General features: G+C 62.2%; 87 protein-coding genes and 1 tRNA gene (1 of these 88 running past the window's edge). 58 read left to right on the top strand and 30 right to left on the bottom strand.

Annotated elements, in window-relative coordinates:
• The 3 genes in view from VGR99_RS34385 to VGR99_RS34375 are tightly spaced (each overlapping or abutting the next) and all read left to right on the top strand, a layout consistent with a single transcriptional unit that may run on beyond the window.
• Positions 1-153, top strand: the 3' portion of a protein-coding gene (locus VGR99_RS34385) for an ABC transporter ATP-binding protein (protein ID WP_326904393.1). Its footprint begins 840 nt before the window's first position; 153 of the gene's 993 nt are visible here — the last part of the coding sequence; the start codon falls outside the window, past its left edge; it ends in the stop codon at positions 151-153.
• A complete protein-coding gene (locus tag VGR99_RS34380; RefSeq protein WP_326904392.1) occupies positions 153-1,082 on the top strand; it encodes an ABC transporter permease in 930 nt (309 codons plus the stop codon). Before VGR99_RS34385 ends, VGR99_RS34380 begins: the two co-directional genes overlap by 1 nt.
• Entirely contained in the window at positions 1,079-1,939 is an 861-nt protein-coding gene (locus VGR99_RS34375) for an ABC transporter permease (protein WP_326904391.1), read from the top strand. Before VGR99_RS34380 ends, VGR99_RS34375 begins: the two co-directional genes overlap by 4 nt.
• A gap of 35 nt (positions 1,940-1,974) precedes the next feature.
• Here VGR99_RS34375 and VGR99_RS34370 read toward each other — a convergent pair whose 3' ends face one another.
• Both VGR99_RS34370 and VGR99_RS34365 read right to left on the bottom strand, forming a co-directional pair.
• Positions 1,975-3,351: a SagB family peptide dehydrogenase gene (locus VGR99_RS34370; RefSeq protein WP_326904583.1), complete on the bottom strand. Its 1,377-nt coding sequence runs from the start codon at positions 3,349-3,351 to the stop codon at positions 1,975-1,977.
• A 94-nt stretch (positions 3,352-3,445) separates the two neighbouring features.
• The gene (locus VGR99_RS34365) at positions 3,446-5,155 is read right to left on the bottom strand and encodes a TOMM precursor leader peptide-binding protein (protein WP_326904390.1); all 1,710 of its coding nucleotides are present in this window, start codon (positions 5,153-5,155) and stop codon (positions 3,446-3,448) included.
• Positions 5,156-5,320: 165 nt separating this feature from the next.
• On the opposite strand from VGR99_RS34365, the gene VGR99_RS34360 reads away from it, so the two are divergent.
• The 4 genes from VGR99_RS34360 (at position 5,321) to VGR99_RS34345 (ending at position 9,972) form a co-directional block, all read left to right on the top strand.
• Complete coding sequence (locus VGR99_RS34360) at positions 5,321-5,695, top strand: hypothetical protein (protein WP_326904389.1); 375 nt, start codon at positions 5,321-5,323, stop codon at positions 5,693-5,695.
• 811 nt (positions 5,696-6,506) lie between these two features.
• Positions 6,507-7,376, top strand: coding sequence for a VOC family protein (locus VGR99_RS34355; RefSeq protein WP_326904388.1), 870 nt, complete (start codon positions 6,507-6,509; stop codon positions 7,374-7,376).
• Between the two features lie 201 nt (positions 7,377-7,577).
• On the top strand, positions 7,578-9,428 hold the full coding sequence (ilvD, locus tag VGR99_RS34350; RefSeq protein ID WP_326904387.1) for a dihydroxy-acid dehydratase: 1,851 nt from the start codon (positions 7,578-7,580) through the stop codon (positions 9,426-9,428).
• A gap of 220 nt (positions 9,429-9,648) precedes the next feature.
• Positions 9,649-9,972 (top strand): hypothetical protein, encoded by a 324-nt coding sequence (locus tag VGR99_RS34345; RefSeq protein WP_326904386.1) that lies wholly within the window; start codon positions 9,649-9,651, stop codon positions 9,970-9,972.
• A 258-nt stretch (positions 9,973-10,230) separates the two neighbouring features.
• On the opposite strand, the gene VGR99_RS34340 is transcribed toward VGR99_RS34345, so the two are convergent.
• Positions 10,231-10,821, bottom strand: coding sequence for a hypothetical protein (locus VGR99_RS34340; protein ID WP_326904385.1), 591 nt, complete (start codon positions 10,819-10,821; stop codon positions 10,231-10,233).
• 125 nt (positions 10,822-10,946) lie between these two features.
• On the opposite strand from VGR99_RS34340, the gene VGR99_RS34335 reads away from it, so the two are divergent.
• The 6 genes from VGR99_RS34335 to VGR99_RS34310 all read left to right on the top strand — a co-directional run bounded on the left by VGR99_RS34335 (position 10,947) and on the right by VGR99_RS34310 (position 16,810).
• A tRNA-Ser gene (locus tag VGR99_RS34335) sits at positions 10,947-11,036 on the top strand.
• Positions 11,037-11,197: 161 nt separating this feature from the next.
• Positions 11,198-12,427, top strand: a complete 1,230-nt coding sequence (locus tag VGR99_RS34330) for a tyrosine-type recombinase/integrase (protein WP_326904384.1) — start codon at positions 11,198-11,200, stop codon at positions 12,425-12,427.
• A gap of 184 nt (positions 12,428-12,611) precedes the next feature.
• Positions 12,612-13,994, top strand: a complete 1,383-nt coding sequence (locus VGR99_RS34325) for a patatin-like phospholipase family protein (protein WP_326904383.1) — start codon at positions 12,612-12,614, stop codon at positions 13,992-13,994.
• The gene (locus tag VGR99_RS34320) at positions 13,991-14,833 is read left to right on the top strand and encodes a M14 family metallocarboxypeptidase (protein ID WP_326904382.1); all 843 of its coding nucleotides are present in this window, start codon (positions 13,991-13,993) and stop codon (positions 14,831-14,833) included. Before VGR99_RS34325 ends, VGR99_RS34320 begins: the two co-directional genes overlap by 4 nt.
• Positions 14,830-15,627, top strand: coding sequence for a class I SAM-dependent methyltransferase (locus tag VGR99_RS34315; protein ID WP_326904381.1), 798 nt, complete (start codon positions 14,830-14,832; stop codon positions 15,625-15,627). Before VGR99_RS34320 ends, VGR99_RS34315 begins: the two co-directional genes overlap by 4 nt.
• Before the next feature lie 358 nt (positions 15,628-15,985).
• Positions 15,986-16,810, top strand: coding sequence for an IS5 family transposase (locus VGR99_RS34310; RefSeq protein ID WP_326904380.1), 825 nt, complete (start codon positions 15,986-15,988; stop codon positions 16,808-16,810).
• Positions 16,811-17,020: 210 nt separating this feature from the next.
• Here VGR99_RS34310 and VGR99_RS34305 read toward each other — a convergent pair whose 3' ends face one another.
• The gene (locus VGR99_RS34305; protein ID WP_326904379.1) at positions 17,021-17,242 is read right to left on the bottom strand and encodes a DNA-binding protein; all 222 of its coding nucleotides are present in this window, start codon (positions 17,240-17,242) and stop codon (positions 17,021-17,023) included.
• Positions 17,243-17,570: 328 nt separating this feature from the next.
• Between VGR99_RS34305 and VGR99_RS34300 the strand changes: the two genes are divergently transcribed.
• Complete coding sequence (locus VGR99_RS34300; RefSeq protein ID WP_326904378.1) at positions 17,571-18,122, top strand: hypothetical protein; 552 nt, start codon at positions 17,571-17,573, stop codon at positions 18,120-18,122.
• Between the two features lie 1,994 nt (positions 18,123-20,116).
• On the opposite strand, the gene VGR99_RS34295 is transcribed toward VGR99_RS34300, so the two are convergent.
• Complete coding sequence (locus VGR99_RS34295; RefSeq protein ID WP_326904377.1) at positions 20,117-20,494, bottom strand: hypothetical protein; 378 nt, start codon at positions 20,492-20,494, stop codon at positions 20,117-20,119.
• A 184-nt stretch (positions 20,495-20,678) separates the two neighbouring features.
• Positions 20,679-21,728 (bottom strand): hypothetical protein, encoded by a 1,050-nt coding sequence (locus tag VGR99_RS34290; protein ID WP_326904376.1) that lies wholly within the window; start codon positions 21,726-21,728, stop codon positions 20,679-20,681.
• 130 nt (positions 21,729-21,858) lie between these two features.
• Between VGR99_RS34290 and VGR99_RS34285 the strand changes: the two genes are divergently transcribed.
• The 5 genes from VGR99_RS34285 (at position 21,859) to VGR99_RS34265 (ending at position 34,722) form a co-directional block, all read left to right on the top strand.
• Positions 21,859-22,095, top strand: a complete 237-nt coding sequence (locus tag VGR99_RS34285) for a helix-turn-helix transcriptional regulator (protein ID WP_326904375.1) — start codon at positions 21,859-21,861, stop codon at positions 22,093-22,095.
• Between the two features lie 896 nt (positions 22,096-22,991).
• Complete coding sequence (locus VGR99_RS34280; RefSeq protein ID WP_326904374.1) at positions 22,992-24,221, top strand: DNA cytosine methyltransferase; 1,230 nt, start codon at positions 22,992-22,994, stop codon at positions 24,219-24,221.
• Between the two features lies 1 nt (position 24,222).
• A complete protein-coding gene (locus VGR99_RS34275; RefSeq protein WP_326904373.1) occupies positions 24,223-26,781 on the top strand; it encodes a hypothetical protein in 2,559 nt (852 codons plus the stop codon).
• The gene (locus tag VGR99_RS34270) at positions 26,778-28,868 is read left to right on the top strand and encodes a hypothetical protein (protein ID WP_326904372.1); all 2,091 of its coding nucleotides are present in this window, start codon (positions 26,778-26,780) and stop codon (positions 28,866-28,868) included. The genes VGR99_RS34275 and VGR99_RS34270 overlap by 4 nt, the downstream gene beginning before the upstream one ends.
• Positions 28,861-34,722, top strand: coding sequence for a DEAD/DEAH box helicase (locus VGR99_RS34265; RefSeq protein WP_326904371.1), 5,862 nt, complete (start codon positions 28,861-28,863; stop codon positions 34,720-34,722). Before VGR99_RS34270 ends, VGR99_RS34265 begins: the two co-directional genes overlap by 8 nt.
• Here VGR99_RS34265 and VGR99_RS34260 read toward each other — a convergent pair.
• The gene (locus VGR99_RS34260; protein ID WP_326904370.1) at positions 34,700-35,221 is read right to left on the bottom strand and encodes a very short patch repair endonuclease; all 522 of its coding nucleotides are present in this window, start codon (positions 35,219-35,221) and stop codon (positions 34,700-34,702) included. The genes VGR99_RS34265 and VGR99_RS34260 overlap by 23 nt on opposite strands.
• Before the next feature lie 1,007 nt (positions 35,222-36,228).
• On the opposite strand from VGR99_RS34260, the gene VGR99_RS34255 reads away from it, so the two are divergent.
• Both VGR99_RS34255 and VGR99_RS34250 read left to right on the top strand, forming a co-directional pair.
• On the top strand, positions 36,229-39,777 hold the full coding sequence (locus VGR99_RS34255) for an adenylate/guanylate cyclase domain-containing protein (protein ID WP_326904369.1): 3,549 nt from the start codon (positions 36,229-36,231) through the stop codon (positions 39,775-39,777).
• A gap of 26 nt (positions 39,778-39,803) precedes the next feature.
• The gene (locus tag VGR99_RS34250; RefSeq protein WP_326904368.1) at positions 39,804-40,061 is read left to right on the top strand and encodes a DUF4242 domain-containing protein; all 258 of its coding nucleotides are present in this window, start codon (positions 39,804-39,806) and stop codon (positions 40,059-40,061) included.
• 447 nt (positions 40,062-40,508) lie between these two features.
• Here the strand turns inward: VGR99_RS34250 and VGR99_RS34245 are convergent, their stop codons facing one another.
• Entirely contained in the window at positions 40,509-41,150 is a 642-nt protein-coding gene (locus VGR99_RS34245; protein ID WP_326904367.1) for a PepSY domain-containing protein, read from the bottom strand.
• Positions 41,151-41,657: 507 nt separating this feature from the next.
• On the opposite strand from VGR99_RS34245, the gene VGR99_RS34240 reads away from it, so the two are divergent.
• Both VGR99_RS34240 and VGR99_RS34235 read left to right on the top strand, forming a co-directional pair.
• On the top strand, positions 41,658-42,095 hold the full coding sequence (locus VGR99_RS34240; RefSeq protein WP_326904366.1) for a hypothetical protein: 438 nt from the start codon (positions 41,658-41,660) through the stop codon (positions 42,093-42,095).
• 83 nt (positions 42,096-42,178) lie between these two features.
• Positions 42,179-45,064, top strand: a complete 2,886-nt coding sequence (locus VGR99_RS34235; protein ID WP_326904365.1) for an ATP-binding protein — start codon at positions 42,179-42,181, stop codon at positions 45,062-45,064.
• Here VGR99_RS34235 and VGR99_RS34230 read toward each other — a convergent pair.
• From VGR99_RS34230 to VGR99_RS34200, 7 genes are all read right to left on the bottom strand, one after another.
• Positions 45,046-46,218 carry an OpgC domain-containing protein gene (locus tag VGR99_RS34230; protein ID WP_326904364.1) on the bottom strand — a complete coding sequence of 391 codons (1,173 nt, stop codon included), beginning with the start codon at positions 46,216-46,218 and terminating at the stop codon, positions 45,046-45,048. The genes VGR99_RS34235 and VGR99_RS34230 overlap by 19 nt on opposite strands.
• The gene (locus VGR99_RS34225) at positions 46,215-46,826 is read right to left on the bottom strand and encodes an HdeD family acid-resistance protein (RefSeq protein WP_326904363.1); all 612 of its coding nucleotides are present in this window, start codon (positions 46,824-46,826) and stop codon (positions 46,215-46,217) included. Before VGR99_RS34225 ends, VGR99_RS34230 begins: the two co-directional genes overlap by 4 nt.
• Before the next feature lie 19 nt (positions 46,827-46,845).
• A complete protein-coding gene (locus VGR99_RS34220; protein WP_326904362.1) occupies positions 46,846-48,441 on the bottom strand; it encodes a carbohydrate porin in 1,596 nt (531 codons plus the stop codon).
• Between the two features lie 129 nt (positions 48,442-48,570).
• Positions 48,571-50,154 carry a CoA transferase gene (locus VGR99_RS34215; protein ID WP_326904361.1) on the bottom strand — a complete coding sequence of 528 codons (1,584 nt, stop codon included), beginning with the start codon at positions 50,152-50,154 and terminating at the stop codon, positions 48,571-48,573.
• A gap of 206 nt (positions 50,155-50,360) precedes the next feature.
• Positions 50,361-51,209 carry a hypothetical protein gene (locus tag VGR99_RS34210; protein ID WP_326904360.1) on the bottom strand — a complete coding sequence of 283 codons (849 nt, stop codon included), beginning with the start codon at positions 51,207-51,209 and terminating at the stop codon, positions 50,361-50,363.
• A gap of 42 nt (positions 51,210-51,251) precedes the next feature.
• The gene (locus VGR99_RS34205; protein ID WP_326904359.1) at positions 51,252-51,671 is read right to left on the bottom strand and encodes a hypothetical protein; all 420 of its coding nucleotides are present in this window, start codon (positions 51,669-51,671) and stop codon (positions 51,252-51,254) included.
• A gap of 136 nt (positions 51,672-51,807) precedes the next feature.
• On the bottom strand, positions 51,808-53,106 hold the full coding sequence (locus tag VGR99_RS34200; RefSeq protein WP_326904358.1) for a patatin-like phospholipase family protein: 1,299 nt from the start codon (positions 53,104-53,106) through the stop codon (positions 51,808-51,810).
• Between the two features lie 1,205 nt (positions 53,107-54,311).
• On the opposite strand from VGR99_RS34200, the gene VGR99_RS34195 reads away from it, so the two are divergent.
• The 3 genes from VGR99_RS34195 (at position 54,312) to VGR99_RS34185 (ending at position 56,814) form a co-directional block, all read left to right on the top strand.
• A complete protein-coding gene (locus VGR99_RS34195) occupies positions 54,312-55,547 on the top strand; it encodes a hypothetical protein (protein WP_326904357.1) in 1,236 nt (411 codons plus the stop codon).
• Between the two features lie 61 nt (positions 55,548-55,608).
• Positions 55,609-56,100: a tyrosine-type recombinase/integrase gene (locus VGR99_RS34190; RefSeq protein ID WP_326904356.1), complete on the top strand. Its 492-nt coding sequence runs from the start codon at positions 55,609-55,611 to the stop codon at positions 56,098-56,100.
• A 246-nt stretch (positions 56,101-56,346) separates the two neighbouring features.
• On the top strand, positions 56,347-56,814 hold the full coding sequence (locus VGR99_RS34185) for a hypothetical protein (protein WP_326904355.1): 468 nt from the start codon (positions 56,347-56,349) through the stop codon (positions 56,812-56,814).
• A 118-nt stretch (positions 56,815-56,932) separates the two neighbouring features.
• Here VGR99_RS34185 and VGR99_RS34180 read toward each other — a convergent pair whose 3' ends face one another.
• Together VGR99_RS34180 and VGR99_RS34175 are read right to left on the bottom strand one after the other, a co-directional pair.
• On the bottom strand, positions 56,933-57,565 hold the full coding sequence (locus VGR99_RS34180; RefSeq protein ID WP_326904354.1) for a hypothetical protein: 633 nt from the start codon (positions 57,563-57,565) through the stop codon (positions 56,933-56,935).
• A complete protein-coding gene (locus VGR99_RS34175; RefSeq protein WP_326904353.1) occupies positions 57,555-57,863 on the bottom strand; it encodes a hypothetical protein in 309 nt (102 codons plus the stop codon). The genes VGR99_RS34180 and VGR99_RS34175 overlap by 11 nt, the downstream gene beginning before the upstream one ends.
• Before the next feature lie 780 nt (positions 57,864-58,643).
• Here VGR99_RS34175 and VGR99_RS34170 point away from each other — a divergent pair.
• The 8 genes from VGR99_RS34170 to VGR99_RS34135 all read left to right on the top strand — a co-directional run bounded on the left by VGR99_RS34170 (position 58,644) and on the right by VGR99_RS34135 (position 68,372).
• Entirely contained in the window at positions 58,644-60,752 is a 2,109-nt protein-coding gene (locus VGR99_RS34170; RefSeq protein ID WP_326904352.1) for a tyrosinase family protein, read from the top strand.
• An 18-nt stretch (positions 60,753-60,770) separates the two neighbouring features.
• On the top strand, positions 60,771-63,047 hold the full coding sequence (locus tag VGR99_RS34165) for a LodA/GoxA family CTQ-dependent oxidase (RefSeq protein WP_326904351.1): 2,277 nt from the start codon (positions 60,771-60,773) through the stop codon (positions 63,045-63,047).
• Positions 63,044-63,460 (top strand): hypothetical protein, encoded by a 417-nt coding sequence (locus tag VGR99_RS34160; RefSeq protein WP_326904350.1) that lies wholly within the window; start codon positions 63,044-63,046, stop codon positions 63,458-63,460. Before VGR99_RS34165 ends, VGR99_RS34160 begins: the two co-directional genes overlap by 4 nt.
• 152 nt (positions 63,461-63,612) lie before the next feature.
• A complete protein-coding gene (locus tag VGR99_RS34155) occupies positions 63,613-64,590 on the top strand; it encodes an NAD(P)/FAD-dependent oxidoreductase (protein WP_326904349.1) in 978 nt (325 codons plus the stop codon).
• Positions 64,591-64,599: 9 nt separating this feature from the next.
• On the top strand, positions 64,600-66,801 hold the full coding sequence (locus VGR99_RS34150) for a multicopper oxidase family protein (protein WP_326904348.1): 2,202 nt from the start codon (positions 64,600-64,602) through the stop codon (positions 66,799-66,801).
• Between the two features lie 31 nt (positions 66,802-66,832).
• Positions 66,833-67,504: a DJ-1/PfpI family protein gene (locus tag VGR99_RS34145; protein WP_326904347.1), complete on the top strand. Its 672-nt coding sequence runs from the start codon at positions 66,833-66,835 to the stop codon at positions 67,502-67,504.
• A 69-nt stretch (positions 67,505-67,573) separates the two neighbouring features.
• Complete coding sequence (locus VGR99_RS34140; protein ID WP_326904346.1) at positions 67,574-67,765, top strand: hypothetical protein; 192 nt, start codon at positions 67,574-67,576, stop codon at positions 67,763-67,765.
• A 286-nt stretch (positions 67,766-68,051) separates the two neighbouring features.
• Positions 68,052-68,372 (top strand): DUF1476 domain-containing protein, encoded by a 321-nt coding sequence (locus tag VGR99_RS34135; protein ID WP_326904345.1) that lies wholly within the window; start codon positions 68,052-68,054, stop codon positions 68,370-68,372.
• Between the two features lie 19 nt (positions 68,373-68,391).
• Here the strand turns inward: VGR99_RS34135 and VGR99_RS34130 are convergent, their stop codons facing one another.
• The gene (locus VGR99_RS34130) at positions 68,392-68,970 is read right to left on the bottom strand and encodes a TIGR00645 family protein (RefSeq protein ID WP_326904344.1); all 579 of its coding nucleotides are present in this window, start codon (positions 68,968-68,970) and stop codon (positions 68,392-68,394) included.
• Positions 68,971-69,181: 211 nt separating this feature from the next.
• On the opposite strand from VGR99_RS34130, the gene VGR99_RS34125 reads away from it, so the two are divergent.
• Positions 69,182-69,418 (top strand): hypothetical protein, encoded by a 237-nt coding sequence (locus VGR99_RS34125; protein ID WP_326904582.1) that lies wholly within the window; start codon positions 69,182-69,184, stop codon positions 69,416-69,418.
• A 960-nt stretch (positions 69,419-70,378) separates the two neighbouring features.
• The gene (locus VGR99_RS34120; RefSeq protein WP_326904343.1) at positions 70,379-71,314 is read left to right on the top strand and encodes a septal ring lytic transglycosylase RlpA family protein; all 936 of its coding nucleotides are present in this window, start codon (positions 70,379-70,381) and stop codon (positions 71,312-71,314) included.
• Between the two features lie 60 nt (positions 71,315-71,374).
• On the opposite strand, the gene VGR99_RS34115 is transcribed toward VGR99_RS34120, so the two are convergent.
• Positions 71,375-76,933, bottom strand: coding sequence for a putative Ig domain-containing protein (locus tag VGR99_RS34115; protein WP_326904342.1), 5,559 nt, complete (start codon positions 76,931-76,933; stop codon positions 71,375-71,377).
• 473 nt (positions 76,934-77,406) lie between these two features.
• Here VGR99_RS34115 and VGR99_RS34110 point away from each other — a divergent pair, with 473 nt between their 5' ends.
• From VGR99_RS34110 to VGR99_RS34095, 4 genes are all read left to right on the top strand, one after another.
• Positions 77,407-77,949: a phage tail protein gene (locus VGR99_RS34110; protein WP_326904341.1), complete on the top strand. Its 543-nt coding sequence runs from the start codon at positions 77,407-77,409 to the stop codon at positions 77,947-77,949.
• A 111-nt stretch (positions 77,950-78,060) separates the two neighbouring features.
• Entirely contained in the window at positions 78,061-78,588 is a 528-nt protein-coding gene (locus tag VGR99_RS34105) for a phage tail protein (RefSeq protein WP_326904340.1), read from the top strand.
• A 49-nt stretch (positions 78,589-78,637) separates the two neighbouring features.
• Positions 78,638-79,180, top strand: a complete 543-nt coding sequence (locus tag VGR99_RS34100; protein ID WP_326904339.1) for a phage tail protein — start codon at positions 78,638-78,640, stop codon at positions 79,178-79,180.
• Between the two features lie 9 nt (positions 79,181-79,189).
• Positions 79,190-79,705 (top strand): GNAT family N-acetyltransferase, encoded by a 516-nt coding sequence (locus VGR99_RS34095; protein ID WP_326904338.1) that lies wholly within the window; start codon positions 79,190-79,192, stop codon positions 79,703-79,705.
• Here the strand turns inward: VGR99_RS34095 and VGR99_RS34090 are convergent.
• On the bottom strand, positions 79,702-80,655 hold the full coding sequence (locus VGR99_RS34090) for an alpha/beta hydrolase (RefSeq protein WP_326904337.1): 954 nt from the start codon (positions 80,653-80,655) through the stop codon (positions 79,702-79,704). The two genes, VGR99_RS34095 and VGR99_RS34090, sit on opposite strands and share 4 nt — an antisense overlap.
• A gap of 153 nt (positions 80,656-80,808) precedes the next feature.
• Between VGR99_RS34090 and VGR99_RS34085 the strand changes: the two genes are divergently transcribed.
• The 9 genes from VGR99_RS34085 (at position 80,809) to VGR99_RS34045 (ending at position 90,561) form a co-directional block, all read left to right on the top strand.
• On the top strand, positions 80,809-82,071 hold the full coding sequence (locus VGR99_RS34085) for a D-alanyl-D-alanine carboxypeptidase family protein (protein ID WP_326904336.1): 1,263 nt from the start codon (positions 80,809-80,811) through the stop codon (positions 82,069-82,071).
• A 2-nt stretch (positions 82,072-82,073) separates the two neighbouring features.
• Positions 82,074-82,760: a dTMP kinase gene (gene tmk / locus VGR99_RS34080; protein WP_326904335.1), complete on the top strand. Its 687-nt coding sequence runs from the start codon at positions 82,074-82,076 to the stop codon at positions 82,758-82,760.
• On the top strand, positions 82,757-83,803 hold the full coding sequence (locus VGR99_RS34075; protein ID WP_326904334.1) for a DNA polymerase III subunit delta': 1,047 nt from the start codon (positions 82,757-82,759) through the stop codon (positions 83,801-83,803). The genes tmk and VGR99_RS34075 overlap by 4 nt, the downstream gene beginning before the upstream one ends.
• Before the next feature lie 109 nt (positions 83,804-83,912).
• A complete protein-coding gene (gene metG, locus VGR99_RS34070; RefSeq protein ID WP_326904333.1) occupies positions 83,913-85,910 on the top strand; it encodes a methionine--tRNA ligase in 1,998 nt (665 codons plus the stop codon).
• 9 nt (positions 85,911-85,919) lie between these two features.
• Positions 85,920-86,696: a TatD family hydrolase gene (locus VGR99_RS34065; RefSeq protein ID WP_326904332.1), complete on the top strand. Its 777-nt coding sequence runs from the start codon at positions 85,920-85,922 to the stop codon at positions 86,694-86,696.
• Positions 86,697-86,710: 14 nt separating this feature from the next.
• Positions 86,711-87,508: an MBL fold metallo-hydrolase gene (locus VGR99_RS34060; RefSeq protein WP_326904331.1), complete on the top strand. Its 798-nt coding sequence runs from the start codon at positions 86,711-86,713 to the stop codon at positions 87,506-87,508.
• Positions 87,509-87,634: 126 nt separating this feature from the next.
• Positions 87,635-88,240 (top strand): TRAP transporter small permease, encoded by a 606-nt coding sequence (locus tag VGR99_RS34055; RefSeq protein ID WP_414645207.1) that lies wholly within the window; start codon positions 87,635-87,637, stop codon positions 88,238-88,240.
• A 2-nt stretch (positions 88,241-88,242) separates the two neighbouring features.
• Positions 88,243-89,556 (top strand): TRAP transporter large permease subunit, encoded by a 1,314-nt coding sequence (locus VGR99_RS34050; RefSeq protein WP_326904329.1) that lies wholly within the window; start codon positions 88,243-88,245, stop codon positions 89,554-89,556.
• Between the two features lie 27 nt (positions 89,557-89,583).
• Complete coding sequence (locus VGR99_RS34045) at positions 89,584-90,561, top strand: TRAP transporter substrate-binding protein (RefSeq protein WP_326904328.1); 978 nt, start codon at positions 89,584-89,586, stop codon at positions 90,559-90,561.
• Between the two features lie 49 nt (positions 90,562-90,610).
• Here VGR99_RS34045 and VGR99_RS34040 read toward each other — a convergent pair whose 3' ends face one another.
• The 9 genes from VGR99_RS34040 to VGR99_RS34000 form a co-directional block, all read right to left on the bottom strand.
• Positions 90,611-92,029: an autotransporter outer membrane beta-barrel domain-containing protein gene (locus VGR99_RS34040; RefSeq protein WP_326904327.1), complete on the bottom strand. Its 1,419-nt coding sequence runs from the start codon at positions 92,027-92,029 to the stop codon at positions 90,611-90,613.
• 259 nt (positions 92,030-92,288) lie between these two features.
• Entirely contained in the window at positions 92,289-93,938 is a 1,650-nt protein-coding gene (locus VGR99_RS34035; RefSeq protein ID WP_326904326.1) for an acyl-CoA synthetase, read from the bottom strand.
• A 21-nt stretch (positions 93,939-93,959) separates the two neighbouring features.
• A complete protein-coding gene (locus VGR99_RS34030) occupies positions 93,960-95,849 on the bottom strand; it encodes a TRAP transporter large permease subunit (protein WP_326904325.1) in 1,890 nt (629 codons plus the stop codon).
• 15 nt (positions 95,850-95,864) lie between these two features.
• A complete protein-coding gene (locus tag VGR99_RS34025; protein ID WP_326904324.1) occupies positions 95,865-96,884 on the bottom strand; it encodes a TRAP transporter substrate-binding protein in 1,020 nt (339 codons plus the stop codon).
• Between the two features lie 490 nt (positions 96,885-97,374).
• Positions 97,375-99,414, bottom strand: a complete 2,040-nt coding sequence (locus VGR99_RS34020) for a PQQ-binding-like beta-propeller repeat protein (protein WP_326904323.1) — start codon at positions 99,412-99,414, stop codon at positions 97,375-97,377.
• A gap of 30 nt (positions 99,415-99,444) precedes the next feature.
• Complete coding sequence (locus VGR99_RS34015; RefSeq protein WP_326904322.1) at positions 99,445-99,654, bottom strand: hypothetical protein; 210 nt, start codon at positions 99,652-99,654, stop codon at positions 99,445-99,447.
• A 677-nt stretch (positions 99,655-100,331) separates the two neighbouring features.
• Entirely contained in the window at positions 100,332-100,871 is a 540-nt protein-coding gene (locus VGR99_RS34010; RefSeq protein WP_326904321.1) for a DUF4863 family protein, read from the bottom strand.
• On the bottom strand, positions 100,850-101,596 hold the full coding sequence (locus VGR99_RS34005; protein ID WP_326904320.1) for a nitroreductase: 747 nt from the start codon (positions 101,594-101,596) through the stop codon (positions 100,850-100,852). Before VGR99_RS34005 ends, VGR99_RS34010 begins: the two co-directional genes overlap by 22 nt.
• The gene (locus tag VGR99_RS34000; RefSeq protein ID WP_326904319.1) at positions 101,593-102,801 is read right to left on the bottom strand and encodes an ABC transporter substrate-binding protein; all 1,209 of its coding nucleotides are present in this window, start codon (positions 102,799-102,801) and stop codon (positions 101,593-101,595) included. The genes VGR99_RS34005 and VGR99_RS34000 overlap by 4 nt, the downstream gene beginning before the upstream one ends.
• Positions 102,802-103,299: 498 nt before the next feature.
• Here VGR99_RS34000 and VGR99_RS33995 point away from each other — a divergent pair, with 498 nt between their 5' ends.
• The 9 genes from VGR99_RS33995 (at position 103,300) to VGR99_RS33955 (ending at position 114,273) form a co-directional block, all read left to right on the top strand.
• Complete coding sequence (locus tag VGR99_RS33995) at positions 103,300-104,835, top strand: B12-binding domain-containing radical SAM protein (RefSeq protein WP_326904318.1); 1,536 nt, start codon at positions 103,300-103,302, stop codon at positions 104,833-104,835.
• A 38-nt stretch (positions 104,836-104,873) separates the two neighbouring features.
• Positions 104,874-105,296, top strand: coding sequence for a hypothetical protein (locus tag VGR99_RS33990; protein ID WP_326904317.1), 423 nt, complete (start codon positions 104,874-104,876; stop codon positions 105,294-105,296).
• Positions 105,297-105,305: 9 nt separating this feature from the next.
• Positions 105,306-106,064, top strand: coding sequence for a hypothetical protein (locus VGR99_RS33985; RefSeq protein WP_326904316.1), 759 nt, complete (start codon positions 105,306-105,308; stop codon positions 106,062-106,064).
• A 235-nt stretch (positions 106,065-106,299) separates the two neighbouring features.
• On the top strand, positions 106,300-107,277 hold the full coding sequence (locus tag VGR99_RS33980) for a LysR family transcriptional regulator (RefSeq protein WP_326904315.1): 978 nt from the start codon (positions 106,300-106,302) through the stop codon (positions 107,275-107,277).
• A gap of 245 nt (positions 107,278-107,522) precedes the next feature.
• Positions 107,523-107,915, top strand: coding sequence for a hypothetical protein (locus tag VGR99_RS33975; RefSeq protein WP_326904314.1), 393 nt, complete (start codon positions 107,523-107,525; stop codon positions 107,913-107,915).
• Complete coding sequence (locus VGR99_RS33970; RefSeq protein WP_326904313.1) at positions 107,912-108,100, top strand: hypothetical protein; 189 nt, start codon at positions 107,912-107,914, stop codon at positions 108,098-108,100. Before VGR99_RS33975 ends, VGR99_RS33970 begins: the two co-directional genes overlap by 4 nt.
• 81 nt (positions 108,101-108,181) lie before the next feature.
• Positions 108,182-109,378: a Xaa-Pro peptidase family protein gene (locus tag VGR99_RS33965; RefSeq protein WP_326904312.1), complete on the top strand. Its 1,197-nt coding sequence runs from the start codon at positions 108,182-108,184 to the stop codon at positions 109,376-109,378.
• A 132-nt stretch (positions 109,379-109,510) separates the two neighbouring features.
• Positions 109,511-110,791, top strand: a complete 1,281-nt coding sequence (locus tag VGR99_RS33960) for a DNA repair exonuclease (RefSeq protein WP_326904311.1) — start codon at positions 109,511-109,513, stop codon at positions 110,789-110,791.
• Positions 110,791-114,273 (top strand): AAA family ATPase, encoded by a 3,483-nt coding sequence (locus VGR99_RS33955; RefSeq protein ID WP_326904310.1) that lies wholly within the window; start codon positions 110,791-110,793, stop codon positions 114,271-114,273. The genes VGR99_RS33960 and VGR99_RS33955 overlap by 1 nt, the downstream gene beginning before the upstream one ends.
• Before the next feature lie 209 nt (positions 114,274-114,482).
• Here VGR99_RS33955 and VGR99_RS33950 read toward each other — a convergent pair whose 3' ends face one another.
• Complete coding sequence (locus tag VGR99_RS33950; protein ID WP_326904309.1) at positions 114,483-115,298, bottom strand: hypothetical protein; 816 nt, start codon at positions 115,296-115,298, stop codon at positions 114,483-114,485.
• Positions 115,299-115,343 lie beyond the last annotated feature (45 nt).

Genomic DNA, 115,343 nt, shown 5'->3' with positions numbered 1-115,343 from the left:
CGTCCCCAAGGCTGCGCCTTCCATCCGCGTTGCCCGCGCGCCATCGCGCGTTGCGCGCGCGAGGTACCCGCGCTGTCCGCCGTTGGCGGTGACAGGCAGGTCGCCTGCCATCTCGTGACGGGGCCGCAGGCCGAAACCCGGGACGCGGCCTGATGGGACGCTATTTCGCCATTCGGATCGGACGCGCGGCGCTCACGATCGTGCTCGTCGTCACCTTCGCCTTCGTCGTTCTGCGTCTCTCCGGCGATCCCGCGCTGATGATTTTGGGACCGGAAGCGCCGCCGGAAGTCCTCGCGGCCTTCCGCAAGGCCTGGGGCCTCGATGATCCCATCTGGTTCCAGTATCTCGATTACTTCGGCGCCATCGCCAAGGGCGAGCTCGGCCGCTCCATGCGCGACGGACGGCCCGCGATCGAGCTCGTGCTGGAGCGCATTCCGGCAACATTGGCGCTCACGCTCCCGGCCTTTTTCTTCAAGATCGCACTCGGCATTCCCGCCGGCATCTACGCCGCGCTCCATCGCGGTTCGGGAATCGACCGTGCCGTGATGATGACGGCGGTCGCCGGATTTACCGTCCCGAGCTTCGTGCTCGCGCTGATCCTGGTTCTCGTCTTCGCCGTGCAACTCGGCTGGCTGCCGTCGGGCGGACAGGACAGCTGGCGTCACGCCATCCTGCCGATTGCGACGCTCAGCCTCGGCGGCGCCGCCGTGCTGGCGCGCTTCACCCGCAGCGCCATGCTGGAGGTGCTGGGCCAGCCCTATATCCGCACCGCCTCGGCCAAGGGCGTGCCGTGGCGCAAGGTGGTGACGTCGCATGCGCTACCGAATGCGGCGATCCCGACCGTCACCATTCTCGGCTTCATGGTGGGCACACTGATCGCGGGTGCGGTCGTGGTTGAGAGCGTGTTTGCATGGCCGGGAGTAGGGCGCCTGCTCGTCGTCGCCGTTGCCAACCGCGACCTCGCCGTCGTGCAATGCATCCTGCTGCTGGTGGCGATGACCATGGTCACGTCCAACCTGGTCGTCGACTTCCTCTACGGTTTCCTCGATCCGCGGCTGCGCGCCAAGGGAGCGCACGCATGACCGACGCGACGTTGAAGGACAGCGCCGTTCGCCGCCGTATCAGCTTTCCGGCGATCCCTGTCTCGGTGGCACTCGCGATCACCTGGATCGTCGCGATGCTGGTGATTGCGGCCTTCGCCGAGAAGATCGCGCCCTACAGTTTCACGCAGCTCGACCTGCGTAACCGGCTCTCCGCGCCCGGTAATGTCGCGCACTGGCTCGGCACTGACGAGCTCGGCCGCGACGTGCTGTCGCGGCTGCTCGTCTCGATCCGCATCTCGCTGCTGATCGCCTTCGGCGCAACGGCGATCTCGGCGATCGTCGGCACCACGCTCGGCTTTCTCGCCGCGCATTTTCGCGGGGCCGTCGAGCAGCTCGTGCTGATGCTGACCGACTTCCAGGCCAGCATGCCGTTCCTGATCATGGCGCTCGCGGTGCTCGCCTTCTTTGGCAATTCGCTGCCGCTTCTCATTGGACTGATGGGCCTTTTCGGCTGGGAGCGCTACGCCCGCATCGCCCGCGGCCTCGCCATCTCCGCCAATGCGCAGGGTTACGCCGCCGCGGTCCGCCAGCTGGGGGCGACGCCGTCGCGGATCTACCTCAGGCACATCCTGCCCAACATCGCCTCGACCCTGATCGTCTCGACCACGCTGGTCTTCCCCGAGGTGATCCTGATGGAATCGGGCCTGTCCTTCCTTGGCCTCGGCGTGCAGCCGCCGATGACCAGCCTCGGCAACATGGTCGGCTATGGCCGTGAGTACCTGACCCGGGCGCCCTGGATCATGCTGGCGCCGGCCACCACGATCGTGGTGACCACGCTGGCGGTCTCCGTGATCGGCGACTGGCTGCGCGACCGATTGGATCCGACGCTGCAATAGCGCGACTGGCTTGATTTGCCGCCTCTAGGGTTGGGCTAGCTTTGGACCTCAAGCTTCTTGCCGCGCCCGAGCGCGAATTGGCCGACCGGGCCCTCTATATGCAATTCCAGCTCCGTCATTTTCGCGAACAGATCGATGTCGGTCGTCCCGATGGCGCAGCCGCCAAGGCCCATATCGGTCGCTGCCAGATAGAACGTCTGAATCAGGCTGCCGACATTCTTGAGGATCAACGAATATGCGATTGAGCTGTATTTCCAGGAGACCCGCCCAAAGCGCGCCGCGATCGTGATCAGGATTTGCGGCTGACCGGGCGCGTCCATGGCGAACTGAGCCGCCATCGCGAGAGCCTGCAGTTGTTGGGCGGAGGCGCTGATCGCCACCAGCGCGTGCCCCCCTGCGTCGTAGTGGTAGAGTCCGCGCGCGAGCCCTTCGCAGTTCGAGACCGCCAGGTACAATTCCAGCTCGTATGCGCTGCCCGCCGACGGATAGGGCCTCGTGCTGTAGGTGACTTCGGGACCGCCCTCAAAATACGGTTCGCTCTTCCATTCGGACACAACACGCGCGGTGGTGTCGAGGAACTGCGCGAGTTCGCGGAGCGTGACCGGGTTCTTGTCGTCGAAATCCCGTGTTGAATGGCGTTCGCGCAACAGCTTCGGGAGGAGAGAGTTCGGCTCCGGGGAGGAGAATTTTCGCAGGTCGATCTTGCTGCCGGGCCAGCGCGGACGCACCGCGGGCTGCGGCGGAACGACGCTCGCATAGGTGAAAGCGGCACCGACCGGATTGGCTTGCCGGCCCTCCGTGCTCCGCGTGTGAAATACCAGATCATGGAAATCCCAGAGAACGAGATTGCCGTCGCCTTCATTCACTCGGAGGCCGTCGCCGTCTTTCGCATCGAGCTTGAGCACAATCTGGCTGTCGACCAGCAGCTCGAGCAGAAGGAGGTTGAAGGAGAGTGCCTTCGCCTTGAGCTTGCCGATCTTCTGGGGCTGCGACAGCGCAGCAAGGGTAGCGGCGATGGCGGGATCGCCAATCCGGAATAGCGCGCCGGCGCGCGGCGATTCCAGCACCATCTCGTTGCCGCGCCGGCGCAGATAGGCAAAGCGCGACAACACAACGGTGTCACGGGTGCCCAGCTTCGCGCGTCGCGGCCAGTAGTCGGGGACTTGAGGCTCGATCACCACGAGGTCCCGCTCGTCACGTGGGGAGGACAGGCGGTATTCCAGAAGCCCCTGACGGGCCAGGCGATGCACCAGTGCGTCGATTTCTCTCGCGAGGATGCTCTTGCCTGCAAACGAAGCGAGCGGAAGACCGGTGCTCAGATGTCGCGCACGATCCACCGCAGCCTCGCTGAATTGTCCGAGGTTGACGGAGTAGTCGCCCAGGAAGGCTGCGATATTCCCGTCCGGCTGCATCTGGAGGGAGAAGCGATGGCTCAATCGGGCAGCAATGTCCGGCGCGATTGTCCTGGTCGGCTTTTTCCGGGGAGCGCGCACGACGAGCAGACCTTCAGGTGTGTGGAAGGAATGAAGTCAGATCGCTTTCCAGTCGCGGCCGGTCCAACAATCCGAGCTTCACCGGCACATCGTAAAGGCGGCCCGGCGCGAAGCGGCGATAAAAATGACGCAAGCCGGGAACGAGCACTCTGACGACCGGAACCTCGACGTCGGGGCGTGTCTGGTCGAGGACGAGGAAATCGTAGCCCGCACGGGCGGCGATCTCGACGCAGGCGAGGGCCTGGTCGCGCGTATTGTCGTGAAGCTTGAGGCTCGGCGCCGGGGGGACGACCGGGCGATCGCTCGGGGTCAGGAACGGATAGTCGTCCAGGCGCAGCGGTGTAACCCCGTCGAGGGTCGGCTTCTCGCCGCTCGCACCGCTCATCATGCTGACGGCCATGAATTGGGTCAGCTCGGTGAGGGAGCGCAGCAGGGCTATGCGGCGGTCGAAATGCGCGCCGGACCCGAACTCGATATTCTCATGTCCATTCTGCATCCAGTGCATGATGGCCACGTAAGTCGGAATGCCGAGGTCGGTGGTGACATCGAGCACCCACAGCTTGCGCCCGGCTTCGGCAAATTGAGACCGGAGATCCCGGACATAGAAATCGTCGAACTGCTCGAGGTCGACCTCGGCGCGCTGCACCTGGTTGTACCACCAGATCGCGTAGGCATCGCGTTCGATCAGTTCGAGGAAGCCCTGGACGATCGCTTCGTCGCGGGTGTTGCCGGCCGCGCAGCCGTTGGAATCCGTATGAAAGCCGCCATAAAAGAAATAGAGGAGGCCCGTCGGCAGATATTTGAAGCGCTTGTCGCGCAACGATGAGACGGGCGACCACTCGGTCCTCGTCGCAGGATCGAACGGTTCGGGAACCGGATGGGGATCGTCCGGTTGCTGGAGAAACCTGTTCTTGAACTGCGTTTCACTGAAGAGCTGGACATCGTTGGGAAGAAGCGCGTCGCCAGGCGCGAAATCGACAAACCGGCGGGTCGTCCTGATCTCATCGCCCTGGAAAATGCCCGAATAGCGTTCGATCGATTCCATCAGCGCACTGGCTTCGCCCTGCTCGGCGGTCGAGCCCTTGCCAAAGCTGCCGCCGCTCAATCCGGACCTGAGCTGGTCGATGCTGTGGGCCGGCGCGGAGAAATTGTGCTGGGCGAAGTAGTTGGTGTTCATCGGCAGGTCGACGTCGATTCGTTCGAGCCTGGTCACCACCCCTGTCAGTGGGCTCACATGCTTGCGGAAGCGCGACACCGTCGACCGCGACGTCACGGTGCGATATCCACCGCTGGTCATGACGAGCCTCTTGCCCTCGGCAATTTCGACCAGGGACGGAGATCGGCGCGGGTTGTTCAGCTTCCTGCTGCCGCAGGTCGGACATTGTGGACGTCGCGTCACGTAGTGCTTGGCGATGGCGGCGCCGGTCAGGTCGAAACTTGCGATGTGATCGCATAGATCGGTGCGAAAATCCGATGCAATGGCCTTGGCGATTTCGACGGCCGCAAAATGGATTCCAGTCTGGCCGACGCTGTCTCTGACGAGCGGCGATATGGCAACCGCACGCGCCGGTCCCCGGTCGAGAAACCCCTTGATCTCCCGGTTGCGGATCATGCGATCGAACAGGCAGGTCCAGCAGGCGCTCTCGCCCGGTTTGAACACGGGCCCGACCAGCGGAAACGGGCCGGATGGCTGTGCCAGCAACCAGGGCGTCTTGCCGGCCACGCGTTCCTGGTTCAGTTCGGCAAGTCGCCGGTCGAGATAGTCGTTCGCCAGCGTGATCGTGAGCTTTGGCGCCCGCTTGGCGATCTGAACACCGAGCTTGCTCAACGCCGCGGTCAGCTCCCTGGCGCCTTTGACGTCGATCGATTCGATCCGGACGGGGCAATCGTGAAGATTTTGTTCCGCGATCTCCAGGGGGATGCCGAGGCTCGCGAGGAAACCGCCAACGGTGTCGTCGAATGCTTTCGGGGTCCGCGCGACGACATATCGGCGATCGAGGAGCCGCTTGATCGCTTCCTCGATCTTGCTGGCCGGAAACTGCTTCGAAAGCTGGCTGACAATCTCCGGCCAAGTCTTGCCGTGCTTTCCGATCGCGGTGGCCAAGGCACAGTAGAGCTCGCCGTGCAGGAAGAACTTGCGGTCCTCGGAGTAGAGGCAGACCGCATCGGGAGGCAGTACGTAAGCGGTGAAGTTCGGTGCAAATCGGAGAATGTCTTTGCGGGTCTGGCGCGCAGCGCGGGTCTTGCGAGTTGCAGTCATTGAGTCAGCACGCTGATCCTGTTGCCGTCACGCCGGTCGTAGCGAGATCAAATAATTGGCCGGCCCCTTGAGGCCGGCCAATGACCTATCAACCCGTGAATTTGACATTCGGAACGCGCCGGGGCCTAGCACAAGCGGCAACGGCCCCACGATGCGCAGCAACCCGCGCATGATACGGCGCATCCCACCACACCAACACCACAACCGACGGCACAGCCAACGGCGCAACCCGCACATCGGCAACCGACGCCACATCGGCAACCACGGCAAGCCCGACAGCCTCCGCAGCCGCGGCAACCGCCGCATCCGCGCCACGCCAGCTGCACACGGCTACCGGCGTTTTCCTTGTCGAAGAGATGGAAGGTGGCCAGGCTGACGTCGGCCATTTCCTCTTCATCGAGCGTGATGGCTTGTCCGGCTCCAAGGTGAGGCAATTGTTGTGCGTCGGGTGTCGGCACCGCGGACGCCGATGCGCCTCCCGCCAGTGAGAACGTCAACCCTGCGGCTCCGAACGCCGGCACGGCGACTTTGGTAACTCGCTTCTTCCCTTTAGAAGTCTTCTTCGCCTGCCGCATGGTCGAACCTCCAAGCATTGCAAGAAGTATCCCAGCCGCGCTAAGCCTACGCCCAGGACGTAACGCGAGCAAGAATTTCGCGCATAAATGCGCAGCGACGCACGTTCAGGATGTATTCATCTTCATGAACGGCATCGGCACGGCCGGTTGACACGACGCATCAATGATCCACGCTGTTGGTGCGCGTGCAGCTTGGTGCAGTGCCGCAAGCGCATCGAATCTCGAACGGAGAGATTGGCGTGGCAGATCGATCAGGGCGTTTCGCTTGGTATGAACTCCTGACCACGGATGTCGCGGCGGCGGGCGCGTTTTATAGCAAGGCCGTCGGCTGGGGCGTGAAGGAGGAATCGACCCCGGAACTGCCTTATGCCGTGCTTCGTAGCGGCGGCGCTCCGCTGGGCGGACTTATGGAAATCCCGGAAGAGGGGCGGAGATTGGGGGCGACGCCGCGGTGGATGGGATACGTCGCTGTCGACGACCTGGAGGCGACCGCCGCACAGATCAGGCGTCTTGGAGGCACGATCCTTGTGCCGCCGACCGACACCAATATTGGCCGCATTGCAGTTGTTGCCGATCCGCAGGAGGCGACGTTCGGGTTGATCAAAGACCCGACATATGGCCGACGGAAACCGGGCCGGCTGGACGAGCCGGGGCGTGTCGGCTGGCATGAGTTACTGGCTGCCGACCGGACCGCGATCTTCGATTTCTACAGCGAACTGTTCGGTTGGCAGAAGGCCGATGCTCAAAGCGAACCAGCGGCCTGGTATCAATTGTTTTCGGCGGGTGGGCAGACGGTCGGCGGCATGCTCACAAAACTTCCGAGCGTCGCGCAGCCGAGCTGGCTGCATTACTTCAATGTCGACGACATCGGTGCTGCCACGAAGCAAGTGACTGCTGGCGGAGGCCGGATCCTCCAGGGTCCGATCGAATTGCCCGATGGCTGCTGGATCGCACGATGTGTCGATCCCCAGGGTGCCTTGTTTGCTTTGCAGGGCGCCCCAGGTCAGACAAGCATTGAACCGTCTTCGGGTTCGGAAATCGGCTGGTCCGCCAAATGGGGTGGCATTGCCTCCCAAGGGAGAATTGTGCTGCCCAAGCCGAAGCGCTAGCGACGGCGTCTGTCCGGCGCCGACGCGACCGTGCAATAGGCCGCGCCGGGAGCAGGGGAGGCCTGCGCAGGGCTGATCTGGGCGGTTTCGGGGCAAGTTCCCGTTGCGCCCGCCCAGCCCGTGCGCTATCCGGCCCGAAAGGCCTGAGGCGGCTTCCATATTTTCCCGCCCGGCCCCCCAAACCCGAGGACGGAAACCGCCATGCCAGCCTATCGCTCCCGCACCACCACCCACGGCCGTAACATGGCAGGCGCCCGCGGCCTCTGGCGCGCGACGGGCATGAAGGACGGCGATTTCGGCAAGCCGATCATCGCGGTCGTCAACTCCTTCACCCAGTTCGTGCCCGGCCACGTCCACCTCAAGGACCTCGGCCAGCTCGTCGCCCGCGAGATCGAGCAGGCCGGCGGCGTCGCGAAGGAATTCAACACCATCGCGGTCGATGACGGCATCGCCATGGGCCACGACGGCATGCTCTACAGCCTGCCGTCGCGCGAGCTGATCGCCGACAGCGTCGAGTACATGGCCAACGCGCATTGCGCCGACGGCCTCGTCTGCATCTCCAACTGCGACAAGATCACGCCCGGCATGCTGATGGCCGCGCTGCGCCTCAACATCCCCGCTGTGTTTGTCTCGGGCGGCCCGATGGAGGCCGGCAAGGTCAAGCTGCAGGGCAAGACCAAGGCCGTCGACCTGATCGATGCCATGGTGGCCGCGGCCGACTCCAAGGTCAGCGACGAGGACGTCAAGGTGATCGAGCGCTCGGCGTGCCCGACCTGCGGCTCCTGCTCGGGCATGTTCACCGCCAACTCCATGAATTGCCTCACCGAGGCGCTTGGCCTCGCGCTGCCCGGCAACGGCACTGTCGTCGCGACCCATGCCGACCGCAAGCGCCTGTTCGTCGAGGCCGGCCACACCATCGTCGATCTCGTCCGCCGCTATTACGAGCAGGACGACGCCTCCGTGCTGCCGCGCAACATCGCGAACTTCAAGGCGTTCGAGAATGCGATGACGCTCGACATCGCGATGGGCGGTTCGACCAACACCGTGCTGCATCTGCTGGCTGCGGCCCACGAGGGCGAGGTCAAGTTCACCATGCAGGACATCGACCGGCTGTCGCGCCGCGTGCCCGTGCTCTGCAAGGTCGCGCCGTCGGTCGCCGACGTTCACGTTGAGGACGTGCATCGCGCCGGCGGCATCCTGGGCATTTTGGGCGAGCTCGACCGCGCCGGCCTGATCGACACCTCGGTCTCGACCGTGCATGCGCCGACCATGAACGAGGCGCTGGAGCGCTGGGACATCAAGCGCTCCAAGAGCGAGGCGGTGCGCACCTTCTATCGCGCCTCGCCCGGCGGCATCCCGACCCAGGTCGCCTTCAGCCAGGAGCGCCGCTACGACGAGCTCGACGCCGACCGCGAGAAGGGCGTCGTGCGCGATCTCGAGCACGCCTTCAGCAAGGACGGCGGCCTCGCCGTGCTCTACGGCAACCTCGCGCAGGACGGCTGCATCGTGAAGACCGCCGGCGTCGATGCCTCGATCCTGAAATTCTCCGGCCCCGCGCGCGTGTTCGAAAGCCAGGACGCTGCGGTCGACGGCATTCTCGGCGGCAAGGTCGTCGCCGGCGAGATCGTGGTCATCATCTATGAAGGCCCGCGCGGCGGCCCCGGCATGCAGGAGATGCTGTATCCGACCAGCTACCTGAAATCGATGGGCCTCGGCAAGGCCTGCGCGCTCGTCACCGACGGCCGCTTCTCCGGCGGCTCCTCCGGCCTGTCGATCGGCCATCTGTCGCCGGAAGCGGCTGAAGGCGGCAACATTGGTCTCGTGCGCACCGGCGACCGCATCGCCATCGACATCCCGAACCGCAGCATCAATCTCGAGGTCTCCGACGAGGAGCTTGCGAGCCGCCGTGCCGCGGAGGAGGCGAAGGGCGATGCCGCCTGGCAGCCCGCCGCGCGCAAGCGCAACGTCTCGACCGCGCTGCAGGCTTACGCCGCGCTCACCACCAGCGCCGCGCGTGGTGCGGTGCGCGAGGTGAAGCGTCGCTCGAACTGAGCGCGCTTGCTGCGTTCGCGCTGGCGCATGGTCAACAAGTTCTGAACGGCCGGCGAAAGCCGGCCGTTCGCATTAAGGATGCCCCGACGAACTTCGGCGGAATTGGATTTTGCGGCGTATACTGGTGCGACCTTCGCAAATCCATTTCGGGCAACTGGGGCACCGCATAATGTCTCGTACTCTTGCTGTTGTTTTCGGAACAGTCGTCGTCGCGATTTCGATGACGGGCGCAGCCTCTGCCGGCTGCTACAATTGCTACACGCCGCCGCCGTGCCAGACCTGCTATCAGCAGCAATACGTCGCGCCGCAATACCGCACCGTCGACGAGACCGTCATGGTGTCGCCGGGCGCGGTCGTCGCGCACCGCTCGCCGGCGCAGTACCGCACCGTGATGGTGCCGCAGACCGTGATGGTGGCGCCGCCCAGCGTCCAGTACGAGCGCATCCCGCCGCAATACGCCACGCGCCAGCGCGTCGAGATGGTTTCGCCCGGCTATTCCTACTACGCCCCGGTGCAGATGGGCTGCGCGTCCTGCGGCTACTGAGCCAAGGCAGCAACGAACGGTTTCGGGCGGCGCTTCCTTGGGGCGCCGCTTTTCCTTTTGGGGGCAGCAAACGAGGCCCGGACATGGAGGCGACTCCGTCCGGGCCCCGCAACCGACGACGCCCTGGGAGATGTCGCCAGTGTCCGGGATTGCCGAGGTGATGCAGGCTAAGGGATCAGGCTGACGCTCGCCTGACAGATCGCCGGGAAATCGGGCGGAAGTCGCTTTGGGCCAGTTCGTCCACCAGATCTCAACGCTTCATTGAATCGGATCGACCAGATCGCCTGTAACGGTGCAATTCATTTGCACGGTCGATGAGCCAAATGTCTGGATTTGCACGAACGGGAAGCGTCCCTGGCCGATCAGCCAATGAGCGTCCGCCTCGAAATTCACATAGTAGTTGCCGCCAATCGCCGAAGCCACTGACGGGATCGGCAGCGGCAGCTGGCGCGGGAGAGGGGGGCCACCATTGGTCGTGGCCGCAAAGAGAAAGCCCTGAGTTACAGGGGTCGTAGAGCCGATTGCGCAATTCAGCTTACGGATCCCGACCAGCTTGTCTGCCGGCGTTTGCGAGAAGTTGACCCGGCATGTGTTCCCGCCCGCGCAATTCAGGCTGCCGGCAGTCTCGTCGTAGTAGCCGCCATAGCTGAGCGGCGCCGCTGAAGCCCCGCAACCATACAGTCCAACGAACACGGCAAGGACCACCGATAGGGCACGAAATTGCATCTCAACCTCCAAAATATTCATCTTGTGAAAATCAAAAGCGCCTGATCGAGGCGCAAAGATTGTAGCCAAATCGGCGCCGCCGTGCAGCCGACGCGGCACGATAAGGTCAGAGCCGTGCTGCAAGCGGGCGTCGTGCAGCGGCGGAATTCTTCAAGAGATGAGAGCCTTTCCCCAAATCGCCCCGGCGGCCCGCACGTTCTCATTGCGTTCGAACGGCTCATTGGGTAAGTGCTTGATCCCGTTGATCCGGAAGGGTGGCCGAGTGGTTTAAGGCACCGGTCTTGAAAACCGGCGTGCCCGCAAGGGTACCGTGGGTTCGAATCCCACCCCTTCCGCCAGTATATTGTTCTCCACTGTTCGCAGTCGTTCGAACTCCACAGCAAATTCAGAGGCTTGCGCCAAAGGACTGTACTTCGCAGTTCGCCGGTGTTCTCCCTAATCTGGCTGCTGACCGTAGCTTTAGACCGTGGGTTCGGAGGATGGTTTTCCCGGAGGAACAATGGCTGGAAGGCTGAAACCACTTGACATAGAGCGCCAAAACAAGCCCGGCAAATACGCTGACGGCGAAGGTCTCTACCTGATCGTGACCGGACCTACATCGAAGAGCTGGTCCTACAGATACTGGAAAGACGGCAAGGAACGCTGGCACGGCCTCGGCTCTTTGAAGGACGTATCGCTAAAGGATGCGCGGCTCGCCCGCGATGCGGCGCGTCTACGTGTGAAAGGCGATCGCAGCGTCGCTGGCGTGGACATTGTCCAGGAGAGGCGGAAGGCGCGCGAAGAGGCTAAAGCCGTCGAGGCCAAGGTGACGTTGTCGACGTTTGAGGAGTGCGCGGAAGCCTACATCCGGGCAAACTGGTCGACCTGGAGCGAGAAGCATCGCGACCAATGGCCGTCTTCGCTCAAGCGCTACGCTTATCCCACCATCGGCAAGCTTACGATTCCGGAGATCAAGCCGAGCCACATCCATGACCTGCTAAAGCCAATCTGGGTGGAAAAGAGAGAGACCGCGAACCGTGTCCGCGGCCGGATCGAAACGATCATCGCGAAGAACGTCGATATCGACGATCCAGACTTCCGCAATCCTGCTGAATTGACAAGGCAGCTGCGTGAAAAGCTGCCAAAGCGTCCAAAGCGGGTAGTGCGCCATCATCCTGCCTTGCCGTACAGCGAGGCGCCGGCGTTCATGAAGCTCCTTGTTGGTGCGCCGGGGACAGCCGCCGCCATGCTGCGCTTCTTGATCTTCACTGCTTGCCGCACGAACGAGGCCGTCGAAGGGCATTGGTGTGAAATCGATCGTTCGGCCGCCACCTGGAAAATCCCCGGCGAGCGGATGAAGATGGACCAAGACCACCACGTTCCATTGACAGATCCTGCGCTGGCGGTGCTCGACGAGATGCGCAATGGCAGTCAAGGTGAGCTGATCTTTTCTAACACCGATGGCGGAGCATTCTCAGAAAATGCGATGCTGGCGGTACTAGATCGTCTCGGGTTTGGGCACGTTACGGTGCATGGCTTCCGGTCCACCTTTGCTACCTGGGCCGAGGAATGCACCGACTATCCTGATGGAGTCCGCGAGGCCGCGCTCGCCCATAAGTACAAGAGCGAAACGACTGCGGCCTATCAACGTGGCCAGAAACTCGAAAAGCGTCGAGCATTGATGACAGATTGGGCAGCGTTCCTGACTGGCACCAAAGTGGTTTCACTGGACGATCGGAGGGCAGGATAGGGCCTCGGTGCCGAGTCAACCACTTTCTACCATCCGTTTGACCAATCGCAGCGACAGAGCGCGGTGGCCACTTGTCCAATTTGATGTTCGCGATTAGCGTGTATAGATAATAGCTTCAATCCGCAGGTAATTTCTCCTCGATCGAATATCTCAAGTCCGGTATTTGAGTTTATTGGAGCGACCTATGGCTGAGATCGATCGGCGGCTGGTGCTTCTGGGTTTGGCCTCGGCGAGCTTGACGAGCGGGGCGACCGGGGCGCAGCAGGGGATAGTCTCGACGGAACGGGCGCCAGCCGGTCGTCGGCCTAGCTGGCTGCACCCAAAACAGATTCTGCATCGCGTCCTGTCGTTCGATGGTGGGGGCATCCGCGGGCTCTACCAGGCGAAGCTGCTCGAAAGGCTGAAAGCGAGCGGTTTCGATGTCGCAAAGCACGCTGACATCATTGCGGGCACCTCTACCGGGGGGATCATTGCTGCGGGCCTCGCGCTCGGGAAGGAGCCCGCGGCCATCAGCGCTCTGTACAGCACCGTTGGCAAGACGGTGTTCCCGCCTCGCGGTCTGATAAGTCGTATCTACGACGATGCGACGTGGCTCGCTGGGCATCACAGTTATTCCGCCGAGGTGCTCAGAGAGGCGCTGGAAAGCGAACTAGGTAAGACCACCAAATTGGGTGATTGCAAAAAGCGGCTGATTATCCCGGCCATCTCGCTCAATCAGTACAAGCTCAGGTTATTCGATTCCAAGGACGACAGTGACAAGGACTATCGACTGGTAGACGTCGTGCTTGCTTCGGCCGCCGCGCCTACTTATTTTCCTCCGGCTTTGGTCGGCGACACCCACTACGTCGATGGTGGGTTGTGCTGCAATAATCCGACGTTTCGTGCCGTGGCCCGGCTGTCCAGCGAAGACGTGGATTTGAGCAGAATGTATGTTCTCTCGATCAGCAGCGGCGTAATGCCGATCACGAAAGCCGGCCACGAGTTTCAGAATTTGCGCAATTTCGGCTGGGCCCGGCCGACGATCGACCTAGCAATGTCTGCTTCCAGTGATCTGGCCGTTCAGGATGGCGCGATGGTCGGATACCATTTTCGCGTAACCGAAACCTTAGGATCGCAGATCGATCTCGACGCTTACCAGGCGGCCTTGGATATCATTCCGCCTCTCGCCCAAGGTAAGGCCGATTCCATCGAGGTCAAAACCGGAGTTAGGCGATGGATCGACGGACCTCGATCAACCGGTTTGAACTTCGCAGGAAAATGGGACACGGAATACACTTGGGAGAGTGATTATGGGATCAACAACACCGGTTTTGAAACGGAGACGCTGGAGGCGGAGCAAATCGGCGATTTCGTCGTTGGGCAAATCCTGGCGGGTAAATACTACTACATATTCTCAGGAACGGTTCAGGGAACTGCCCTTATAGGTGAATGGAGAGGGGAGTCGACGCTGCAAGGAAATTTTCTGCTAATCAAAAGCAAGGAGACCGGATTGGTGAGCGGTCATTGGGCAGGGACCAGCGACATGGGCACTCAGTTCGGCAAGTGGTCGTGGAAACCGAGACCATGACGAAAGTGGTCTCGCGTTTTGCTCGGGAGGTCGAACCGAAACTTTCACAGCTAAAAGGCTGCTCCGTGGAGCAAATCGCGCGGGTGGACTATGGCGATGAAAACTGGCCCATCCTGTGCATCCGTTCGGCGTGCTGGGAGGCGGCCCGCCCCACTATGCTGATTTCAGGGGGGCTTCACGGAGATGAGCCGGCCGGCGTCCATGCCGCTCTCGCGTTTGTTGTTAGCGCTCAGCGCGAGTTCGACGCCGATCTGCAATTTGTGGTTTTTCCTTGCCTCAACCCCAGCGGGTTCGATGCTGGCACGCTGCAGACGCAGTCGGGTGCCAACCTCAATCGTTTGTTTGGCATCGGGTCGGCTCAGCCCGAAGTGCGCGCCGTTGAGGACTGGCTGCGGACGCAGGCGCGGCGCTATCGCATGACGTTCGATCTGCACGAAGTGCGTCCTGATTACGTCGGCGAAGGATTCACGGAACAGAACAACCCGCGCGGCGCCTATCTTTATGAGACCGTGAGTGACGGCTCAGATCGAATAGGACGATTGATGATCGATGCGCTGCCCGCTGGCCGGCCGGTGTGCGATTGGCCCACGATATACAACGACATCAACGAGGCCGGCGTCGTTTCATATCCGCAGGGACGCCGCAACGAGATCTATGCGCAAGGCACCTCGTTAGACGCCTTTCTGGATAGGCACTACACAGGGCATGCGTTCACCTTCGAGACTCCAACCGAATGGAGCCTGAACGATCGAGTCGACACCCAGCTCACTTTCCTGAAGGTTGCGTTGGGCCATGCCGCGCGAGAGGCGGCCGTCGGCGGCCGATCCTTCCGGCCATGACGCAGCCGTTCAGGACGACGACAATTCGAGGTACCCTGTACGACCACCCGAAGTATTACGATCTCGTATTCGGAGCAGGCGTCGGCCTCGAAGTTGATTTCCTGCAGGGTTGCTTCGATTTATATGCCGGCCGTCGTGTGCATCGCGTGTTTGAGCCTGCCTGTGGCTCCGGACGACTGCTCATTAATTTGGCGAAGCGTGGATTTCAAGTCTCCGGATGGGACATGAGTCGCGCCGCAGTCGACTACTGCAACAGGCGCTTCGAGAGACGCGGCCTGCCCGCGCCAGCCGCCCTTGGCGACATCGTAAACGTCTGTCTGCCGGCGAAGGTCGATGCCGCTTTCAATCTCATGAGTAGCTTCCAGATCTTGCCGACCGAACGCGCGGCGGAAGATCACCTCAGAAGCATGGCCGCCAACATCGCAAAGGGCGGCTTGTACATTCTCGCTCTGCATCTTACGCCGTCGCGCGGCACACCGATACAAAGGGAGCGTTGGGCCGCACGGCGAGGAAAGCTGTCGGTCTTATGCCGGATATGGACCAAGCAAATCTGCTCCAGGCAAAGAAAGACGCGCTGCGGAATGGTGACAGAGGCACGAACGCCTCGATCGCGAGTCCGAATTGTCGAGGATTGTGCATTTAGAACCTATTCAGCAGCGCAAATCGGGAGGCTGTTCGAGAAAATAGGTCATTTCGAACCTGTTGCGACTTATGACTATGGCCATGATCTTGATGATCCAATCATCGTTGACGATCGAACGCAAGACGTCGTCTACGTCCTGCGCCGCCGGTGAGAACATAATAGGGAGAGTCCTCGATTGCCGTCGTTTGAAGAAAGGTGGAGGGCTCCGGGCCGTCTACTCGCGTTCCATTTTGAATCGATGGGCTGCTGGCGCTGGCCGAGCGGCGGCGCACGAAGGTCGGTTGCATCAATCCATGGCAAGGTCTGTGCATTTGCCCTCAGCACCTTCGGCCTGACATACCCTCGAACAAGCTTGGGGGAAATCTTAAAGACGGCGTCCGGAGCGACCACCGGTCAGTCCAAAAGCAGAAATCAGCGCGGCTCACTCCTCAGAGCCTGACCGAAAAAGGTGAGCGGTTTTGGCGGGCCTGTGATTCCTTCGGATTTGCGAAGATTCGAGGGAGGACACCATGCCGTGGACCAAAGCCGCTCGTATCCAGTATCAGCGCAGTGGACTGCGTTACACAAGTGATCTGACCGATGCCGAGTGGGCGTTGATCGCCCGCAAGATGCCGCCGCGACGGCGATTGGGCCGGCCGCGGGAGGTCGATTTGCGCGAGATCGTGCAGGCGATCTTTTATATCCTGTCGAGCGGCTGCCAATGGCGCGCTTTGCCGAAAGAGTTCCCGCCATACTCGACGGTACAGGGCTATTTTTACGCTTGGCGCGACACAGGCAGATGGCAGGACATCGTCGAAGCTTTGGTTCGGAAGGCGCGCCGGAAACTTGGGCGAAAGCCCAAACCGACCGCGGCCGTCATCGATAGCCAGACCGCCTCAACGACAGAGGCTGGCGGGCCACGCGGATTCGACGCCGGCAAGCGCCTCCATGGCCGCAAGCGCCATATCGTGACCGATACCAACGGCCTCTTGCTGGCTGCATATGTTCATCCTGCCAACATTCAGGATGTCCATGGTGCCGTTCCTCTGTTGGAGGGCTTGCGAGGCCACTTCCCGAGGCTTGAACATGTCTTTGCCGACCGGATTTATCGCGGCAAACAGCTCGTCAACGCACTCTCAAACTGCGGGCCGTGGACGATCGAGATCGTCGAGCGACCGCTCGGCGTTAAAGGCTTCCAGCTTCTGCCCAGGCGCTGGGTGGTCGAGCGCACCTTCGCATGGCTCGGCAGATGTCGGCGCCTCTCCAAAGACTTCGAAGGCTCTGCTGCCACTGAGCTTGCCTGGCTGCTCGCCGCCCATCTCAGGCTCCTAACCCGCCGCCTGGCCAGACCCTGAAGACGCTGACGCTTTCTGAGTCAGGCTCTCAGGAAGGCAGCTGCAGCGCATTCCCAGTCCTAAATCGTAGATTGAGGCCGTAGCTATCGCCGCGGACACCGAAAATCGCCGAGCATTCAAGGCAAAGTGGAGGAGGGAGTATCCCCCGCGGTATTAGAATCGGGTTCTGAGCTCTCATGTCTTGCGACACGAGAGCAGGCAGTTTTCCTCCTAAACTTTAGGGTTGCCGTGCCGATGGGCTTCTTCGCCGAGCCGTCGCTCGACATATGCTTCAATGCTGCGCCACAAGACCTTGCGCGACTTCCCCTCAAGAAAGCTCTCTAGAATGCCAGAATTGAGAAGTTCGTAGAGCTTTGCTCGGCCGATCCTGAGTGCTGTCATTGTTTCCTTAGGCGTCGCGACGATCGCACGCCGGTCCCACTGAGTCGCCATAAGCCATATTCCCGGTTGTTTGCCATCGTTCTCTAAGGCAAATTCCAGCCGCTTTTGACCTCTCGCAGTTTGTTTGAGAGGGGGGCGACGGGCCGCGATTATGCAACAGATGAACCTTCCACAAATCCAGGTCCCGCAAGACAGTCAGGGTGCGTTCGGGCTTTATCGAACGCGGCTGAAATCTGGATTGCGTACCCCGAGTGCGCTCTCTGAGCTATTACTTGCGTACATGGCTTGGCCCAGTGAGGAGAGTGGTCGAAACCGCTGGATGGCGGCATGCAATGCTACACGCCTAGCCCACGGGAAAAAGCTCGCCGGAAGTCCCTCGGTGGATCCGTTCGGCGGGCTTGCATCAGTCGCTTCCGAGGCCCTGGCCGCAACGGTCGGCTTATTGACAGACCGTATGAAAAGTTGGGAATCAACCGCAGATGTGCTGCAAATGTTAGTGGATACGTCTGACCCAACTCTGAAGCTGCGCGGGGGGCCGAGCATCTCGAAGGCCATTGAACTTTGCGCAGATGACCGATCAGGTCGGAGCCAATCGCAAATACGACGTTGTTGGGGTGGCTTTCGGGAAGTGGCTCATTTGCTCGCGGCCGGAGCCGTTTTGGCGAAACAGGTACCCGAGGGCGGCGGGAGCATCTTTTCGGCTGCGTGGCATGCGCCAGATTCTCTCTTGGCAATCGCATCGGGGTTTCAAATATTCGGATTTGATCTGACGCCGCATGGGCAACTGGAAGGCGCGCTCCCAAGCTCGTTGTGGCGCATTCCACCTCACTGCATCCCGGATGCGCCTTGGATCGAGCGTCGTGCTCTCTCGGGCCGGCAGAAAGCAATCCTCAGTGGGTACAAGGCGCTCAAAAAATACCGGAAGGAATGACCCCTCTCACCCGGCTTTAGAGAGGTTACGACCGCGAAACGATCAGCACAATCTCATCCCGCTTCTGCTGGCCGACCAGCTTCAAGCGCCGCGTCCACAGAGATTGTGTGAGTCGTTTGCGGGTCCGCTCGGTGGCCCCGCCGCAACCGAACCACCAAAATATTTGGGTCGCGAGAATAGCGGACGGGTTTTGATCCTGCCTTTCTTCCTGTTTGCCGGCGAGGTCACGGTGGCCTGCCGATTGGATAAATGACAGCAGCGCGCTCGGTCGCTCACTCCCGAGTTAGAGTCGGCTACACCGGCAATCTCGCGGGCTCTCACCCTGGCGGAACGGACGACGAAGCCGCATGTCAGGTTCTCCGGCCCCGCGCGCAGTATCACGATCGGCGCGCGATATACCGAGGCAACTCATCCCCCTGTCGAATGGGTCCGACCCCCATTCGGAGGACCGACTGATCGCACGTTACGCGATGCCCGGGTAAAGCGAGTGGAAATCGTGGTCCGAGACCGTGTCTTCTTCCTGGTGGCGGGGAGGGGAGGACGACGGAGGAGGAGCTATATCCTCAATTTAAGCGCACCTTCTAGGGATTCTAGGCGGCTCGAGAACCTCCCGGCCTGTCCACCCATGTGTCGAAGCCAGTGAGACAGCCAGAATCGTATCTTGAGACAGTTGAGACAGCGGCCCGATAGGAAACGTGCCGAGCACACAGGGTGTTATCCCTCGCCGATGTGAGACGCTGACAAGCGTCTCAAGTTTATTGTCAATGAGACACTGTGCGGACCGCGGGCACCGTTGCCCTTGACTGTTAGAAGCAGCGAGTCACGGGTGTGTGAGAGATCAAAATCCTTAACCGAGCCTGATGCAAGCTCCCAATCCCCACTTTCCTCGCGCGAGACAGTTTGTATGAGGTGACTTCTGTGAGACGAGAGACGCCTGACTCGTTGGGCTGGGACGAGACTGAGACGGCGGCGGGGCGAAGAAGTGTGGACTGCTGAGCCTGAGTGTCCCGTGAACGTGACGTTCTCCGTTACGCTCGCGGTTACGTTCACTGCTCCTCCAAGCTTGATCGTCGCCGATCCTCGTCGGTATCGCGCACATCAGGGCGTCCCCGGGCTCGCCGATAGCGATCTTTGCCGTCGACGGCGACACGGTGCGCTATCAGGGGCATCTGTATCGGCTGGTCGGCTTCGATACGCCGGAGCGCGGCAACTGGCGTAAGCATCCGGCGCCTCCGGAGGGATACCAACCGGGCGCGTTGCGAGGACGAGCGCCAGCGGCCGAGGCTACGACCGGTCGGTTGCGCGAGCTGATCGCCGGCGGCTGCCGCGCGTCGCCTGTGCGTGCCGGCCGGGCGAAGAGGGTATCCCCCGCTGCAATTACGGCCGGCTGTGCGGTGCCCTCGCGGTGGAGGGGCGCGACGTCGGCCAGATCCAAATCGGGGAGGGCCTGGTGCGCACCTATGTCTGCAGTGGCACGCGCTGTCCGCCGCGGCAGCGCTGGTGCTGAGCTTCATGTCTATCGGTGAGACGACTAGGAGTCGGTGAGCTGCTGAGACAACGATACGAGGGGAAAAGCTACGAACTAACAAGGCATTAGATGAGCCGAGCCCTAATGAGACGCTGCCCAGTGTCTCAAACAGGTGGAAGGCGCGGTGTCCCCCAACCGTATCTGCGGAGCGCAACGGAGGCACCTTAGTCGAGGATGGCGCCGACCGAGGACGATGATGCCACAGGGAAGTCGTCCAAATTCGAGGTCACCCCTTCCTTATCCGACGCACCTCGAAGGAAACCGTGACGGATTCCGTTGGGTCTCCGCTACGGTGTCCGTAACGGTTTTCGACCAACATATGTACTGAGATGAGCGTGAAGGCACGATGGCGGTTCGTCGCCCAGTCGACCACGGTAGTGAACGTTGGGCGCGCCAGCTGACACGCCATCGTTTCAGGGTCATCGCCGAGGCGACCGCGAGGAGCGCGCGCGTGGGCTTGCCAGCGTCAGGGTCTCACGAACGGCTCGGCATCGGCCGGGCCAGATGCTCTTGCTTCCATCTCGGCGGTTTTGTCCGCTGCTTCTTCTTCCAGGATCTCGTCCCGAAAGAACGCTTTGAGGTCGTCACGACTTATACCGTCTTTCCCGAACTGCATAATAGCTCTTTCTATTGTGCCTCGCTTCCAAGCTTCTTCACGCGCCCAGGCTAGTTCTTCTCGTATCATGCCTATTCTTTCGAGAGCGGTCCGCCGAAGGCGTTCTTCGCAACCAATCTCGGATTCGCAACTGGCCAAGGCTTCTCCAAACTGTGCTCTGCACTCGCTCAGAATGGATTTAAGCAACTCTTCACTGTTCAACGCCAGGTCTTGCTCCAGGCCGCGCATCGCGGTCTTATTCGTACAGCCTGCCCACTTGTGCTCAATGTGCCGCGTGCGATCTGCTATATGGAGCCTTCCGATAATTGCGGGGACACCGAAGATCAAGATAGCGAGGAGGATAACTCTTGAAAGGATGCTCATCGGTAATGCGTCTGCCAAGAGTCCGAAGCTGATCTTTCCGGTAATGGTATCAGTTCCTATTCAAGCCCGGCTTGCCCACCTCTATCGTCGCGAGTTTTTCAAGGTCGGACAAAAGGGTATTTGCCAGCCATTGGGCCTCGTGAGAACACAATGGCGCCGACGCGCTCAACCGATGATTCAGAAGCCGACCCAGGACGACCACACGGGTCACCTGCGCACCCAAAAGCGCGACATCACTTTGCGGCTTCGTACAGATGCGCGAAGACAAAGTTTCAAACTGTCCGAGCACGCTATCGTCGGTCGCATATAGACGATCCATGAAAGCGGCCATGTCCGCCGCAGCGACTTCTGGTTCTCCTACACCTCGAGGCGGGCCACGGCGCGAAAAGACACGCTCAAACAAGCTCATAACGGAGATAGATGCTCCATAAATCGCGGCCGGACTCACAACTTTGGAAGCTTTCTGCACCTCTACGAAGAGCCGTTGCTGTTCTTCAAAAAGCGATCGCAACGGAGAAGGCATCGCCTCCAACTCTTTGGATCGTTGTCCGTCGATACTGCGGTAATTTGCTTCGTGAGTTTCAGTCTTCTTCAGTGCATTGGAAGTAGCGGCCGGGAGAGGACCCTGAGCCTCGGTCTTTGCCTCTTTCCAATCGGGGCTCTTATGCGCTGTAGATCGCGCGGCGAGGTCGATCGCCAGCGACATCGCATTCATAACGCGTCGCCAGAGTGGCGCTACGAACTTTTCTTTGTCGGCAACGAGACCGGCTACGCCGAAATACACTCCCGCTAATACTGCTCCTTGGTAAAAACGCTCGCTACCTTCGTTTCGATAGGAGGTTGCCTGGAAAAAGCACTCCTCTGAAGCCGCGTAGATGTCAGCTGGCTTAACGCGTTCAACGAGCAGTTCGGGGTGATGATTGAGCTGGAGGCCGTACGCGGCAGCGATCGGGGAGAAATTGAGCATTGCCTGAAGAGCTGCTGCCTCACTCATGTGAGTGACGTCTGTCTCGTGCGTGAGGAGATAGCGCTCCCAAGTGTCAAAGAGCTGCTTGTAGCGCCTGTAGCGATCGTTCTGCTTGCGGAAGAGGCGAAGCATTAAAAGTGTCCAATGCGCTCGGAGTGTCTTTTGGTCTGATGTCGCGATCGATACCGTGCTCGGACATGGTCGCTATCGTACATACTATAGTTGATAAACTCAAAGTATGTAATGCATTTTCTTACTGCGCATGGATATGCGCAGGCTGGTCGGTCAAAACGTGAAAAGGGTCCGGCTCGGGAAGGGGCTGACACAAGAGCAATTCAGTGAGATCTCAGGGTTCAGCCAGCAGTATCTGAGCGGGCTGGAGACCGGACAGCGCAATCCCACGATCGTGACGATATATGAACTGGCCCAGGCCCTGGGTGTCAGCTATTTGGAGCTACTTCAGCCGCCATTGTCCCGAGGCAAGAAGCGTTCACAATAGATGTGGGCTGCCCGAACGTGCATAAGGGCACATCGGATTCGTCTTTCGGGCGGGCCTCCTTAGCCGGCGAGCTCGGCGGAACGGGGCTCCTCCACACCGAGAGACCCAGGCGATTGCAATGGTTCATTATTTTAACTGGGACTGGGAAGACCACGTACATTGCTACGGTGATAAGCTACAGATTGCATCCGCTAACAGCGGCAGTCTCCGGCGACGGAGAAGCCCGTCGGCGACAAACTTCTGGTCAAAACCGCAGCCCCGATCGCCCAGTGCAGACGATTGCATGGGTGGTTAAGCGGGTGGCCCTTGGGGAAACGGGCCGCTGCATCGAGCCTTCTCGAAGGCGGCATAAAGACGGGGGGGCGACCTGCCGGCCAGCAGCGACGACCGGTTGACCGTTGCCCGGCGGCTCCGTGCCATGGGCTGGCCGTTCGGTCAGGCATCCCGGCTCCTGAAGCTGACGCCCAGTCCGATACCACCCGTTGACAATCCGACGCGAAGCGGGAGTGTCGAAGACACTTCCGATGTCCATAAGCAATGGGAATGGTTAGGCTTTCGGCCAACTAAAGAATTAGCCGATTGAACTTGCGAGGCCGTTCAACCCATGCGACGATTCTGCGGCTTTCGTAGGCACGACTCGGTTTAGAGTTTCGCCGCGGGAACATCAATGGGGGCGGTGCCGGCCTTCGACAACATCTCCCGTCACCCGCTTCGGCTGACTGATAGGGAAGACATGACGCTTCCCCCGCAGCTTTTCTGCGGAGGAGTTCGAAGAGCGGCGGCCGGCCGTAGGCTGGGGCAGGGTATGGAAACGTCAGAGACACCGCGCGCGCCTATCGGGCGTGTTGCTGCGTCGGGATCGACGATGGCCGCCTTTGGCGGGAGGGCCATCTGAAGTGCCGAGCTATCTCGAATTTTTCGCGGGCGGCGGGATGGTGCGCGCTGGCCTCGGCGGCCGGTGGAAGTGCCATTTCGCGAACGATTTCGATCCGCTGAAGGTCCAGGTGTACGCGGAAAACTGGGGCGAAGAGGAAATCCTTGAGGACGACATCCACAAGGTGGATGCGGAGGATCTTGGGAAGCGTGCCGACCTTGCCTGGGCCTCTTTCCCTTGCCAGGATCTGTCCACCGCCGGCAACGGGCTCGGGATCGGCCAGTCGAGCGGATCCAACCGAACGCGATCCGGGACGTTCTGGGCGTTCATCGACCTGATGAAGGATCTGAAGGCGAACGGCCGCCTGCCGCGGATCATCGCGCTGGAGAACGTCGTCGGCCTTCTGACCATCAACGGCGGCGAGGAATTCAAGGCAGTCGTCGCGGCGCTCGACCGGCTGGGCATGCGCGCCGGCGCGGTCGTGGTCGACGCGCGCCATTTCGTTCCGCAGTCGCGGCAGCGCGTCTTCATCGTGGCCGTTTCGAAGTCGGCCAAGATCGCGACCGAGCTTATTCGCGAAGAGCCGCATGCTACCTGGCATCCAGATCCGCTGGTGAAGGCCGTCGAAAAGCTGTCGCCACAGTGCCGCGAGCAGTGGATGTGGTTCAATCTCGGCACCGCTCCGGAACTGAAGAAGACGCTGAACAAAATCGTTAAGGATAAGCCGGTAGGCGTCGATTGGCACACGCCCGCCGAGACCAAGCGTCTGATCGGCATGATGTCTGCCATTCACAAGCAGAAGCTCTCTGAAGCCAAGAAATCTGGCAAACGTATCGTAGGCACGCTGTCCCTCCGCATGCGGCCATCGAACGGAAAGACGGTGCAGCGGACCGAGATCTGCTTCCGTGGCCTCGCCGGGTGTCTTCGGACCCCGAAAGGGGGAGGGTCGAGGCCGCGCATCATCGTCGTGAACGGCTCGGACGTTCGGACGCGGCTTCTTTCGCCGGCCGAGGCTGCCTCGCTCATGGGGCTGAAGGCCAGCTACAGGCTCCCGGAGGTGTACGAATTCGCCTTCAGAGTGATCGGCGACGGCGTCGCGGTGCCCGTCGTCTCGTTTCTGCGCGGAAAGCTTCTGACGCCGCTGCTGCGTTCGATCAAGAAATCACGCGGGACCGATACGTCGAAGCCCAAGCGCTCCGCAGGCGGGTCCGCCGAGAGGAGCCGGCGCGGCCAGCTCGAACTCAGGATGTGAGATGCGCGCTGAATTGCCGACCAGCCTGGCCGAGTGGGAAGAAGCGCTGACGCGGCGTTTCCTGACGGCGGCGGGCGAGGGCGTCGGTCCGATCAGGTCCTTCGACATCAGTCCCGAAACGCTCGCGATGGCGGGAGGATCGGACGCCTTCGCGGGAGCTCAAGCGGTTTCGTCGTTCAAAAAAGCGCTGCTGACGAACAAGTGGACGCTCTACTCCGCCCTGGAAGATGGAAGCTTCAATAGAAAGCTTGCTCCCGATTGCCCCGGCTGCTTCGCTTACCTCGCCCTGACGATTTTCGTCGACAGCCAGCGGGACGGCGATGGCGCCTCCGACCAGTTCAGGCCGAAGCTCGCCTCGTTCCTCGGCGTAGACAGATCCTTCTCGAAGCTCACCGGCATCGCGACCATGTGGAGGTCGTTGCGGGACTGGCTCTTGCGCCAGGTGAAAGCAGGCAAGCCGTTCCGCAGGCTCGTCTTGCCCGATGACGACGGCTGGAACCAGATCGGCCACACCGTGCGGCTGTCGTTTCCGTCTCGGCGTGACCGCACTTTCCTCGGACATTTTTTCGACCAGCATGCGGGAATTGCGGCCGACGAAAAAGCGCTTCTCGCGACGCTGCGCAACCTTGTCGACCGGTCGAACGCGTCGAAAGGCCTGCACGATGCCTTCGACGAATTCTATGCCGCTTATCAGAGCGAGCAGCGCACGCTCGCCGAACACCGGTTCTGGAAGTTCGTGCTGTCGGTCGCCGACGCGCGAAACGTCGAGATGTCGTCGGATGTCGCGCTCGAGGTTTATCCCGACGAAGACGGGCTCCTTCACTTCAAGATCGACGTCGCCAATAAATCGGACCGCGCGAGCGTGCACTCCACACTGCAGTCTGCCGTCGCGGCAGTCGGCAGGCTCGGCCCCTCGAACCTGCGAAAGGTGACGGAGGCGGGATACATCGTCTTCAAGCGCGTCGGCACGTCCCGTTGGTCCGCAGTGCCTCGATTTTCCGATTGTCGCGGCGAGGTCAAGGTCGGGCTGAGCAACCGACTGAGGTCAGCGGTCGGCACGAAGCTCGGAAGGCTTCGGCTCAGCGGCGATTGGAGTCTGACGAACGATCCGGTCTCGATTGCGCGGGCCGAGGATGCGTTGCGCCGGCTGCTCGCGAAGGGAGAACTCCAGCTGGCCATCTCCGGCGTGACGTTGACGGGTGGCGTCCGGACGGACCACCATTGGCTCGGGCGACGGTCGGTTCTTCCCAGGATCGAGACCGATCTCGGATTGCCGACGATCGTCGCCGAGGGGGACAATCACGCCTCGGCTCTTGGCTGCAAGGAGATCGAGCCGAACCTGTACGCGATCAGGTCGCGAGGTCCAGTGGCCGGCGTATTCGAACTCAGGAGCTCCGCGAGCACCGGGGCGAGGCTTCATTTCGTCGCCGATGCGTTCGTCCACGACGGCCAGAGGCCGGCCAACCTCGTCGACGCGCCGGAGTGGAACGATACCGTTAGGATGCTTTCGCGGACGGCCGAGCCTCCGCAGGGCTGGGATACCGTCCCGGAGGCGCTGGACGACCTTCTTGAAGCGATCTACGCAGGCGGGCGCCGGGGCTGGAGTGAGGCCGATCTGATCCCGTTGCTGGAGAGGGTTCTTCCCGGGGAGATCAGCCCTTGGGACTTCCTACGCAGCCTGCAGGATGCGACCGTGCTGACGCCACTTCTGAGAGCGCGTCACCGCGGACGTACGTGGATATTGGGCCACGTCGCGCTGGTGCCGCTGCGGTCCCGCGCTCAGGATCTCATTTTGGTCGACGGGTCCGTTCCCGCGCTTCAGCGCCGCGACTTCGAGCAAGCGGTAAAGGCGCTTGGCGGGCGCACGTTCAGGCGAATGGCGTTGCCGTGGAGCATTCCTTTGACGGGCGCCACGGGCGTGGCGATTGAGAAGCTGCAGGAACGGCTCGGATGGTTGACAAAATCGCCTACGATGCCGGGACGCCGCGCTGCGGCATTCGACGATGACAAGCAGCGCCGACTGGAAGCCTACCGGAGGGAATACGTCTGGTCGTGGGACGCGGGACGCTTCACGTTCGACGGTTCCCCGTCGCGCGTTTGCCTCACCCGTTGGGTCCATCTGGGTGAGCGCGATCACGACGTCTACGTCGTTTCCGGGGCCGGCCCGGAGCGGATGTTCGTGTCGCGATGCGGCGCGATCGCCGAGGCGCACATGCAGGCGGGCAGGGCGATGTATCGCTTTGAGGCCGATCGTCTGGTTCGGATAGGCCGTGACGGCTACCTGCCCGATCGCATCGCGCATTGGCTTCGATATGAGAACTTGGCCAACCCGCAACTGCTGCCGTCCGGCGGTTACGGGTATCAGGCGAGTCGAGATCAGGCGACGACCGTCGCGAGGCTGCTGCCTCGCGCGATAGACGCTGGCGTGACGCTTCCCGCTTCCTGGGACGCCGTCGCGTCCGCGCGGCGCAGCGGGTTCGCCGAACGATTGATCTTCACGGGCGGGCGCATTGTTTCAGGCAGGGCGCCTCTCGACCCGACGCAGTGGAGCAACGCATGAGTGCGATCAATACATTCGTAGTCGGTCAATGCACGCGCGTGAAGGACTCCGTTTTCATGAAGGCGCGCGCGCAGTCCGTCGACGGCGTGATGCGGGACCTGACCCATACATCGCAAACTGAGTTCCCGCCGGAGGGCGAGATCGAGCTTCGCGGCGCGCGCGCTTTTCTGAAGCAGGACGATTGGGCGATCGCGAAGCCCGTTCTGGACGGGCCGCCTCGGCGCCAGCGCTGGGTTTCGCCGACTGCCAAGAAACTGCTTCCTTTCGAGGATCTCAGCGGCCTGTCCGGATCAGAAGCGGCGCGCAGGCTTCTGGTCGAAACCGGGCTGCAGGACACCTACGTCGGCGAGAAGGTTTATCGCATCGGCCTCGACGAAATGATCGTTGTCAAAATGGCTAAATCCGAGGACGGCAGGAGCCGGGCGACGACAGCCGACATGGCGCGGCTGCCCGTATTCAGCTTCGACGCCACGAAGGTCCTCGCCATCCCCACGCCGGGCGGCTCGATCTCGCTGATGGAAAAGAACCATCAGTCCCCCGAGATTAAGCTCGCGAACTGGACGAGCGATGCGAAATACGTCGAGCAGATTGTTCGGGCGGCGCTGGCGGGCGAAGATGACGAACAGAAGGCAAGAGCGGCGATGGCCGCGACGCTTCTCGCGCACGCAGGCAGGCTTGAGGGCCTGCTTTCCGGCGCAGGCGAGCCGGATCTGAACATAGCCCAAGAAATTTCAAGGTCACGGCGCCTCGGCGAGATCGTGACGTCGCGACCGGCGCTGGTTACGGACTTCATGCAGGCGCTGCGGCGCGACCCGGCCATTGCTGCGCGCATCGAGCAGGAGATCGCGCGGCTGGCGGCAGACGCTGTCGAAGCGAAGCGTGCTGCGCTCACCGCAGAATTGACGACATCCATGGAGGCGGAGTTCGCCACGGTGAGGCGTGCACGCAGTGAGAAGCTCAAGGCGGAGCTGGACGACCTCGAAACATCGAGCCTGCAGGATCTTCAGGCGAAGTTGGACGCCGAGAAGAATGCGGCTCTATCGGCGATCGAGGTCAGGAAGTCGGGTCTCGAGAAGGCCGTCGAAGAACTGCAGAAGTCGCGTGACGCGCTGCAAGAAAGCAATCGCGCCAAGGCCGGCGAAATCGAGGCGCTTGACGCCGACATCACGCGGCTTTCGTTGGAGGCCGTCGACCGGAAAGCCGACGTCGATCGCCTGCTTCGCATGGAGCAGGTGCTGCAAGACGCCGGCGACCGCACCAAGACTTCCCAGGCAAGCCCGCTGATGCCGCTCGCGAACCCGTCGCCTTCTGCGCGCCCGCTGCCAATCGGCGAGATCTCCGATTGGCTAAAGGCCTCCCAATTGCTCACCGAGGCGGGCCGACGGGGCGTGGCGCGGGTGGCCACCATTGTCCTGAGCGGCGGCGTGCCGATCATCGAAGGTCCTGAGGCGGACGACGTGCTCGACGTTCTGTCGTCGATGCTGGCCGGCGGCGCCATCACCACGCTCGACTGCGACCCCACGATCATCAGCTACGACGATCTTTGGCGCCGCCCCGGGCACGGCGAGCCGACGGCGCTTGGGCTGGCTTTGGCCGACGTGCAGGACAGATCCATCGTCCGGCTTTGCGCGATCCGCCGCGCCGACCTCGCACCCTCGCAGTTCTGGATCGATACGTTGGCGCGCGCAGGCAAGCAACGGGCCCTGCCGAGAGAGTTCCTGCTTTGCGTCACGCGCGGCGGCGAAGGGGACGGCGAGGCGACGAGCTCTCCATCGTCGTTCCGCGCTGAGGGCTGGATCGAACGCACAGCGGGCGTCGCAGCTTTGGCGTCGATCGGCAGCGACACTTTGCAGCGCGTCGTCGAAGTATCCAGCGTCGGATCGGACCCCGCTGCGGCCTTGGCATTGATCGGCTCCGCCCGGCTGCCGATCACCGACGCCCGCTGGCTGGCCACGTTCGCTCCGACGGCGAAAGCGGTTCTGAAGGGCGAGGCGGGAGGGTTCTCGAAGGAAGTCCTTGATTCTATCTCTGGAGACGCGAAGCCGAACCTAAAGCTGATCGACAACGGAGGACCGTCGCGTGCTTGACCCGATCGGCGGCTTCGAGCGCATCAAGGACTTCTTCATTTCGTACGTCGAGACGGCGTTCCGCATCTCGAACGAGGAAACGGCGGACGGTCGCCGCGAACTCTTGGAGTCCGACGGCGCTCTCGCGACCGCCCCGTTCCTCGAGCCCGTGCTGCGATACCAGCAGTACAAGGACCCGCTGGAGAAGCTCGTTTCCGACGCGCGGTTAAGCCACTTGTCGGAAGACGGCCGGAACGCCTTTGTCGAGCTGGCGCTTTCCGGACTGTTCGACGGCGAGCCGGCCCAAGGATCGGTCAGGCGGAAGTCGACCTACAACCCCTACACCCATCAAGTCGAGATGCTGTTTCGCGGCGCGCGCCGAGGAAAGCCCGGCATCGTCACGTCGGGCACCGGCTCCGGCAAGACCGAAAGCTTCATGCTGCCAGTGCTCGCGGCGCTTGCGAACGAGGCCGTGAATTGGCCCGCTCCGCGCCCTGGATTCCTGAAGGAAAACTGGTGGGCTGGGGGCGACCCGTTCGTCCATATGCGCCGCCATGAAGATCCGGGCCGCCCGAAAGCTTTGCGAGCAATCATCCTCTATCCGATGAACGCGCTCGTTGACGACCAAATGGTCCGGCTGCGCAGGACGCTGGACTCCGAGGAGGCTCGCACTGTCATGGACGAGCGCTTCGCCGGCAACCGGATATTCTTCGGGCAGTACACGAGCTCGACGCCCGTCACGGGGTACGAAGTCCATCCCCGCCGATCAAGGGACAAGGATGAGAGGTCCCGGCGAACCCGCCGCGGCAACGTCCTTCGCGAGGAGATGCGGAGAGTCGAAAGCGACCAGGACGCGGCGCGCCAGCACGACGCAGCGGCGCGCCAGGCAGCGGCCGCCGCCGGCGAGAAGGCCGAGCCGACGAGGTTCATCTTCCCGTCGGTCGACGGCGGCGAAATGGTCAGTCGTTGGGACATGCACCGCGCGCCGCCGGACATCCTCGTCACCAACGCATCGATGCTCGGGACCATGCTGTCGCGCGAGGTGGAGGACAAGGTCTTCGAATCCACGCGGGATTGGCTGACGAGTGATCCGGAATCCTATCTGTTCCTCATCATCGACGAACTGCATCTTGTGCGCGGCTCGGCCGGCACCGAGGTGTCTTTCCTGATCAAGTCGCTCCTGCAGCGCTTGGGGCTCGACAAGCCCGAGGTAATCCACAAGCTGCGGATACTAGCTTCGAGCGCGTCGCTTCCGCTCGATGGCGAAAACGAGGAGCACAGCCTGCGGTATCTGCGCGATCTGTTCGCGCCCTATGGGACGAGCGAAGGACCGAACGATCCCGGTACCAAGAAGCTGGATTTCTGGCGCGATTGCGTCGTGCCGGGGACGCCGCATCTCGATCGGGTCGCACTGAGCAAACTCTCGACCGAACCGTTCATCGACCTCGTCGCGGCGTCAGATCCGAAGGGCGAAGGGCTCGTCCGCGACGTGCCGAAATCGAAGCCCGTCGAGCTCGCGCTCAGGAAGATAGCCGCCGCCTTCGGACTAAATCCGCAGGACGCCGCCTTCGTTCAAAACCTTTCGCGTCGAGCGGCCGAGGTGCTGACGACCGCCTGCCTCGACGGCGAGAACGTGAGGGCCACCTCCACCGATAGGCTCGCCAAGGTCATCTTCGGTAGCGCCGACGCTACCCGAGCGCTGAGGGGCTTGATGCTCGCCCGCGCGCTTCCGGAAAGCGCGGGCCACAAAGCACCCACGCCGCAGGGGTTACCTTCGTTCCGCTTCCACGGCTTCATCCGCAACATCGAGGGTCTTTTTGGTTCAGTCGACATCGGCAATGACGGCATCAAAATCGGCGATCTGACCATCGAGCGCGGCACCTCCCATGGAAGACGCACGGGCGATTCCGCACGCGGACGGCGGCTCTTCGAACTCCTATACTGCGAAGCCTGCGGGGAGATCCTGCTCGGCGGGCAGCGCGGATCCGGTGCCGGCACTACCAACGTGACCGAGCTTCTGCCGTCGGCAGCGGACCTCGAGGCGATTCCGGAAAAAGCGGGGTCGGAGTACTACGACAAGATGACTTGGCAGCAGTTCGCCGTCTTCTGGCCCAGGTCGGCCACGCCCCGCACGTCTGAGCGCAACTATGATCGATGGACGAAGGCCTCGCTTGATCCGACCACCGGCGCCGTCACCGAGCGCGACGAGGTGCCCGCAGGTCACATCGGCGGCCATCTATACTTCCAGACGGACGACGCGATACAGAACCAAAGGGGGCAGCAAGTCCGCCTAAGAATGGCGCAGCCGTTCTGCTGCCCAAAGTGCGGGACCGACTATTCTTTCCGACCGCGGACGGGCCGCGCCAGCTCACCTGTCCGCGCGTTCCGCACCGGCGTCGGCAAGGCTTCGCAGATGGTGGCGACCGAGCTCTTCGAATTACTGCACGCCATCGGTGCGCAGGCCAAGAGCATCGTCTTTTCGGACAGCCGGCAGGACGCCGCGAACCAATCGCTGGAGATCGAGCGGCTGCATCTGAGGGATCTGCGCCGCGAAATCCTCGTCACCGCTGCGAGGGAATGCCTCGCGGATGCGCAGGCAAGGCACCTAAGCCAGGAAGAACGCGCGCGAATACTGGCGGGCTTGGGGGGCGACATGAACGCCGTAATGGCGCAGGTCACCGCCTGGAACAAGATGGACGACGAATTGAAGGGAATCGACCTCGGATCGAAGAAGATCCGCCTCGACTATCTTCTTCAGTACGGCAGCAGCGGCCGCGCGTTGTCCCGGATCACCTCCGAGTTCGTCGGCCTGGGCATCCATCCATTCGACGAAGTAGGTAGAGCCAAGTTCGACGACAAACCCTGGTGGGATGCATTCGTGCGAACGCAGGGCGTGAGCCAATTCTCTCCCCAGCTTCCGGCTGACCGGCAGTTGGACCTCGAGCGGCGGATCATGACCAACCAGTACGAACTGGTCGAGGACGTGATCTTCGCCAACACGTTCTTCGCGCTGGAGGAGACGGGCCTGGCCTATCCCTCGCTCTCAGCCGAGGCGAGCGACGAGACCCGCAAGCTGGACGCATGGCTGCGCGTGTTCGCAAGCGCGTCGAGAGTGAGAGAGGGCAAGTACTTCGACCGCAATAACTTCCTGACGTGGGATCGGTCCCAGGCGGTGCCGAGGAACAACCGGGTGCGAAGGTTCGCCGACAAGGTGTTCGGCGCGAGCGTGGACAACGGTTTGAAGGGGGTTCTCGATGCACTCGCTGCGATCGGCCACAGCGGGGGCGTAGTCGAGGTGGGCAAGCTGCACTTGCGCGTCGCCGAGGCGGGCGATCACTATTGGCGGTGCGAGTCCTGCGAGCGCGTCCATCTGCACCGCGGCGAGCAAATCTGCACCCGCTGCTACAATCCGCTGCCCGACAACCCGACCGGCGTTGTCGAGGAGCTTTGGAGCCGGAATTTCCTCGGGCGGCGCATTGTTCGCGGGCACGATCAGGGCATTAAGCGCTTCCGCCTGAAATGCGAGGAATTGAGCGGGCAGACCGAGGACTTTTCTGACCGGCTTCGTCGCTTCAAGGACATCTTCGTCGGCCAGACGAACGAGGTCGGCCGCCTGGCCGAAGAGATCGACATGCTCTCCGTGACGACCACCATGGAGGTCGGCATCGACATCGGCTCGCTGCAGACGGTGTATCAAGCCAACATGCCGCCTCAGCGGTTCAACTATCAACAGCGCGTCGGACGGGCCGGGCGCCGCGGCCAGGCATTCTCGTTCGTCGCGACCTTCTGCAGAGGTCGCAGCCATGACGCGTTCTATTTCCGCCATCCAGAGGCGATCACCGGCGACGCGCCGCCGCCGCCGTTCCTCGCCGTAGACCACGATCCGATCCCGCACAGACTTCTCCGGAAGGTATGGCTGCGCTCCGCCTTCGCCGTTGTGCGCGACGAATGCATAGGGCGCGGGGACATCTATCCTGGCGACGACCTCATGCCGCCGGATGTGCACGGGGAATACGTGCCGACCGGCGAGTTCTACGACACGGGATCGCCGTGGCCCGACCGGTTGCTTGCGGCGCTGAAGAAGACACAAAACGTGCGAGACGCTTTCGTCGCCTCGGCCGTTCTGGACGAGCAGCAACAAGCGCGTCTGCTCGCGGCGTCCGCTCCCGAAATGCTGCTTGGGGAGATCATGGGAAGGCGGGACGCCGCGCCCCGCGACAACGCCGGGCTGGCCCAGTTCCTTGCCGAGCAAGGCCTCCTGCCGATGTACGGAATGCCTACGCGCGTGCGCAACATGTACCTCGGCATGGATCGGAAAGGACGCGGCTCGGATGAGGAGTTGTCTTGGCTTTCCATGGACCGCGACCTCGAGATGGCCATCTTCGAATTCGCGCCAGGCAGCCTACTCGTCAAGGACAAGGAGAAGCACAAGGCGGTCGGTTTCACTGGAAGGCTCCTGGATCCCGAGCGGCGCGGTAAGAACATCCTGGTGCAGCCGCCGATGTCTAATTGGATCAGTGAATACGGCTTCATCGGGTGGTGCGTCGCCTGCGGCGCGGCCAAGCATGAGCGCGAACGGCCGGGCGGCGGCGTTCGATGCGACGACTGCCGTGCGGACATGCAGGCTGCGGAATTCCGGCACTACATCTCGCCCGCGGCGTTCAGAACCGACTTCCGTCCCGAGGATGGTGACCTGGACGAGGTCGGTGTGATGTCGACCCGTACTGTCGCGACGGTGGCGCGAGAGGGCAAGGCGGAAGACGTCGGAAGCATTCGGATCCATGCGGGTGCCGGAACCACGATCATGCAGCTAAATGATGGCCGCCCGGACGATCTGGGCGAGCAGCAGCTGTTCGAAGTCGAAATGATGACCGACCAGGACGTCGCGACGTTCCCTCGGGGCGTCCATTTGGCCGATCAGGCCATCGACACCGAAGTGTCCATTAAGGACAAGGCGAAACGGTTTCAGCGCACGGGCGACGGCATTGGCAAGTTCGGCCTGTTCGCCCGGAAGGCGACGGACGCCGTCTTCGTCGAAGCCATTCGGTTCAACGAGCGGCTGAACATCGACCTGGTGGCCAAGAGCGGCGAACGCACACACATCGCGGCACGTGCCGCCGCAATCAGCGCAACCCATCTGTTGGTGCAAAAGGCGGCGCTCGAGCTTGACGTCGCGCCCGACGAGTTCGAGGCGCTCGAACCGCGCCTGCGGTATGACCGGCCCGTGCTGCAGATCGCCGACACGCTTATCAACGGCTCCGGACTGTGCCGCCGGCTATGCCAGCCGGGCACCGACGGACGTCCCGACATCGCCCACCTCATCGAGGAGATTCTAACGGCGCACGACAAGTGGCCGCTTCTCGACTTCGTGGACGAGGAGCACGAAAGCAAATGCTCGACATCCTGCTACATGTGCATCCAGCAGTACCAGAACAGGCGTTACCACCCGCTGCTGGATTGGCGGCTCGGGCTTGCATACTTGAGGTCGATGACCGACCCATCGTTCCAGTGCGGCCTGGACGGCGACTTCGATTCCTTCCCGGAGTTGAAGGGGTGGCTCGGAAAAGCGTACGCCCTCGCCGAGGAGGTGGCTTCGATGCGGCCGAGGTTCTGGCGGACGGACCGGGTGGGGTCGATGGGACTGCCGTGCCTTGTCGAGACGGACGGGCAGCAGCGAGTGAGCCGGAGGCTAGTGGTCATTCATCCGCTATGGCGGGCCGATCCGACGCTCCTACGCGACCTAGGCGCATCGACGCCGGGCACGCGCGCGATACCGATCGACACCTTTGATCTCGAGAGGCGACCACTTCGCGCGCTCGAGGTAGCGGGGGATAGAGCCCCGGCACCGGTCTTCAGGGCGACCGGCGCCGACTAGCGCGGGCAGGCGTAACGAACAGTCGCCGCAATATACTATCCAACTTGGCGGGGTCCTTAGCCTGGCACTCCCAAATTACGGCACATCGCCATCCGGACTTTCTCAGAAGCCTTAGGGTCGCCTTGTCCCGTAGCGCATTGCGCTGAAGCTTCTTCGCCCAATAATCGGCATTCGTCTTCGGCAGCCGGGCCCCCCGACAATGATGCCGATGCCAGAAGCATCCGTGGACGAAGATGGCTGTTTTCCACCGTCGGAAAACGAGGTCGGGTTTACCGGTAAGATCGGCGCCATGAAGCCGAAACCGCAGTCCTAATCTGTGCGCTGCACGCCTTACGTTGAGTTCGGGCGTGGTGTTCTTCGACCCGACTTGCGCCATGGTCCACGAACGATGGGAAGAATAGCTCTCCCTCGGCCGGCTCTGGGCCGGAGCCCCCGCGTGCGACTTGCCAGTCGTTAGCCGTTTTTCGCGTGTTCGCCCTGGTCTAAGACGGACTCTCATGGCCCTCGGTATAACGATCGGTGAAGGCGTTTTCGAGACCGGTAGCGACCCGGTCGGAACCAGATGCTGCTCACCCAGAAGGTGGACAGGCTACACATAGTCGCCGAGAGCAGGGGTGGCGATAGAGCCCTTCACGGGCGGCGCGACCTCGTCCGCTGCATGTTAATCTGGGTGCCCAACTGCCGTATTCGTGCTTGCAGCATTTGAGTTGACAACTCAAGGATCCCGGACTTTTCGCTCACGGAGGCGCAACATGTCGGTGCGCGACGAGCCGTCGGGCAGAAGCTGATGTAAGCCGACGGATCACCGCTCCTCCAAACGGGAAAGACCAAACCATTGCGTACTCTGCAATTTTCGGCAGGCAGCTCGAGGTTCGCGTGAGTAGCTACGGTGACAAACTACAGATTGGGCCGCCGCTGCGAGCGGGCGCGAAGGGCAGGGCACTTCGCGATCCGTCAATTCGCAATAATTGGCTGAAAGCTCTCGTTCGATTATCGTGAGCTTGTCGGCTCTCGGCGTGGAGCGGACATTCGAGAGATGGTGGACATCTCCGGCAGGCCAATTCCAGCCGCAAGCAGCTGCACAAAACCCGATGGAGCGTCGATCGCCGGCCCAATAAGCCCGGTGAACTCAGGCCCACTAGCCATGAGCAATTTTCAGACCGTAACCTCCGACGGGCTGGTCGAAATGAGCGCGGGCAAAATGGGCAACCTAACGCTATGTAAAAACGTCGAATTTGGCACGTGGCAACCCTTCCGCTCTGCACGGGAAAACGACTTCCAATATGGGTTTATGCGCTCCGACTACAGATCCTGAAGGCATGATTGAGTACTCCGGCGTCGGCGAGATATGCTATGGTTGCTCGGTCCCGCGTAGATCACGCGCATAAGTAAAGCCTTGAATGATTTCGGATAAGCTGCATCGCAGCGCCGCTCATTCTCGACTGCGGCGGTGCTAAACCAAACAACAAATACAAAAGCGGGGAGTGAAGAAGCGACGGGAAGCCTATGAGCAACGACGTTCATACGTGGCTACGAACGCTTGGCCTTGAGCAATATTCCGGCGCCTTCGTCGCCAACGACATCGATATGAGTGTGCTGCCGCACCTCACCGAAGCGGATCTTCGCGAGTTAGGAGTGTCTCTTGGACACCGCAAAATCCTGATAGCTGCGGCATCGGGCACCTTCGGGACAACTTGGCCGCCAATAAGCACAATTCCTACGAGCCCAAAGCTTCCACCTGAACAGCATCTCGCTTGCTCGGAGCGACCACCGGAGCGGCGCCTCCTGAGCGTCCTATTCTGCGATTTGGCAGGGTCCACCGAATTATCACGGCGGCTCGATCCCGAAGATCTCCGGGAGGTACTTCGTGGTTACCAAGATCGGGTCGCCAAGACTGTCATCCGTTACGGAGGCTACGTCGCCCGCTATATGGGCGACGGCATCATGGCGTATTTCGGATGGCCACGCGCCTATGAGGATCATGGCGAGCGTGCAGTTCGAGCCGGGCTCGAGGCTTTGGTCGCCGTGCAAATGCTTGAAACCAAAGACGCCGAGCTTAAGGCGCGTGTGGGCATCGCCACAGGACAAGTTGTTGTAGGGGACCTTTTTGCCGGCTTTGTTCGAGAGGAGGGCGCGGTGGCGGGCGAGCCACCGAATCTTGCAGCGAGACTCCAGGCGATCGCTCAACCGAATCAACTCGTTATCGCGGAGTCGACCAGACGATTGATCGGCAACGCCTTCATTACAGAGGATCTCGGTGAGATATCCCTCAAAGGATTCGGCACGGGCACGAGGGCGCACCTCGTCACGTCGGAGCGTGAGGTCGAGAGCCGCTTCCACGCCGCCCATGCGGGAGAGCTGTCACCGTTCGTCGGTCGCGTAAGCGAACTCGCGCTCCTCTTCAAAAGCTGGGATCTCGCGCGTGAGGCGAAAGGACAGGCAGTCCTGCTGTCGGGAGACGCCGGCATCGGCAAGTCGCGGCTCGTCCAGGTCTTCACTGAAACACTCGGTTCAACGCCTCACGAGGTCATCCGTCTTCAGTGCTCACCATACCATAGCAACAGTGCTCTATTCCCAATTGTTCAGAACCTGTCGCGAGTGGCGGCCTTTCGGCCTGAAGATCACAACGAGCATCGTCTCGACAAGCTCGAGCGCATGCTTGCCGGCCTTGGCATCGATAGCGGTGCCGTGGGCGTCGTCTATGCCGAGCTCCTTTCACTTGACTACCATGATCGCTATGGCGAGCTTGAACTCGCGCCGCAGCAAAGGAAGAGTCTCATCTTGCAGACCCTGGTGGAGCACTTCGTGCACCGGGCCGGGCGCGTCACTCTGCTGCTCGTTGTTGAGGATGCCCACTGGATCGACCCGACCACGACCGAGTTACTCGACGCGCTATTAGCGCCGATCAGTCGAGCACCTGTCATGTTGCTCGTCACGCATCGGCCAGGCTGGAAATTTGAATGGCCTCGCGCCTACGGTCACGTGCTGTCCCTTTCTATCGGGGCCCTGATGCAGCCCCTCGTTGCCGACATGGTACGAAATATCGTCGGATTTAGTTCCAGCGCTCAACTGGTCAAGGAAATCGTTGATCGAGCCGACGGAATCCCGCTGTTCATCGAGGAGATGGCCCGCTTTCTTGCCGAACGAGAGGCCAACGAGTGTGGGATCAAAATGGCGTTGCCAGCAACACTTCAGGGTTCACTCTTAGCGCGGCTTGATCGATGCGAGCCGACTGCAAGGGAGACCGCGCAAACTGCCTCCGTTATCGGCCGTGAATTCAGCCTTGATCTGCTCAGTCGTGTTTGCCGGGTTTCATCCGCGGAGCTTGATGCCGCCATCGCCGAACTCATGACCGCGCACCTCCTTCTGAGGTCAGGTTCATCCGAAGATGCGTTCGTCTTCAGGCATGCCCTAATTCAGGATGCGGCGTACCAATCTCTGCTTGTGAGTAAGAGACAACAATATCACGCTGCGATCGCGCGCGCTCTGACCGAGTGCCGAGAAATAGCGGAGACGCAGCCCGAGCTGATTGCGCAACACTTTTCCGAAGCCAATTTAGCAGAGTTGGCCCTTCCGTTCTGGCGACTTGCGGGCGAGCGGGCGATCACGCGCTCGGCGAATTACGAAGCCATCGATCATTACGAGAAAGTCTTGGCAATTGCCCAGAATCTACCGGACTTGCAAGGTCGCGAAGAGACTATCCTGGAGACAAAGATTGCGTTGGGCTGGGCGCAGATAGCCGCCGGCGACCTGCAACAGGCGTCTGCCACGTTCGGTGAATCCGCCCGCGTAGCAAGAGCTATTGACAAGCCCGACGCGCTCGCCAGTTCCGCAATTGGATTTGCGCAAGCCCATTTCTATTCTCATGATCCGCGTGATTCTTCGATCAACCTTTTGCTCGAAGCACTGCCCGCGATCGAAGATAAAGACACTCGGCAGCATTGCCAAATATTGAGCGCACTCGGCAGAGCGTTCTACATGAACGGTGATCTTGGGCGTGCAGATGCATCCAATTCCAAAGCTATCGAAATTGCACGTCGTATCGGTGACGATCGTACGCTCTGCGAGGCTCTGTTCAATCCGCTTCTGGTCCCCGCTGCCCTTTCCGGCAAGCAGTCCAAAAACTTGCTAAAGCGCGTGGGCGAATTGCTGGGCATCGCAGAGCGGCTTAACGACGCAGATTTCCGTACCCGAGCTCTTGCAACTCGCATTTATTATTCTGCCGAATTCGGCGACCGCGAGGGAATGATAGGAGCTCTGGACACGTTCTGCTCGCTGACCAATGGTCAGCAAATGACGCATCAGCAGTGGGTCGGACAACACGGACATGCGATGCTGGCGCTATTGAATGGCGACTTTGCAGCCGCGGAAAGGTTTGCTGAAAATGCCTATGAGCTCGGTCGCCGGAGATATGGTGAGAGCGTCGAGGGCGTCTATGGAATGCAAATGTTCACGATCCGGCGCGAGCAGGGCCGTCTTTCGGAAGTCGCCCCGATCGTCAGACATTTCATAGACAAAGGCAACCTCAACGCCTGGAAGCCCGGATTTGCGGTCATAGCAGCTGAACTCGGATTCAAGCCGCAGGCACAAAAGCTGCTGGATGAGTTGAGGGACACCGGCTTCGCGCTTCCAATGGATGCGGTGCGCAGCACTACCCTGTCTTATCTGGCGGATGTATGTGCAGCACTCGGTGATGCGGTCAGCGCACATACTCTCTATGATCTGCTTGAACCTTATCGCCACATGACAGTTACGGCGGGGGTCGTGACTGTATGCTACGGGTCAGCCGGCCGCTTTCTCGGAGAGTTGGCCGAAGTTCTAACTGACTGGGATAGAGCTGAACAGCACTTCGACGAGGCGATCCGAATGGATCGCGGCATGCAGGCATACCCTTGGCTCGCACACACACAGCACCGGTTCGCGCGCATGCTGCGCCGTCGTAGCCGGCGTGGCGACCTCGAGCGAGCCGAAGTCCTGTTGAATGAATCTTGGACGACGGCATGCCGCCTGAAGATGACAGCCTTGATGGATAGGATTCGGGAGCAACGGCACTGAGGTCACATCAGACAAAGGAGATGCATATGCCACGTTTCATGATCGAGCGAAATTTCGCCGAAAAACTCGAGATGACAAAGGAAGGAGCAGATGCAGTTAACCGCATCAACGATGAGGAAGGCGTAAAGTGGCTGTTGACCTTTCTTAGCGCCGACAAGCGCAAGACTTACTGTCTTTATGAAGCTGAGAGTGCGGAGGCAATCAGAAAGGCGGCACGCCGCAATGATATTCCGGCCGACGTGATCATCCAAGTGGATGAGATAACGCCAGCAATGTTTGTGTAAAGCGGATGCGAGACCAAAGTAAAGGGCCCGGACCGTCAGATGTGGCTAGTCGGCCGTTCTCCCTGAGCGCATATACCGGCGAGAGCGGATGGTTCAGGGCTCAAATATGCCGCTTCGGTCATAAGGCGACGTGGCCAATGTCGCCGGCCTTCTGGTGCAAAGCAGACTCAGCGCCGGTAATCGCCAATTATCGACACTCAGAGGATATCCACTCCTCCGTACTGGGTTGATTTCGCGTTCCTTTTGGGTGCGCAGCGTCATAGCCACGGTTCAAAGCTACGAGCTAGGGCGTGTATTCATAAAGGTCAGACAGCAAACGCAAAGCAGAAGTCTGCCATCTTGAGCGTGATCGGCTGCTTGTGGACCCATAGCGGACCTCGGCAAGCATGCTATCTTCCGATCTGTTAGCCTGCGCGATGTCACCAGTCCTAGCCTCGCCAACGAGCTTTAACGACGAAGGTACTTGCTATTCCTGCCGCTCGGAAGCGGAGGCTCCAGAATAACCTGTTTAAGGTCTTCGCCCGCGACCACCACAACAGAAAAACTCAACCGTCCACCCTCGTTGAGTAAGCCGGCACTAATAGCCTTACCAGAAGAACCTCCTTCCGCGATTTTCACGGCTTCGATCATTTCCTGCCGAATGACGCGGAAAGCCATAAGATTAGCTTGGCTCTCTCGATCGAGGTCTTTCGTTGATGTGCGGGTTGCGTTTTCTAGCGCCTCACCTGAATTTGCGTCCACAGGAAGCTCCCAGAGTGTGTCACCTTGGACGGACTTGATCAAATAGACCGGCGCGCTCTTATCTTCCTGATTGAACGAGATGTCGACGACGCGCGATTTCGGAAGATGGCTTTGAGCTATCGATAGGGCCTGTCGAAGTGAAATCCGCGCGGAACGGAAATTCCGGATTTCCCGCTCGACTTGCTTTTGGAGTTCATCTTTGTCGATAACAGTGGCAGACCGCTCGGCTTGTGCATCGACTAAACCGGTTGATCGTGCCGGAGATATCCAGAGTCCAAAAGCGATCAAGGCAAGAAGGACTGATAGCTGATGCTGCGCCATCGGCACAGCTGAAGCTAGCTTTGTCATTAACTGCCCTTATTCACGCAGCGAGCCTTAGCCCTGCGTCTCACTGTTTTCTTTGAAAGACGGTCCTGCAATCCGGGCTAAGTTTTCCGACGTTGCGCTGAAGGCACGCGGTGATCGCGCCGCGGTCGGGGATGTATTCGGAGCAAAGCCGAAAGACGTCCTGCTTGCAGGCATTGCGCTGTGCCGGCGTGCCATCCTGTGCTTCCGCAACAGAGGAGAATGCGGCTATCCCTCCCACCACCAACATCGCGGCGGCGAAGTACCTGTTTGAATGAGTTCTCGTACTGCGCACCGGACAACCTTCCTTGTGAAAGTGATGCCCGGCTTTTGAAAGATTGCGACATCCGAGGCCAGCAAATACCCGCTAAGGGTCCCAAATTCTGAAAAACAGGCGGGCTTCCGCAGCCGCCCAAGCTCGATTTGCAAGATTTTGCTGGAATTTATTCGCCGCGTTCTAGCGCATGATTGAAGATAATGTGGGAGTCGCCCACCTTTTGGCAGGGTTCAATGAACGGCAACTTGCGAGAACTTCGCGAAGAATTGCGCCAGCATTTTTCCTGTATTGCTGCGACATTTGATCGCGCGAATACCCTAATTTTCGAAGTGGAGGAGCTGGATGGCCAGACGTTGCGTGAGCAGCTTCGCAAGGTTGACGAGGAGGCGGAGCAAGGACGTGCTCGGGCACTGACCGCTCAGGCGAGCTTTGATCGATGGATGAACCAGGAGCGATTAGTGACGATCGAGCAGATTGCCGGATGGAAACAGCAGAGGCAAACGGGCCATCTGCACGCTCGGGCTGACCGCTGGTCGCGTTGTGCTATCGCCGCCGTGGAGATCGCCGTACTGGCTATGGATCAGGCGGAGCGGACCATTTTGTATGCACTGCTCGCCAGGGAGGAGGCGATGGCGGCCCAAATAACGCGGCTAAGGCCAGATCATTCCTAATACTGCCGATACTGTATGAGGCAAGGCAGGGTTTCCTGCTTGGCGGTAGACTCGGTTTGACCGGACGGATATATCGGCCGACGATGAATGATCTCGCGAAAGGACAGGCCGAGGCGGAGCAGACTGCATCAATGGCTTTCGAGTTCTGCTTCGGGCCATTCCGCCTCTTGACTGCCGAGCGCATCCTTCGGGAGGGCGATCGCCCTGTGCGACTTGGAAGTCGTGCCTTGGACATTCTGATTGCTCTTGTCACACGAGCAGGCGAACTGGTCAGCAAGCGTGAGTTGGTGGCGATCGTTTGGCCGGAGACATCAGTCGTAGAGGCCAATCTGACGGTCCACGTTGCGGCGCTTCGGCGTGCGCTGGGCGATGGTCAGGCCGGCAATCGGTACATCGTCAATGTCCCTGGACGCGGGTACCGCTTTGTCGCGCCGGTCTCCGTAACAACACAGTCCGGCCCCTTGGTCGCGGAATCCGCATCCGTCCGCGAACTGCACAATTTGCCGGCGCAGCTCACCCGCCTCATCGGTCGCGATGGTGTGGTCCAGACCCTATGCGAGAGGCTAGCCGCGCGGAGGCTACTCACGATCGTCGGCCCGGGCGGCGTTGGCAAGACTGCGGTCGCGCTCGACATTGCCGAGCAATTGATCGGCAAGGTCAAAGACGGCGTTTGGTTGGTTGATCTCGCCCCCGTGACCGATCCAGAGCTGGTGCCAACGGCGCTGGCAGCTTCTTTGAAGCTGGAGATACGTTCCGACAACCCCTTGCCGAGCCTCGTCGGAGCCTTAAGCGACAAGCAGATGCTGCTTGTATTCGACAACTGCGAGCACGTCATCGACCAGGCTGCGGCCCTAGCTGTTGGAATTATTAAGGCGGCTCGTAATGTCCACGTTCTAGCGACCAGCCGCGAACCCTTGCACGTAGACGGCGAGCAGGTGTACCGCCTCCTGCCCCTCGATTGCCCGCCGAACAGGGCAGCTTTGACAGCAAGCGAAGCGCTCAGTTTTCCCGCCGTTCAGCTGTTCGTCGAGCGCGCGGCCGCCGCGAGCAATGAGTTCGACGTCACGGATGCTGACGCGAGAGGAATCGCCGAGATTTGCCGTAAGCTCGACGGCCTACCCCTCGCGATCGAGTTTGCCGCTGCCCGGGTCGACACATTCGGTGTGCGCGGTCTCGCGTCGCGACTGGATGACCGGCTGAGCGTTCTTGGAGCCGGTCCGCGCGGCCAGCTTCGCCACCAGACGATCAGCGCGACGCTTGACTGGAGTTTTCACCTGCTGACACCGGGGGAGCAGGCAGCATTTCGCCGGCTTTCGATTTTTGTCGGGGGATTTACGATCGAATCCGCTTGCGCCGTGCTGGGCGGAGCTGGCGGCGGCGAGGACATTACCGAGAATATCGCAACTCTCGTGATGAAGTCGCTTGTCGTCGCCGGGATAAGCGACGGCGATGCACGGTTTCGCTTCCTCGCGACAACGCGGGCCTACGCTCTCGAACGGCTGCGTGAGGCCGGCGAAATGGACGTGCTGGCACGTCGTCACGCTGAGTTCTTCAAGGAGTTCCTCGAGACGGCACAATCAGGTCCAACCGGCAGTCCCAGCGCGGCGGTTGCGGCCAAGCCAGAGATCGACAATATCCGTGCTGCACTGGTCTGGGCTTTCGGCCAGAACGGTGATCGAGACATAGCTATTGCACTCGCCGCGGCGTCGGCTCCGATCTGGCTCAATATCTCTCTGCTTACGGAATGCTACGCTTGGACCGGAAAGGCGATCGCGCAACTTGACGACGCCGATCGTGGCGGTCACCGGGAAATGGTGCTGCAGACCGAGTTCGGCATGTCGCTGATGCATGCGCTCGGTGTGTCCGAGCCTGCGCGCGCCGCCTTGATGCGAGGCGGCGAATTGGCGGCCCAACTGGGGGACGTAGGCTGCCAGCTTCGCGCTATATCCGGTTTGACCAACCTCTGTCTCAGGCTTGAGGATTTTCGTGGTGCGTTGACGTTGGCCGAGCAGGCAGAGAACGTCGTCAGCGGAAGCTCGAGCCCCGTCGCCTTGGCCACGGCAGAATTCCTTTTCAGCGGTTCCCTCGTCTACGTTGGCGAATACGGCCGGGCTATGACCTATGCCCAGCAGGCCTTTGCGCGCATCCAAGCGCTCCCCCAGCAAGCCGCCGTCGTACGCTCCGGCCTCGATCACGGCATTCAGGCTCGTTGCGTTGTAGCCAATATCCTCTGGGTCCAGGGTTTGGTTGATCAGGCTGCGCGCATGACAAGGCAGATCCTGATCGATGCGGAAGCGGGCGGACACGCGCTCTCGCTGTGTTTTGCATTGGCGTGGTGCGGCTGCGCGTTTCCATTGCGGTTCGGCAACATACCCGAGGCGGAGAGCGCAGTAGCGCTTCTCGGCGATTGGGCGATGAGGCACGATTTGCCGAGCTACAAGGCCTGCTCGCTGGCCTATCAGGGAGCTCTGCTTGCCAAGTGCGGCGACTTCGCCGATGCCGAGGAAAAGCTTCGTGCGGGGCTTGCCGGGTTGAGCGAGACACAATTCGAGGTACAGTTTACGCCGTTTTTAACTGGCCACGCCGATGTGCTGGCGAGGCTTGGGCGCCGCGAGGAAGGACTCGTTCTCGCCGAGAAAGCAATTTCCCGATGCCGGCGTAACGATGCGCAGTGGTGGTTGCCAGAGGCCATGAGAATCAAGGGAGAGATTCTCCTCATGGGTGAGCAGCCGGACACGGCTTCAGCAGAAGAGCAATTCGGACGGTCTCTTGAGGTTTCCCAGACCCAAGGAGCTCGGTTCTGGGAGCTTCGTGGTGCACTCAGCCTTTCCGAGCTGCGGCATCGTCAGGGCGCCTCGGGCGATGCGCAGAAGATCCTCGACGCATCGTATGGCAAGCTCACCGAGGGATTTGCGACCGCGGACCTGATGCGGGCGCGCAGCCTGCTCGATCAGTGGGCGGGGGCCTGAGTCGCGACGGCAGCTTTGCCGGCCTTTCCGTCGGCTGATGGCTTGTCTGCGGCCTTGGACCATGATCGGTAGTAGGCGAGTAGGGCCATCGCCGCGATGCCGAGGATGCTTACGGTCACCTGCATCCCAACGCCAGAAGAGATTTCGACCAGCGCGAAATGCGCGGCAAATGACAGGAATATCCCCGCACAAAAGACTTCGAGGGATTGCTGCCCGCATTTGATCGCAGGGCGGAAGATCCGCCATTCCAGCCCAGGCCATTCCTTCGGCAGCAGCCGTACGACGAAGAAGGCGAAGACGACGAAATGGAGCAGGCGATAAGGGGCGAGGTTGGTCTTATCATTGGGGTTGAAGGTGCCGTAGAGCGCGTCGGGAATGAGTGCGCGAATCTCTTCAAACCGTGCTGCCATGGTCAAGACGAGCGCGAAGAGGAGATAGGCGATTCCGAGAACCAGCGCCGTTCGAGAACGGATGAACGGCATCGCCAGGGTCGACCCACCCAACGCGAACCAGGCCCCGAAAACGAAGAGCAGCTGCCACGCGAACGGATTGAAATACCATTGGCCGACGGGATAGGCGGATAGATTCCAGCCGAATTGCCGTGCGGCCAAATACACGACAACCGAGCATGCCAGGGTGATGTTGGGCCTTCGGAGCATGAACCAAAGAACGGGTGCGAAGACGCCCATCAGTACGATGTACAATGGCAATACATCCATGTTGACCGGCTTGAAACGAAGGATAAGGCCCTCGAAGAGGACTTGAGCAGGATTTTCGAGGAAGCCACGAATGTTGAAGTCGTCCACGAAGCCGGACTTACCGTATTTCTGAGCAAGGTAACCGATTTCGCTGAGGTAGATCACAAACAGAAAGACGTGGGCGACGTAGATCTGCCAGACCCGCTTGAGCAGGCGCGAAGCGCCGATCACAAAGCCACGTTCCAACATCATCCGCGCATAGACGAACGCGACGGTGTAGCCGGAAATGAAGATGAATAGGTCTGCGGCGTCGCTGAAGCCGTAGTTTCGCGTCGTGACCCAGTTCACGACGTTGTTGGGTATATGATCAAGGAAGATTCCCCAGTTGGCCACGCCGCGGAACAGGTCGAGCCGCAGGTCGCGGCCGCGTGATGGCAGCGTGGCCGATATTTTCACTGAGCCACGACCTTCGTACAGGTGGCTTCTTTGGCGAGCTTCCTGCCGGCAAGTGCGGCCATGATTGCCGCCCATCCTGACGAAATCAGGTTGACACCTGCAAAGAGACCCAGCGTCCAAATCGCGCTGATCGGCCAAAGAGCCCAAATAGCCGCGGCAAGGAAAAGGTCGAGCACTCCGCTCAACAGCATCCAGATCCAAGAGCGAGGAACGACAGTACGGTAGTTGATCGAAGCCGCGATCTGGAAAACACCTTCCGCCAGGAAGAAGGCTGCGAGCACCAAGGTCAGCGACAACGTTCCCGCGATCGGACGATTGATCAGGATGATTCCTACGACGATTGACATGGCTGCCGTCAGCAAACTCCACAGAAATGCGGGAACATCCCGCGCGGACATGATGGCCACCAGGCCCATGACGCCGCTCACAAGGAACAGGCCGCCGATGTAGAGCTCGACCGCAACCGATGCCGCCAGCGGGGCCCCAATGGCGAGGATACCCAAGACGAGCATGACGATGCCTTGGAATAGAAACAGTCGCCAATGCGTTGCCAGCGCATGCTTGATAGCGCGTTCCATCAGGCCGGTTAGAATACCAGTAAATGCCACAATTTCTCTCCTGCCGGGATTACCAGGCTATGGTCAGACGGGTTTGAACGATATCCGTGCTGGTGTGGCCTTCGGCTACCTGGGCACTCAGCGGATGCCAGATGTGCTGGTAACTCGGAATGAGCCGCACCGCCGGCGTGATCGCGAAGTCGTAGAAGACCTCCATCCCGGTTTCGTCGCTGGCCGACGCAGTGCCTCGCGTGAGCAGGCCAATATCCGTCTTGAATTTGTTGCTGAACTGGTTGTGGTAGACGCCAATGCCAAAGCTGTCGTACTCGCGACCGGGCAGAAGGCCGTGAGCGAACAGCGCGATGCTGGCGTCACGCGTGATGATATTGGTCTCTTCTGGCGCGTAACCGATACGCGCGAAGACACCGACGCCCCGGATCAATTCGCCAGACTTGAGCTTCCTGCGAACCGTCTCGGGATCGTCTTTGACGAAGAGGTATTGAGACGCATTAGCGATCGCGAACCAGCTGTCACCCTTGGTGTTGATCGGCAAGCCATCGTACGAATTTGCACCGAGCATGCCGCCGACAGCCTGCTTTACGGCAGCCACCGACGTGAGCGTGCCGAACGGCATTTCGAGATCGAGTTTGGGCTTGTTTGACCAGTTGAAGGCCGGCGAGAGCTGACCGGGCAGGCCACCGATGTCGTACGACACCACCGACATGAGATAGAGATTGACGTGGTCGAAGGCATGGGAAGCGAGATTGCTCGCCTTGCTGTCCGTATCGAGCACGCCGCCTGCAATCGCGAATTTCGGGCTCAGTGCCCAGACGCCAAGTGCCGCCAGTGACGTCGGATTGTAGAAATTCGGCGTCATCGCGTTCTTGTTGAAGTTGAAGTTGGCGAAATGATACTTGTAGCTGCTCCCGAAGGCGGTCTGATCGGGGATGAAGATGTTGCTGATCTTGCCGACCACGACGCTGAACTGCTGGCTCAGGGCCTGCACCAGGTAATACTCGGTCGGCAGGATATCGTGCGACGACTGCGGATCTGGGTACACCAGACCGGTATATTGCGGCACAGACGATCCAGCCGTGAAAGTGTTGGAAGGAGAGTCGCCTGTGCGCCATTGGGCGGTCGCATGGATAATGCCACCCGACCACCAGCCGGCGCGGGCCGTATCGACATTCACGGAGAACTGGGTGTTCTGAACGAAAGCGCCCCCGGTCTTCAGGCCGCCGGAAGTGACATTCTGATAGTAGCTCGTCGAATAGATATCGAAGAAATAGCCTTGTCTTGCCAGCTCGGTGCGCGTCCCGCCCCAGTCACCAAGCAGTTGAGTACGGCTCAGCACATCTCCAGTAACGGTTCCCGGCAACCCGAACACGGGACCATTGTTGAAATAGGCGAGCAGGCCGGGCGCGACGTTCACCAGTGAGATCATCTTGCCGGTCGGAACGGGACCGAATGGATCGGTCGGAACAGGTGGGCTCTTCTCTGAGCTCTTCTGACGTTTGGCTTTCTTTGCTGGCCTCTCCGGCGTGACCGGAGCAGGCGTGGCCGAGCTCCCCACGTTACCAAAATTGGCGAGGTTCTCATCTGCGTGCGCAGCGCCGACGATCAGAATCGTCGCTGAAGCCAACAGGCTGATTTTCCGTACGTTCATGACACATCCCCTGGCGGAGGCATCTATCAACTCTCCGCTTTCGTTCACGCTACGACGCGGCTTCACCGCCGCGTCGTGAAACGCTCCAAAATCCTGCAAATCGTTACAAACTGGGCGAAAACAGCTCCGCTAGAACTTGCGCCCGGCGAGAACGATGTCGAACAGCGCCTTTGATGCGAGGCTCAAGCCCCCGCCGCCATCGCCTCGGTCTTCGATGCCGTGGCCAGGGACCAGATTGCGAATGCCCCCATTGCGCGCCAGATGCGAAGGAAAGTGCGGCAACGGGTGATCTCCGACGCTCACTTCCGACGACCAAGTGATCGTGTCGGGATAGTTGCCGGGCAGGCCGGTCGGCAGCGTCAACTTCGACGGCGTGTCGCTGAATTCCACCGCGGAGGACAGACGGGTAAAGGTACCGAGAGGCGTCTGCTGATCGATCCCATGCTCGACCATGTCCTTCACGCCCACTGCCTCGTAGGGCTCGGCGTCGCGGGGCGCCGTGAGACTGGCCGCCATCGTGGCACAACGGCTCAGCGACGCGCCCGTCTTCCAGAACCCGCCCTTTTCTTCACGTTCAGCCAGGGCCGCGACGGCGCCGATGGCAGCCAGATAGCCGGTGATGTAGTCGTTGAGAAGTACCGATATCAGCGTCGGTTCTTCCATGCCGACGGAGTTCACGTGCATCATGCCGCTGACGGCCTGACCGATCTGCTCGAAGCCCTTGCGGTCGGCCCAAGGTGTGTCCGGCGAGCAGTAGGAGGCTCCTGCGTAGATGAGGCTCGGGTTGATCTCCCGCAGCGCTGCTTCACCAAGACCCAGCCGCTCCAAGGCGCCCGGGGAGTTGCTGTTTACCAGGACATCGGCTTCTGAAAGCAATGCAACCAGCCGTGCCTTGCCTGAATGGCTCTTGATGTCGGTGAGAATGCATTTCTTACCCCAGTTCACATCAAGCCAGAGGGGCAACACCCAGTCGCCGACTGGCGGCTGAATCTTGATCACCTCCGCGCCTTGTTCGGCGAGCAGACGCCCGATCGTCGGGCCGGCGACGAGATGGGCCAATTCTACGACGCGAACTCCCTCCAGCGGTCGCGCGTTCGCTTTGCCAAGCCGCCGCTTCTCTCCCTTGCCGCGCTGCTCGACCTGCACCATCGGCAATTTTGCCGTAGCTGCGCCCTGTGGATGCGAGAGCCACTCCTCGGGACTACGAACGATGCCAGCGGGCAGGCGGCGGGCCGCCATCTCGTCTTCAAGCTGCTGCGCCGTCTTCTTCTCGACCGCTGCCTGGAACGCGTGCGCTGAATTCGAGCACTGCAAGAAATCGAGAATTGCATCGCGCAAGTGGGGGTGCAGACCGATCATCGTAACGAAACGGCCGTCTTTGGCGCGATAGGTCCCGTTGTCGGGTCCAATCGGCCAGGTATCCATCAGGCAGCCGTATCCATTCAGAAATTGCAGTTGAGCGGAATTGAGCAGAAGCCCGCAGCGGCGCCGGTTAAGCTTCATGGTTTGGGAAGGAAGGCCTCGCAGCCGGCCGATATGCTCAACGACCGAGCCGAAGGCGGCCATCACGCCCGCGGCGTAGTCGTGGGCCTTGATCGTGCTCACCGTATAGGAGACGCCTGGCTCGACGGTGATCTTCGATGGATCAATGCTGAAGGGCAGTGCCTCCGCGATCGCATCGTAAGTCTTCTTCTGAAAAGCCTGTGTGATCATCTGCGCTCCGTTTTCTTGTTGCGCGGAGAGCTCTCCGGCCCCCAGCGACATCGGTCGCGCACAGCCTATCGATCTGCTGGCTTCTGCTGCCATTAAGCGGAATAAAGACCGCCAAAACGTTCCAAAGGAGCGGGCAACGACAGAGCAGGCAACGGTCTAGCGTGCCCGCACCGGGCAGTCCTCATGATCTGAGGAGTCAGCTATTCTTATCGAGAGGCAGGAAATACATATGTCAATCGGAGCTGGAACCCCAAGCGGGGGCCGCCTGCGGGCGTCTCGGCATAGTACCGCACCAAACCTCCGAGCTGGACAACCTGCTCGCCGATCTTCGCCAGTTGGTTGAGCCCGACGTTGATGGGCACATTCCATTGCCGCGAGGTCCAGTCGTAGGTGCTTTCAGAGCTTAGAAAGACCGTCGTCTGCGTCGTGGGGAAGGTATAGGTCAGGAACGGCTGTATGAAGCTTGCATCGACCTTCTCGCGCCCAAAGGTTTGATCGCTTAGCGACCAAATGTGGTTTGCCAGCACGCCATAGAGCCAGTGCCCGCTTTGTTGGAGGACAATACCTGTAATGCCACTTCCCCATTGATGATGACCAAGGACCTCCTCCGTGGCGGAGGGATAGAGGAAGACGGGGCCGACCCCCCAGGTGACGCCGTTCACGGGACGGGATGGCGAGAGGAAAAAACTCTGCACGATATCGCCCACACCCGACTTGTCGGTGGGAAAGAGCTGCTGGACATGTTCGACTGGGATGATCGTCCGGGTGATCAAATTCCAGTCGGAATTCAGCGAGAAGGGAACGACGGGCTCGATTGACAGGGTATAGCGGAAAGCATCTTTCGGGCTACCTTTTGCGCCGTAGTCGAAATTGCTCTTCAGCGGCACCTGGATGAGAGTTGCAATCGGATTGGCGAGTTGTTGCCCGAGATTGCCGTTCTGGGCAGCTCCGCCGTTTTCCTTGGGTTCGCCTGCCGAAGCGGGGATGCAGCCTAACATAAGCAAGATTGCCGAAGCGGATGCCGCTATGCGGAGCAACGCGATACCCTGAGACATTGCCGTGTCTTTCACTGATATATTCGGAAGCGCGATTTTGAATTAGGAGACACAGGAGGCGTGCGCCTCCGCCTTGTCAGCGTCCGCCTTAGCCAGGCGCGCTTCGAGTGCGGCATGCTCCGCCTTCTTGACAGCGAACTCAGCGAATTCAAAAGCTTCGGTTGCGAGTGCGGCCGCGTCCATCGAGCGGCGCCGCAGTCGCTTCAGGTCGCCCCTCTGCTTCCATTCATCCACGTCGTCAGCTATCGCCGCCGAAGTGCTTTCATGTGAGGAGATGACGCGATGACCAATCTGTTCGATCCGTACCAGCTGCGCATCGATATGAAGTTCGAGTTCGGCGAGATAGGCCAACAGCTCAACCTCAGTCGTGTCCGAACTGCCGATAGCCCTCGATTTTATCGAGCAAATGGCGTGCTCAAGCTTCGATAATCTCTTCTGGAGTAACTGCTGCAGCTCGTCCATCCGATCGCTTCCCAATACACGTGTGATGGGAAGTAACACTAGCGCTGCGGTTGGGCGCCCGGAATTAAGGCGCGCAAATCGCTCCAAAATGTCGCAAACGTCAAAGAATGGCGGCTTCCATTAGAAGCGCCGGAAATCAACGGTGTTCTCCAGCTGATATTGAATTCAAGGTTGGATCGGCAGCAACAATGGACTCTCCCGATCGGATCAGAAGATCAACGTCGGCCTCAGGCAGTTTAAATCGCGTGGGGATTGACGAGAGCCGAGCGGAATTGTCCGACTGGTCGAACGATACCTCAGTAATCTTGAATGTGATGTCCTTGCATTGCCACCCCTCGCGGGCCCCCAGCTTGCGAGCTTCACCTGATGTCAGCTTGCACCGCCAACTGCGAATGGCGTTCTCCCATTCACGGATCGTCAATCGGAAGGCGTCGAAGCCGCTTCGAACCGAAGAATCAATGGCAGTATCGGTGATCGCAGCTAGTAGCTCAGCCCCTGATGGGCCGTTGATTGTATGCGACCATTCGCCCTTTGCGCCTTGCCCGGCGTTGACCAGAATGAAGACCACGTTCCGTAGCTTGACGGCTTCCCGATCCGTCAAGGGTGCGTAAGGTTCGGTTGCCGCCGATCGGGCGATGACGAGGCCCGAGAGGCCATAGTTGTCCGTCAACCCCCCGTCGGCCAGCTTCAAATACTGAACGATGTCGGGGTTCCGGTAGTCGGTTAGCGCCCGCGCAAAGGCTTTGACCTGAGCGCCTGAGTTTTGGTTCGCGAGGACCTGGCCGATCCATCTCGGCGGCTCTGCGGCGCACGATTGCGGATAGGCTTCGAGCACTATTGGAGAGAAGGCCACGGGCACCGCTGCCGATGCTGCCACCGCGAGCGAGATGGGATACTGACCTAAATCACTACATAGCTCTCTGAATACGGTTTGTGAGAACACAAACGGAGTTCGGTGATAGAGGTCCGAGGCGTTAATCCAAATGACCGGCCGCGAGCTCTTGAGCAACTCCTTCATTGTTGCTTCGGCAAACAGATTCCGATCGAGCCATCCGGACAGGCGCGGCGCCTGATTGACCCCGCCGTTGATACCCTCGACTAAACTCCCCAGGCTGAAGTCGGTTCTCAGGTCGGCTTCCGCATCTCGGATTAGAAATCGCTCACGAAAGTCGCCCAGCGCCTGCTTCCCACGCAAGCCATAGTAGGCAGCAGTTATGGACCCGCCGGACACACCCGAGATAAATTCGACCCGATCTAGCGCTGTGGCAGTTGCGCCGGCTCGAATGCGCTCAAGTCCGCGCAGAACACCAAATGCAAAGGCGGCAGCGCGTGTACCTCCTCCCGAGAAGGCCAATCCGATAGCAAGGTCATTGTCGGCACGGATGTTCGGCGGCGGCGCAATCGAACCGGCGTTGAGGGGAAGGTTCAGTGGCAAATTTGAAGACGAGCAACTGCAAAGTGAGGCCGCCAATGTCCCTAGAGCTAGAAGGCAAAGCGTCCGTCCGAATAGCGGCAAACTAGACCCCGGCCAATGGGCTGTCTTGAGAGCAGTGGGGCTCGGCGAAAGGCTGATGTGCGAGGCTGCGGGACTTTTCTACTCGGTCTGAAGGCCGCTTCGACTTAATCGATGCAAAAAGATGCAAACAGAAGAAAGGCAGGCTTGGATCTGCGGGATATGCCAATCTCGCTGAGACAGCGAAGCATCGTGAATGTCTGCTGGTGGCCCCAACTCGGACTTAGTGGAAGTGCGCCCAACGCGCAGCTATCAGAGGCAGAGGGGACCTCAAACGGAGTGCAGCGCAGGCTTATGAGTAGACGCCCTAGAGTGGGGATGGCCAATCCTGAGGCGCGAAACGCTTAGGCGGCTGCAGCCTCGGCTTCCGTAATCTTTTGGAATTCGAAGAGCAGTTCCTGGAAATGTTTAGCTTGATAGCCCACAACTTTGCCGTTGCGCAGGAGCTCGGCGCGGTCAGCCGCGGTACCGTTGGGATCGTCATCATGCGGACAATTGCAGAAAGTGCATCTATCTGACGGAAGCGGCCCCTAGCCGTGCCTCCGAGCGCGATCACCGCGCTCGGGCCGCCGACAAGCTTGATGATCTCGACGAGGTCTTCGCCCGCTGCCGCCATTGCCATTCTGGGCTCGACCCCACGACCCCGTGATTACAAGTCATGTACTCAGGTCGTCCGTGCCTGCCTCAGCTTGACCGGCAGACTGCCCGATCAACAGAATAGATCTGCTCCGCAGCCGTTTTGAAGGAAGGGAGCAGGTCGTAAGCCTGCTCACGGGCGGAAAACTACGGTAGTGATGTTGCTGGGGACGACCGTTGCAAACACCGTAGCTATTCTTCCGAGGCACAGGAAAAACCCAGTTGAATCAACGAGGTTGACAAGACACCCCTTCCGCCAGTCAAGGCTAAAAACCCAATATTTTCAATATTTAGGGCTTTTGACTCACCAAGAGCGACTTACCAGATCACACTGGGCTAGTCCGTTTCGGCGCAAAGCGGGTGCGACAGTGAGACTGAGCTGACTATCTGCGCACATGTCGCAAGACATGTGCGACTAAGAGGTCTTCAGCTTGTGATTGATTTGCGTCGATAGTTGACTTGGCATGACATCCTAGAAGCTACTTTCACACATGGCGGAAATTCATTTCATCATTGATCGCTTCAAATTCTTCGCCGCGTGCTGCTTGATTGGCGTCTTCTCGATTTGTTTTTGGTTCTTCGCATTTTGGGCATTTCGAATGACGACCAAGACGAATTCGCTGTCTGCGATCGAAATTCCGCTGAAGGGACCCATCCACGCGGTATGGGACGCGGGTCTTTACCGGGAAGACTCTGTTGGAGCTGGGATCTACTGGGTGGACGACGACACAATTGTTGTGCGTGCAAACAAGGGACCAAAGCCGACTACCTCGGAAGCAAGGCGCTCGGTGGTGTCCTGGCTCTATCTCTGGCGTCTCGGTGAAAAACCCCGGCCGTATGGCGGCGATCCCGTGGCGGCGGCCCAGTCCTATTGCGCCGCCCGCGGCGAAATCAGCTATCTGCAGAACACTATCGATCCTGTTACTGGGGCAACGTTGCAAACTCGATGGCGAGGGCCGGTAGGGCACGAACGAGAGGTTGGCCCACAGGCCGCGTCGTCACATTTGTCACCTTCCTTGGCTGGTCGAGCTCCTTTCGTGCCATCGATCGAGAGGGTTGATTGCGAGCTTTACTTCGATGGTTCGATGGCAGGCAAGCACTATGTGGCTGATCCTGAACGGCGCTTCTATATTGATTTGGGTAAGGAGCCGACGTTGGCACGTGTTCATGCAGCGTCGGCCGAGCCGCTCGTCTTGATGCGAGCAGATGGCTCGGATCGGATCGAGTTGCCTGTTTCGAATGCTGAGGCGAGTTCCTATGCATTTCGCATGTTTGAAGATGTGTTTTACATGTGGGCTGGGAATCTTTCTCGATCGCCGATCGATCATTTCGAGAAGTGGAAAGAGAGCGACTGCTGGCCGATCTGGCGAGTCAATCCTCATACAGCGAAAACCGAGCGACTCTGCGTGCCGTTCGGACCCTGGTCGGGAGCTGTTCACGGCGGCGGATCGACGACAATTGATCTGGCCCCGACAAGGGTGGGGCTCTTCTTCGCTGCGAATCCCGTAAGTGCCGAGGAAGAGCATGGTCTATATTTGCTCCGGGATAGATCTGTCACCCAGATCCTTCCCGGGTATGTCAGAAGCCCGGTGACCTCACCGAACGGCTGCCGGATCGCCCTGATCTATTTCCCCAATCGCGAAGCGCTGGGCCCTTATTCTACCGCTTCATCGAGCATCATCGTGATCGATGTCTGCTCTCCCGCATCGAACATATCCTCCAATTGATAAACTCATTCGTCAGGAGACGTCATGCCAGCTCCGAGCACCGGTTCAATTGCGGACGGAGGTGAAGGCAGAGGCCATTGGCACGTTACGGATTTCCGGGCAGTGCGCCGAGGCCTACATCCGCACGAACTGGTCGACCTGGAGCGAGAAGCACCGCGATCAATGGTCGTCATCGTTGAAGCGGTACGCCTACCCGACCATCGGCAAGCTCACTATCCCCGAGATCAAGCCGAGCCACATCCACGACCTGCTCAACCCGATCTGGATCGAGAAACGGGAGACCGCGAACCGGGTCCGCGGCCGCATCGAGACCATCATCGCCGAGAACGTCGACATCGACGATCGCGACTTCCGGAACCCGGCCGAACTCACCAAGCAGCTCCGTGAGAGGCTTCCCAAGCGGCCGAAGAGGGCGGTCCGGCATCACCCGGCGTTGCCCTATGCCGAAGCGCCCACGTTCATGCAGGCGCTCGCCGGCGCCTCCCGTCTGCGAGACGCGAAGCCTCGCCATGTTTGGCGTCTACCATCTCAGGGAGATGCTGCTCCGATTTGAGATGAAGTACGACGAAGGAGTTTGGCGCGTGGGCGGGGGAGCGACGGGCTCATGCTCCCCCAGCACGGGCGGCTAAGCCGGTAAAACGTGGGGCCCGCCGGTTCACGCTGGCGGGCCCTCGCCTCAACCGTTTGGTTGATGCGGGGGTCAGCAGGACCAAGCTATGTACACGCGCTGCCGAATTGCGTCCTCGCCCTCCAGGTTTGTTGGGTGTCTTGAAAATCGCTTTCAAATGCCGAGGCTCAAATGCGCTTTATCTCCAAACTTTCCTCCTGCGTCATCGCTTTGGTTTCGACCGCTTTTTGTCTTCCGGTTGGAGCAGCCCCCATAATTGCCGGTTCGTATTACGAGGATACTGTTACTGCAGGCTGCGGAAACACGACAGGTTGCACCACCTGGTGGTCCCAGCTGCCCGCTAGTCAACTTTTGAACGTGAAGCGCGTGAATTGTCGTCTCGGCGGGATGTCTCAGACGCCGATCACCTACAAGTTCTTTGTCGCGCCCGCGCCAGGAGTACAATCAATCGGCCGAAACTTCTTCTTCCGCGTAGGCGAGGTTGCTTCATCTGGCGGATCAATTTACGGAGCCATCAACGACGAGCTGAACGTCTTGGTGGGCGCCGGCCGTGCTCCGGCGATTGAAATCGACTTCGCCGTAGCTAGCAATGTCTCTATCAACTGCACCCTCATCGGCGAGCTTCAAAACTCCCAATAATCCGTGCTCATCGTCGCGGTTTCGACAGACGTTCCGGGCTGATGACGCTCCGCCGATGGCTGAGGGGTAACGACAAGAGGCCCGCCGGTTCACACCGGCGGGCCTGAGAATGGCTCACTCAGTTATCCGTCAAATTTCCGACGATAAAGCAGTTTGGGGCCATGGAAGCGGCACCACCGTTGCTGGCAGCTACAATGAAGATTGAGGGAAACCGGCCTGGTCCCATCTTAAAGAATACCTCATTGGTCACGACCGAATAGAGCTTTACATTCTGGATGATTTCCGGGGCGATAGGCGTGTTTTTGATCGGATAAGAACGGCCAAGATCGGACGCGCCGGGGCTGGTCCCAATCTGCAGCCGCATCAAAGTCAAAACCTGCGTGGCGGACACGAAAACGTCACAAGCGATGTTGGTGATATTCAGGAATTTATTCGCGGGTGTTTGTGTGAAGGTCAGTGTTGCGTTGCCCGTCGCCGTAGAAGGCAACGTCGCTTGATCTTCGTAGAATGTACCTGAGATGATTTGCTTGTTGTTCTGCGCGTGAGCCGGCGCGGCCAGGGCGATAGCAAGCAGAAACAACGCGGTGGCGGATTGAGCGCATTTTGAAAAACGCATTTCAGCCTCCAAAATTTGAGAAAGTAGAAAAGTAAAGGCGGCATCGCACGCGCTGCCACCTCTCGTAGGCGTCACGAAATGCAAGAGGCCCGCCAGCGTGAACCGGCGGGCCTGGGAGTGCTCCTCAAAGTTCAATCTCAGTCGCCAAATTCGAACGCACGAGGGTGGTCAAGCCCGCTTTCAATCTTTTCGCTTGCCAGGTTCGAAACGCTGGATCGGCATTCAGTTTCTCAACTGTCGCGCCGTAAGCTGAGAACGTCTCGAAATTGACTGAGAAAACGAAATTTCCGAATTCACCGACCGCGACGGTCCAGAATCTTGGTTTTCCACCGTGCTTGCGCCAAAGCTCGGCAGCCTCCTTGGACAGTTCGAGTATTCCGGCGAAGTCGGCTCCGGGATTCGGTTTGACGACATATTGAACAACAACTGCCATGCTAACCTCCCATTGAAATGACAAAGGTCGCGCATGCGAGGTTTTGCCACTTTTCCCCGGATGAATTGACCTAGATCAAGTGGAGCTTGCGCTCGCAGGCAAGAGGCGATTCCGCGGGCGGGGGCTTCGGCACCTCCAGAAAGTATTGCCAGGCAAAGAGAACCCCGCAGACGACACGATCGAGATGTTCCTGTTCTCGCTCATTGTTCCTCTCCTGCCGCATCGCTTGATCAAGCAGAGCTCTCTCTCTCTCTCTCTCTCTCTCTCTCTCTCTCTCTCTCTCTCTCCGAGCCAAGAACCATGAAACGCGATCGTCGAATCCGCGAGCTCTGAGGGCACGGGACGAGACGCTGATCGATTTCGGAATAATGGCATTATGCCCCTGTTTTGCCCGACGAGTCAAATCGGCCTCCGCGGGACGTGCAAGCTGTTGATCCTAAACGCGTCGGCTACTGTGCATGGGGTTGTTTTCGACAATTTGAGTGAGGCACACGTCCAGCCCTCCGGTGAGATGAGGTCCTGGTCTTCACGGGTGCGGCGTGTCTCTCCTTCGCGACGGTGTACCGGGGCAATCAGACAAACATGTCGAAAGTGAATCAATTCGCGGCAGCAGCGCCGGGGATCTCTCCGCTCATTGCGGTTGTATGAAATAGATCACGCTACCTGACGAAAATATTTGCTGTCCGTGCTTGTGCAAAGGTGCGTGTTTAGATGACAGCATCCCAAAGTTGTGGTTAGTTTCGCCCCGCCTTCTCCGTCTTGCTTGCCCCGGGGGCTGGAATGGACACCGAAGCACTGACCGTTGCTTACGCGCGTGTGAAGGGGATCCTGGATGAGGCCGCCGGCGACAGCACCGCGGATTATGGCGGTGCGGGACGATTCTGGGACAAGGGCGCAGCGGCGCTGGAGGCGGTCGAGATCTTCGGCATTAAGATGGTTGCGCCGGTGCCGGAAGGGCACGCCTGCTGTCTGCCGCCGCATGCGCGCAGTGATGCATCCGGGCTGATCAAGGGATTGCGCGGCGAGGCGCCATTCGACGGTGGCCGCTTCCCGCCGCTGCCTTGGGGCGGTCATCCGGTTGCGCCCGCCGACATCAATCGCATCGCCGACTGGATCGATGCCGGCTGCCCCGATGACGCCACCAGCGTTGCGGTCGAGCTTTCGCCCGGCAAGCCGGCCAAGCCCGTGACGGTGAAGGTCAGCGAGATTGCCGAATTCGCGGAAGCCGTTGACGGCTATTCACCGGCCGCTTGTGTCGGCGAGCCCCGGCGGCGCATGAACATCGACTGCATGAGCGAGCCGCAGCTCGAACGCCTGCGCCGCGGCTTTCGCCAGCTCTATTCGCTCAATCGCTGGCCCGAGGATCGGCGCAGCTACAACAACCAGGCGCTGATCCATCAGAACCATTGCCAGCACGGCTGGGAGCGCTTCCTGCCCTGGCATCGCGCCTATCTCTACGAGTTCGAGCAGAACCTGCAGGACTTCGAACCCGGCCTGATGCTGCCGTACTGGGACTTCACCATGCCGGAATACCGGCCTGAGGAGCCGGAGAAGGGCCTCATCATCCCGACCTCGATGAAGGCGTACCTCACCGCGGAGGCGGCCGAGACATTGGTGGTTGCGCTCGATCCGGCGCCGACGGCAGCTCAGAAGAAGGCGATCCTCGCACTTGCGCAGGACCGCATGACCTTCACCTCGCAGCACGCCTTCTTCTGCTACGTGATCAACACGATCGGCTATTCGTCCGTCACGCCGAATCCCAAGAACGCCAATCGCCAGCGCTTCATCGATGCGCTGCTGATGTCGAACTCGCTCTGGTACCCGCTGCGCTATCCCGCCGAATATGCCGGCGACGGCACGATCAACCAGGTCATTCACTATCATTACCCGTCGGCCGACGACATCGCGCAGATCCTGAGCCTGAACAATTTCCGCGACTTCGGCGGCGGCAGCATCTATGACGCGGCGTTCGGATTCCTCGACCAGAATCCGCACAACACCATGCACATCTGGACCGGTGGCCAGAATCCCGATGCCGGGAAGGCGGCCTATGTCTGCAAGGGCGGTCCGACCGCGACGGGAACGACACCGCATCCGGACGCGGACACCGCGCATCTGCGTGCGCTGACGACGCGCCGCAACGATGCCGCGCAGGTCGGCGGGCGCCGCTTCCACGCGCGCTCCGATCTCTATTCGCAGCCGGGCCTCGGCGACATGTTCAGCAATCTGACCGCGTCCTACGACCCGGTGTTCTGGCCGATCCACGTCAACATCGATCGCATCTGGTGGGAGTGGCAGAAGCTCAATCCGAACGCGCTGCCGGCTGACCTGGATTCCGTATTGTCGCCGTGGAACTACACGATCCGCGACACGCTCGATATCGGGCCGTTCGGCTACGAATATGTCCGCAGCTCGCATTTCATGCCTGTTGGCCTCGAGGCGCCGGTCAGCCGTTTCGTGTCGCAGCCGATCACCGTGCCGCAAGGCGCGCGCAGCTTCAAACGCGCGGAGATCCGCCTGCACCAGGTGCCGCAATTGATGCGCTCCTGCTTCGTGCGCGCCTTCCTGAACGAGCCCGGCGCCGATGCGTCGACGCCGATCAAGGGCAATCCGCACTATGCCGGCTACATCTCGATCTTCGGACATGGCGCCTGCTACGGCGGTCCCGGCCATTGCGATATCCCGCCGCCGCAGCCGCGGCGCTTCGATCAGCGCGGACGCAGCCACAACACGCCGCGCAACCACCGGATCGACGTCACGGCGGCAGCGAAGCTCGCGCTCAAGAAGAGGGGGCCCTTGCAGATCACGCTGGTGGTGATCGGGGGGGACTACCAGGAGGAGAGGGAGCTTCTGAAGCTGGAAGGCGTGTCGATCAATTTCCTGGATTGAGAAGGCGGCGGGGAAGTCATGGCGACGTATCGAATCCATCCGGGCATCGGCATCGCGCGCCTGGGCAACAGCGACAGCGAATTCTACCTCGCGCCGGAAACGCCTGCGGCGATGCCGCTGGCTTGCGACAGTTTCGGCAATTCCTTGCACGGCCCGGACGGCGTCACGCCCGTTCCGGTCAAGACGTTCAAGGACTCGCAGGGCCGCGTGAAGCGCCAGGCCGCGCGCTTCCAGATCTTCGTCTATGACGATGAGTCCCCCGAGGGACGGCCGCTGGCGCTCGGCGATCCCGTCGAGGGCGGCGGCAATCACGGCGTGCTGATCGATATCCAGTGGCGCGTCTATGTCGCCAACAAGAAGGCCTCCTGGTATCCGTTCACCGAGCTCAAGGGCGAACATGGCTACGCCCCCGGCAGCGCGCGCCGCAATGCCGACGTCACCGGCCAGGACCGCGACCTCCTCATCATCGATCCCGGTCCGCGCAGCGTGAACGCGACCACCAACCGGCGCGCGCATTTCGATCGCTCCGGCGGCCCCGGCGGTTATGCCACGACGTTTCCGCCGAAGGGCCTCCAGCCGTTCGACATCGACACGCTCGGCGAGATGATGACGGACAACAAGGGCCGCCTGATCGTGCTCGGCGGTCACGGCAATTCGGGCATGGACGTCAGCGGCAGCTTCGGTCCGAAGATCGAGGACTATGCCAACACCGACGGCTGGTACGACGACATCTCCGATGGCCCGGTGATGGCGCGTCTGATCATGTATTCGAAACAGGTCGGCCAGACCCGCTACATCGACGTCGAGTTTCCGGCCTGGGTGGTGGTCGGGTATCCGCGCTTCGCGCCGCAGATCCTCGACATGATCACGATGGACGAGATGCTGTACGATCTCTACGTGCGCGAATTCGCCACCGACACCGGCATCTACGGCATCCTCGGGACCTATGACGACCCGCAGCAGATCTCGTTTCGCGATGAGGCCGCGCTGCGTCACTGGCAGGCCGGGCGCCTCGCCTGGAATCGCAACTACCGGCCCTGGTTCTATCGCGACATCTGGCCGATCCTGTTCCGGCCGGACGAGTTTCGCTATCTGAGCGATATCCTTCAGCAATCGAACTATCCGCACGACCAGGCCAAGCGCGGCACGTTCGATCCGAACAAGCTCTCGCAGGTACCGCGACACGCGACGCGGCCAACGGAGGACGAAACCCCGGCGGACGCGCCGCTGCGCGATGCGAGCCAGGGCGAGGCGGTCATGGCGGTGGCGCAGGTCGCCGGTCCCACCCGCCACTCCAAGGCCGACGATCCCTACGGCCCGATGCGCCGTTTCCTGTTCGACCTCTTGCGTCGCGCCGGCGAGGCGAACTCATTCCAGGTGCAGGACCGCGCGTCCTCGCGCGTCCATTCACTGCCGCTGATGCCGCTACTCTGCGGCGACAATCCGCTGACCAACGAGACGCCGTCGAAATTCCTTCATCTCACCGAGTACCAGCTCTTCATCCTCGGCCAATGGGCGCGCGGCTGGTTCATCAACGAGAAGGAGGAGGGCTGGCTGCCGAAGACCTACTCGCCCTTCGCGCCTTACCCGACAACGCCGCCGAAGACCGGCCGCGAGCTCGATCGCGGCGTGCTCAGCAACGTGCTGGGCGGCGCCTTCTGTCCGGGCGCCGAGCTCGGCTGGGTGATGCGCAATCCGTCGATCTATTGGGCGCCTTATCGGATCAACGCTGATCGCAGCGTCTCGGATTTTCTGCAGAGCGCCGCGCAGGCCAACCAGGACCACGGCACCGTGATCGCCGACCCGACCTTCAACGTGGAGTCGCCGCTCGCCCAGGACAACGATTTCGAGACCGGCCTGCAGCCCGGTGACCTCACCAAATATATGGGCCTGCCCTGGCAGTCCGATTTCAACGAGTGCACGACGCAGCCGATCAACATCACCTACGCCGACTGGAACAATCTCTGGGCCGACAGCGACAATGACGAGCGGCTGCGCCGCGACGAGAAGACCTGGACCACCCTGTGGTGGCCGGCGCATCGGCCTTTGCAGTCGTTCGAGATCGCGTCGATCCAGAGCGGCCGGCCCAGCTATGTCTGGACCACCTGGAGCCGCGGCGTTCCGCAGACGCCGGTCGGCGACCTCAAGATGGTCACCGAGTGGAACAAGCTCGGCTTCATCGTGCGTAACCCTTACGAGCCCGCCGTGCAGCCTGCCGACAATTACGCGGCCAAATACATCAGCGTCGAACGAACAACGGGATCGAACCCCGATCCAAAAAGCGAGGCATCATGAGCGACAATCCATTCGTCGGGAGCTGGACTTATCGCAGCCTGCTCAATGATCCCGACGTCAATACGGCCTTCAACAATCTCGAATTCGGCCGCGGCACGATCGAGATTGTCGACGGGCCGATGCAGCTTCTCTCAGGCACGATCGGCGGCCCGGGATGGTCGCTCGCCCTGAAGGGATCGCGCGCCTACGGCTCGCCGATGCAGGTGCGCTTCCAGGGCACCGGCGTCGTCAGCGGCGAGGAATGGATCTACGATTATTGGGGCTCGCTGGTGCCGGCCTGGCCCAATGGCGTCGACCAGCGGCCGGCCATTGTCGGCTCGGTGATCCGCACGATCCCGCATAGCGGCGGCTCGCCGGGCACGGTGGCGCCGGCCGGTGTGGTGGCGTCTTTCTACGCCGTCCGGGCCGACTGACCTTGGCCGCGTTCGACATCATCGTTGCAGGCGCGGGGCCAGCCGGCGCGGCCACGGCCCGCGCGCTCGCGATGTGCGCGCCGGAGCTTCGAGTGGCCGTGATCGCGCCGGGCGAACGGCGCGGGCGGGGAAGAGGCCAGGGGAGAGGCGAGGTGTTGTCGCCGCTGATCCAGCCGGTGCTGCGTCAGCTCGGCCTGTGGCCGGCCTTTCTGACGCAGGATTTTGCGCCGTCGCACCGGACGCTGGTGTCATGGGACGAGGCCGGCCTGACCTCGAGTGAATTGCTGCTCGAGGCCCGTGGGCCGTCATGGCGCGTTGACCGCGCGACGTTCGACGGCTGGATCGCCGATGCGGCCTGTTGCGCGGCCGCGCGCGTCGATGCGAAGGTCTGGCGCCTCGCGGGCGAGGCGGACGGCTGGTCGGTCGCTTGCGACGACGGCAACAGCCATTCGGCCCGCCTGATCATCGATGCGACGGGCCGCGCCCGTGCGCTCGCCGACCGCCAGGGTTTTCGGCCGAAAGCTCAGGACCGCCTGATCGCGGCCTATGCCGAGGCGACGACGTCAGGGCCGGATGCACCGGAGCTGCTCGTCGAGGCCTTCGAGGACGGCTGGTGGTACACGCTGGCGCTGGGCGAGGGCAGGCGCGCCTTCGCCTGCATGACGGATTCCGATCTCGCCCGCGGCCTCGGATTGAACACGCCCGACGGCTGGCGCGCGGTGCTTGGCAGGACGCAATTCGTCGCGGCCGTCGCGAGCAGGGTCGTTGAGCTCGGACATCCACGCCTGATCCCCGCCGGCGGCCGAACCGCCGCAACGGCGACCGGCTTCCGTTTTCTCTGCGCGGGCGATGCCGCGAGCGCGTTCGATCCGATCTCCGGCCACGGCGTCGTCAAGGCGATGCGCTCGGGCATGTTCGCCGCCTATGTCGCCAGCGACTGCCTCGCGCGCGGAGATGCCACAGCCCTCGGCCGCTACGACGCATGGATCGCGCGTGAAGCTGCAGTCTACGCAACGACATTGAGTGAGCATTACGGCAGCGTGTCGCGCTGGGCCGACCGGCCGTTCTGGCGACGACGGCGCTCCGTTACGCCTTCAGCCCATCCTTCGAGCAATCTCCTGGAGCAATAGGGGAACAACATGATGAAGAATCTTGCGCGAATTGGTTTCGTCGTCGCCGCGCTCGGACCCAGCGTTCAGGCCTTGGCGGCACCGGTGCCCCGTGCGTTCGAGCCGCCGCCGACGCTGCCTGGGCAGGGCGATGTGGTGCGATTGGAGGCCGCCGTGGCGCCTGCCGTCGGCGGCTGCCGGCCGCAAGGATCGATCGCGCGCAGCGGCTCGATCGTCTCCGTGGTGCTGAACTTCGTGCGCGGGCGCTTCTTCATCAACAACCCCGATCCCACCGACCCGCAGCCGGGCGGTCTCGATCCGGTCGAGCTGCGCTCCTATGGCGGCTGCAAGTCGGGGCCTGCGATCTTCGTCAAGCCGGGCGACACGCTGCGCGTCGACCTGATCAATCAGCTTGCGAAGGATGATCCGAGCTGCCTGCCCAATCCGCCGTCGGGGCTCGGCCTGCCGGCTCTGGTCGGCTGCTTCAACACCACCAATCTGCACACCCACGGCCTGCACGTGTCGCCGGCGGGCAACAGCGACAACGTGCTGCTCAACATCGCGCCGCAGACCAAGTTTCCCTACGAGATCAACATCCCGAACGACCATCCGGCGGGGACGTTCTGGTATCACGCGCATCGTCACGGCTCGACGGCCGTGCAGGTGGCGAGCGGCGCCTCGGGCGTGCTGGTGGTTAAGGGCGAGCGCCCCTACACGCCGCCGACACCGCAGAACCCGAAGCCGATCGCCGACATCGACACGGTGCTGCATGACGACAACGGCACCCCGCTGAAGGAGCAGCTCTTCCTGTTCCAGCAGATCGCCTATGCCTGCTTCGCCAACCAGCCGAACCAGGCGGGCGGCCCGTGGCAGCAGATCTACACCACGCAAGGGCTCTACAACGCCAGCAGTCCCGCAAACATCGCCAACGCGCCGTGGACATGTCCGCTCGCAACCCCCGGCAATCCGGTCAGTCCCGGCGTCGTCGAGAATTTCGGCCTGCAACTGGACTCCGCCACGATCTGGGACACCAATGGCCGCTTTACCAGCGTCAACGGCATCGTGCAGCCGACGCTCACGCTGCCGGCGGGCGAGATCCAGCGCTGGCGTTTCGTGCATGCCGGCATTCACGACACCATCAACATTCAGCTGGTGCGCGCGACGCCCACGACGAACCTGATTGCGAACTCGGCGCTGAGTGGCAACCGCCAGCAGCAGAAGGCCGATCTTCTGGCCGCCTGCAACGCTTCCGCGGGCACGCTGATCCCGCAATTCGAGATTGCGAATGACGGCCTCACACGGACTAAAATTCGCACCGTGTTCGCCTCCCAGGTCGGCGGCGTGCTGGAATCGAACTACATGCAGCCCGGCTATCGCAGCGATATCCTCGTCGTCTTCCCCTCGGATGGCGACTACTGCCTGCTCAACCAGGCAGCGCCGCCGGCCGAGCGCGTGTCCAACGGCAATGGCGGCGGGCAGGGGCCGTCGACGCCGCAATTGCTGGCTTACATCCATGTGCGCGGCGGCCAGCCTGTGACCGGTGATCTCCAGGCCTATGTCGGCAAGGCGCTGTACGACGCCAATCCGACGCTGCCGGATCCCGTCCGCACCGGACTGCGTGACGGTGATCTGCGTCCATGGGCGCCGTTCGAGAACCTTGCACCGCCCGCTGCCGGCAGCCAGCAGCAGGAGGCTGCGTTCGCAATCAACTTCCCGAAGTTCACGGTCAACAACGACTCGTATGATCCTGACGTCGTGAACTATACCCGCGAGGTCAACACCACGGACGATTGGCTGCTCTCCGCGCAAGGCGAGCCGCACATCTTCCATATCCACGTCAATCCGTTCCAGGTGATCGACGTCACCACCACCAACACCAACGGTCAGCGGATCTCGATCTACAATCCCGACGGCACCTGCAAACCGGAGATCGTGTTCGCCGACCCGCAGCAACTGGCCAACCAGTATTGCGGCATGTGGCATACTTTCCGCGACACGATCATCGTCGAGAACAATTATCAGATCCAGGTCCGGACGCGATACGACCGCTACATCGGCGAATATGTCCTGCACTGCCACATCCTCGACCACGAGGACGCGGGCATGATGGCCAACATCGCGATCGTCCCCGATCTCAACGCGCCCGGCGGCGGCCTTGGGATGGCGGGCATGCACCGCGCCGCGCCGCCGACGGCCACACCGGCATCGCTGCCGCCGGGCCACAAGCATTGAGGGGCAGGGGCAGCAGCGAGGATCGCGCGTGATGAAGATCGGAATCCCCGTCTACGACGGCGTCGACATGCTCGACGTCGCCGGCCCCTTCGAGATGTTCGACTGGGCGAATTTCGATGTCGAGATCGTCGCCGCCAAGGCGGGCATGAAGCGGTTTCGTAACCGGGGATTTCCGTTCGAGGTCAAGACGTCCTTCGCGGAATGCACCCAGTATGATGCCGTCTGGGTCCCCGGCGGCGATCCGGCCGCGCTCACCGAGATCATCAACGACCCGCGCCAGACCTACTTCCATTTTCTGACCAAACAGGCCGCCGGTGCGAGATACATGTGCTCGGTCTGCGAGGGGGCGATGCTGCTTGCGGCCTCTGGTCTTCTCGACGGTCATTTCGCGACGACCCACTGGGCCTTCCTCGAATGCTTCCCCCTGTACTTTCCGAAGGTGAAGGTCGCCGAAGGTCACCCGCGCTTCGTGCTCGATCGCAATCGCCTGACGGGAGGCGGAATTTCGGCAGGCCTCGACGAGGCCCTGATGTTGATCACGCTGCTCGGCGGCACCGAGCTCGCCCGTGAGGTCCAGCAGAATACCCAGTATTATCCGGACCCGCCCGTGCGCAGCCCGATTCCGCCGGCACCGAAATGTCCGCTCGTCGGGGTCAAGCCGCTGGGGCCGAAGCGATCGGCGAGTGATTCGCTAACCGGCTGATATCTTGGCGTTTTCGCCGGCTGTTCCTTACTTCATGGAACCCTTTGGCGGCGGCGGCGTTGTCTTGCCATGAATGAAGACCTTTCCTTCCGACGCAAACCCCTGACCCCCGAACAGCGCCAGGCGCGCGATGCGGCACGCCGGATCGAGGCCGAAAAGGCCATGCGCGACCATGAAGCGGCGCAAAAGGCGTTTCACGCCAACCGCGAACGGCTGAGGGCCGAACGCCTTGCGCGGGAGGCCGCGGCGGCAAAGGGCTGATCGAGCCCGGTCGCCTCGCTTTGACTCTCGTTGTTCAATCTCACGACCGGCCTGGCGCCGGTCGGATAGGCGCGCTTGGACTGCGCCGCTGCGGCGCACAGCTTCTGTTCGCACGTCAGCTCTCAATCTCTCCCGCGCGAAGTCGTGTCGACGCGCCAGCATGTCGCGTGGCGGGCTTGACGGCGTTTGCCTTCCGGGAGGAAGCTTCAATTGATCCTCAATGACGTGAATGACGGAGACGTTCGCTCCCCAGCAGTCCCATCCCATCAGCGCAATGGAGCTGACCATGACCACGTTCGACAAGCGCGAGCAGGGCTTCGAGGCGAAATTCGCCCACGACGAGGAGCTCATGTTCAAGGCCTCGGCCCGGACCAACAAGTTGCTCGGGCTCTGGGCCGCCGATCAGCTCGGCCTCAGCGGCGATGCCGCGGCGAGCTATGCGACGGGACTGGTGACGGACAATCTGGAGCGGCGGACGATCGACGATGTCGTGGGCAGGGTCGCAGGCGATCTCGCCGCCAGGGGCGTGTCGCGCGAGCAGGTTGCGCTCAAATTCCAGGAATGCCTGCACCAGGCGCTCGCGCAGCTCGAAGCAAGCAAAGAGTGAGAGCGTGGCCCGTTGCGGCTCACTCGGCGTGCCTGCGCATGCCGGAATCGCTCAGCTTGTCGACATAGGCAATGCCGATCGCCGAGAGGATGAAGGTGATGTGGATCAGCACCTGCCACATCACGCCGGTCTCGGTGAATCCGGCGCGGCTCGAGCCGAGATTGCCGGCCTCGATGAAGGTGCGCAGCAGGGCGATCGAGGAGATGCCGATGATGGCCATGGCGAGCTTGATCTTCAGGACGCTCGCATTGACGTGGCCGAGCCATTCCGGCTCGTCGGGATGGCCTTGCAGGTCGAGCCGTGAGACGAACGTCTCGTAGCCGCCGACGATGACCATCACGAGCAGGTTGGAGATCATCACAACGTCGATCAGCGCGAGCACGCTCATCATGATCTGCTGTTCGGTGAGGTCCAGCGCGTGCCAGGACAGATGCCAGAGCTCCTTCAGGAACAGCGTGATGTAGACGCACTGCGCCACGATCAGCCCGAGATAGAGCGGCAGTTGCAGCCAGCGTGAGCCGAAGATGATCATCGGCAGCAGCCCCAGGCGCGGCGCGGGCGGGTGGGGTCCGGTGCTGGCTTCAGGCTCAACCGACATTCAGGCAGGATCCTCGCAAGGAGATGAGCTCGCTTTGATTAGCCCGACAAGATGGCTGGCGGAAGACGCGAGGTGCATTTGCGGCTTCCGGTCGCCGCGCCGTTTCGTGCTAGCGTCGCGGGCGGCCGTCGCGCGGATGGCCTGGATCGGGAGACCGGACGTGGGGAGCGGCTTTGGCAACGGGCTCGGAAGGGTTGCTCTCGCCGCGGCGATGATGCTTGGCGCCGGCGGCGCCGAGGTGTCGGCGACCCCGCTGACGCCGTTTCGTTACGAGGCGCAGGCGCAGCGTCATTGCCCGCACGACCAGGTGGTCTGGCTCGATTTCAAGAAGGGCGTCTACTACACCCGCGGCCAGAGGCGATATCGCCAGGGGTTCGACGGCAGCTTCGTCTGCCTCGGCGAGGCTCGCGATGGCTTCTATCGCCGCTCGCTGCTCGGACTGCGTTGAGCGCGACGGGCGTTCGGAAGGCGCGGGTTACTTCTGGCTTGGCAGCTTCACCGGTACGTGCGGGGAGGTGCTGATGACCCGGGGGCTTCCGTCGGAATAGGTACGGTCGCTGCGGATCAGCGATTCCAGAACCAGGAAAAATTTCTCTGAAAGCATTTGCGTCACCCTCGTTGGTGATGGCCTCTTGAAATGAGTCGAGGCGTCGAATGCCAAAATTCAATCAACTAAACGGGAGCGGGGCAATCCAAAACGGATCGCATGCTGCATCGCGGTGTAGTTGTAGTTAGAAAATGGGAAAGCGGAGGTCGTGCTCAGCCGAAGGCCAGTGCCACGAGGCTGGAGCAGAGAAGGACCAAGCCACCGGCGGTCAATGCCAGGAAGCCATCGGATACGAGGTCATGGTTGCGCATGGGACACCTGCCACTCTCGCCTTGGATGCTCGGTCGGATTGCTTAAAATTGTCCGAACGCATGTCTTGAAAGAGGTGATGCTTGCCTCCCGCGCGAGTGCCTCAGGCCCTCGTGCGGTAACCTTCAAACGCATGGGCCAGGAAGATCGCCGCGCTTACCAGACCCATCAGTGCCGAAACCGTCTCGATCATCGTTAAATTCCAAATCCCGCCCTTGCATGCGAGAGAACGCGGGCGGCCTTGCACAGTCAAAAGAATTCCAGTGATTGTCGCGACAATGGGGGTGGAGTGAGGATTTAGCGCAACAGAATGTCCAGGAGTGGCACAGAGCAGGGCTCTGCGCTCCGTAGATCAACGGGGAGAAGCGAACGCGCCGTTTACCATCCCGCCGTGTTCGCTGTGGGCTCCCCATTTCCGCCGTGTTCGGGTTGCGTTATCCTTACTCACGTTCGACGCGGTGGTGGGCCGCCTCGGACCACATGACCGGACGGTGCTTCCCCCGTAACGTAAGCGGGTTGGGTACGCCTCCGGCGAAATGGTATTTGGGGCGAATGGGGATCCGACGGTCAGATTCGGTTTTGCGGGCCGCGCGCGGTGTTGCGGCAGCCGCGACCTGCCTCGCGCTCGCCAATTGCGCATCCTCCAACAAGTTCGCCAGCCGGGTCGATCCGAAGTACGGGGTGTCCTCGAGCCCCCGGGTTGTCGCTTTTGGGGAGCCGGTTCCGAAGGGCGGCGGCACCTACCGCGTCGGCAAGCCCTATGTGGTGGCCGGCAGGACCTACGTTCCGGAAGAGGACGTCAACTACCGCGCCGAAGGCATGGCGTCCTGGTATGGTGACGACTTCCACGGCCGCCTGACCGCCAATGGCGAGGTGTTCGACATGGGCTCGCTGACGGCGGCGCATCCGACCCTGCCGATGCCGTCCTATGCACGGGTCACCAACGTCTCCAACGGCAAGTCGCTGATCGTCCGCGTCAATGACCGCGGGCCCTATCACGGCAACCGGCTCATCGACGTCTCGAACAAGGCCGCCGAACTCCTTGAATTCAAAGGAAATGGGGTCGCCAGGGTCCGGGTCGAATATGTCGGCCGGGCACCGCTCGAAGGTTCCGACGACCGCCAGCTGATGGCCACTTTGCGCACCGGGGTCCCGGCGCCGTCGCCCTCGATGGTGCGGGTCGCTTCGGCGAGGCCCTTCGTGCCGGAGATGCCGTCATCGACCCGCGGCGCCATTCGCGGCGAGGTTCCGATGCCGGAGGGGCGGCCCTACAATCTCGGCAACACCTCGGCCGATATGGCCTCCCTCAATGCGACCTCGGAAATGTCGGCCTCGAGCCGCAGCCGGGGGCGGGCGCTCCAGAATGCGCGTGCGGTGTCCTATGACGAGGACGGCCGCTACGCGAGCGAGAGCGCTCCCACCGCCGCCTACGGCTCTGACGGCGCCGCTGAAGCCCGCAGCATCCTGAGCGGTCGCGGCCTCTACTGATCAGGCCACAAGCAGAGAATTATGGAAAGCGAGGCAGCGCCGCTGCCTCAGCAAGCGGGCCTATTGCGCCGTGAACGGGACGCTCGCGCGTCCCGTGAAGGTCCAGACCTGCGTGCTGCCGCCGATGCCGCCGAGCTCTGCGCCGAAGGCGACCGTCGCTCCGCTCGCAAGCCGGGCGCCAACGCCGCCGGTGACGCGAGCCGACCAGCCCTGGAGCAGCGGCGTCGACGCCAGCGGGATGCCGCCCTCAGCGACGATCGCGGCCACGTCGTCCTGGGTGAAGTAGTAATCGGCATAGAAGCCGGCGTACGGCACCAGCACCACACTATCGAGCCATGCCACCGGAATGGAGACCTTGTTGCCCGCCGAGGCGCGGCCGCTGGTGAAGGTGCGGGCGGGTTGCTGGGTGCCGAGCGTGTCGACATAGGCGTTTTCCCGCTCCCACAGCGCGTAGACCTTGACCGAAGGGTCCAGATAGAAGCCGGCCCATTTGTAGGTGCCGGTGAAGCCGGTCGCGAACATCCAGCGATTGCCGTTGAAATTGCCCTGCGCGGTGCCCGCGAGGCCGTCATAACCGATGCCCGAATAGGTCACGGCCACGTCGTAGCGGAGCGTCGGGATGATCTTCCAGCCGAGATAGGCGCCGACGGTCCAGCCGTCGCCCTTCAGCTTTCCATTGACGGTGTCATCCGTGTAGCTGAAGTTCTCGTAGCCGCCGAGCACGCCCACCAGGAGGTTGGGTTTCGCACGGTAGGTCAGCCCCGTCAGCGCGTTCACCTGGAAGCCTCGGAGCGCGGCCTGGCTCACCTGGCCGACGCCGAATGAATTCGACGAATTCCATTGATCGACGCCGGTGCCGCGCACGTCGGCCCACAACAACCATTCCTTCTCCTGATGCCATTTCGGCACGGCCTTCTTCGGCATTTGCTGGTCGATCGCGGCAAACGCGTCATCGACGCGGGAGCCGCTGCGGCCGCGTCCCCCGCGGCCTGAACCTGCATTGCGGTCGCCATCGTAGGAATTCCGACCTGCGCCGCTCGTGCCGGTTCTGGACGCGCCATCGTCATCATCGCGTGGGTCGGCCGAGAAATTGATCCGCACGCGCGTGCTGCCCGGCGACACCAGCGTGCCGCCATCCGGATTGAAGCCATCGGCAATGGCATCGTCGATCGCCCCCGAGATGGCCTGCCCGGAATTCTGCGCCACCAGTTTGGTCACGTTGGCCTGCAGGGCGCGCAGTTTGAGACTGTCGGCAGGTATGTTCACGGCCTGGGCCAGCGCACCCGACTTGCTCGGCGCGAAAAGGCTGCTGCCCGCATAGCTGGCGGTGATGGTGTGGTTGCCAACGACAAGCGTCGATGTCGTGAAGGCGGCGACGCCGCCACTCACATTGCCGGTGCCGATCGCGCTGCCGCCGTCGCTGAAGGTCACGGTGCCCGTCGGTGTGCCGCCCTCACCGGTGACGGTCGCGCTGAAAGTCACCGGCTGGCCGAACTGGCTCGGGTTGGCCGACGAGGTGAGGGTGACTTTGCTATCGACCAGCCCCACGGAGAGAGTGAATGTCGAGCTGGCCGACGCGCTGTTCGTGTCCGTGATCGTGACGGTGAATGTTGTGGTCGTCAGCGGCGCGGTCGGCGTTCCGCTGATCGCCCCCGAGGCGGTGTTGTAGGTAAGGCCAAGGCTTGCGGGAAGCGCCGGGACGATCGCATAGGTCAGGGCGCCGCTACCGCCCGCGCCCGTCACCGGCGTAAACGGGGTCACGGCCTGGTTGACCGGCAGCGCCGACGACGGCACGGCGGTCGTCGCAACGACGGCTCCGCTCACGGTGAGGCTGAACGTCGCGGTCGCTGTCGCAGCATTGGCGTCGGTGACGGTTACCGTGAACGTCGCCGGGCTGACTGCTGCGGTCGGGGTGCCGGAAACGACGCCGTCCGGCGCGTTGATCTTCAGCCCCGTCGGCAGGGTCGGTGACACGCTGTAGGATAGAGGTGCGGTGCCGCCGCCGCCGGTGACGGGCGTGAACGCAGTGGCGGCATGATTGGCGGTCAGTGTCGTTGAGGCGACGGCCTGGGTCGCCGTAACGGCTCCGGCGACAGTCAGGCTGAAGGTGTTGGTCGCGGTCGCATTGTTGGCATCCGTGACCGTCACCGTGAATGTCGTTGCAGCAAGCGCCGCTGTCGGGGTGCCGGTGATGGCGCCGCTGCTGGCGTTGAGGCTCAGACCGGCCGGCAGCGCCGGCGCAATCGTATAGACCAGTGCCGGCGTGCCGCCTGAACCGGTCACAGGCGTGAACGAGGCCGCCGGCTGGCCCTGTGTCAGCGTTTTCGCAGGAATGGTCTGGGTTGCGACAACCGTGCCGTTGACGGTCAGGCTGAACGTGTTGCTCGCGGTGGCACCGTTGGAGTCGGTGATCGTGACCGTATAGGTCGTGGTGCCGCTGGCGACGGTTGGCGTGCCGGTGATCTGCCCGGTGCTGGCGTTGAGGCTCAATCCGGCGGGCAAGGCCGGCGAAACGCTGGAGGTCCGGGTGCCCGTGCCGCCCGAGCCGGTGACAGGCGTGAACGGGGTCGCCGCATGGTTGACGGTCAGCACGGTCGAGGGCGCGGTCTGCGTCGCGGTGACGGCGCCATTCACCGTCAGGCTGAAGCTATTGCTCGCGGTGGCGCCGTTAACATCCGTCACCGTGACGGTGTAGGTCGTCGCGCCGCTGGCCGTGGTTGGCGTACCTGTGACCTGCCCGGTGCTGGCGCTGAGACTCAATCCGGCGGGCAAGGCCGGCGAAACGCCATAACTCAGCGTGCCGGTACCGCCACCGCCTGTGACCGGTGTGAAAGGCGTGGTCGCATGGTTGGCGGTCAGCGTGGTCGACGGCACCGCCTGCGTCGCCGTCACCGCGCTGTTCACGGTCAGGGCGAAGGTATTGCTCGCTGTGGCGGCGTTCGCGTCGGTGACCGTGACCGTGTAGGTCGTGGCAGCGCTGGTGGCCGCCGGCGTTCCCGTGATTTGGCCGGTCGTGGTGTTGAAGGTCAGGCCGGCCGGCAAACCGGGAGAAACGGCAAAGCTCAACGGCGCGCTGCCCCCGGCGCCCGTGACCGGGGTGAAGGGCGTCGCGGCACGGTTCTGGGTCAGGCTGGTCGACGGCACCGCCTGCGTTGCCGTCACCGGCCCGTTGATGCTTAGGCTGAAAGTGTTGCTGGCGGTGGCGCCGTTGGTATCGGTGACGGTGACTGTGTAGGTGGTGGTCGGGCTCGCGCCGCTCGGCGTCCCCGTGACCTGTCCGTTCGCGGTGTTGAGGGTCAGCCCGGTGGGCAAGGTTGGCGAGATGCCGTAGCTGAGCGCGCCGGTGCCACCGCCGCCCGTGACCGGCGTGAACGGTGTGACCGCATGACCCGAGGTCCCCGTCACGGAGGCGATCGCCTGCGTCGCCGTCACGGCGCTGTTGATGGTCAGCTGGAACGTATTGCTCGCGGACGTGCCATTTGCGTCGGTCACGGTCACGGTGAAGGTCGACGCCGCATGCGTGACCGTAGGTGACCCCGTGATGGTGCCGGTCGAGGTGCTGAACGTCAGACCGGCCGGCAGCGTCGGCGAGACGCCATAGGTGAGCGGCGCGGTGCCGCCGGCGCCGGTGACCGGCGTGACCGAGACCGACGCCTGGTTCTGTGTCCGCGTCACTGCGGGAACCGCTTGCGTCGCCGTGGTGGGGCCATTGACGGCCAACTGGAACGTGTTGCTCGCGGTGGCGCTGTTGGCGTCCGAGATCGTGACCGTGTAAGTCGCGGCCGCACTCGTCGCCGTTGGACTCCCGGTGATCGCGCCCGTCGAGGTGTTGAGAGTCAATCCAGCCGGCAAGGCCGGTGAGATGCTGTAGGTCACAGGACTGGTGCCGCCACCGCCAGTCACCGGCGTGAAATTGGCCGACGCCTGGTTCTGCGTCAGCGTTTTTGTTGGGACCGACTGGGTCGCCGTGACCGCCGTATTCACGGTCAGGCTGAACGTGTTGCTCGCGGTGGCATTGTTGGCGTCGGTGACGGTCACGGTGAAGGTCGTCGCCGCAAGCGTCGCCGTCGGACTGCCGGTGATGGCGCCTGTGCCGGTATTGAGGGTCAATCCTGTCGGAAGCGTTGGCGATATGCTGTAGCTCAGCGGCGCAGTACCGCCAGATCCTGTCACCGGCGTGAAATTTGTCGCCGGCTGACCTTGCGTCAGCGTACGCGAGGCGATGGACTGCGTCGCGGTCGGCCCGACCGCGGTCAACGGTGCCCCTGTGGTTGCTGTCGTACCGGTCACCGATCCCGGGCCGGAAGCCGAGACCACGCCCGACGTGTAGGAATAGGTGCCCGCAGTCGAGGTGAAGACCGTCAATGTCACGGTGCAACTCGCGCTGGCATTCAAGACACCGCCGCTGAGGCTGAGGCTGCGGGTGCCGCCGTTGTAGGTCGCGGTGCCGCTGGTACAGGTCGTGCCGGGACTGGATCCGTTCAGGTTTACGGGCAAGGCGCTCGCAGCCACCGCGACGCCGGTGAGTTGGCTCGCTGCGTTCGGATTCGAGATCGTCAGCGTCAGCGTCGAGGTCGAGATGCCGTTCGACGCAATCGAGGTCGGAGAGAATGCAGCCGAGATGGTCGGTGCGGTGACGGAGCTGACAGTCAGCGTGCCGGTCGTCGCCGTGCCTCCCGCCGCAGAGTTCGTGGCTGAGACCGCACCGGTCGTGTAGGTGTATGTGTTCGCGGTTGCAGATGACACGGTCAGCGTCACCGTACAGCTTGCATTGGCCGCCAATGTCGCGCCGGACATGGACAGGTTGCCGCCTGCTCCGCCGGTGTAGACTGCCGTTCCGCCGCTGCAGGTGGTCGCCGGGCTGCTCCCGGTCAATCCGGCCGGCAGTGCGTTTGCGGCCACCGCAAGGCCGCTCAGCGCCACTCCGGTGTTCGGATTTGTGATCGTCAGCGTGAGTGTCGATGTTCCGCTGGTCGTGGTGGTTGACGGCGAGAACGCGGCCGCGATCGTCGGTGCGGAAGCCGGCAGGATGATCGTCAGAGGGTAGGCGGTGTCGGTCAGCGTTCCCGGCGTGGCGACGCCAGAGGCGTCACTGCAAACCGAACAGTACCAAAGCGTGACGTGGTCCACCGTCCCGGGCGAGGTCAGTGCAGTGAGTTTGATATCGATGGCGGACTGACCGACATTAACATTTCCACCATTGGCCGTGATGTTCATGCTGTAGGAGCCGGCGCTCGTCGACGTCGAGAAGGGAGTCGCGGTCGCTGCCGACGTGCCGTCGATCATGAAAAACGTGCCAGCGTCGATGCCGGCCGCGGAGTAGATGCCGAAAAGGACCGCATCGTCAGCGGCGGTCTTGGTATTTTGCGGGCTGTTGACCGTGAAACAGAGATGATAGGTCTGGTTGACGCTGGTGAAGGTGATCGTCGTGCCGCTCGTAGAATCCGTGACCTGATCGCAGGGTCCCGGCGGAGCCGCAAACGCTTCCGACAGTGATCCGCCCATCAGGCAGATCGACAGCAGTGCGGTGATGCCGAACGCTCTCATTGCACGCGACGCGACCACCGCTCGCAGGGACCGCGCAACCATCGCGCCGAGCACCTGGAAAAGAAACAGCATTGCGTCCCCACGCCGGCAACTTGGAACGCGTCAACCCGCAGCTTCCAGTTGCTTCTAAAATCAATAAAATCTCTGGCGGGCGGTTGTGCCATTGCCCGACGACATCCTATGGGACGCAAAAAGCCGCCGCTCCACAAGTCCCGAAACTTGAAATTCGGTAAACTTGAACCTTTTGCAGCCGCTTTTGCTTCCTCTAGTTGCAGAAATGCAACCAATCTGCACGCCGCTTGTATTTCCCAACTTTTCAGGTATCGCCCGAGACCATCCGCCATTCAGCGGAATCATCCCAAGATAGAAGCTCATCCAGGGGCGACTCTAACGCGCGTGCACTTGACGGATGATCGTGTGCTATCTAACAATCACAGCGGGAACACCTTCTATTCACGCGTCGATTTCAAAACCGCCGCGCGCTGATTTCGTATTCGCGCGTCACGACAGCAATCCGCCTGACATATGAAGATGGGGAGGAAGACATGCCTAGCCAGCCAGTCCTGGGGCAGATCATGCCTTTTGCCGGCTCCATCATACCGAGGGGCTGGGCCCTCTGTAACGGGGCGCTGCTGGCGATCCAGCAGAATACAGCGCTGTTTTCACTGCTCGGGACCTATTATGGCGGTAATGGCGTGTCGACGTTCGGGCTGCCGAACCTGATGGGGCGCGCGATTCTCGGCATGGATAACCAGGGCAGTTACGTGCCGGGAATGATCAGCGGCACGACCGCGGTCAGCCTGAGCACGGCCACGCTGCCAAGCCACCCGCACGGGATACTGGCCAAGACCGATCAGGGCAGCGGTCGTGGCCTCGCCGTGCCGACGAACAACGTCTTCGAAACGAACACGCTTCCTCCCGCAAGCCCGACCAAGATATTCGTCGCTGCCGGCAAGCAGGAGACCCCGCTTGCGATCGGCACCAATGTCGTCAACGAAGGTGGTGGCTCACCGCACAACAACATGCAGCCCTATCTCACGATCAGCTATCTGATAGCGCTGCAAGGCACCTATCCGTCCCGGGACTGAAGGCCCGGGACTGAAGGCGCGATCGACCTTCGGCCAATCGCGCCGAAGGTCAGGCGATAGTTTCACCTCGCATTTCGACTCCGCATCCGCGACACGATTGGAAAGGCGACCATGTCAGATCCTTTTGTCGGTGAAATCAGGCTTTTTGCCTTTCCGCGCGTGCCGACCGGCTGGTTCGCCTGCAACGGACAGAGCGTGTCCATCTCCGAGTACCAGGCGCTGTATGCGATCATCGGCACGATCTATGGCGGCGATGGGCAAACCACTTTCAACCTTCCCGATCTGCAGGGACGCGTCGCGATCGGGCGGGGCCAGGGCACCGGTTTGCCGAACTTCACTCTCGGGCAATTGGGGGGTGAAGAAGCGCACACATTGATCGAGCCAGAGATGCCGGTCCACAGCCATGCCCTGATGTCGTCAACGGCAGTGGGCGAAACGCAAACACCGGGTCCGACGCTGCATCTGGGGACGGCGTCGGCCGGCACTCTCTATGCACCGGCTGCCAGCATCCCGTCCTATGATCGCATGGCGGCATGCGTCGCCCCCGCGGGCAACAGCGTGCCGCACGAGAACATGATGCCGACCGTCACCTGCAATTACTGCATCTGTTGGGCGGGTATTTTCCCATCGCAGGGCTGATCGCGCCGTCGAGGCAATCCAGTTCGGGCAATCGTAAGGGGAGGATCAGGTGTCAGATCCGTTTGTTGGTGAAATCCAGGCGTTTCCGTTTTCTTTCGCGTCCAGCGGCTTCAATCAGGCTTGGCTGCCGTGTTTTGGGCAGATCGTTCCCATTCAACGCTTCACGCCGCTGTTCAGCCTGATCGGCACCGCGTACGGCGGTAACGGCCAAAGCAATTTCGCACTCCCGAATCTTTCCGGCTCCGTCGTCATGAGTCAGGGACAGGGGCGGGGACTTTCGCTGCGGGATATTGGTGAGGTCGTGGGCTCCCCTACGGTCACGCTGACTGTCGATACCATGGCTCGTCACACCCATGGGCTGCAGCTCGGCATCAAGACGGCTGCGAACGCGACCGCCGGCCCCGGAACGTCATCGAATCTCACGGCGATCGATCCGGCGTTCAACGGCTTTGGCCCGCTCCCCAGCAATACGACTCTGGCGCCGAACGCGATCGCGCCCAACGGCCAGGGGCAGCCGCACGACAACATGCAACCGACCCAGGTGCTGGTCTGGTGCATCGCCTATGCGGGAATCTTTCCGTCCTTCGGCTGACGCGACGGTATGACCGACCGCGCGTCGCTGGACATCATCCCCGATGATCCGGCCTTGCGGCTTCGGCCCGCAGGCCCGACCGACGAGCCGTTCATCCGGCATCTCTTCGAGCAGGTCCGGACAGGGCAATTCACGGCCACCGGCCTGTCCGGACCGATCGTCAGCCAAGTCATCGCGCAGCAGTTTCGCAGCCAGGCGGCCGGCTATGCCGCGCAATTCCCCGACGCGATCTCGCTGATCGTCACACGGGACGGGAGCGACGTCGGCCGGCTGCTGCTTCATTGCACGCGCGAGCGCTGGCACATCGTAGACATCGCGCTGCTGCCGCCCGAATGCGGCTGCGGTATCGGAACGAAAATACTCGATGCACTCGACGCCGGCGCGCGGCAGCGCGGTGTTGCGGCGCTGACGCTCTCGGTGCTCGCCGACAATCTGGCCGCGCGCAGGTTTTACCTGCGGCAGGGATTTGCCGAGACCGGGCAGGCGGGTGCCGCCCACATCGCGATGAGGAAAGATCTCATCTAGCGCGCCGCCTCGCGCAGGAAGCTCACCAGCGCCGCGTTGACCTCGTCGGGCCGCTCCTGCTGCACCCAATGGCCGGCGCCGTCGATGATCAGCTTGCGCTTGAGGTTGGGCAGCACGCGCTCCAGCTCGTTGACGCGCTTGGCGCCGATCAGGCCGGTGATGACGGCGTCTTTCGAGCCGGCGATGAACAGCGAGGGCTGGTGGATCTGCGCATCCTGCCAGGGCGCCGTCAGCTCCCAGTTGCGGTCGAGGTTGCGATACCAGTTCAGCCCGCCACGGAAGCCGGACTTGCGGAAGCTCTCGGTGAAATAGGCAAGGTCGGCCTCGCTGAGCCAGTCGGGCAGCGGCTCCTCGGTGGTGGCGTGCCCGAGAAAGCCCTTGCCGTCCTGCACGAACATGGCGGCGCTCGGGTCGGCAAGGCCGCGGCCGCCGAGCACGATGCGCATGGTGCGCGCGACGTCGTGCTCGAGCTCGGCCTCGGCAACGCCGGGGGTCTGGAAATACTGCCAGTAGAAATTGGTCACGCCGCCCTGGCGCAGCAGGTCGAGCGGCTTGCCGCGGCCGCGGAAGGGCGGCGGGACGCTCAACCCCGCCACCGCCGTGAAGATGTCGGGCCGGAACAGCGCCGCGTGCCAGGCGACCGGCGCGCCCCAGTCGTGGCCGACCAGCATCGCCTTGGTCTCGCCGAGCGCCTGCACGAGGCCGACGATGTCGCCGACCGTGTCGAAGATCGAATAGGCGCTCACCTCGGGCGGCGCCGCGCTCTGGCCATAGCCGCGCATGTCGGGGGCGACGACATGGAATCCGGCCTCAGCCAGCTCCGGGATCTGATGGCGCCACGAGTAGGACAGTTCGGGCCAGCCGTGGCACAGCACGACCAGCGGACCCTGGCCGGCTTCGCGGATGAACAGATCGATCCCGTTGGCCTTGAGCATGCGGGTGGACGACATCGCTTTTCCGCCTTGTTTCAGGGGTTTGGTGGAAAAATGTGAGGTGCCACGATAGGGGTGCGGCGAGAATCGTGCAATCTCGGGTTCCGGCGTCCTGCCTCGTGTTGTTCGCGCCGGTTCCTGCTGTTAGAACGCCGCTCTCAGGGCTTGGCCATGGCAATTCGTCTTTTTCCGCTCCGTCTCACCCGGTCCACCGCCGGAGCACTGGCGCGCGCGCTGATCGCGACGGCTGTGATGGTGGGCATCGGCTCCGGCGGGGCGCTCTACGCCGCCAACCAGAGCGTCCAGGGCGCCAAGAAAACCGAAGAGTCCGGCTTCGACGGCGACGCCCCCACCGCGATCCTGATCGAGGCCTCCAGCGGCAGCGTGCTGTTCGAGAAGAACGCCGACGAGCTGCGCGCGCCCTCCAGCATGATGAAGCTGATGACGGCGGAAGTCGTCTTCAACGCCATCAAGAAGGGCGACATGAAGCTGACCGACGAATACCGGATCAGCGAGAATGCCTGGCGCAAGGGCGGAGCGCCCTCGGGCGGCTCGACCATGTTCGCGGCCATCAACAGCAAGGTCTCGGTCGACGATCTCCTGCATGGCGCGATCATCCAGAGCGGCAACGACGCCTGCATCGCGCTCGCCGAAGGCATCGCCGGCAACGAGAAGATCTTTGCGGCCGACTTCATGACCAAGCGCGCCCGCGAGCTCGGCATGACCAAATCGACCTTCGGCAATTCCAACGGTCTGCCCGACCCCGGCAACAAGATGACGGTGCGCGAGCTCGGCATCCTCGCCCGCCATATCATCCTGGACTTCCCCGAATTCTACAAATTGTTCGGCGAGAAGGAGTACACTTGGAACAAGATCCGCCAGCCGAACCGCAATCCGCTGCTCAACTCGATGGAAGGTGCTGACGGCCTGAAGACGGGCTACACCAAGGAAGGCGGCTACGGCATGGTCGGCTCGGCCGTGCAGAACGGCACGCGGCTGATCGTCGTCGTCAACGGTCTCGAAGATCCCGAGGATCGCGCCACGGAAGCCAAGAAGATGCTGGAATGGGGTTTTCGCAATTTCGAGACCCGCACGCTGATCGCGGCCGAGCAGCCAGTCGGCTACGCCAAGGTGTTCGGCGGCGAGAGCCGCTCGGTCAAGCTGGTCGCCAAGACGCCCGTGAAGGTGATGGTGCACAAGAACGGCAGCGACAAGCTGATCGCGCGCATCGTCTATAGCGGCCCGGTGCGCGCACCTGTCCAGGAAGGCCAGCAGGTCGGCGTGGTCAAGGTCTGGCGCAGCGGCAATATCGCGGTGGAGACGCCGGTCTATGCGGCCGAGGCGATCGGCACCGGCTCGACCATGCGCCGCGCGATCGACGGCGCCAGCGAGCTCGTGATCGGCATGTTCCGCGCAGGCGCCGAGAAGCTCTGACCATGAGTGAAAGCAAGGGACAGCGACCGTCCGGACGCGGACGCTTCATCACCTTTGAGGGTGGTGAGGGCACGGGCAAGTCGACCCAGATCAAGAAGCTCGCCGACCGCCTCAAGGCGGCACGGATGCGCACGCTCGTCACGCGCGAGCCGGGGGGATCGCCGGGCGCCGAGATCATGCGTCATCTGGTGCTGTCGGGCATGGGCAAGCTGCTCGGGCCCGACGCCGAGACGCTGCTGTTCGCCGCCGCGCGCGACGACCATGTCCGCACCGTGATCCAGCCCGCGCTCAACCACGGCGCCTGGGTGCTGTGCGACCGTTTCGCCGACTCGACGCGCGCCTATCAGGGCAGCCTCGGCCAGGTGCCCGCGGCGCTGATCAACGCCATGCAGCGGGTCACGATCGGCAATCTCAAGCCGGATCTCACCATCATCCTCGACCTGCCGGTCGAGATCGGCCTGCAACGCGCCGCCGCGCGTCGCGGCAGCGGCACGCCCGACCGGTTCGAAAGCGAGCAGCTCAGCTTCCATCAGGGTCTGCGCGAGGCCTATCGGAAGATCGCTGAGGAGGAGCCCGAGCGCTGCGTGCTGATCGACGCCAATTCCGATCCTGATACGGTCGCCGGCCGGGTCTGGGCGGCGCTGCGCGAGCGCCTCCTGCCAACGCCGGCGTCGGTGATCTCGGCATGAGCCCGCGTCAGACCGAGCGCGAATCCGCCGTTCCGCATCCGCGCGAGACGAGCCTTCTGTTCGGCCATCGCGAGGCCGAGACCGCGCTGCTGACCGCCTATCGCAGCGGTCGTATCCCGCATGCCTGGCTGATCGGGGGCGCGCAGGGGATCGGCAAGGCGACGCTGGCCTATCGCATGGCCCGCTTCGTGCTCGCGCACGGCCAGCCATTGGCGCCGGCCGTCCAGTACGCCGAGAGCCTCGCGATCGATCCGGATGACGCCGTTGCGCGGCAGGTCGCGGCCGGCTCGCATGGCGGCCTGTTGACGCTGGAGCGCACCGCCAATGATCGCGGCGTGATGCGTACAGTGATCACGGTGGACGAGACGCGCGAGACGATCGGCTTCTTCGGCTCGACCGCCGCGGCGGAAGGCTGGCGCGTCTGCATCGTCGACACCGTCGACGAGCTCAATCCGAACGCCGCCAACGCGCTGCTGAAGATCCTCGAGGAGCCGCCGCAGCAATCGCTGTTCCTGCTGGTGAGCCACGCGCCCGCACGCGTGCTCGCCACAATTCAGTCACGTTGCCGCAAGCTGCGCCTGCGGCCGCTCGAAACGGACGAGGTGATCAGCGCGGCCGCTGAAGCTGCCGGCCTCGCGCCGACCGACCTTGCCTTACGCGAGGCGGCGGAGGCTTCCGAGGGCAGCGTCGCGCGGGCGCTGACGCTGCTCGGCGGGGACGCGTTGAAGCTCCAGCAGCGTACGGCGGCGCTGCTGGCACGACTGCCACAGGTCGATCCGCGCGAACTGCACACGCTTGGCGATTCCCTCGGTACCAGCGACCGCGTTGCGCTCGCGGCCTTCATCGACGGCATCGATCGCTGGATCGCCGAGCGCCTGCATGCGGACGAGGCCAACGCCAACCAGAACCTGCCGCGCCTTGCGCGCCTAGCTGAGGTATGGGAAAAGATCGTCCGCGCCGCGCGCGACACCGAAACCTACAATCTGGAGCGAAAGCCCTTGGTTTTCTCGGTGTTCGGCTGGCTGGCGGACGCAACGCGCTAGAGCATGATCCGGAAAAGTGCGCAGCGGTTTTCCGAAATGATCATGCGCAGAACAGCAACCTAACGCAGATTCGTTTCCAAATTTAGAGAAGCCGGTAAAGGAATTCGTCGTGGCAACGCGAGCTAAGAAAACCGTCAAGGGCAAAAAGGCAGCGAAGAAGGCCGCCAAGAAAGCCACGAAAAAGGCCGTGAAGGCGCTTGCGCGCAAAGCTGCCAAGAAGGTCAACAAGACGAAGAAGGCGGCCGCCAAGAAGGGCGTGAAGAAGAGCGCCGCGAAGACGGCAAAGAAGGCCCCCAAGAAAGCTGCGAAGAAGCAGGCCGCTGCCAAGACGGCAGCGAAGAAGGCGGCCAAAAAGCCTGCCAAGACTCCAGCGAAGACCAAGGCTCCTGTGAAGAAGGTGGCCAAGAAGGCGGAGGTGACTGCGCCTGTCCTGATCGTCGCGCCAGCGCCTGTCGTCGCTACGCCGGCGAAGGTGATGAAGCCCAAGGTGTCGAAGCCGAAGGCGCCGGCCGCGCCGAAGTCCGTCGCAGCTCCGCAAGCTGCCGCTCCTGCCGCGGCTCCCTCGCGCGACAACGTCTTCTACATCACCACCGCGATCGCCTATCCCAACGGCGCCCCTCATATTGGCCACGCCTATGAAGCGATTGCGACCGACGTGCTGGCGCGCTTTGCGCGGCTCGACGGCAAGGACGTGTTCTTCCTGACCGGCACCGACGAGCACGGACTGAAGATGGTCCAGACCGCCCAGAACGAGGGCCTGACACCGGCCGCGCTCGCGACCCGCAATGCAGGCCGCTTCAAGGAAATGGACGAGCGGCTGAACGTCTCGTTCGACCGCTTCATCCGCACCACCGAGGAGCAGCACCATAGCTCGAGCCAGGAAATCTGGCGGCGCATGGAGGCGAATGGCGACATCTACGCCGACACCTATTCCGGCTGGTACTCGGTGCGTGACGAGGCCTATTACGCCGAGGACGAGACGCGTCTGAACGATGACGGCGTGCGGCTCGGGCCGCAGGGCACGCCGGTCGAATGGGTCGAGGAGAAGAGCTATTTCTTCCGCCTCTCGGCCTATCAGGACAAGCTGCTCAAGCTCTATGCGGACAAGCCCGATTTCATCGGGCCGGACTCCCGCAAGAACGAGGTGGTGAGCTTCGTCAGGAGCGGCCTGCGCGACCTCTCGATCTCGCGCACCACTTTCGATTGGGGCGTGAAAGTGCCCGGCGACGAAGAGCACGTGATGTATGTGTGGGTCGACGCGCTCACCAACTACATCACCGGCGTCGGCTTCCCCGACGAGAGCGACAAGAACTGGCGCTACTGGCCGGCCGATGTGCACATCATCGGCAAGGACATCATCCGCTTCCACGCGGTGTACTGGCCGGCGTTCCTGATGTCGGCCGGCATTCCCGTGCAGAAGCGGGTCTATGCCCACGGCTTCCTGTTCAACAGGGGCGAGAAGATGTCGAAGTCGGTCGGCAACGTCGTCGACCCCTTCAATCTCGCCGACCAGTACGGCGTCGACCAGATGCGCTATTTCTTCCTGCGCGAGGTGCCGTTCGGACAGGACGGCAACTACAACCACGAAGCCATCGTCGCGCGCATCAATGCCGATCTCGCCAACGATCTCGGCAACCTCGCGCAGCGGTCGCTGTCGATGGTCGCCAAGCAGCTCGGCGGCGTGTTGCCCGAGCCCGGCGAATTCAGCGACAACGACAAGGCGATCCTGGCGATGGCCGATGGCATGATCGCCGCGTCGCGCGAAGCGATGGCGACGCAGCAGATCCATCAATGGCTCAATGCCGTGTGGGCCGTGGTTGCGGAAGCCAACCGCTATTTTGCGGGCGAGGCGCCGTGGGCGCTGGCCAAGACCGATCCTGCGCGGCAGAAGACGGTGCTTTACGTCACCGCCGAAGTCGTGCGCCAGATCGCGATCCTGGCCCAGCCGGCGATGCCGACCGCGTCCAACCTGCTGCTCGACAGCCTCGGCATCCCCGCAGGCGAACGCAATTTTGCGATGCTCGGCGGTGACAAGCGGATCGCACCCGGCTCGACGCTGCCGGCGCCGACCCCGGCGTTTCCGCGCTACATCGAGCCGGCGGCCTGAGGCGCAACGATGCTGGTCGACAGTCACTGCCATCTGGATTTTCCGGACTTCGCGGAAGATCTCGACGGGATCGTCGCCCGTGCACGTGCGGCCGGAATCGGCCGCATGGTCACGATCTCGACGCGGGTGAAGAAGCTCAACCAGCTTCTCGCCATCGCCGAGCGGTTCGACGACGTCTATTGCTCGGTCGGCACCCATCCGCACAACGCGGATGAGGAAGACGGCATCGCGCCGGACGAGCTGATCGCGCTGACGGAGCATCCGAAGGTGGTCGCGCTCGGCGAGGCCGGGCTCGACTATTTCTACGACAACGGCTCGCCGGAGGCGCAGGCGAGGGGCTTTCGCGCCCACATCGCCGCCGCCCGCACGACCGGCCTGCCGCTGGTGATCCACACCCGTGAGGCGGACGAGGACTGCGCCCGCATCCTCGAAGAGGAGGCGGCGAAGGGATCGTTTCGCGCCGTGCTGCATTGCTACACCGGCGGGCGCGAACTGGCGCTGAAGGCGGTGTCGCTCGGGCTCTATATCGGCTTCACGGGCATCCTGACCTTCAAGAAGTCGGAGACCTTGCGCGCACTCGCGGCCGAATTGCCGTCCGACCGTATTCTGGTTGAAACAGACTCGCCTTATCTTGCGCCCGGCAAGTTCCGGGGCAAACGTAACGAGCCGGCCTATGTGGTCGAGGTCGCCAAGGTGCTGGCCGAGACGCGCGGCGTGTCGTTCGAAGAGATCTCACGCCAGACAAGCGAAAACTTCTTCCGCCTGTTCTCCAAGGTGAAAGCTTAAGGACTGGGAGCCGCATGACTCTAACGCTGACGATTCTGGGGTGCGGCTCCTCCGCCGGCGTGCCGCGCCCGGCGCTCGGCTGGGGCGCCTGCGATCCCAACAACCCCAAGAACCGCCGCCGCCGCTGCTCGCTGCTGGTTGAGCAGACGTCGAGCCATGGCACCACGCGCATCGTGATCGACACCTCGCCGGACCTGCGCGAGCAGCTCATCGACACCAATGTCGACCACATCGACGCGGTGTTCCTGACCCATGAGCATGCCGACCAGACCCATGGCATGGACGACCTGCGCTCCGTCGTTCTCCACATGCGCAAGCGCATTCCGACCTATTTCAATCAGTCGACCGCGAAGGACATCATGGCGCGGTTCTCCTATTGCTTCATCTCGCCGGAGGGCAGCGATTATCCGCCGATCCTGACGCGGCATTCGATCGAGGCAGGCGGGAGCCAGATCATCATCGGCAAGGGCGGGAACGTGACCATGACCGCCTTCCTGGTCCAGCACGGCAACATTCCCGCGCTCGGCTATCGTATCGGCAACGCCGCCTATACGCCCGACCTCAACGACATTCCGCGCGAGAGCTGGGGCGCGCTGGAAAATCTCGATCTCTGGATCGTCGACGGCCTGCGCTACAACGGCCATCCCAGCCATTTCAGTATCAACGATGCATTGTCCTGGATCGAGCGCTTCAAGCCGAAGCGCGCCGTCATCACCAACATGACCGCCGATGTCGACTACGAGGTGATCCGGCAATCGCTGCCCGCGGGCGTTGTGCCGGCCTATGACGGCCTGCGGCTGGAGACGCACTGAACTATCCAGTGGAAATTTGCCGCAGGGCGGCATGCTCCTTGCTTTCGCGAACCCCATCGTGTTGGTCTAACGTCTGAAAGACAGACGTTGGCTGCTGGCGATAATCAAGCTTGATTGCGCCGCAGAATGAGGATGGGAGGCCGCGTGGCAGGGCACGGCGACGACGCAAATTCTGTTGGACTGGTCCGGCGTGCTCTGGATCTGCTTTATCTCGGCTCGGGTATTGCGGCAGGCGTCTTCCTGGTTGCGATCTTCGCCATCATGATGGTGATGTCGATCGGCCGGCAGTTCGCACTCAACATCCCCGCCGGAGATGATTTCGCATCCTGGTGCATGGCCGCAATGGCCTTTCTCGGCCTCGCCCACACCTTCAAGCGCGGTGAGATGATCCGCGTCGGCTTGCTGCTGGAGCGCCTGCACGGGCGGACCAAGCAGGTCGCGGAGATCGTGGCGCTCGGTATTGCCACCGCCTTCATCCTCTATTTCACGCGACACGCTTTGCAGATGACGTACGATTCCTGGCGCTTCAACGACGTGGCTCAGGGTGTGGTCGCGATGCCACTCTGGATTCCGCAGCTCGGTTTTGCCGGCGGGCTCGTGATCCTGTCGATCGCGCTGATCGACGAGATGGTCAATGTCGTCGGCGGCAAACGGCCAAGCTATGAAAAGGGCTCTCCAGACGAGACGCCGGAAGAGTTCGTCGAACGCATCTCGCAAGGCGGCGGAGGTTGACCATGGCCAATCTCGGCATGATCGAGCTCTCCTTCATCCTGCTCGGCGTCATGATCCTGCTGCTTGGAAGCGGTGTCTGGATCGCGGTCTCGCTCGGACTCGTCGGCTTCGTCGCGATGGCGCTGACCACGAGCCTGCCGCTCGGCTCGGTGCTTGCGACCACCACCTGGAGCGCAAGCTCGTCCTGGACGCTGGCCGCGCTGCCGCTGTTCATCTGGATGGGGGAGATCCTCTTTCGCACCAAATTGTCGGAGGAGATGTTCCGGGGCCTGTCGCCCTGGGTACAATGGCTGCCGGGGCGGCTCACGCATGTGAACGTGATCGGCTGCGGCATCTTCGCGGCGGTCTCGGGCTCTTCGGCCGCGACCTGTGCTACCATCGGCAAGATCGCGCTGCCCGAGCTCGACAAGCGCGGCTACGACAAGGGGCTGAGCCTCGGCTCGCTCGCAGGCTCGGGCACGCTCGGCCTGCTGATCCCGCCCTCGATCCCGATGGTCGTCTACGCGGTCACGGCGAACGTCTCCGTGCTCCAGGTGTTCCTCGGCGGCTTCCTGCCGGGTGTGCTCGTGATGGTGCTCTATTCCGGCTACATCATCATCTGGTCGCTGCTGAACCCCGCCAAGGTTCCGCCGCGCGATCCGCCGATGCCGTTTCGCCGAAAGCTGCAGGAGTCCGCCAAGCTCGTGCCCTGCCTGCTGCTGATCCTCGCGGTGTTCCTTTCGCTCGTCCTCGGCTTTGCGACCGCAACCGAGTGCGCGGCCTGGGGAGTCGCCGGGGCACTGCTGCTGGCCTGGTGGAGCGGCACGCTGACGCGCAAGAATTTCCTCGAGAGCATCATGAGCGCGACGCGCCTGACCTGCATGATCATGCTGATCCTGGCAGGCGCGGCCTACACCACGGCGGCTATGGCCTACACCGGAATCCCGGCCGCGCTCGCGACCTGGGTACAGGGCCAGCAGCTCACGCCCGGGATGCTCGCGCTGTATCTGAGCATCATGTACATCATCCTGGGATGCCTGATCGACGGCATCTCGATGATCGTGCTGACGGCCGTCATCGTGCTGCCGATGGTCAAGCAGGCCGGGCTCGATCTGGTCTGGTTCGGCGTCTATCTCATCATCCATGTCGAGATGGCGCAGATCACGCCGCCGGTCGGCTTCAACCTGTTCGTGCTCCAGAACATGAGCGGCCGCGACACCTTTACCGTCGCGCGCGCGGCGTTCCCGTTCTTCGTGCTGCTGCTCGCCGCCGTGTTCATCATCACCGAATATCCTCAGATCGTTATGCTGCTTCCAAAGCTTGCTTTCCCCGACTGATCTAGTTCGCCTGTGAGGAGAAGTCCTATGAAGTCTCGTCTCGTTCGCGCCGCCCTGTTTGCCGGCGCCGTGCTTGCCGCAACGCCCGCATTGGCCCAGACCAAATGGAATCTGCCGGCGGCATATCCCGCGGACAATCCGCACTCGGAAAATCTGGTCGCATTCGCCAAGGACGTCGAGGCCGCAACGTCAGGCAAGCTTCAGATCACGGTCCATCCGGGCGCATCGCTGTTCAAGGCGCCCGACATCAAGCGTGCGGTGATGACCGGGCAGGCACAGATGGGCGAGGTACTGCTTTCGATCCACGAGAACGAGGACCCGATCTACGGCGTCGACGTCGTTCCGTTCCTCGCGACGAGCTTCCCGGATTCGATGAAGCTCTATCAGGCCTCCAAGCCCCTGATTACGAAGAAGCTGGAGGCGCAGGGGCTCAAGCTTCTGTTCGTCGTGCCGTGGGCGCCGCAGGGTGTCTATGTCAACAAGCCGTTGGCCTCGATCGAGGACATGAAGGGCCTGAAATGGCGTGCCTACAATGTCGGTACGGCGCGCATCGGCGAGCTGGTCGGCGCCCAGTCGGTCACCATCCAGGCGGCCGAGCTGCCGCAGGCGCTTGCGACCGGCGTGGTGAATTCCTTCATGTCGTCGGGCGGCACCGGCTACGATTCCAAGGCCTGGGAGTCGCTGAAATATTTCTATGACGTGCAGGCCTGGATCCCGAAGGACTACACCTTCGTCAACAAGGCCGCGTTCGATGCGCTCGACAAGCCGACCCAGGAGGCGATCCTCAAGGCGGCCGCCACCGCCGAGACGCGCGGCTGGAAGGCCTGGGAAGAGAAGGCCAATTGGTACATCGACCAGCTCAAGGCCAAGGGCATGACCGTCGAGCCGCCCAGCGCGGCGCTGAAGGCGGGCTTCCAGAAGGTCGGCGAGCAGCTCACGGCCGACTGGCTCAAGAAGGCCGGGGCGGACGGCCAAGCTGTGGTCGACGCCTACAAGAAGATGTAATGGCGAGAGCATCGTGACGCGAGCGGTCAAGGTCCGCTCGCGCGTTCCGTCACCACGCGTAGCGCAGCACGGCCTTCCCGGTATAGGCGCGGATCAGGCTCGACAGCTCGCTGTCGAAGTTCGCCGAGGCGGACCAGCCGTTCAATGCGCGCAGCTCGAACGCCACGCCTGCGAGCGCAGCGTTCGGCGCCAAAGCCGTGCCGCCGGCGATCAATCCCTGACCGGGCAAGCCTTGACCGGTCAAGGTTTGGAACGCAGCCGGGACCGATTGCCCCGCGCTGAAATCATGCGCCCAGGCGAGCCGGCCGCGCAGGTTCACGACGCTTCCCAGCAGCGCAAGCGACGTGCTGGTGCGCAGGCCCAGCTCAGCGCGGCTGTCGGTGAAGCTGTCGCTGCCGGGCGCGGCCGAAACCGCATTGGCCGCCTCGGGCGGCTGGGCCGCATTGGAGTTAGAGGAGGGCAGTCGGAACGTGGTGATCTGCGCCGCCGCATAGGGCGCGATGCCGAGCCAGCGCGTGGCAAACCGGTATCCGCCTTCGAGGCGGCCGGAATAGGCGTTGGCGTTGATCGGCGCGGCGAGCTGGTCGGAGCCGGCCGGCGTCACCTGATGATCGTTGCTGATCGCTTGCCAGCCGTAGGCGAGACCGGTCGCGACATAGGCTGATCCGATCGAGTGCCGGACGAAGGCGCCGGCCTGGAACAGATCGGAGCGGCCGCTGGAAAAATTGTTGGCGAAGCCGGTGCCGCCGCCGGCCAGCGCAAAGCCCATCCGGGTCTGCGGCGAGAGCGAATAGTCGGCGCCGACCACGGTGCCAAAGCTGCGGCTGGACGCGCCGGTGTTGCCGGTCGAGACCTGCGAGCCGCCGAAGCCGGCGGCCCAGACGCTCCAGTGCGGAACTGCAAGCGACGGCCTGCCGTAGATCGCGCCATAGGCCTCGCGGCCGATGCCGCCATGCGTGCGGTCGTTTCCGAGATCGGCGTAAGCGGCGAGCTCGGCGTCCAGCTCGGCAGGGCCGATGCCGCGACCGTCGATGGCGGGATCGAGCAGCGCCTGCGTGAACTGGTTCATCGCCAGAAACGTGGCCTGCGCCGTCTCGCCCTGCGAGGCGCCATCGGAGCCGCCGCCAAAGGCCTGTCGCATGCCGAAGCGCCCCGCGCCGGCAAGTCCCGGTGGCTCCGCGTTCCAGCCATAGTTCGGCTGCATGTTGCCCGGGCCACCATTGCCGTTGCCGAACGGCGCTCCGCCAAAACCGGTAGCTTGCGGGCCGCCGAACATGGGGCCGCCTATGCCGCCACCAAAATTGTTGCCGCCGAAATTATTGAAACCGTTGCCGGGCGCGCCTGGACCCGGAGGGCCGAAATTCTCGGCGCCGCCGAACGGGCCGTATTCGCGCATCGCCTGCGCCTGCGCGGCGCCGGGCAGCAGCAATCCGGCCGTCAATAGCAGCAGCGCCAGACGCGCACGCACGTCTGCGCTCAAGACACAAACCGCATGAAGCGCCCCAACCGTGTCGGACGCCGGCCGCGCAGCCCGCGCGGCGAATCAAGTGGAAACAGCGAATCCGACCGAGTGGAATCGTAAATGCGTCTCTAACGTTTTCCAATCTTTTCCTGTCTTGTCTCGATGTCGTCGTACATGCACGATCGGTTTCAGTGCGAATCGCGATGACCGCGGAGACACGAAGTCAATCCGCGTTTTTACGTGACCAGGTGATGCCGGCGTCAGCTCAGGCCGTGATGGCCTTGGCCGAGCCGACCTCGTTGCGCAGCAGGAATTTCTGGATCTTGCCCGTGGACGTCTTCGGGATCGGTCCGAACACGATCGCCTTCGGCGTCTTGAAGCCGCTCATTTGCGAGCGGCAGAAGGCGATGATCTCGGCCTCGGTCGCGCTGGCGCCGTCCTTCAGCTCGACGAAGGCGCAGGGCACTTCGCCCCATTTTGGATCGGGCTTGGCGACGACGGCCGCGAACAGCACGGCCGGGTGCTTGTAGAGGACGTCCTCGACCTCGACCGAGGAGATGTTCTCGCCGCCGGAGATGATGATGTCCTTGGAGCGGTCCTTGATGATGACGTAGCCGTGTTCGTCGAGCACGCCGAGATCGCCGGTGTGAAACCAGCCGCCCTCGAAGGCTTCCTTCGTCGCTTTCTCGTTCTTGAGGTAGCCCTTCATCACGATGTTGCCGCGGAACATGACCTCGCCGATGGTCTCGCCGTCACGCGGCACCTCCTGCATGGTCTGCGGATTGATGACGGTGACGCCTTCCTCTAGCGGGTAGGGCACGCCCTGCCGCCGCTTCATGCGTGCGCGCTCGGCGGCGGGAAGATCGTCCCAGCCGGGCTGCTCGGCGCAGACGGAGGCGGGGCCGTAGACCTCGGTCAGGCCGTAGACATGCGTCAGCTTGATGCCGATGTTTTCGGCGCCTTCCAGCACAGCGACCGGCGGTGCCGCGCCCGCGATCAGGCCGACGACGCGGCGCGCCGCATCGCCTTTCGGCGCATCGGGCGCGTTGATCAGCGTGTTGTAGACGATCGGTGCGCCGCACATGTGGGTGACGCCGTGCTGCCTGATCAGCTCGAAGATCCTGGTCGGCTCGACCTTGCGCAGGCAGACATTGATGCCGGCGGCGGCCGCGATGGTCCAGGGGAAGCACCAGCCGTTGCAATGGAACATCGGCAGCGTCCAGAGATAGACCGGATGCTGGCCGAGATTGCCGGCGAGGATGTTGCTGACGGCGTTCAGATACGCGCCGCGATGATGCGTGACGACGCCCTTGGGATTGCCCGTCGTGCCCGAGGTGTAGCTCAGCGCGATCGCGTCCCATTCGTCCTTCGGCGGGATTGCCACAAAATTCGGATCGCCTTGCGCGAGCGCCGCCTCGTACTCGATCTCGCCGATGCGCTTGCCACCCTTGAAGGCGGCATCGTCGACGTCGATCACGAACGGCTTTGGCCCGCTCATCTGCGCAAGCGCATCGGTGATCACGCCGGAAAACTCGGGATCGACCAGAATGATTTTGGCGCCGCCATGATCGAGCTGAAACGCGATCGAGGGCGCATCGAGGCGAATGTTGAGTGCATTGAGCACGGCGCCGGTCATCGGCACCGCAAAGTGCACCTCGTTCATGGCCGGGATGTTCGGCAGCATCGCGGCTACGGTGTCGCCGACGCCGATGCCCCTGCCGGCGAGATACGACGCAAGGCGCCGGCAGCGCTCGTAGGTCTGCGCCCAGGTGAAGCTGCGGCCCTCATAGACCGTGCTGATATGGCCGGGATAGACCGCGGCGCTGCGCGCGAGGAAGCTCAGCGGCGACAGCGGCACGTAATTGGCGGGCGTTTTGTCGAGGCCGATATTGTACGGGTTCTGCCGCTCACTCATCGACACCCTCCTTAAACCGCGTCAAAGAAATCCGATCGAGATCCAGGGGAAGATCGCGACGACGATCAATCCCACCAGCAGCGCCAGCAGATAGCCCCAGATCGGCCTGATGCCCTCGGCCGGGTCGACGCGTCCAATGGCGCAGGCGGCATAATAGCCGACACCGAAGGGCGGGGCGAATAGCCCGATACCCATGGCCAGAATGATCACCATCGCATAGTGCACCTCGTGCACCCCGACGGCGCGGGCGATCGGAAACAATAGCGGCCCGAACAGCACGATCGCCGGGATACCCTCCAGCACGCTGCCGAGGATGGTGAAGGCCAGGATCGACACGGCGATGAAGGTAGCGGCTCCGCCCGGCAATCCCGTCATCGCCGCAGCCAGCGAGCGCGAGAAGCCTGACTGGGTCAGGCCCCAGGCCATGCCGGTGGCGGTGCCGATGATCAGCAGGATCGCGCCCGACAGCGCAGCGGTCTCGACCAGCATCGGAAACAGCCGCCGCCAATCGAAGCGGCGGTAGACCAGCAGGCCGACCAGCGCGCCATAGACGATGCCGATGGTGGAAACCTCAGTGGCGGTCGCAATGCCCTCGACCACGGCGTAGCGGATCACGAAGGGCAGCGCGAGCGCGGGCAGGGCGACGACGAAGGTCTTGCCGATCTCGGACGCGGTGGCGCGGCGGACATGGCTCATGTCCTCATGGCGGTAGCGCCACCACACCAGCATGCACAGCGTGATCGCGAGCACGACGCCGGGCAGCAGGCCGCCGGTGAACAGCGCCGCGATCGAGACGCCGGTGACCGAGCCGATGGTGATCAGCACCAGGCTCGGCGGAATGGTTTCGGTCTGCGCGCCGGTTGCCGCCAGCAGCGCGACGAGATCGCCGGGCTTGGCACCGCGCTGCTTCATCTCCGGGAACAGCACGGGCGCGACCGCGGCCATGTCGGCGGCCTTGGCGCCTGAGATGCCCGAGACGAGGTACATGGCGCCGACCAGCACATAGTTCAGGCCGCCGCGGACATGGCCGAGCAGGCTCGCCAGGAAGGCCACCATGGCCCGCGCCATGCCGGTCATCTCGATCAGGAGACCTAAGAACACGAACAGCGGCACCGAGAGCAGGATGAGGTGGCTCATGCCCTCGTCCATGCGCCCGACCAGCACCATGACCGGCGTGCGCGTGGTCAGCGCCAGATAGCCGAAGATCGCCAGGCCGAAGCCGAACGCAATGGGAACGCCGGCAAAGACGCAGAAGCCGGCGACGCCGACGAAGAAGATGACGAGGTTGAGATTGCCGAGCGGCCGCAGATAAGGCTGCGCCAGCCAGAACAGGCCGACGATGACGGCGACCGTTATCACGGCCGACAGCACCATCCGGTAATCGGCGGCGCGCAGCAGCCGCAGCAGTCCGAACAGCGCCATCAGGCAGATGCCGACCGGCAGCGCCGCGGCGCGCCACATGTTCGAGATCTGCAGCGCCGGCGTGGTGATGAAGCTTTCCTCGTAGGCGTATTCGGCCGATGGCCACACGATCAGCGCCAGGAACGCCAGCGCCGCGCAGGTCGCGACCATGTCGAGCCAGGCGCGCACGGCCGGCCGCGTGCTGGCGACGATCGCGGTCATGCGCATGTGCTCGGACCGGCGGAATGCCACCGCCGCGCCGAGCATGGCGAGCCACAGGAACAGGATCGAGGCGAGCTCGTCCGACCAGATCAACGGCCGGTGCACGCCGTAGCGTGCGACCACGCCGGCAAACAGGATGACGATCTCGGCGACCACCAGAATGGCCGCCGGGATCTCGACGGCGAGGCCGAGGATGCGTTCCAGCGAGGCCAGCACGGAAGATCGGCGAGGGGGCTGACCAGCCACCTCGCCCACCGTTTCGGTCACCTGAACCTCGACATGAGCCATGACGGCCCCAACGCGTTACGACAGCTTGCCGACGGCCTTCTCCAGGAGGTCCCAGGCCTGGTCGCCATACTTGCCCTTCCACTCGGCATAGAACCCGGCCGTGCGCAGCTTGTCGCGGAACGGCGCGACAGTGGGCTGGTTGAAGGTCAGACCTTTGCCGGCGAGCTCCTGCTGGAGGTTCGCATTGAGCTTGGCGGTATCCTCGCGCTCTTTGACGGCGGCGGCGTTGATGTTCTTGGCGACGATGGTGCGCACGTCCTCAGGCAGAGCGCTCCAGGCGCGGCGGTTGGCCAGGAACCAGAAGCCGTCCCACATGTGGTTGGTCAGCGAGCAGTACTTCTGCACCTCGTAGAGCTTTGCGGTCGAGATGATCGCCAGCGGGTTCTCCTGGCCCTCGACGATCTTGGTCTGGAGCGCGGAATAGACCTCGGCGAAATTGATCGAGGCGGGCGCTGCGTCGAACGCCTTGAACATCGAGGTCCACAGCGGCGACACCGGCACGCGGATCTTGAAGCCCTTGAAATCGTCCGGGCCGGTGATGGGCTTGGTCGACGACGTGGTCTGGCGGAAGCCGTTGTCCCAGATCTTGTCCATGACCTCGAGGCCGGCCTTCTTGATCTCGCCGCGGACGTAAGCGCCGAGATCGCCGTCCATGGCCTTCCAGACCGTGTCGTAGTCCGGGAACGCGAAGCCGATGCCGTTGATGGACGCGGCCGGCACCAGGGTCGACAGGATCAGGCCCGACAGCGTGAAGAACTCGACGCCGCCGGAGCGGATCTGGCTCAGCATGTCGGTGTCGGAACCGAGCTGGTTGTTCGGGAAGATCTGCAGGTCGAACTTGCCGTTGGTTTCGGCCTTGATCGCCGCCGCCATCTCCCGGGCGCGCACGTTCATCGGATGGCTGTCCGGCAGGTTATTGGCGTATTTGTAGGTGAACTCGGCGCTCTGGGCGCGGGCCACATGGGGCGCACTGAGGCCGCCCAGGACCGCGGTCGCGGCGGAGGCCTTGAGAAGCGTGCGGCGGGAAAAGCTCATGGGTCTGCTTCCTCGGAAGGTTTGTTTTTGTTGTGAGATGCAAACCTATACGGACGGACGGTCAGAAGGTCATCTGCGATCTCGCGGAGCCACGCTTATTGCAGCCGGACAACGTCACGGCAATATCGGCTTTCGCCACATGCGCCGGATTCAAAAATGCGAAAACAACCCCATGCACAGTAGCCGTCAAGCGTTGGCGGGACGTTTGGCGGGCTGAGCGGAAATGGCGCTGGAGCGAAGGCGCGGCGGCAGGAATTCCGCCTAAATAACTGATCTAATTGGATATAAATATATTCCATAATATACCTTATGCGAATTATGGATATGGCGATCCGGATTGGGGTGTCGTTTCTCGTTCGATCTGAGTCTTTCTGCTTCAATCGGAGTCTGCCGCCGTTGCAACCGGCCGACGCGGCGCTGGGCTGCACCCAAAGGGCCTACCTACGCGCAATCATCTCACGCCCCGATCCCAAATCGGGCGATTTCGCCCCTAGTTCCCATCTACCGAGAACGCGAGCAGCACGTTGCCCGGCAAGGTGCCGTAATTGGTGTAGCCGGAATTGACGTAGAGCATGCCGCCGGCAACAACCGCGCCTGGACCATCGAGCGAGCCGCCATGCCCGGCTGCGCCATTGACGGTCGTGTAGTCCTTGATTGTGTCGACGTCCCAGATGATCTCGCCGGTCTTGGCGACGTAGGCGCGCAGGTGCCCGTCGAGTCCGCCCGAGAAGACTACGCCGGGAATCGCCGTGACCGCGGCCGACTGAGCTGGACTGCAGCCGGGCTTGTCGTTACAGCCCGGATGCGGCGTGTGCCACGCGACCTCGCCCGTGGCGAGCTTGAGGGCAAACAGTCCGCCGCCCTGGCGCGGATCCATCTTCAACTCGCCGCCCATGATCGTTTTCTGGGCTCCGGGCGTGCCAGGTGCCACGCGTTCAAGGCCGACGTCCGACAGCGCGACGTAGACATTCTCGTCATCGACGGCCATGCCCCATTGCACGCCGCCAAGCGTGGTGCCCTGACCTATCCGGCGCTGCCACACTATCGCGCCACCATGATCGGGATCGAGCGCGTGCACCATGCCCGACTTCTGTCCCGCAATCAGCGCGCGCTTTCCGTCCGCAAGATCGACCAGGATCGCAGACGAGCCGAAGTCGAAATCGGGCCCCTTCTTGTCGGGACAATTCGCGCGATATTGCGAGCTGCATGCGACATTGTAGGCATCGCTCGTGGTCATCTGTCGCGACCATTTGAGGTTTCCATCCACTAGATCGAACGCCACAAAAGCGTCAGATGTGTCCTGTGCGGGATTCGAATAGCTGTCGCCCGTGGTCGCATAGATCGTGTTCGTCTTGACGTCGACCGTCGGCGCGGACCAGATCGCGCCCCCTGATGGCCCGAAGAGTTGTACGCCCATCGAACTGATGCCTTGCGCTTGCGCGGGCGGGGAGACGTAGCTGCGCCATTTCACCTCTCCAGTCGCGGCGTCAAGCGCGACTATCAGCCCGCGAAAGCTGCAGCAGCCATAACGTGGATCGGCCGCCAGCGCCTCTTCGAGCGAGGAAACCGGCACATAGAGGATGCCGTCCGCAAGGGTCGGCGCACCGGTGATCATGGCCGCTTGATGCTCCTCGACCCGACGAGTCCACTTCAGCCTCCCGGTCTCGGCGTCGAGCGCATAGGCGTTGCCGCGCTGATCGCCGAAATAGGCCGTTACACCGCGCTCGTCCTCGCCGATGGTGACAGCGCTGCGCACGCCAAAGCCTGCATCGAACACCCAGCGCTGACATCCGGTGCTGGCGTCGAGCGCATAGACCTTGCCGCCGGCGCTGCCGACGAACAGCCGGCCGCCCCAGACCGTCGGCTGCGCAAAGGCCCTGACGTCACCGGGAAAACCGAAAGCCCATTTCAGCTTGAGGCGCGAGACATCGTCGGCCGCAAGCCGCGCGGTGTCAGCGGGCTGGAAGCGATGCTGGCGGATGTCGACCCCCCAGCCGTTCCAGCGCGGCAGCGCGGCATCGGCAAGTTTGGGTCCATCGTCGCGGCATCTGGAATCGGGTAGTTCAAACGCAGGTGCCGGCGTGGTGCCCTTTAAATAGCGGGTGATGGCGCCGATCTGATCCTTGCTCAGATCCCGCCCCTGTGCGCTCATGAGCCCGTAGGCGATCTGAAAGCCGATCCGCTGGTCGCTCAGCTGCCGCAGTGCATCCCTGTCGGGCGCCCGCGCCACGCCGCCCTCATGACACGAGGCGCAGCGTTGCTGATAGAGCGCCTCGCCGGACTGGGCCGTTGCCTCCTCTGCCCCTGAGCATGAAATGCCGATCATGGCGAGAAGCAGGCCAATCGAACACTGCAACCAGATAAGGCCAACCGCATTCTCGGATGACATCGTTCTCCCCCTATCGACAGGGATTTTTCCATTCAAGCCGGATCGCGAACACGGGTGACCGGGCGAGCTACTTTCCTTCAACCCCGCTGGCAAATCCGTAGACGCGGCGGACACGCACGTAAGCTTGTCATACTTCGCCAAGGGCAATTGATATGCAGAAGGCTCGGTCGTTCAGAGATGAGCGCGCGGCAATAGCCAGCTCATGATCTTTTCATACGGATCGCGATGACTGCGGACGAATGCGTTCTCGTTCTGCTGCGCGGCGGTCCTGGCGAATTCAGAGATCGCCCCCATAGACTGCCGTTTATCCTTCGGAAGCTTCGCCCATTGACGAATGATCTTCCGGCGGGCTTCGCGTTGGTTGTCCCTTGCGTCAGGCATCGGTGCGCTCCTGAAGTGGATTTGCTCCTGCTCAGCCTATGGTAGCCAACATGAACGCCATGCTCGTGTCCAGAGCGCAGTTTGGATTGCGGTGAGATCGATCTCCGCGCGCTTTCACCGAAACCAGAGCAGCCGTTCGAGCCGCTCGGCGAGCCCGGCGTCGGCCTGGAATGAGCGGCCGGTGTTGATCCCGGCGCGCCGCTACTGCCGCTCCCAGCGTCGCTTCAACGCCTTTCCGAACTGCTCGGCGCTCTCAAATCGCGCCGTAGCTGATTATATTATGGGGTTGAGGACCCGCGGCGATAGGTTGCACGCAATTTGCTGCGATGCGGTAATCCGGTTCTCCGAATGTCCGTTCTGCGACAAAAGCTACCCTCCTCGACCAAGCGCGTTGTGACCAGAGCGACTCCGATTGAACCAGCATTGACTCCGATCGAAGCCGAAAATAGCGCCTGAAATGCCTGCCCTTTTCCGCACGCCGACTCAGATCGAACGAAAAACGACATTGGGCGCCGCTTGGCGTTGGACTGCTGAAATCCCTCCTCAACCTCCGGAGCTGCCTTGCAGGCCGCGGCCGTCGCGACGGATCGCCGCCGCGCGGGCCGCTGCTGTGCGGTTCTTCAAAACGGATGACGCTCATGCGACGCGCGTCTCCCGAGATTGTCCGGCCGCGGGAATCAGGACGGCGCTGCGAAGTCGTAGGAGATGCGTCCGGCCGGCAGATAGAACAGCGCGATGACGGCGCCGCCGCGGACCTCGGGATAGTGGCGGCTGCCGGGATCGGGCGCCGTCCAGCCGGGCCCCTGCCAGCCCTGCAGCCCCTTCAGTTCGGCCCCCACGTCCAGAGGCACGACCAGGTTCAGCTCACCATAGGGGTGACCGTGATACTGCCCCCGCAGCACGTCGTGGTCGTCCTCGTCCTTGAAGCGTCGCGGATCGGTGCTGTTCATGTAGACGGCCGTGATGCTGAACTGGAACGTCTCGGGCACGGGCTCGAGGATGCGGCTGCGCCGGTAGTTCGGACCATCGACCTCCTGGTTCGCCGCCCAGCCTTCCTCGACCCCGAGCTTGATGAGGCGAGCCAGGTCCTGGTAGAGCCGGCTGCGTTCGCCGTATGTTTCATTGAGCCACCGCTCCATCTCCGCGCCGGGCGTCATATCCTTGACCTCGCGCAGAAACGGAATGCTGCACTGAATCAGCTCGTCTCGGCTTCCCATGGTCTTGTCCTTTCCATTTGGGTTGCGCATTGGTCATCGAACCCCGCGAACGAGGCGAATTCCGCGAGGTCCGCGCGCGGCATCAGCCTGCCCCGGGTTTCGTCCCGGGCACGGCCGATCGAGATGCCGCACACCACCATCTGCTGGGCCGGGATCGACAGCAGCGGGCGCAGGATCCGGTCATATCTGGAGAACGTCTCCTGCGGACAGGATTGAAGCCCGTGGCCTGCCGCAGCCAGCAACACGTTCTGAATGAACATGCCGAGGTCGAGCCAGCTTCCGACCTGCAGGCGCCGGTCGATCGCGACGATCAGCCCGACCGGAGCGCCGAAGAAAGCATAGTTCTTCGCGGTTTGCCGGCTCCGGGCTTCGATATCGGCCTGGGCGACGCCGAGCGAGCCGTAGAACAATCGGCCGAACTCCTGTCGTCGGTGCAGATAGGGTTCAGGCAGGTCGCTGGCGTAATAGCTGTATTCCGACACGTGCTCGTCGCGGGCCGTTTCGTGCGCCTCGCGCAGCGCCGCCGACACCCTGTCCTTGGCGGCGCCCGCCAGCACGTAGACGTGCCAGGGCTGGATGTTGGCGCCGCTTGGCGCAAACCGCGCCACGCGGAGAATCTGCTCGATGGTCCCTCGCCCGACCGGCGCGCCCGAGAATTCGCGGCATGCAAAACGCCCTGCGATGATCTCGTCGATACTCTGTGCGGTTGCGCCCTCACCGATCATGACTTCTTCAGGAACGGACATCCGCCCTGCTCCATCGGCCGGAAAGCTTCGTTTCCCGGTATCGTCGCCAGCAGCTCGTAATAGTCGAACTTGTATTTGGACCGCTCGGGTGCCTTGACGCGAAACAGATACATGTCGCGGACCAGCCGGCCGTCGTCGCGGATCCGGCCGTTTCTGGTCATGAAATCGTTCACGGGCATTTCGCGCATCCTGGCAGCGACGGTCGGCCCATCCAGCGTGCCCGCCGACTGCACCGCTTTGAGGTAGTGCATCACCGCGCCATATGTGCCGGCGTGGATCATGGTCGGCACCTTCTGGGTCTTCGCGATGAAACGCTTCGACCACGCGCGGGTGTCCTCGTTCAGGTCCCAATAGAACGCCGAACTCAGCATCAGGCCCTGGGCGCTCTGGAGCCCGAGACTGTGAATGTCGGCGATGAAGACGAGCAGCCCGACGAGTTTCTGGCGCTGGGTAATGCCGAATTCGCCGGCTTGCTTGACGGCGTTGACGAAGTCGCCGCCGGAGTCGGCGAGCGCGATCACGTCCGCCTTCAACGATTGCGCCTGGAGCAGGAAGGAGGAAAAATCCGGCGTGTTGATCGGATGTTTCGCCGCACCGAGCACCTTGCCGCCGACGGTGTCGATGACCTTGCGGCTGTCGGCTTCGAGTTGGGCGCCGAGGGAGTAGTCGACCGAAATGAAGTACCAGGAGTTTGCGCCGAGACGCGACATCGCCTTCGTCGTTCCCTGCGACAGCGCGTAGGTATCATACGTCCAGTGAATTCCGGTCGGCGAGCATTCGTCGCCAGTGAGGCGGGACGTGGCGGCGCCGGTGGCGAGGAACAGCTTCTTCTTGTCGCGCGTGATGCCCTGCACCGCCAATGCGACCGCAGAATTCGGCACGTCGAGAATGACCTCGACGTTTTCATTGTCGAGCCATCGCCGCGCGATTGTCGCGCCCACATCCGCCTTGTTCTGGTGGTCTCCCGCGACGATCTGGACGCTGCGCCCCAACACCTGACCGTTGAAATCGTCGACGGCCATTTGCGCCGCGACCACGGAGCCCTGACCGCCATTGTCGGCGTAGAGCGAGGACATGTCGGTCAGGACACCGAGCTTCACCGGCCCCTCCTGCGCGCTGGCCGGCGCTGTCAACAGCGCCAATGCTAGCCCGAAAGCTCCGATCGATGTCCCGCAGGATGTCATGGTCCGTCTCCTCCAAATCCGGCGCCGGGATCATGACGGGATCGCGCAATTGCGGAAGTGAAACTCTTGCAGAGTGATCCTGAACCGCCTTCAGGTTGGCGACGCGTGCGGCCTGGCGTCGCGGTCCGGGCGCCCTGCTCGGTTGCGTCGGTTGCGCGTATTTGCCTCGACTGCAACAGATCGCAGTAACGCAACGGGCGCGCGCGCCGTCATCTCGGCGTGGGAACTCGATCTTTCTTGCCAACGAAATCATCGACGTAACGGCGGCAATAGATGCTGGCGCCACCGCAGCGAAACTCGGAATGGTCGCCGATCTCGCCACGAAGATCGTGCGGTGAAGTTGGTATCGGTCTGACCAGAAGGCTTGCGCAACCTCGCCGCAATTCAGGCTAGCGCAAGAGTTGAATTTGTATCATACTGCTATGTTGAGAATAGACAGCGCCCGACGTTTTGAAGTGCTCTATCTGCCAGGCAAGTTGATTTCGGCAGGAGGCCCTAATGAAGATTGCGCTTATTTCTCCGCCTATCATGGATGATTTCTGGGGCGAGCCTCGACCCATCGCGATGGATGCGGTGCGGGAGTGCCCACCCTACGGAATCTATCTTCTGCAAGCCGTGTTGCGGCAGGCGGGACATGAGGCACTTGTCATCGACCTGATTGCAGATGGCTCCAACTCGTTGAAGCCCTATGTCCACGATCTCGCCGACTGCGGTCTGATTGGTATCGCCGCGACGTCGATGTCCTGGCCGACGGCATGCGACGTTGTTTCGCAAATTCGGGATTTGCAGGCCGACATCCCGATCGTGTTGGGTGGAATTCACCCGACCATGTTTGATCGATATATCTTGTCGACGTTCCCGGTCGACTACATCGTCCGCGGCGAGGGTGAAGTTGCGCTGACCTCCTTGTGTGCCGCCCTTGAAGCCGGCCGCGGCATCGAATCGGTGCCCAATCTCTCGTGGAAGGACGCGGACGGTCGGATCTTCCGCAACCCAGCAGGCTCGAAGATCCATAAGGAGGACCTGGGACAGTACCCAATTCCGGACTTCGGCCAGCTGCCGATGAAAATCTACAAGGGGCTGTCGATCGAGTCGTCTCGGGGCTGCGTGTTCGACTGTTCGTTCTGCAGCACGTCCTACCGGCGAAGCTGGCGGGGAATGCCCGCTGAGATCTTTGTCGATCGTCTGCAGGAAATGATGCCGCAGGTCGAACGAACCGAGCTGGGCATGATTCATGTCATTGACGACGAATTCTCCATGAACCCCAAGCGAGCGATCGAGATTACCGAAGTCCTCCGCCATCGTGGACTGACCGCAAGCCTGGTCTATGACTCCCGCGCCACGGACGTTCTTTACGACGGCTTCATTCCGGCGATCGCACCGTTCACGGGGCAATTCCTGATCGGAGCGGAATGCGGCTATGACGCGGGGCTGGAGCTCATTGGCAAGGGTACCACAACTCGGATTCTGGAAGACGCCGCTCGCCTGCTGTACCGGCACCATCTGTCAGAGCGGGCGGATTTTTCCTTTATCCTCGGACTTCCCTGGGAGACCGCAAAGGAAGTGCGCCAGACATGCTCGTTTGCGTCCCATTTGTATGCGACGTACGGCGTTCGAATCCTGCTGCAATGGTACTGCCAGATCCCGGGCTCGAGGCTCTGGGATGCAGACCGCGCGGCGGGGTTGGTGAACGAGACGATGTACAATGATTATGGGTTCTTCCGGGATCTTTATCTGTTTCGCGCGGGCGTGAAGTTGGATCCCGCTGAGATCTGGCAGATTTCCCAATCTGTTGAAGCGTTGCAGCACATGGCGCGCATTCGCCACCCGGATCAGATCATGGTCGAATACGGCCACCCAGAACCGATTGCGCTCTATTTCCCCGAGTTCCTGATGGGACCGGCTTGCGATGGCCTCTCGAATCTCCGTGAGGTCGCAAGTCCGCCGAGGGGCAAAACTGATCCCATCCAGGTGGACGTGATTGCTCATGCACCTGTCTCGCTGGATCGGCCCCTCAGGCACTTTGGTGTCTGATTGATCTCTGACGGACTACCGACTAGGAGGACAAGATCATGCCCGAACAATACATTCCTCAATCGGAAGAGGAGCAGAAGTTTGGTGAGCTGGTCGAGCGGATATTCAGCGATCCAAAGTTCGCCAATTCGATGAGAACCAATCCGGAGCGCGCACTCAAGTCGGCGGGCTACGAATTGAGTGCCAAGCAAAGGAAAGCGCTGGCCAAGCCCAATATTTACGACAAGTTCGAGACGCCCGAGCTTTCCGTGAATCTCTCCATCGTCAAACCGGTTGTGCGCATTCTCACCAAAGGCACCAAGCCCGTCGTGAGAGTCGTGACCAAAGGCACCCAGCCCGCGGTCTCGGTCGTTACCGGTACTGTTGTCGCTGTCCGTGAATCCAGGTCGCCGACCCTCGAAGTCGTGGGCGAGAAGCCGACCAAGGCCAAGCGCGGGCGTTCAGCCTCCAGGCGACGTTGAACACGTCTGTTGTTGCCAGTGACGGCGGAAAAGACCGAAGAGGCTCCCGCTCGCTGGGGGATCATATCGCTTGCCGCGTTGCTGGCGGTCATCATTGTGCCGCCATCAATCCTTTTGTCAGCCAGCGCGTCGCCGAACGCCCTCATCCTGGGCGCAGGTATCTGGGCTGTTTCGGTCGCCGTCAAACGGCTGGCTGGCGTTCCTCTGGACAGGCAACTGCGGAAGAGAAACACCAGATCGGAAATAGCAGCCGGCTTCCACGGAGCCTTCTCCGCGATCTGCGAACTTGGCCTGGCGGCAATCTTTCTGCGCACGTGGGATGATGCGCGGTTCGTCGACGTATTGGCCTTCGGCGCGGGGGCGGGCTGCACCGAAGCACTCTATGTGCTCTGTTTGGCTTTCACCGCCGCCAAAAATCGAACTGACGAGTTGGCCTGGATCAACGGGGCGACGCAGTCCCTTTGGGTCCGCTACACGGTGCCGCTCGAGCGCTTGCTCGCAGCAATCGGCCACACCGGATCGCGCGGACTTGTGTGGTTGGGCCTCCAACTGTCCGGATACCAGGGCGTGATCTTCGTCGCGCTCGCAATGACGACATTTACGATGGTCGACGGGGTCGCGGCCTACGGACTGCAGAAAAAGTGGAACTGGAGCGACCCGACGATATGTCGACGCACGCACCTCTTCTTTGGCAGTGTGAGCGTGGCCGAGTTGTCGATATTCCTTTTGGCATATTGGTTGTTGATGCCTTCATTCTTGCCAGGCTGAGCGCGTGACCGGGCTTGTCACGTCCTGGCGCCGGGATCATGACGGGATCGCGCAATTGCGGAAGTGAAACTCTTGCAGAGTGATCCTGAACCGCCTTCAGTTTGGTGACGCGCGCGGCCTGGCGTCGCGGTCCGGGCACCCTGCTCGGTTGCGCCGGCTCGGCGTATGGCCTTAACTGGACAAGATCGCAGTAACGCAACGGGCGCGCGATCCGCCTTGAGACGGTGTCCTGCTCGTGGCTGTTTCCTTCAAGACCCTGGACCTGAACCTGCTCAAGGTCTTCGACGCCGTCATGGAGGAGCGAAGCGTGCTGCGGGCCAGCCAGCGGGTTGCCCTCAGTCAATCCGCCGTGAGCCATTCGCTCGCCCGGCTCCGCGAAATGCTGGAAGACGATCTGTTCGTGCGCACGGCGACCGGCATGCAGCCGACAGCGCGCGCATTGACAATGGCACCGCAGGTTCGCGAAGCCCTGCGATCGCTCGAGGCGGCGGTCGAACTGCCGAGCTTCGTTCCGGTTGCCTCCACCCGGCAGTTCACCCTGGCCGCCAACGACTTCACCACGATGGTGCTGGCCTCACCGCTCCTGAAGATCCTGGGGCTGGAGGCGCCGGCGATCGACCTGATCATCAAGCCGGTGACACGGATCGACCTCGCCGAGCAGATCGACCTTGGTCGCATCGACGTGGCGATCGGCGTCTTCTCGGACCCGCCGAGCCGATTCCGGACGTCGCTGTTGTTCGAATATGACGACGTGCTGATCGTGGGCGGAAAGCGCAAGCTCGGCCGGATCGACAATGCTGCCCTGGCGCGCATGTCGCTGGTCGTCGTCTCCTTCGGCGGCGAGCAGGAGGGAGCGATCGGAGGCTTCATCTCCGAGCGCGGCCTCGCCAGGCGATCGGAGATGTACGACCGCGCGGCGCTCGAACGGGCACTGTCCGAAAGCGATCGGCCACCGCGAATAGCTGTTTCATTGCCGCATTTCCTGGCCCTGCCCGCCCTGCTCGCGGACTCGGAATTGGCGGCCATCGTTCCGCGGCCCTTGGCGCGGGCGTTCGCACGCGCGCATGCGATCACGACGTACGAGCTGCCTTACGCCACGACCCCGGTCGAAGTCCGGCTGTTGTGGCACGAACGCATCGAGGGCGAGCCGTCGCACGACTGGCTTCACGAGATCCTCAGGCGCGCGACCGATGACCTCAGGCGCGGACACTAACGGGAGTCGCTCTCAGTTCTGGTTCCATTTTCCACGGGCTATGCAGCTCGGGCGCGTCTGGCGTGTCGTTTCCGACTGGACTTGAAATAGCTCGTAGACCTGGAAGACTACGTTAGCACGACGTACTCGAGATGCAGCTTAGTGTCCCATTGAACGAAGGTGGATAAATCATGACTTGGCAGTTTTGTCATGAGAGCCATGGGGTTCGGGATTGGCCCGATCGATCCGATCCTTCAGAGTATCCCGTGCAATATTACGTCCAGAACGATGCCAAAACGAAGTTGGGCTTCTTTGGTGCTTCGTCTCGCGGAGAATGGATATTCGAATTTTCCGGGCACGGTCTCACCTTTGAAATTCGCGCCCATCGAATAGGAGCGCTCGTCGGTAACCAAAAAGACGATCTGAATAGTGAGCGAAACTTAGGTCCCATCTGCAAGCTTTGGATCGACGAGGCCGATATCGACCGTATCGCTCTGGCGGGTGCGGACATCATAGTCTCTGAGATTTCCGAAGGCCTCCTTGAGAGTTCTCTTCTCGCGAATATCCCTCGCTCAGAGTGGGTCGGACCAAATCTCACTCGGGTCATATTTGAACATCCGCCGTTTCAAGAAATGAATTCGGCAGGAGGCGACCGATGATCGATATCACCGCAGCCGCGCAGGCGATCGCCCAGATTACAAACCCCGCTGTCAGGGAAGCCGCTCAAGCATCACTAAATCTTGCGCAGTCCAGTGGCAATCAGAAGCTGACTGACTCGATTCCGGAAATACTGTCTAAGTCGGCGAAGGGGAACGGTACCCTATGCAGCTGGGGCGCGGGTTGAGGTTGTGCTAGACTGGGCGCAGCAGTCTTGAAGAGGTCAACGATACAAGGCGGTCTCAACCGCCGCTCAAGGGAGTCCGTGATGCAGGAGAACACCGCTCGCGCGAGCCAGTCGCGCGCCATTCCATTCGACGCCGCCAAGCTCGACCGTCTGATGGAGGCCGCCGGCCTCGATGTGCTGGTCGCGACCTCCAAGCACAATGTGCAGTACCTGCTGGGGGCCGAGCGCGCGATCTTCTTCGACTACATGGACGCCATGGGTGTCAGCCGCTATCTGCCGGTCCTGGTCTATCCCAAGGGTGCGCCGGACAAGGCAATCTATGTCGGCCACCGCCTGGAGACCCATCAGCGCGCTGTGGCGCCGCCATGGGTCCCGCAGCTCCGGACCGAGTCGAGCGGCTCGGTCGATGCCATCACGCGGGCCGTGAAGCTGATCAAGGACGCCGGCGTGCCGTTGAAGCGGGTCGGGATCGAGATGGCGTTCCTGCCGATGGATGCAGGGAGGGCGCTGGCGGACGCCCTGCCCGGCGCCGAGCTCAAGGACGCGCTGCTGGTGCTTGAGCGGCTGCGCGCGGTCAAGTCGGCGGACGAGCTTGCAAAACTCAAGACGGCGTCCGAACTGGTCATCGCATCGATGCTGGAGGTGATCGCCGGGCACGGTCCGGGCACCACCAAGCAGCAATTGTCGGACGCGCTTCGCATCGCAGAGACCAATCGGGGCCTGACCTTCGAATACTGCCTGCTTGCCTGCGGCAGCAGCCACAACCGGGCGCCGTCGTCGCAGCGCTGGGAACAGGGCGACGTGCTGTCGCTGGACTCCGGCGGCAACTATCACGGCTATATCGGCGATCTCGCGCGCATGGCCGTGCTGGGCGAGCCCGACGGCGAGTTGAAGGATTGCCTGGCCGAGATCGAGGCGGTGCAGCGCGCAGCCTTTGCCGCGGTCCGGCCGGGCGCGATGGGCGGCGACATCTATGTCGCGGCTGAGCGGGCGCTCGCAAACATCACCCAGGGCGACTGCACGGACTTCCTGGCCCACGGCATGGGCCTCGTCAGCCACGAGGCCCCTCGCCTGACCGCCAAGGGCCCGGTCCCCTACGACGACACCGACGCCCGCCTGCCGCTCGAGCCCGGCCTGGTGGTCTCGATCGAGACGACGATGAAGCATCCGAAACGCGGCTTCATCAAGCTCGAGGACACGGTGGTGGTGACGGCGGCGGGCTACGAGATTTTTGGCGAAGGCGGGCGCGGGTGGAATTTGGGTGGGAGCAAGAGCTAGCCGCGGACCGGGCCATAGGCCATATCCACACTTCATCCACACCTAAAACGGGTAATGCACCATCACCACAACGATTCAGCCGCCCGAATGCTGTAAGGTCTGCTGATTCGATGGACTGATGAGGTGCGTTCAATGTCGGCTTTCCGTTTCGTGCATGCAGCCGATATCCACTTGGACTCCCCGCTACGTTCTCTCGCTTTGCGAAATCCGGGTCTCGCCGAACTCATCGGCAACGCTAGCCGTCAGGTCTTCGTCCGCATCGTCGACCTCTGTCTCGATGAGCGCGTGGATGCGCTGCTACTCGCCGGCGACCTCTACGATGGCGATCAGACGTCGATGAAGACGGCGCGATTCCTAACCGAGCAGCTGCGCCGACTGCATGCTGTAGGAGTCCGCGTCTTCATCATCCGTGGAAATCATGATGCCTTGTCGAAGATCACCAAGGAACTTGTGCTTCCGGACAGCGTGACCGTCTTTGGCGGACGGGCCGATGCCGTCGAGATATCGCGGGATCGTGGCGAGCGGCCGATCGTGGTGCATGGGCTCAGCTTCGCGAAACCACAGGCGCCGGAGAGCCTGCTCGGCAAATACAAGGCACCTGTCGAGGGCGCGATCAACATCGGACTCATGCACACCAGCCTGGATGGTGCGCCGGGGCACGACGTATACGCGCCGTGCAGTACGGCCCATCTCGCCAGTTTCGGCTTCCGGTACTGGGCGCTCGGACACATACACAAGCGGTCCACGACCGAGGGAGCCTGCGCCATCGTAATGCCGGGCATCCCGCAAGGTCGTGACGTCGGCGAAAGTGGGCCAAAGTCGGTCACGCTGGTGAGCGTCCTCGACGACGGGGCGTTGTCGATTGACGAACGCGTCGTCAGCCTGGCCCAATTCGAACGGGTGGCCGTCGACGCGTCCGGATTGGTGGATTGGCGCGAGCTCGCCACCCGCATCGAGAGCGCGCTCGGCGAAGCCTCCGATCGCTCGAAATCCGATCATCTCGTCGCACGCGTGTCCGTCTTCGGCGCGACGCAGCTGGCTTGGACTATCCGACGCGACGCAGATGTTCTCCACGCCGAAGCCGAGAGCCGCGCGGAAGCCATCGGCAATGTCTGGATCGAGAAGCTCGAAACCGACTGTCGAAGGGCGGCCATTTTCGATCCCGCCGACAGCGCCGATCCCCTCGCGGTGCTTCGCCGGACCATGACCGACGAGATCGTCGCGTCCGAGGCCTTCCGCGCGCAGGCGCAAATCATCGTCGACAATCTGCTTGATCAGCTGCCTCCGGAGTGTCGGCGCGTCCTTGCGCCGGATGAGACCGGTCTCGCTTTGCTCGTCGGGCAATTGTCCGACGAGGGCTCGGAAGAGGTCCTCGCGCGCCTGACGGCGGGCGGTCCAGACGGAGCACGCTGATGCGCCTACGCAAGCTCGGCCTAAGGCGTTACGGCAAATTCACGGATACGGTGCTCGACTTCGGCGCTCGCCTCGCAGATGGCTCGGACATGCACATCGTGTACGGGCCCAATGAGGCCGGCAAATCGACGGTGATGTCGGCCGTCATGGACCTCCTTTACGGCATCCCCACGCAGAGCAAGCTCAACTTCCTGCACCCATATCCGACCATGCGGATCGAGGCCGAGATCGAGCATTCCGCCGGCCTGCGCAACGTCTCGCGTATCAAGAAGCCTCAAAACAGCCTGCTCGACGACGCGGACCGGCCCATTCCCGAAGTTGTGCTTCTCGGCGAGCTGGGTGGACTCGACCGGAACGCCTATCAGACCATGTTCTGCCTCGACGATGAGACGCTGGAGACCGGCGGCGAGAACATCCTCGCCAGCAAAGGCGATCTCGGCACCCTTCTCTTCTCCGCGACCGCGGGCCTTTCGGATCTGAGCGCGCGCCTCACGTCCGTACGAGAGGAAGCAGACGCCTTCTTCCGGCCCGGCAAGCGCACGGGCGTGCTGTCTGACTTCAAGAAGGAGCTTGCCACCCTAAAGGATGAGCGCGACAAGATCGACACGCTCGCGTCGGAGTTCTCGCAACTCGTCTCCGACCGCGACCAGGCGGCCGCGGTTTACGACGAAGCTGTCATCCAGCGCGGACGGACGCAGTCCCGGATTGACGAGATCGGACGGCTCCTGCACGCCCTGCCGCGGCTCCAGGCGGTTCGCAGGCTCCGCGCGGAGATCGAGCCGCTTGCGGCTCTGCCAGATGCGCCATCGGCTTGGGCGACTGACCTCCCCGACCTGATGACCCTGCAGACGAAGTTGCAGACGCAGGCGCAGGCGATCGACGATGAGATCGCGCGACTGGAGTGTACGATCGCGGAATCGATCGTCAACGAGGCAGCTTGTAGCCTTCAAGACCGCATCCAGGGTCTCATGGACATGCGCGCTCGCTTCGTCACGGCGGAAAAAGACCTGCCTGAACGCAAGCTGGCCTTGGGCCTCGCCGAGCAGACGGTGTCGCGAATCCTGGCTCGCATCAACCGGGACTCGGACCCGGCGCCAATGCGGTTGATTCTGTCGACCGAGAAGACTGGCCCGCTCCACGATCTGATGGAGAAGCGATCCGGCATTGAAGCGGCGATCATCGGGGCCGAGACGGAGCTTGCAAAGGCTCGTGACGAGTTGTCCGACGCCGAGGCCAAGCTCGGGGACGACGGGCGCGCGCTTGATGAATCGGCGGTGCGCGCCCTGGGCCTTGCAGTCGGCACAGCTCGCCAGAGCGACGACGCCTCGCGCCTGCGTGCGGCGGATCGAGCCTGCCAAGAGCGATCCGAGGAATTTGACGACGCACTAGCCGGGTTACACCCTTGGACAGGCGGCAGAGACGCCCTTCTCACGGTCCAGGTCGCCCGCCCGGACCAACTGGAGGCGTGGACGTCGACCGATGCGAAACTCTCCCAAGAGATCGCTCTCCAGCAGAAGGACGTCGATCGCCTCGACATAGAGGCGCTACAGCTCCAGCGCAGGAGCGAGGCGCTCGCCTCCGTCGCGGGCGCCATCAGCGACCGGGAGGTCGGTGAAGTCAGATCGGCACGCGAAGCCGCCTGGGCCGCCCACAAGGACAGGCTGGATGCGACGACGGCCGCGACCTTTGAAACCGAGATGAGGAAGCTCGATCTCATCTCGGAGCAGCGCCTGAGCCATGTCGGCAGCGTGGCGGAACTCAATCAGGCGCTATTGGATTGTGCCGAAATCCGGACACGGCGCGAACATGCCGGACACTTGCTTCAGGCGAGTTTGCAGAAGCGGGAAGCGCTCGCCGCGGACATCGCCGCATCCGTTCGTGCCATCGGTGGGAGTCTCGATGAGAGCATCGGTCTCGCAGGGCTAAAGCTTTGGCTTCAGAAGCGCGAGCGGGCCATCGAGCTCCGCACGCGCTTGATGGGCGCGGAGCGTGAATCGCGGCAGGCGCTCACCAACGTCGCGACCGCACGGGAGCGGCTCGCGACAGCACTGTGCGCGGCGGGCGTCGCTTTTTCGGACGACGCGGACATCCAGGCGCTATTGGCTGCCGGCCAGACCGCTCTCGACCGCGAAGCCGTCGCCAAGGCGTTGCGGACGGCGGTCGATGAGCGTCGACGCGACTTGACTTCGCGCGAGACGAAACGCGAAGAGGCGCTGGCCACGGAATGTGCATGGAGCGCCGCATGGCGGCAGGCTTGCGCAGCATGCTGGCTGGGCGAGAACGAGAGCCGGCCGACCATCGCGACAGTGAGAGAGACGCTGGAAGCGCTGGCCGAACTGGGTCCCGAGCTGGAGAAAATGGCCGGGCTGACCGATCGGATCGCGAAGATGGAGCGTGACCAGATCCAGTTCCGGGCGGAGGTCGAAACCCTTGCCGCAACGATGGGGCTCAGTCCAAGGCCGTCCGATGTTCTCGGACTGTACCAGGCCGTCGTGAGCGGCGTCGCCGACGCGACGAAGACCCTGGAGCGCCGGCAAGATGCCGAGGCGGCTCTTTTGGCCGAACACGACGAGGCTCGCCAGCTCGCCGTGCAACTTGCGCAAGTCCAGGCTCAGGCGAAGCGGATGATGGATGGCTTCAAGGTCGGCTCATTGACGGAGGTCGACATGTGCCTGCGTTACGTCGCACGCCGGTCCGAACTCACGGCGCGCCTGACTGAAGCGCGCGATGAGATGCTCAAAGCTATCGGGCTCGAGACTTTCGAGGAAGCGGAGGCCATCCTCGACACGCTGGATCGAGCGGCGCTCGAAGCAGAATTGACCGAAAGGAGATCGCGCTTCGGCAACGAAGACGAGCGGATCCGCAATCTGTTTGCCGCAAAGGCCAAGGCCGAGGACAGCATCGCCGCGGTCGGCGGCGATGCCGCCGTCGCGCTTATCGATGCGACGCGGCGAACGCTGTTGTTGACGATCGAGGACAGGGCGCGGGCCTACCTTCGGCTCAAGCTCGGAATCGCCGCGGCCGACGGCGCGTTGCAGGCCTATCGGGACCGGCATCGCAGTTCGATGATGGCCCGTGCTTCGGAGGCCTTCTCGCTCATTAGCCGCGGCGCATATGCCGAGTTGGTAACCCAGCCTTCGAACGGTAGCGAGCTTCTGATTGCGAAGGGAGCGGATGGAAGCTCGAAGATTGCTTCCGAGCTCTCCAAAGGAACGCGGTTTCAGCTCTATCTGGCACTGCGCGTTGCGGGCTATCACGAGTTCGCCCGCGCGCATACGCCGGCCCCCTTCCTCGCGGACGACATCATGGAGACGTTCGACGATTTCCGCGCCGAGGAAGCCTTCCGGCTGCTATCCGGAATGGCTACGCAAGGTCAGGTTGTGTATTTCACCCATCATCGCCATCTCTGTGAGATCGCCAAGACCGTCGCGCCTTCCGCGGTCGTTCACGATCTCCGATCGGAGATGCGCATAGCTTCTTAAAGCCTCAACCGTTCTCACGGCGTCATCGTTGCTACGGTCTTCAAAGGAACAGACCAGACTGTTCCAAGCTGTCATGCGGCGAGCTCCTTCATTCCGGGACGCTCCCCGTGGCGTGAGCCCGGAACCCATCGGGCAGAGGACCCGGCGAAGTAATGGATTTCGGGTTCGCGACTTCGCCGCCCCCGGAATGACAGAGCAAGGCGCAGCAGCTAGCGCAGCGGCAACTGCTCCAGCTGGCTCTGCGCCTTTTTCACCGCCGCCGCGTACCAGCCCTGGCTTGGCGCTTCCTTCGCAAAACACTTCGTGTATGCATCCATCGCCTGGTCTTCCTTGGCCATGGCGTCCTGCGGGGACTTCTTCGCCATCATCTGCTTCCAGACCTTTTCGCAGGCCGGGATCTCCGCGGTCTTCACGGCAGCGCTGCTGGCGAGGAAGAGGACCTTGTCGCCCTGGATCGCGACCACGTCGATTTCATGCGGCGGCCCCTTCAGATCGCCATTGCCGCGCACGCCCAGCACGGCGACTGCGGCGCTCGCGGCGGCGGTCTTGGTGATCGGCAGCTCGGCATATTTGGCGAAGGCGGAGTCCTGGATCGCATAATAGTAGAAGCGATCCGATTTGAAGGCCGCGCCGATCTCCTGCGGCATGCCGTCTTCGCGGTGCTCGACGAGCCAGTGCTTGAGTAGCCCTGTCGTGGTCACCACGGCCTGCAGCTTGTCGCCTTCGGAGGCGAAGCCGAGGCCGTCGAGATGGCCGAAGCCGGAATCGCCCTTGAACAGCGTGTCGACGTTCGACTTGCCCTCGGCCGGCAGCTCCTTGATCGTGACCGGTCCCACCAGGCCGCGCAGCACGCCCGTCAGCTCGTTGAGCGCTGCGTCGTGCTGCTTATAGGTCTCGTCGTTCTCCTTGGCCTTGGAGAATTTTGCGATGTAGCGGTCGCGCAGGTCGAGATAGTGCTGCTCGGGCGTGGCGGCATGGGCGGGCGCGGCCAGGACGAGCAGGCACGGCAGGGCGAACGATCTCATTGCGAATTCCGGAAGGCTGGAGCGATCTCCAGTCTTTGTGCCGGT

Origin of the sequence: Bradyrhizobium sp. (genome assembly GCF_035935975.1) — a bacterium.
Taxonomy (GTDB): domain Bacteria; phylum Pseudomonadota; class Alphaproteobacteria; order Rhizobiales; family Xanthobacteraceae; genus Bradyrhizobium.
The sequence above is the reverse complement of the archived record's forward strand: the minus strand, read 5'-3'. Positions and strand labels throughout refer to the sequence as shown.

Excerpts from the sequence above, each read along its gene's own strand:
- VGR99_RS34380 (WP_326904392.1), top strand. The coding sequence starts at position 153 with ATGGGACGCTATTTCGCCATTCGGATCGGACGCGCGGCGCTCACGATC.
- VGR99_RS34375 (WP_326904391.1), top strand. The coding sequence starts at position 1,079 with ATGACCGACGCGACGTTGAAGGACAGCGCCGTTCGCCGCCGTATCAGC.
- VGR99_RS34370 (WP_326904583.1), bottom strand. The coding sequence starts at position 3,351 with ATGCAGCCGGACGGGAATATCGCAGCCTTCCTGGGCGACTACTCCGTC.
- ilvD (WP_326904387.1), top strand. The coding sequence starts at position 7,578 with ATGCCAGCCTATCGCTCCCGCACCACCACCCACGGCCGTAACATGGCA.
- VGR99_RS34345 (WP_326904386.1), top strand. The coding sequence starts at position 9,649 with ATGACGGGCGCAGCCTCTGCCGGCTGCTACAATTGCTACACGCCGCCG.
- VGR99_RS34330 (WP_326904384.1), top strand. The coding sequence starts at position 11,198 with ATGGCTGGAAGGCTGAAACCACTTGACATAGAGCGCCAAAACAAGCCC.
- VGR99_RS34325 (WP_326904383.1), top strand. The coding sequence starts at position 12,612 with ATGGCTGAGATCGATCGGCGGCTGGTGCTTCTGGGTTTGGCCTCGGCG.
- VGR99_RS34320 (WP_326904382.1), top strand. The coding sequence starts at position 13,991 with ATGACGAAAGTGGTCTCGCGTTTTGCTCGGGAGGTCGAACCGAAACTT.
- VGR99_RS34315 (WP_326904381.1), top strand. The coding sequence starts at position 14,830 with ATGACGCAGCCGTTCAGGACGACGACAATTCGAGGTACCCTGTACGAC.
- VGR99_RS34310 (WP_326904380.1), top strand. The coding sequence starts at position 15,986 with ATGCCGTGGACCAAAGCCGCTCGTATCCAGTATCAGCGCAGTGGACTG.
- VGR99_RS34305 (WP_326904379.1), bottom strand. The coding sequence starts at position 17,242 with ATGGCGACTCAGTGGGACCGGCGTGCGATCGTCGCGACGCCTAAGGAA.
- VGR99_RS34295 (WP_326904377.1), bottom strand. The coding sequence starts at position 20,494 with ATGCGCGGCCTGGAGCAAGACCTGGCGTTGAACAGTGAAGAGTTGCTT.
- VGR99_RS34290 (WP_326904376.1), bottom strand. The coding sequence starts at position 21,728 with ATGCTTCGCCTCTTCCGCAAGCAGAACGATCGCTACAGGCGCTACAAG.
- VGR99_RS34285 (WP_326904375.1), top strand. The coding sequence starts at position 21,859 with ATGGATATGCGCAGGCTGGTCGGTCAAAACGTGAAAAGGGTCCGGCTC.
- VGR99_RS34275 (WP_326904373.1), top strand. The coding sequence starts at position 24,223 with ATGCGCGCTGAATTGCCGACCAGCCTGGCCGAGTGGGAAGAAGCGCTG.
- VGR99_RS34270 (WP_326904372.1), top strand. The coding sequence starts at position 26,778 with ATGAGTGCGATCAATACATTCGTAGTCGGTCAATGCACGCGCGTGAAG.
- VGR99_RS34260 (WP_326904370.1), bottom strand. The coding sequence starts at position 35,221 with ATGAGAGTCCGTCTTAGACCAGGGCGAACACGCGAAAAACGGCTAACG.
- VGR99_RS34255 (WP_326904369.1), top strand. The coding sequence starts at position 36,229 with ATGAGCAACGACGTTCATACGTGGCTACGAACGCTTGGCCTTGAGCAA.
- VGR99_RS34250 (WP_326904368.1), top strand. The coding sequence starts at position 39,804 with ATGCCACGTTTCATGATCGAGCGAAATTTCGCCGAAAAACTCGAGATG.
- VGR99_RS34245 (WP_326904367.1), bottom strand. The coding sequence starts at position 41,150 with ATGACAAAGCTAGCTTCAGCTGTGCCGATGGCGCAGCATCAGCTATCA.
- VGR99_RS34240 (WP_326904366.1), top strand. The coding sequence starts at position 41,658 with ATGAACGGCAACTTGCGAGAACTTCGCGAAGAATTGCGCCAGCATTTT.
- VGR99_RS34235 (WP_326904365.1), top strand. The coding sequence starts at position 42,179 with ATGAATGATCTCGCGAAAGGACAGGCCGAGGCGGAGCAGACTGCATCA.
- VGR99_RS34220 (WP_326904362.1), bottom strand. The coding sequence starts at position 48,441 with ATGAACGTACGGAAAATCAGCCTGTTGGCTTCAGCGACGATTCTGATC.
- VGR99_RS34215 (WP_326904361.1), bottom strand. The coding sequence starts at position 50,154 with ATGATCACACAGGCTTTTCAGAAGAAGACTTACGATGCGATCGCGGAG.
- VGR99_RS34210 (WP_326904360.1), bottom strand. The coding sequence starts at position 51,209 with ATGTCTCAGGGTATCGCGTTGCTCCGCATAGCGGCATCCGCTTCGGCA.
- VGR99_RS34205 (WP_326904359.1), bottom strand. The coding sequence starts at position 51,671 with ATGGACGAGCTGCAGCAGTTACTCCAGAAGAGATTATCGAAGCTTGAG.
- VGR99_RS34195 (WP_326904357.1), top strand. The coding sequence starts at position 54,312 with ATGGCGGAAATTCATTTCATCATTGATCGCTTCAAATTCTTCGCCGCG.
- VGR99_RS34185 (WP_326904355.1), top strand. The coding sequence starts at position 56,347 with ATGCGCTTTATCTCCAAACTTTCCTCCTGCGTCATCGCTTTGGTTTCG.
- VGR99_RS34175 (WP_326904353.1), bottom strand. The coding sequence starts at position 57,863 with ATGGCAGTTGTTGTTCAATATGTCGTCAAACCGAATCCCGGAGCCGAC.
- VGR99_RS34170 (WP_326904352.1), top strand. The coding sequence starts at position 58,644 with ATGGACACCGAAGCACTGACCGTTGCTTACGCGCGTGTGAAGGGGATC.
- VGR99_RS34165 (WP_326904351.1), top strand. The coding sequence starts at position 60,771 with ATGGCGACGTATCGAATCCATCCGGGCATCGGCATCGCGCGCCTGGGC.
- VGR99_RS34160 (WP_326904350.1), top strand. The coding sequence starts at position 63,044 with ATGAGCGACAATCCATTCGTCGGGAGCTGGACTTATCGCAGCCTGCTC.
- VGR99_RS34150 (WP_326904348.1), top strand. The coding sequence starts at position 64,600 with ATGATGAAGAATCTTGCGCGAATTGGTTTCGTCGTCGCCGCGCTCGGA.
- VGR99_RS34145 (WP_326904347.1), top strand. The coding sequence starts at position 66,833 with ATGAAGATCGGAATCCCCGTCTACGACGGCGTCGACATGCTCGACGTC.
- VGR99_RS34140 (WP_326904346.1), top strand. The coding sequence starts at position 67,574 with ATGAATGAAGACCTTTCCTTCCGACGCAAACCCCTGACCCCCGAACAG.
- VGR99_RS34135 (WP_326904345.1), top strand. The coding sequence starts at position 68,052 with ATGACCACGTTCGACAAGCGCGAGCAGGGCTTCGAGGCGAAATTCGCC.
- VGR99_RS34130 (WP_326904344.1), bottom strand. The coding sequence starts at position 68,970 with ATGTCGGTTGAGCCTGAAGCCAGCACCGGACCCCACCCGCCCGCGCCG.
- VGR99_RS34125 (WP_326904582.1), top strand. The coding sequence starts at position 69,182 with ATGATGCTTGGCGCCGGCGGCGCCGAGGTGTCGGCGACCCCGCTGACG.
- VGR99_RS34120 (WP_326904343.1), top strand. The coding sequence starts at position 70,379 with ATGGGGATCCGACGGTCAGATTCGGTTTTGCGGGCCGCGCGCGGTGTT.
- VGR99_RS34115 (WP_326904342.1), bottom strand. The coding sequence starts at position 76,933 with ATGCTGTTTCTTTTCCAGGTGCTCGGCGCGATGGTTGCGCGGTCCCTG.
- VGR99_RS34110 (WP_326904341.1), top strand. The coding sequence starts at position 77,407 with ATGCCTAGCCAGCCAGTCCTGGGGCAGATCATGCCTTTTGCCGGCTCC.
- VGR99_RS34105 (WP_326904340.1), top strand. The coding sequence starts at position 78,061 with ATGTCAGATCCTTTTGTCGGTGAAATCAGGCTTTTTGCCTTTCCGCGC.
- VGR99_RS34095 (WP_326904338.1), top strand. The coding sequence starts at position 79,190 with ATGACCGACCGCGCGTCGCTGGACATCATCCCCGATGATCCGGCCTTG.
- VGR99_RS34090 (WP_326904337.1), bottom strand. The coding sequence starts at position 80,655 with ATGTCGTCCACCCGCATGCTCAAGGCCAACGGGATCGATCTGTTCATC.
- VGR99_RS34085 (WP_326904336.1), top strand. The coding sequence starts at position 80,809 with ATGGCAATTCGTCTTTTTCCGCTCCGTCTCACCCGGTCCACCGCCGGA.
- tmk (WP_326904335.1), top strand. The coding sequence starts at position 82,074 with ATGAGTGAAAGCAAGGGACAGCGACCGTCCGGACGCGGACGCTTCATC.
- VGR99_RS34075 (WP_326904334.1), top strand. The coding sequence starts at position 82,757 with ATGAGCCCGCGTCAGACCGAGCGCGAATCCGCCGTTCCGCATCCGCGC.
- VGR99_RS34065 (WP_326904332.1), top strand. The coding sequence starts at position 85,920 with ATGCTGGTCGACAGTCACTGCCATCTGGATTTTCCGGACTTCGCGGAA.
- VGR99_RS34060 (WP_326904331.1), top strand. The coding sequence starts at position 86,711 with ATGACTCTAACGCTGACGATTCTGGGGTGCGGCTCCTCCGCCGGCGTG.
- VGR99_RS34055 (WP_414645207.1), top strand. The coding sequence starts at position 87,635 with ATGAGGATGGGAGGCCGCGTGGCAGGGCACGGCGACGACGCAAATTCT.
- VGR99_RS34050 (WP_326904329.1), top strand. The coding sequence starts at position 88,243 with ATGGCCAATCTCGGCATGATCGAGCTCTCCTTCATCCTGCTCGGCGTC.
- VGR99_RS34045 (WP_326904328.1), top strand. The coding sequence starts at position 89,584 with ATGAAGTCTCGTCTCGTTCGCGCCGCCCTGTTTGCCGGCGCCGTGCTT.
- VGR99_RS34035 (WP_326904326.1), bottom strand. The coding sequence starts at position 93,938 with ATGAGTGAGCGGCAGAACCCGTACAATATCGGCCTCGACAAAACGCCC.
- VGR99_RS34030 (WP_326904325.1), bottom strand. The coding sequence starts at position 95,849 with ATGGCTCATGTCGAGGTTCAGGTGACCGAAACGGTGGGCGAGGTGGCT.
- VGR99_RS34025 (WP_326904324.1), bottom strand. The coding sequence starts at position 96,884 with ATGAGCTTTTCCCGCCGCACGCTTCTCAAGGCCTCCGCCGCGACCGCG.
- VGR99_RS34015 (WP_326904322.1), bottom strand. The coding sequence starts at position 99,654 with ATGCCTGACGCAAGGGACAACCAACGCGAAGCCCGCCGGAAGATCATT.
- VGR99_RS34010 (WP_326904321.1), bottom strand. The coding sequence starts at position 100,871 with ATGGGAAGCCGAGACGAGCTGATTCAGTGCAGCATTCCGTTTCTGCGC.
- VGR99_RS34005 (WP_326904320.1), bottom strand. The coding sequence starts at position 101,596 with ATGATCGGTGAGGGCGCAACCGCACAGAGTATCGACGAGATCATCGCA.
- VGR99_RS34000 (WP_326904319.1), bottom strand. The coding sequence starts at position 102,801 with ATGACATCCTGCGGGACATCGATCGGAGCTTTCGGGCTAGCATTGGCG.
- VGR99_RS33995 (WP_326904318.1), top strand. The coding sequence starts at position 103,300 with ATGAAGATTGCGCTTATTTCTCCGCCTATCATGGATGATTTCTGGGGC.
- VGR99_RS33990 (WP_326904317.1), top strand. The coding sequence starts at position 104,874 with ATGCCCGAACAATACATTCCTCAATCGGAAGAGGAGCAGAAGTTTGGT.
- VGR99_RS33970 (WP_326904313.1), top strand. The coding sequence starts at position 107,912 with ATGATCGATATCACCGCAGCCGCGCAGGCGATCGCCCAGATTACAAAC.
- VGR99_RS33965 (WP_326904312.1), top strand. The coding sequence starts at position 108,182 with ATGCAGGAGAACACCGCTCGCGCGAGCCAGTCGCGCGCCATTCCATTC.
- VGR99_RS33960 (WP_326904311.1), top strand. The coding sequence starts at position 109,511 with ATGTCGGCTTTCCGTTTCGTGCATGCAGCCGATATCCACTTGGACTCC.
- VGR99_RS33955 (WP_326904310.1), top strand. The coding sequence starts at position 110,791 with ATGCGCCTACGCAAGCTCGGCCTAAGGCGTTACGGCAAATTCACGGAT.
- VGR99_RS33950 (WP_326904309.1), bottom strand. The coding sequence starts at position 115,298 with ATGAGATCGTTCGCCCTGCCGTGCCTGCTCGTCCTGGCCGCGCCCGCC.